Source organism: Bacteroidota bacterium, from assembly GCA_016714535.1.
Lineage (GTDB): Bacteria > Bacteroidota > Bacteroidia > AKYH767-A > OLB10 > JADKFV01.
In genome coordinates, this window is the sequence record JADKDR010000005.1 from 230,686 (window position 1) to 346,028 (window position 115,343).

The following is a 115,343-nucleotide window of genomic DNA, read 5'->3' on the forward strand; positions in this document are numbered from 1 at the left end:
GCGCGAAACCAACTCAGATGGACCATTGATGCAAAAATTATTTTATTCAATTATAATAATGCAGCTGTAAAGCGTATTGACATTGCGCAACAGGCAACAGCACTGGTGCAGCAACAAATGCCCGATTTACAATTGCATGTGCTGGATGGAAAGGTGGAGTATGAAAAGTTGCTACTTATGTACAATGCAAGCAACTGCTTACTTATGTGCAGCGATAGCGAAGGCAGCCCAACAATGATTAAGGAGGCGATGGCTTGTAATTTGCCTGTAGTATCGTCTGATGCAGGAGATATATTTGAAAATATAAAAGCAACAAACCCCGTTGCAATGTGCAAGCAGCAAGCTGAGGACATAGCTTCAGGGATAATACAAGTTGTAAACAAAAATCAGCGTTCAAATGGGAGAGAGGTTGTTACAAGTTTGCAGCTTGATAGCCATACCTTGTTGCAAAAATTAATTTATTTGTACCAATCTTAAAATAGTGCTCCACCTAATAGGATATATTATCTATTCTGTCATGATGATGTTCATGCTGTGGCGCACGTGGACCAGGCATAAGTCAGTTGTTGCACTTTTGCCAACTATAATTTTAGTGTATTGGCTTTTTGCAGGTGGATTCTTTATAATTATAGATCAGCTTACCAACAACAGCACAAGTGCCATAGGTGTGCATTACTACGATTATTTTCAAAAGCTGTTGCCGGTGAGACTCAATAATGCTTATTTGTTAACCATAACCATATATGCCGCCTTCATTCTTATTATTCAGCTTCTGGTATGGCGATATTGGCCTGCATCAAGCAAACCAAAAGTATCCTTGCATTTTAACTGGAAAAGTATGTGTAGCATATCGTTGGTGCTAATGATGTATGCGCTACTGTTGTTATGGCCTTCACTTAAAGAGTCGTTTTATCAAAGGCAGTCGTTTTATTTATATCTTGCTTCACATCATTCACGTTTCGATTCGCTTGCACAGGTGTGCAAGCAATTGTCTGTTTTTATTTCATTTATCACACTTACACTTTTTATTGTTTCCGATGCTGCTACTCCTGCGCTACAAATGAAGAAAAGCTACCTGGCAATAGCCGTAGTCATTTGCGTGTATGTGCTGGTTACGTCTATTGCATTATTAATAGGTTCGCGACACGTTCTAATTTTTTCAGGGTTATTTGCTTTGTGCTTTTATTTGCTCAATACAACTAAGATCAGCTATTACAAACTGGCACTAATAGCGGTTTTATTTGTAACACCTGTTTGGGCAATAGAACATACCCGAGGCCTGCCTATAATGAATTTGCTGCTAAGTGCTTCTACTGAAATTGCGGCTCCTGTACAAACGCCAACTTTAATTCAATCTCTTTTAGGTACAGCCTTCAGCAACGAAATGTTCGTGCCGCATATGAGTTTGTATTGCATTATTCAATATGACTTGCCATTTACTGGTGGTCAGAGTTTTGTCTATTTAGTACACTCACTAATTCCCGCAGCCATCTCCGGAAATAGGCCTCCTGACAGCTATACGGTGTATAGCCGTATTTTTAATTATTATGGAAGTCAGGGTTTTACTATAAGTCAACCTGCCGGTTGGTATCTCAATTTTGGCGTGGCTGGCGCATTGTTTGGCGCTCTTATATGGGGGCTATTCATTGGTTGGACGCAACGGATTTTTTTATTGTACAAAGGATCTTTCAAATTGATGATTATTTTACAAGCCACTGTAACATGTTCGCTGGTTGCGTACATACCCAATATGGTCCGATGCGGTCCCGAGGTATACAAAGCATTACTTTTTGAAGCTATCTTGTTGCCCGCTATTTGTCTTGCTTGCTGTTCTAAAGTTGGTACTGTAAACGAATGATATTAATATCGGTAATTATACCTTGCAGAAACGAGAAGTTGCACATTTCTAATTGTGTAAACTCGCTGGTACAGTCAACTTTGCCAACGGATCAATTTGAAATTCTGGTGGTTGATGGCATGAGTGACGATGGCACACGAGAAGTAGTTGCTGATTTGTGCAAGCTATTTCCCAATGTGGAATTGTTAGACAACACGATGCAACTAACACCGTATGCTTTTAATATTGGAATAATAAGATCGCGGGGTAAGTATGTGCTTATTACCGGAGCGCGAAATGTGTTGCAACCAAACTATATGCAGGCATGCATTGCAAAACTTGAAGCTGATAAACGTATTAAATGTGTAGGAGGTGTAATGCACAGCACGTATGGGAATGAAACCGGTAAGTGTATTGCCATTGCTATGTCGAGCCCCATTGGTGTTGGCTTTGGCAATTTCCGTGCAATTGAGCAGGATGCTTTTACCGACACTGCTGCTGTGCCGGTGTATGACAAAACCATTTTTGAAGAAGTAGGAATGTTTGATGAGGAACTTACACGAAATCAGGATGATGAGTTTAACTTCCGTCTTACGCGCAAGGGATATAAAATATTGGTAACTGCCGACACTTACTCGACATACCAGGTGCGTGGGACCTTTTATAATTTGTGGAGGCAATATTTTCAGTATGGATATTTTAAAGTGTATGTAAATAAAAAGCACCGTCACATTACTACTTACCGTCAACTTGCACCAGCAGCATTAATCATGTATCTGTTTTTGGGTTTACTGTTTGCTTTGCTTTTTCATTCTTTGCGCAACTTGTATTTCTTATCGGTTGCCATTTATCTCATTATTGTTATTTCTTTCTCCTTTTACAAAACGAAAAGAATAACCAAGGCCTTGCGTGTAGCTTATGCCATCTGGATTTTACATGCTGCATATGGATTAGGTTATTTAAAAGGCATTTTCGATTTTATAGTTCTTTCTAAAAAAATAAACATTGATCAAAAATTGTCGCGATAAGTAGACGAATGAAGTATAAGGATCTAATACCGGTTTTTATTATCTATTGTTTGGTTGCAATATATGCAACCTTATTATGCTATCCCAAGTTGATAGGTTACCCCATTATTACGTGCCTTGCTTTAAGTATTTTTTCTTTGCGTAAAGATGCATTTGCAAAGTCGTGGATCTTTGCATTGTGGCTGCCAATAGTTTTACTCGCTACTTGGTTAATAGGTATGCTTTATACAGATAACATGCCTGCCGGCTGGTTCGATATTGAAAAAAGGCTACCAATCATTCTCTTGCCTTTTATCATATTTTTAAACTGCAATATTATTTTGCAATCGATCACAAACGTACGAATGTATATAGTCATAGTTACTATTATCAATTGCCTTGCCTGTATAGTTCTTGCATTGGTTGAGAAAATTCAAACCGGGTACAATACTTTTCATTATCAATATTTGTCAAAATTTATTCATCCTTCCTATCTTGCTTTAGCTATTAATGCTGCAATCATATTAATTTTACAGCATCATATGCGTTTTTTTAAAAGACGTGTGTGGTATTATGCGACCTTGATTTTCTTGATTCTTTTTCAATTGCGTCTCGATGCAAAGGCCGGTATCATTGTAATGTTGCTCATACTTGGGGGCTATCTTGCAATTAGTTTATTGAAGAAACCGGATAAGCAAAAATTTAGAATAGCCTTTTTTATTACTGCAGCAGTTGTATTAGTTTTGGGTGGGCTCGAGGCCAAGTATAACCGCATTGGAAGTATGATCAAAGCACTTACCGAAAAGGAGCTTAATCCGCAATCGGAAGATAGTAATGAATTACGAATTTTAATTTGGCGCAGCGTAGTACCTTATATGAAGGAGCATGTTATTGCCGGTAGTGGCACCGGTGATGCCACAGATGTGATGATGCAAATGTACACCCAACGAAATATTACGCATGCTGTCAAAAATCAGTTGAATGTTCATAGTCAGTATTTCGAATTTATGGTGGCTGGTGGCCTTGTTTGTATTTTGCCTTTTTTGTTTTATCTGCTTTATCCTTTATTTATTTCATTAAGAAGACTTTATTGGGAACATGTTTTTATTTGTCTTTTATTCATACTTAATTTTGCTGTAGAGTCCATGCTCGAAACTGCTGCCGGTGCCGGTCTGTTTGCATTGATATTTAACTTGACGCTTCTGAATTTACATCACCGCATCAACAATACACATGCGCATGCAAATGCATTAGCAGAAGATTGATAGTGGGTAGCATACTGATAATTTTCAATGCAGCTAGTTTAATTATGTTGCAAAAATGAATGTTTAATATAAAGGCAGAATTAGAGTTTATTAATTTAAGCAATGGTATTTATTTTGTAAGTTCAATTAAAGTTTAACAGATTTGCAAAACGAATAGTTGTAATAATTTATGTTAAAGGATATTTGGGAAAGTAAGAGTGAAGTAAAGGATATTGCCATAGCAGCTGTTTTGGAGCAAACCGAAAATCAGGAGGATGAGTGGCATATATACTTAATAAATTTAAAGAACAACTCAATAGAAGGAGTATTAGTTTCATCTTCCGGATTTGGAGAGCTGGGTGGTGAAATGAGACGCACATCCGTTTTAAGACATTTTCTTGATGAAATGGAGGCGCAATCATTTAAGCTAATAGAACCCATTATGGAAGATGTACTCAAGCTTAGCAACGAGTATTGGGTAAGCTTTTACGAGAATAAAAAAATTTATGAGAAGCGATATGTTTTTGTGCCAGATGCCATTCGCAAAGATTTCATGATTACCATTCCTATAATAAATAAACGCGGGGTTATGTTACAATAGCGCTCAAAGCGGTTTTATCATTTTAATTTCGCAGGAGTGGTGTCCTGTATTTCCAAGAGTATGATAGTAATATTCAAAACCGTTTTTCTTGTAAAGGCGTATGGCAGTTTCAAATTCTTTAATAGTTTCGAGATAGCAAAATTGGTAGCCAAACCGCTTGGCATCATCAAGGCATTTTTCCATTAAGTGTTGTGCAATTCCTTTTTTTCGTGCATGTGGTGCCAGAAACATTCGTTGCAATTCGCAATAGATAGTTGCATCAGCACCTGGTAATTGGTTGATACCGCAGCCTCCTGCCACTGCGCCTACGGTTTCTACTATATAATAAATTGCTCCGGGTTGTTGGTACTGCTCATACATGGCATCTAATGTTGGATCATAATAAATTGTGCCCGACCGGGCTACATCAAACTCTTCCATTACAGCACGTATGATAGATGCAAGCGCAGTGTTATCATCAGCGGTAATTAACCGAATGGTATATTCCTGCTTATCCATTTTTTTAAATAAATGCTTCTATCCAATGCACAAATTGTGCATTGCCTTTTGTATAATATGTTTTTAGCTGATGCAGGCACAACATATCGCTGCTTACTACATAATCTACTTCGAGGTCTTGCAACTTGGCAATAAATCCCTGCGCCATAGCAGCGGATAGGTTTGGGAAATTTAAAGGGATTGCTCCATGACAACCACAGCACTCATGCGCTTCTCCGGGTATTTCAATCAGCTTAATCTGTGGGTTGTTAGCCAGCAAAATTTTGGCAGCATTAGCACTGCCTATATCATTGCGCATGTGGCAACTTTCATAGTAAACAATATTGCCGAGTATTTTTGATTCGAGTATCACATTTTTTTGTTCTAACACAATAAACTCTCCAAGCTCGAAAACTTTTTTTTGAAGCGCATTATACTCGTTGTGAAAGGTAGAGTTGTGAAATGTTTTTTTGTATTCTACTCTTAGCATTGCCGCACAGTAACTATCAGGGCAAATTATCGGGCGGTCGGTACTTAGTTCTTTTATTATTTTTTCACCGGCTTCTTTACATAAATCATTATGGCCATGCACCATGGCAGGTCTTCCACAACAAGTAATGCCCGAATTATAATTAACAGTATGCCCAAGTTGCTCCAGCAATTTGGTAGTCTTTATTGCAATATCAGGATAGAAATGATCAATATAACAAGGGACAAATAAATCGAGCAACATGGTTATTTTCTGGCTAAAATATCTTTAAATTTTTGAGGCTGTGAGGCTATCATCTGGTGCAAAATTACTAATACTACAATGCCTATTACAAACATGAATGATAATGCAATGATACTGATTCGCATACTGCCTGTAAGTTGATCGAGCCAACCAAACAGGAATGTGCCACAAACAGTTCCTAAGTTTAAGCATACATCATAAAAGCTAAAGTAACTCGCATTGTCGTTATGATGCGGCAACATCTTGCTATAGGTGCTGCGCGACAATGATTGTACACCACCCATAACCAAACCTACTACCATACCTAGCATGACAAACTGAAGTGAGTAATAGGTAAAGTACGCAAGCACACAAATCAAAATCCATATTAACAGGCTAATAAGTAATGCCTGCAGGTTGCCAAACTGCTTACTCAGAAATGAAAATAAATAAGCACCGGCCACAGCTACTAATTGAATAACGAGAATGGTTACAATCAACAGACTATCTTCCATTGGTTTGCCATCAACACCTTTAATTTCAGCTTTCCCAAAAAGTGATGCTACCAGCATAACGGTTTGTACAGCCATATTATAAATAAAAAAGGACAGAAGAAAAATGGATAATGGCCGTTGTGATTTAAGTTCAATAAAAACTTTTGCTATTTCGCGATAGCCCTTCAAAAGCACTCCTTCTTTAGGTGCAGTAGTAGCGTTGTTTTCTTTGAGGTTATTAAAAGTATAGGTTCCAAAACCTAACCACCACACACCTACCATGAGAAATGAAATTCGTGGAGGCCACGAATCATCGGGAAAAGCCATAATAAGGGCAAGGTTTACTATGAGCAGTAAAACACTGCCAATGTAGCCAAGTGTAAAACCGCGCGCCCTTACTTTATCTTGTTGGTCGGGAGTTGCAATTTCTGGAAGAAAGGCGTTATAGAAAACAAGGCTACCGGCAAACCCCACATTTGCCAGCATTAATCCAAGTATTCCAATCCAAACATTTTTTTCATCATTAAACAAGGCCAACATCATACAGGCAAATGATCCGAGGTAGCAAAAAAAACGCATAAACATTTTCTTATTACCACGACTGTCTGCAATGCCCGATAGCAGGGGCGAAAGAAAAACTACAATCAAAAAAGAGAATGATAAGGTAAGTGAATACAAGGCAGTATTTTTAAAATCATAGCCAAATAAATTTATAAAGCCATCACCTTTGCTGGTAATTGCATTGTAGTAGATTGGAAATATGGCAGTGGTAATGCTTAACGAATACACACTGTTTGCCCAATCGTACATGCACCATGCGCGTATTTGTTTTTTATCGTTAAGAGGCAATGTTGAATTTACAGACATTCAGTTTTTTGTTGGACAATTATAACTAATTAATTTATGCAGTAATATCGCAGCAAAAATTAGATATGAACGAAATAATTATTCGAAAGGCTGTAAAAGCGGATTGCGCAGGTGCATTAAAACTGATTAAAGAATTAGCAGTTTACGAAAAGCAACCCAAGGCAGTAACTAACAACATTCAAGATATGGAGCAGGATGGGTTTGGCCCACAGCCTGTTTTTTATATGCATGTAGCCGAGCTTCAAGGTGAGATAGTTGGCATTAGCATTTATTTTATTAAATATTCCACCTGGAAGGGCAGGGGAGTATACCTGGACGATATTGTGGTAACCGAGCACATGCGCGGAAAACAAATTGGAGCAAAGTTGCTTCAAGAGGTATTTAATTTTGCACGTGATATTGGAGCTAAGCAGGTGCACTGGCAAGTATTAGACTGGAACGAACCTGCCATTAATTTCTATAAAAAATACAATGCCGAACTTGATAGCGAGTGGATTAATTGTAAATTGTACGAAGGGCAATTTTAAAAAGTAAGGGTGGTGAATTTAATAGCGCTCTTTCCACAAGCAATCAACATCACCATACCAATATACGTTTATCTTCATTTGTATAGATGATAGTTGCCATTGTAAGTTTCAACTAATTCGTTGCCGGTAAAACTTTCTATAAGAAAATAGTCGTGGCAGAAGTGTGTTTTCATAAAAGTAAATATCATTAAGATTTACCTTGTCTCGGGTATGTGTTATGAATTAATATAAACAGCAGTGGGATTATTATAACACTCCCATCACATACATCATTTCCAAAGTAGGCGAGGGGCTGCCTCCTTCTTTTTCTAATGTAATCGCAAAGGCTTGTGCATTAGTTATTGCCTTCATACCTTGCAAATTAATGGCCGTATCTTCGTTTACATTAAATACCCCAAGGTCAACAGGTGCGCCATCTGCAATGGCCCATAGCTGGTATTGCTTGCCTGCTGCAGGTTTGGGAAGGTTGTTAGTAGTAAGATATACCTTGTTTGACTTACGATGCCAATACACGGTCGTATAAGATTGTGGCGATATTTGTTGGCCTTTCATGGTTACTTTGGTGGTATTGCTATCACTCATTATAGCCATCATATTTTGCGCATCTTCAAGTAATAATTTTTGTTCCTCACCTTCGGCTTTCATGATTTCAACCACATTGGTAAGGCGGTCTCTTTCAGTTCTTGCATTTCCGAAAATAAAATAAGTAACAACTAATGTAGCAATACAAGCGGCCGCAGTATACAGCCATGTTTGTGTCTTAGTTGGTTTAAATGCAATCGTCTTGCCTTCGGGTTTCTGTTCAACAGGCGATGCCGTATTATTCAGGTGGGCAAGTATTTTTTCTTTCAGGTGCGCAGGTGCGGGCTGTGCATGAGCATTCACATAGTTGTGCATGGCTGTTTCTAAAGCGGCTATTTCTGCCTTCACTTCAGGAAACACACGCGCCATGCATTCTACTTCCTGCATTTGCTCTAAGCTGCATCCACCAAGAACGTATTGTTCTAGTAGGCCTGATTGTATGTATTCTTTTGGATCCACTAACTGAATATTTTTCTTAATTCGATTAATGCGTTTCGCGTTCTTGTTTTTATTGTTCCTATCGGAATGTTTAATTCCTTTGAGATTTCTTCTTGTGTGTAACCTCCAAAATAAGCAAGGTTAATTACCGTGCTAAGTTCGGGTTTTAATTTTTTTACAACAGCACCCACACCAATATTATCAGTCTTAATATTTTCGCTTGCAACCGAATTGGCAAGGTACTCATGCTCATCAATACTTTCGGTGTATTTGCGATTGATGCTGCGCAGCCGGTCAATTGCTGTGTTGCGGACAATATTAAGCATCCACGTAAATAAGGTGCCTTTATTTTTGTCGTAAGATGCTACATTGGACCATATTTTAATAAATGCATCTTGCGTTATATCCTCTGCAAGGGTAACATCGTTTTTTACAATCTTAAGCACAACTCCATATAACGCAGCCGAGTAATTTTCGTACAAGGTATTGAACGCATCGCTATTCTTGTGTTGCAATTGCAACACAAGCTGTGCTTCGTTTATGGTATGTGGGGTAGATGCCAAGTGTTAAAATCAAAATTGCGAGTTCGCAAATATAGATTAATTTGTGTTGATTAATTTTATACGTTCTAAATTAATAGGGCTCTTTCTATTACCCAATAAACTGCTATTGCAGATATACCAAAAGATATAGGTACCGTTACACCTTTGTTGAACCATGTTTTATTTTTTAACCAATGTATTGCTATTAAATAGATGAGTAAAATAAATGCAGCCTGTCCCAACTCTACACCAAGGTTAAAAGAAAGCAAAGAGAAAAACTTATCTTGAGGAGGCAATCCTATTTCGCTGATTGCGCTTGCAAAGCCGCACCCATGTATCAAGCCAAACATGGATATTATTAGATAGCGCCACCATTTAATTTCTTTGAGCAAAATATTTTCTATGCCAATAAACACGATAGACAAAGCAATTAATAATTCGATTTGTGGAGTTGGAGGATCTATCATCTCAAGCATCGATAATATGAGTGTGATGCTATGCGCCACCGTAAAAACAGTCGCTTGAAGCAAAATTGTTTTTAAGTTAGGTTTTACAATGAACAGCGCCAGAATAAACAACAAGTGATCAAAGCCAAAAGGAAGTATGTGTGTAAATCCAAGTTGAAGATAGTACCACACAATTTCCCCATTAGCAGCATCTTGCAGTTCATAATTAATGGAATGTGCCATAGTAACCGAAGCGAATGAGACTAACAACAGAAGTATAAAAAGTTTTTTCATCGACTTTTATTTTTGTGCTAATGTATTATTGAATGCCAATTGTGTTTCCATTAATAGTTCTGGTTGAATGATGGAGGAATTAAGTGCTACAGCTGCGTAGTGAATTTTTGCTGCCTCATGTTTACCTACAGCTTTTTTTATAAGCGATGCTTGTAACAGTAAATTCGGATTTTTGCAATTGGTAACTAGTGCCTTATTTATATACGCATCAGCCAAATTTAGCGCATTCTTTTTAAAATATATCCACGCCAAAACCCTGTTTATTTCAATGTTGTCTGGTCTTCTATTGCTTTCGATGAGTGCATGTTTTAAGGCAGCATCATAGTTGTTTAGCTTGCAATAAAACTCAGCCAATTCTTTATCAGCATAATGACCATGAAATTTTCACTTTCATCACCACTGTTAGCGCCTAGCATTTTTAGGCACTCGACTTGTGCTTGCGCTGCATTGGTTGGTTGCTTAGCAAGTGTGTATAGTTCATACAGATTTTCGGTAAATGAGTAATCATCAGTAAATGATTTTGCCTGTGTGTATAATCTGATGGCATCGCTATAGTTTTGTTTATGTGTAGCTATACTAGCAAGTCCTGCAAGTGCATAAGGATAATTTTTTCTTATCTGAAGAGATTGCACATAAATATCGTTTGCCGATTCTATATCACCAACACTTTCAAATAATTTTCCTAACTGATATCGGCACCATTCGGTTTGTTCTAATCCGGGAATGCCGGCTGCTACCGCCATTTTCATTATTTCGATGGCACCCAGTATGTCACCGGTTACCTCACGCAAATAAGCTACGCGTGCATACGAGCGAATATCGGGGCGTAGCGCCACCATCTGATCGGCAGCTTTAATAGCTGCTTCATAGTTGCCCGACTCCAGGTGTGCATCGGTAAGTACTCCAAACGCAAAGGCGCTGTGTGGGTTTTGTTGTATAAGCAAATTTCCAGTTTGCAAGGCCTCGCTAAAGTGATGTTGCGAAAGCTGAATGGTCGCAATTGCACATTTCACATCAAAATAATTTTTGTCGGCTTGAGGAATCCTGTGCAGCAGTGATAATGCGGCAGCATCGTAGTAGGCATGTTTACCGGTTATGCGTGATTCATTGATATATGCCAGCGCAAGTTTTAATTTTGTTTTTGGTTGTCCGGATTTTTTTTGCAATTCGGTAAGCATGCCTTGTATGGTTACTTTTGCATTTTGCCATTCGGATGATGTATTGCTGCCTTCTATGCGCTCTACAAAGGTGAAGTCAGGTGTGGCTTCTTTCCTGAAATGTAAAAGTGAACTAAGTGCAAGAAAGAAGATAACAAACACGATATACGTTTTACGATTTTTCATTTTTAAAATAATTAGAAATTTAGTTTAATAAAGGCCTTTGCAAAAAATGGCGTGCCAGGAGTAAAGTGAAGTTCGTTTACCGCTTCCTGTTCATGCTTCATTCTGCTTTCGGTTTCAAATTGTGCCTGATTCCATTTCGTATTCAGCACATTTTCTATAGAGCTGCCCAATTCGAATTTATTGAATTTATATCCAACTAGTGCATCTACCAGAAAGAATCCATGGGCTGTTATTGAATAGTCTTCGTTGGCAGCGCGGCTGCGTATATGTTTGTAACGCAATGAGCCATACCAGCCAGAATTGCGGCTGTAGGTAAGGCCACCGGTACTCGTAAATGCAGGAGCAAGTGGAATAAAGTTTTCTCCCTTTGGTGCATCCGTTAGTAGGGCATGGTTGTAGTTGATATCCATGTCTGCAACAAGATTTTTATTTAGTTGTGCGCGTATACTAAGGTCTATGCCGGTGCGCATTGTGGGCGAACTGGTTTCAACAACACCTTCATCTCCTACATATACCAATTCGCTTTCCAGGTATAAGGCCCACACTGCGGTATGCAATAAAATGTTTTTGCCTATTTTGAATTCACTACCAACTTCGCTGCCATAGGCACGAGGCAGACTATTGTTTGTTCTATTAATTACGATAGACCGCGCATCATTACTATGAAAGCCAATTCCATTTTTCCAAAAAAGCAACGCATTGCGAGGCAATAGGTAGCTAAAGTTAAGTTTAGGGCTAAACCGATGCAACGATTTATTTCCACTTAGAGCACTTTCATTTTTTTCTTTAAAGTTGAAAATAAAATAGTCAACACGTAGTCCCGTGTTGATGGTAAATTTATCTGTTAGATGAATTGCTGCATCCGTATAGCCAGCCAGGTTATGTTGAGTTATCTTGCCACTAACAACTGTATCAAGTGTTGTGCGTTTGCTTTGATTTGCAAGTACCAGGTTGGTCATGTCATTTCGCGAGTTGATGCCTGATGTAAGATCTATTCGCGTGTTAAGCAATTTGAAAGTTTTATTATAAGTACCAACATAGCCTCCTATATGACGGTTGTCGGTTTGCTGTATACCATCTCCATGGATGCTATCGCGAGAGTAAAAGGTAAAATTGCTATATAAATTGAAATCATATTTTACATAGTATAATTGATGATTAATGATTGCATTGTTTTTTGTGTAACGCTTAAGAGATAACGTGGCGTTGCTACGAGAAGTTGTTCCGCCTTCGGTATCATCTATGCTTCCATAACGGGTTATCAAATTTTGTTCGATAGCGCGTTGAGGTATTTGCCCACTGGCATACCAGTTGGCTTTGAAAGTGGAAATGCTTAGTTGTAATTGTGTGTTGCTTGTCAACATGCCTGTATACTTTCCAAACAAATTGTAACGATTAAAATCTTGTTTACTTTGAAAATAGGAGTTAGTGTAAACGTATTCTCCTGTTACATATAGATTTTCTTTTTCTTTACTGAATAAACTTTTTTTGCCAAGTACATCTATCATGGCCAATGCTCTATAGGTATCAAACATGCCACCTTCCAGTTTCACTTCGTTCTGGTCAATGCTGTTTTTTGTAATAAACTCTCCTGTGCCGGAGGTGCTGAAATCGCCAAAGCGTGCATTGTATGGGCCTTTATAAACATTTAATTTGTCTATTGTTTCAGGTATAACAAAATGAAAGTCGGCATAACCTTGTCCGTGTGCATGCGACACCATATTAACTGGCAGGCCATCAACCGAAATATTAAAATCTGTTCCATGATCACAATCAAAGCCGCGAATAAATATTTGCTCAGCTTTGCCACCACCTGCATGTTGCGCTATAAATAGCCCGGGTACTAATTGCAACAAATCTTGCGATGAGTTTACCGGACGCACCAATTTATCAACATGTTGAATGCTGGAGTTACCATTAGTGCTAGTACCAATTCCTGTTACTGTAATTTCTTTAATGCTGACTTTGCTTTTAATTAAAGTTAAAGAAACAGGCATGCTGCTTATTGCATTTAGCTGAGTGGTTTTAGGCATATAGCCTTGCTTAAAAATATTTAACGTTACCGGATAGTTGCCTGCATAATCAAGCGCTATGGTTCCGTTTGGGTTGGTGGTGCCATACAACACATTTTCTATCATGATGGTAGCTCCTTCTATCGGTTGCTGCTTTTCATTTTGAATGGTTAAGTTTATACTTTGTCCATACACCAAACTGTTTAGGAGCAACAGACCACAGGCAATTAGTACTCTTAGTTGATTCATCTGGTTAATTATTTTTTTGTTTTTAATAAAGCAGCCGTGCGCAAGCGCACGACTGCCAGACTATAAAATACCCCTTTATTTTATTACAGTGAATTTGATGGATTGAACCAACTCATCATAGTTGTTTAGCAATGCAAAATAGGTTCCTGGTTTCAGGTTAGAAGTATTGTAAACAAACTCGTGCGTGCCTGCCTCAGCTGATTTGCCGGTGAATGGTGTAGCAATCAAATTGCCGGCACCATCGGTAATGCGCAAGGATACCTGCGTTCTTGTTTTAACGCGGTATTTAATATTGGTAATGTTCTTGGCAGGGTTAGGATATACATCCATGAATACTTCGGGAGAAGTAAGTTTCATATTATTGTCCATGCCTGGATACAAACGGTTACTACTCATAGCCAATGCACCACCGCATTCGCCAAAGCCACTAAATGGATTAGCAAGATAAGGGAACGACATTTTGAATTTGCGATCGTTCGACTCAACACCGGTAGTATAAGTTAATACATCAACTAAGTCTTGAGTAACAGGATTAGGACCACCTGCTGTATAATCATCGTACCATAATCCTACTGCAGCAAGTACAACACCGCCAACTGCTTGCAGTTCAATTCGCGTAACATCATCTTCAAGTCTGCGGCCATTTGGAAATCCATCCATGTTTGGAATCCACTCAAGATTAGTATTGCCGTTGTACATTGGATCAGTTAAGCCAAGTACTGCAGCCTGAACCAATCCAAGCGATGAAAACTTTGGATGATTGCGTGGCGTAATAGGCACTGCCATGTTTAAGCGTAACATATCGCCAAACGTTGGAAGAAAATTATGTATAAATGGTTTACCTGCGGCTAATGGATTGCCACCTTTTCCTGTTGCAAGTTGATAAGGACTTAGGTTTGGCACACCGGTCATAAATATTGGAAGTAAATCAACTGAACGTGGCTGACCAGGACGTAGCAAGTAGTTGCCAAATAAATTTTGATCGAAGGCAGTTCCTATTGTTGCCGGATTTCCAAGTAGTCCTGATAGTCCGTTTTGTCCATTACCAAAATCAAAAGATTGTAAAGAATTGCGTTGAATACGCAAATTACTTAGTGCCGGAACAGCGCCACCAAATAGTGCATCGTCCATATACAAAGCCAACTCAGGATTGGTAAAATACTTTTCGAGAGCAGTGTCTTCGTTATAAGGCTTAAGCGAATTCCAGTAATCTTTTTTACCAATAGGCATAACCACTTCGTTAGTAAGTGGCATACCAAGTCTTGAAACTTGTACCCAAATACCATTGTTCAAAGGCTTTTCTCCGGTTAAGCTGCGCACAGTTACCCTTCTGCGATTGGCAGTTGCATACACGCCAATTACAAAATCAGGGTCAAGAATGTTGGCGGCCATGGTAGTGTTTTTACCATCTTTTTGTAATGTAGAAATAGGCACTTTTACACAAATAGAATGTGTGTTTTTGCAGCTTAAACCATCGCGTGCTCCACCGTTTCCACGTGTTTGGCCAAGGTCAAACACACCTCCAAGGTCTACAAAAAATGGATCATCGCTTGGGCCGCAAAATACTTTTTCTCCGGTAGTAGCAGTCGTAATTGCATTCATACGTAAGGTGTTGTAATCAGGAGCATTCAAGCCTACAGGGCTCTGTATGCTTCGTGGGCCAATATTGTTTGGTGGCACAACTCCGTTGGTTACAATTTTTACCCAATGTTGACCACCATCAATAGTACGTATACAGTCATAGGTATTTTTTAAATTTTGCTGACCCAGACGTATATTAAAAAATGTGGTAGGGTCTTGGTTTACTTGTTTAAATTCGAAACGATAAATGATGTCATCACCGGGAGTGTTAGGATCATTCTTAATGTGAATTTGATAACGCACGTCTTCGCCAAAAGTAAAATAGTTTGGCCCTCCATGCGGCAATTCAGCCGGAATGTAGTTAGCTATTAACGTTACCGTGTTGGTATCGTCAGGACTGCGGAATGCATACAAATCTGTATTGTCCGCCTGCGGATCGTTTGCAATCAGTGGCGCTTCGCGGTGACTTGAAGCGTCAAGATATGCGTTGCTACCGATAATTAGTGCAGTAATTGCTGCACCTAAGACAAGGGTTATCCCTGCCCACTTTTTTGTTTGAGCTTGCATTTTTTTAAGAATGTTTTTTTAATTATTAAATAAGAGCGTTTTTTTTACATCATGGCAGCCGAACGTTCGAATGTACTCCTTGCCTGTGTTTGGGAATACCTACGATGAATTTGGTCTATTGGTTTTTTGAGTTTGTTTTTTTTTTATTTATTATCTGTTTTATAAATTTTAGAGGAATTAATTTCCATCATATCAACAATGGAATGATTCGACTTGTCATTAATTATTTTATTGGGGTATTGCAAAACGGGTTATATTTACATAAAATCAAAACACAATTGAGATGAAAAATAAACTGAATACATTATGCCTTGTCATAATAATAGGTTTTGGAATTTCGGGTAATAGCAATGCCCAATCATTTAATCAGCAACTAGCTACTTTGCTGCAAGATTCGCTCAATCATTATTTTACTGCAATCAATAATATTAAGGGTATGAGCGCGGCAGTTTATGTGCCGGGGCAAGGCACCTGGCAAGGCGTAGCTGGAGTATCGCATGCCGGGCAACCCATTACCAATAATATGAAGTTTGGCCTTGCCAGCATTAGCAAACTGTATCTTTCAACCATTATGCTCAAGCTTGCCGAGAAGAATATTGTTAACCTCAATGATCCCATACAATCCTGGATACCTTCTTATAGTAATATCAATCCTAACATTACAATCAGACAATTATTAAATCATACAAGTGGAGTAGCCGATCCTTTCTTTATTTCGCCATGGTTTGATACGATTAAAAATAATCCCACACGGGTTTTTACTCCGCACGAAGTTCTAGGTTGGGTAGGTGCACCATATTTTGCGCCAGGCACAGGATGGAGTTATTCAAATACCAACTATGTAATTGCAGGTATGATTATACAAAATGCAACCGGCATACACCTTTCTAAACTCATTCGCGATAGTATACTTACACCTTTAAATCTTACAAATACATTCTACGATGTATCAGAACCCGAAATTCCTGTAATAGCGCATCGCTGGTGGAATGGAGTTGACTATCACGATACTTCGCGGGTAGGACTTAATACGGCAGTTGGTTATGCCGGAGCAATGTTTTCTACACCTAAGGAGGTAGATTTGTTTTACAACGCGCTCTTTTCGGGGCAGTTGCTCAATGCCAATTCACTAGCTGAGCTTACTAATTTTGTTGCTACCACAAGTCCATTTTATCAGTATGGCTTAGGTATAAGCAAAGAGACTACGCAGGGTTATACCTATTGGGGACATGGAGGTGATACCTGGGGATATAAGAACAAAGTAATTTATGATAACTGTTCAGGTATTGCTGTATGCGGACTAAGCAATGCATATCCATCCGGTATTTCGGCAGTAGTATTTATCCTATATCGCGTTGTAAAGAATGCAATACCCGGCTGCAATGGAGTACTTACAGGACCTGCAAGCGTTTGTAAGGGTCAGCAGCAAGTTACGTACATGGTAACACCCATAACAAATGCAACTAGCTATGTTTGGTCATTGCCCGGAGGCTTTGCAGGTACTAGCGCTACCAATACCATTACTGTAAATATTAGTTCAACAGCAGTTAGCGGCAATGTAACTGTGCGCGGCAGCAATCAGTATGGCGAAGGTGCGAGTGCGCAACTTTCGGTAACCGTAAACAATTTGCCAAATGCAACAATTACAGCTGCTGGCCCAATTGCATTTTGCAAGGGGCAAAATGTGACACTCAATGCAATATCAGTTGCAAATCAAACCTATCAGTGGAAAAAAGCAAATAATATAATTGCAGCAGCAACTAACTCATCCTATGTAGCAAACAGTGGTGGAACGTATAAGGTTACCGTAACAAATTCGATAACCGGTTGTTCGCGCACTACGCCCAACGGAATACAAGTAACTGTTAATGGATTGCCTTCCGCATCTATTACTCCGCAAGGTCCAACAACTTTTTGTCCCGGAGGAAGTGTCAACCTGCTTGCTAATTCAGGAAGTGGTTATGCCTATCAATGGCAAAAGGGATTGAATACTATACAATCAGCTACTGCACAAAATTATGTAGCAAATGCTACAGGTAATTATCGGGTAATTGTTACAAATGCTGCCGGATGTTCAAAATCTTCGGTTGCTGTTGCTGTTTCGGCTACATGCAAAATGATGGAAGAAACAACAGAAAATATTAGTCCTAAAATATATCCTATACCGGCCACCGATAAAATTGTTTTAAATGTAACATCGCATGCAGCCTTCAGCATTTATGATATTTATGGCAAGTTAGTTTACTCAGGCATAAGTTTACCGGGCAATGGAGTTGTTGATATTTCCCGATTAGAAGGTGGAACCTATTTTATACTTATTCATACTGACAAGGGGTATCAGCAGGGCAAGTTTGTGAAACTTTAAGATTTCATATTCCATTTTCGGTTTATTTTTGCCTTGTTATTTTTAGCTTCTTAGCAGATTATTGATAATGGCCAAGGGACTGATAAGCGACTTCATACTGCCACATTTTCCATCCATCTGCCACGTAAAATCCATTATCCTAGGGGTAACTGCCAAAAATGCGTTACATCCACTTATGGCAATAAATTTGAAGAAGGGGCAGAGGAAATTTTTTCCTAATTCTTAATAAATTCTTAAGTAAAATTAAATTAAAAAAAATTAAAATGTCTATGAACATCACTCCTCTTGCTGACCGCGTAATAGTTGAGGCAGCAGCAGCCGAAGAAAAAACAGCTTCAGGTATTATTATCCCTGATACTGCAAAAGAAAAACCACAGCAAGGCACCGTAGTAGCTGTAGGTAAAGGTAAGAAAGACGAACCTATGACCGTAAAGGTTGGCGATAAGGTTTTGTATGGCAAATATGCCGGTACTGAGATTAATCACTCAGGTAAGGAATATTTAATTATGCGCGAAAGCGATATTTTCGCAGTAGTGTAAATTGTAAAGTTGAAAATAAAAAACGTTTAGCACAGTGAGTAAAAAGCTTGCCTAGCATTCGAATCAAATTCTGCTTTCAAAAATTTCAAATAAAAAATCAAAAATTAATAACTAAGAAATAAAAACAATAAAATGGCAAAGGATATCACATTTAATTTAGAAGCACGCGATGCGCTGAAGCGCGGAGTAGATGCATTAGCAAATGCAGTTAAGGTAACGTTAGGCCCCAAAGGTCGTAATGTAATTATCGACAAAAAATATGGATCACCATCCATTACCAAAGATGGAGTAACCGTGGCAAAGGAAATCGAATTGAAAAATCCGATTGAAAACATGGGTGCCCAAATGTTGAAAGAAGTAGCAAGCAAAACAGCTGATGTAGCCGGTGATGGAACAACTACAGCAACGGTATTAGCCCAGGCAATTGTAACGGCAGGCTTGAAAAATGTTGCTGCAGGTGCAAATCCAATGGATTTGAAGCGTGGTATTGATAAGGCTGTTGCAAGTGTGGTAGCTGAATTAAGAAACATGAGCAAAGAAGTTGGTGACGATAATAGCAAGATAGAGCAAGTTGCTACTATTTCTGCAAACAACGATGCCACCATCGGAAAACTAATTGCCGATGCAATGGGTCGTGTAAAAAAAGAAGGCGTTATAACCGTAGAAGAAGCAAAAGGAACCGAAACCCATGTTGAAGTGGTAGAAGGTATGCAGTTTGACCGTGGTTATATTTCTCCATACTTTGTTACCAATGCCGACAAAATGGAAGCTGTTTTAGAAAACCCTTTCATCTTATTATACGATAAGAAAATATCTAGCATGAAAGAGTTGTTACCAATTTTGGAAAAAACTGTTCAAACAGGTCGTCCATTATTAATCATTGCAGAAGATGTAGATGGAGAGGCGTTGGCAACATTAGTAGTAAATAAAATTCGTGGTTCTTTAAAAATAGCTGCAGTAAAATCTCCGGGATTTGGCGATCGCAGAAAGGCAATGATGGAAGATATCGGAATTCTAACCGGTGGAACTGTAATTGCCGAAGAGCGCGGTTTCAAATTAGAAAATGCCGACTTGACTTATTTAGGTACTTGCGAAAAAATTACCATCGACAAAGACAATACAACTCTTGTGGGTGGTGTTGGTTCTAAAGATGATATTACAGCGCGTGTTAATCAGATAAAGGCACAAATCGAAACCACTACCTCTGACTATGATAAAGAGAAATTGCAAGAGCGCTTAGCCAAACTTGCCGGTGGTGTTGCTGTATTGTATGTAGGTGCAGCTACAGAAGTTGAAATGAAAGAGAAAAAAGATCGTGTAGATGATGCATTACACGCAACCCGCGCAGCTGTTGAAGAAGGAATTGTACCGGGTGGAGGTGTAGCTTACATCCGTGCCATTCAGGCAATTGAAAAATCCAAGTTGAAAGGTGATAACGATGATGAAAGTACAGGAATCGCTATTATCAAGCGTGCATTAGAAGAGCCTCTTCGTCAGATAGTTCAAAATGCCGGTTTAGAAGGTTCAATCGTAGTTCAGAAAGTACGCGATGGTAAGGATGATTTTGGTTATAATGCTCGTAGCGATAGTTATGAAAAAATGCTTGCTGCAGGTGTTATAGACCCTACAAAAGTAACCCGTGTTGCCCTTGAAAATGCAGCATCTATTGCAGGTATGTTACTTACTACCGAGTGTGTATTAAGCGATATTAAAGAAGACAAGCCTTCTGCTCCGGCTATGCCAGGTGGTATGGATGGAATGGGATATTAAGAAAAATATATATGGCTGTTTTAACCGTAAGGCCCGCTCAATTGAGCGGGCTTTTTGTTAGAATACAACGGAGTGTTTGCGTGTTGTATTTATTTGTTTGGATTAAATACATTTGCGCTTAATAATAATGACGTCATCAAGATTCAAGATATACAGAGGTTGGGGATTATGGATATGAAAATCTTGACAAGAAGTCTTTAGTGGTTTTTTAAAAATTTAATTTTTTATATTTCAATAAATGGCAGTTAACCATAAAGTATTGCTGGGTATAAGCGGAAGCATTGCAGCCTATAAAACTCCTGACCTGGTGAGATTATTGATAAAAGCCGGTTGCGAGGTAAAGGTAGTTATTACCGAGTCGGCTAAGTCAATGGTTAGCGAACTTTCATTAGCCACTGTAAGCCGCAATGTAGTTGTAAGTGATATTGCCAGCCAGGCACAATGGAACAATCATGTTGCACTTGGCTTGTGGGCCAATGTAATGTTGGTTGCACCGGGTAGTGCCAATACCATAGCAAAAATGGCCAATGGAGTCTGTGATAACATGCTGCTTGCCTGTTACCTGAGTGCACGCTGTCCTGTAATGCTTGCCCCGGCTATGGATTTGGACATGTTTGAACATGCTACAACTCAAAAAAATTTGGCAATATTAAAGCAGAATGGCGTAAGCATAATAGGCCCGGCAAGCGGTGAACTTGCAAGCGGATTGGTAGGGCAGGGAAGAATGGAAGAGCCGCAAATAATAGTTGAACAAATTTTGCGTTTACTCAAAGGCAAGCAAGACCTTACTGGTAAACACATAGTGGTAAGTGCGGGCCCAACACGTGAGCCTATTGACCCTGTGCGCTATCTTAGCAATTACAGCACCGGCAAAATGGGGTATGCAATTGCAGAACAAGCAGCAAAGCGTGGAGCGCAGGTAACGTTAATAGCAGGAAAGGGTGGCGATACTTTTGCGCACAAGGAAGTAAAAACAATTTGGGTTGATAGCGCAGAAGAAATGTATAAAGCGTGTGAGTTGGAGTTTGAGAAATGTAATGCCTTTATTATGAGTGCAGCCGTTGCCGACTATACTCCTGAAACTGTTGCTGCTATAAAGATTAAAAAGAAGGACGATGAAATGCAGATTAAGCTTAAGAAAACAACAGATATTTTAGCTACACTTGGAGAGCAAAAAAAGGGGCAGACTTTGGTGGGCTTTGCACTCGAAACCAATGACGAAATTGAAAATGCCAGGGGAAAACTAAAGCGCAAGAACCTGGACCTGATTATACTTAATAGCATGCGCGATGCCGGAGCCGGCTTTGGAACCGATACAAATAAGATTACCGTATTAGACAAAAACGAAAAAGTGACTCATTTTGAATTAAAGACAAAGAAGGATGTAGCAAATGATATTTTAGATTTAGTAGCTGCAACATTTTAAAACCATATTTTTGTAAAATGAAAATGTATATCAAAACAAGAATACTGTTAGCAGTGGTAATTTCACTCTGCAGTGTAATTAATTCCAATGCGCAAGAACTTCGTTGCATTGTGAGCATTAATAGCCAGAAAATTGCAAACAGTGACCGAAATGTATTCAACAACATGCAGCAGGTTATTGCAGAGTTTATGAATAACACACGTTGGTCTACTGATAAGTTTAAGAGTGAAGAACGAATTGATTGTTCGCTCAATATTATTATTGACACTCGTCCATCCAATAATGATTTTACCGGAAGCATTCAGATTACCTCTAACAGACCCGTTTATAAGTCTACCTACAATTCTCCATTAATGAATATAAAGGATGACAAGTTTCAATTTAAGTTTGTGGAGTTTCAGCAACTGGAGTGGAACGAAAATGGATCCAATACCAATCTGGTTAATGTGCTTGCTTTTTATGCTTTCATGATGCTTGGGTTTGACTACGATTCGTATTCACCCTTGGGTGGTACAGTTTTTTTTAGCAAGGCTCAGGTAATTGTAAACAATAGTGCAAATGTTTCAGAACCCGGATGGCGCGCTGCTGAGAGCGACCGCAATCGTTATTGGTTGTGCGAAAATATCAATGCCCCATTATTTAAACCTGTACGCGAACTAATGTATAAAATGCACCGCAAAGGCTTAGACGAAATGACCAAAGATCAACCTACATCCTTACGCACCATTTCAGAAGCCATACTTCCATTAAAAAAAATTCAGCAAACACGCCCAACCTCATGGCTTTTGCAAAACTTTTGTTATGCTAAGTCTGATGAGATTATCAATATCTTCAAGGGAGAGCCCGTTCCTCCCGATATGAAAAATAGCGTAAAACTTGCTATGCAGGAAATTGATATTCCAAACGCAAGCAAGTATGATGCAATTACGCAGTAATTGCAAACTGTTTCAGTTAGGTGAAAATGCCAAATAAGGAATTGGACTTAACGCTGCTTTAATATAGCTAAGGATTATTTATAAAATATTTTTATTTAGTGGTTAAAGCTTGACCACACGCAGTTGCTCGGTTTTATCGTAATAATTTATTTTTATAATATATACACCAGGACTCAAGTTTTTTCCTTTTTTTATGGTGCTGCTTAAAGGCAGGTTCTTTTCTATCTCGCGTCCTGTATTGTCAAGTATAAGCACCATTGCAACTTCAAGTCCTAATTCGATTATTATTTCATTCGTAAAAGGGTTGGGGTAAGCAATTGCAGAAGGTGTAACCGCTTGTTTCAGTTTGCAATTGATGTTTAATATGGTAGTCGAGCTTGTAAGTGTGCAGCCTGAGTTATCGGTAACAACAACTTTATAATTGCCATTTTGAGAAAAGTATTGTAGCCATTGTGTTGCCCCGGGTATATCGTTACCGTTATGTTTCCATTGATAAACATAGCCCCCGCCATTCGCAGTAGAAAGTAAAACACTATCACCGGCACAAAAATTTATTGTACCCGCAGGATTGATTGGTGGAATGCTCGATTCGGTAACATTTATAACTGAAGAACTTCTAGTGCATCCACTAGAGGTATTAGTAACCAACTGATAGGCACCGGTAACAGTTGCAGTGTAGGAATTCGCTATAGCTCCGGGAATGTTGGTAGCATTCCGCATCCATTGAAAACCAAGACCTGTTTGATTGGTATTGATGCATTGCAAGGTTGGACTGGCACCTCCACAAATATTGCTGCCTCCAGGTGCGCCAATGGAAGAGGAGGGACGTTTGGCGGTTTTTATACCTATCGAATTGGAAGTTTTGGTGCATCCATTAAAGGATACACTAACTTTATAATTTCCGCTGCTTGTAACGGTTAGCGTATTAGTTGTAGCATTTACTATGGGTACACCACCTTTTAACCATTGATATGCTGCACCGGAGTATACCGGAGCAGTTAGAATTCTGGTCTGTCCCAAACCTATGCAAATCGTATTGTTTCCGCTGTTGGTGATGGCTACATTCGAAATAATCGTAATTGTTATCTTGCCAATAGCAACGCCGCTATTTGGTTCTTGCTTATAAATAGTAACCACACCCGAACTTCCATTTGTCCAGTTAACGGTAATAGTATTAGTTCCTTGTCCATTGCTGATGTATCCATTCGTAACGCACCAATTGTAAGTAGTGCCTGCCATAGCGCTTGTCACCGAATAGGTAGCACTACTGCTGTTGCAAACGCTTGCAGGACCTGCAATGGCAGCAGGGCTTGTGCAAACTGCACAAGCATATTGCGATACCAGACGCGAATAAGCTGCCTGACTATAAATGGCGTTTTCTGTAATTTCCCATGAGTTTTGCGGCCAACTTGTATTCCAGTCTTTGTAGCTTTTTTGGGTTGGCTGATTTTGAGGCGGGCTTATGGTGCCTCCATAGGTAGCATCCGGAGCATAATTGGGATTTGCTCCTCCGGGTAAAAATCCCGGTGGAGGTCCATACAAGCTTGTTAGCGCATTGTCATAAGGGGTGCCATCGGCAAACCAACCGTGATAAAACTCGTTGGCACTGTTTTCTGCACCATGATTGTACATATTGCTCAAATGAACCATAGCCAATGGATTGATGCCATGTATATAGTGCAACATACCAGAAGCTGCCCGATAAAAATTCAATTTATTTAATGTGTCAAGTTGATATGCATTCATATTGCCAAACATGATTCCTTTATAGCACTTATGCATATTGTTGCCCCATGTGTAATCATAACTTTGCATAAATGCACGATAGGCATCGGTGCTATCCATAAAAGCCTGTAAATTATCGGCTCCGTTTGTGGTCATGGCAGTGTGGTACGTATTGAGTATATTGTTCTTAACTGTTGTGGTGGCACCACTTATTTTAGTATAGTATAGCAACATTTCCTGATAGCTCGATTCGAAGGGATAAGCAAATGTCCATTGCATTAAATGAACTTGAGTGTAGTTCGAATTAAAAAATGTCCGGTAGGTAGTATCAGCCGTTGCAGCATAAAGGTAACATGCGGCTGCAATTTTTACCATTAGTTTATGGTAGGTATAGTCATTATCGTACTCGCCACTAACATTGGTGCATCCACTATTAGAGAATTGTACATTCGGATTGGCACTTGCCCATTGCCAAGCAAGTGTTGCCCGGGTTTTAAGTTTGAGTGAATAAGTTGAATTGATAGGCTGATAGACCTTCGCTGCATGTGCCAACATAGATGCTGCGGTTAAGGTAGCTGATGTACTTGCCGCGCCATAGTAGTCTGCACTAAGGTCTGCACTTGCCGGTGAAGCCGAATTAAAGCTTGTTCCCGCTTTGGTTAATACTGCTCCTGTGATACTGTCTTGCATTTTTAAAATCCAATCGAGTTCAAATTTTATTTCATCAAGCAAATCAGGAATTCCATTTCCACTTTCAGGTATGTTATAATCATCGCTCCAAACTCCCGGGTTTTGTTCATAAGCGCTCAATAAATCATGCACGGTATTGAATGCAAAATTTACATATTTATTGTAGTCGCCTGCATCATGCCAACCACCCGATAAATCTTTTTGAGTTGATAGTATAGGATTTGTTACCAACCTGCATTGCGTAAACTGATTAGAATGATTATGACAGGCTAAATCTTTCCATTGCCCAACATGGATAGAGTCTTTAACTACACCACATCGCTGATAGTAAAAAGTACGTTGCGACATTTTAAGGGCTTCGTTATATACACAAGGGCTTATTTCAAATTCATAGCTGCGTTTGTTTTGAATTGAATCATAAATGTAAAATTTGCCACATTCAGTTACTCCACTGAAATTAAACCACCACGCTTTATCGCCCGACTGACTATGGGTTATCCCGTTTTTCCAGCTAACCACATTTCCTGTATAGATGGTTTGATTATCCCACACCCTTCTTACCTTGTATTCTAGCGAAGGAATAAATGCCTGGCCAGCATTAAAACCAGTGATAGGATTGCTGATTACACAAATCTTTTGTGCACCGGGCAGATAACCAAACTGATCAACTTTAATATGGTTGTCAATTGTTTGTGCAAAAAGTATATGGGTACAGTTACAAAAGATGATAGCAATTGGTAGTGCATATTGGATTATTTTTTTCATCTGATTTATGGATTAGGTGCGTAAATCTAGAAGAAAAAATTAGATACCTGCAAGTATTTGGAGTTCCCATTTTGCTCTAGCAAAATGATCATGCATTATCGTTTCATCCAGAATAAAACCTGTTTGTGATGATAAAGTATAAGAATGCAACAACAGATAAAAGTAATGAGCGCGTAAGCAAATAGTTGTCCCCCATCATTTTTTATTTCTATTCCCAATACAAACAAATGCGAAAGTAAAGCGCCTGCCATAGTTCCAGCACCAATTAAGGCTCCCCAACCCGAAAACCACGGAATTAATAGCAAAATGCCTGCAATCAATTCAATAACCCCACTGCCTATGCGGCCTGCAGGTTCTGCACCTAGTTGCGAAAAAATAAAGATGGATTCTTCGGCTCCACTGAATTTAAAGAAAAGCGTTTGTAGTAAAATAAATGATGCTATTAATCTTGGTATCCAGATTAGTTTATTTTTCATATCGGGTTTTATTTATTCAGCGTTAGCCAATTTGTATCCGCTTTCTTTTTTAGTATGGGTTCGTCTTTGTTCCAGCTTTTTAGGGTATTATTAAAATAAAAATTATAGAATAGGTATAGTTTGCCGTTAATTATTTTGAACGTTTCTGGGTCAACTTCTACCTTTTCGCCTGAGTTGCCCATGGCATAGGCGCACCAACCGCCATATTCAGGCAAGTATGCTTCAGGATTTTTTTCAAACAACTTTTGATTTATTGCATTCGAAAAATAGTAAGTGATACCTCCATGTTTTACAGAATATTGCGACTTGCCTTTTACTGCTTTTTGTTTGATAATATAAACGGTAAGGTCATAACCGCCAGCACCAATTCCTTTGTCTGCGTTTATATGTTTTGCATTAGCAGGTATCTGTGCGTGCAGGTTCGAAAGTGAGGCGCATGTGTAAACAAGCAGATATATCCATATTCGCAATGTAATAGTCATTTTCAATTTTATTGTTTTATAAACTTAGCATAATAGTAATTGTTGCTTTTCTTTATTTTCAAAGCATAAAGGCCTGCTTTCAATTGACGAATATCAATTGATCCTCTGTTAGAATATCCATCTGATTGTTGCTTCAGTGCTGAATCGTAAATTGTAAAATGAAAATTTTCTTGTCCTTCTATATTGATAATGTCCTTGGAAGGAACAGGGTAGAGTTTCAATAGTTGTGTTGGCTCGGTAAGTGAGGCTACACCTAGGGATAGTGAAGTAAGAGAACTTTGTCCTGCCTGAATTAGTTGCTTCGTTCCCTGATCTTGTATCATTGCAAAACTATACATGCGCATTTTGTCCCAGAATGATTTAACATGGGCTTTTCTTGTAATAATAATGGAATCGTTTAATAGAAGCGGAAGCATAATGAACTCCTGAACTGCAAAACGAGATACATTATAATGTTCTAATTCTCCATTACCACCATTTACAAACACAGTATCTTCAGATGCTCCACTAAATAGGCTCACAGTAGAGAAGTTGCTATTATCTTTTTTAGTTATAGTAATGGTGTAAGTTAATGTATCGGGTGACGAGTAAGTGCTGATCACACTTAACTCAAAAGCACTGGATTGATTAAGGTAGGGTGTAAATAATGCTGTATCCGAAAAATTCACGTTTGATGGTATAACGTTACCGTTAATCACAATGCGGGGTGTGCCCCCATAAATGCCATAAAAGTTAGTGCGTGCATCATTGGCTGCAGTGTTTTGTTGACTCAAAATGCAGGTGCTGTATGGCGAACTGGGATGTATGCTAAGATGCATCACCTGCGGATGACTGACAAGGTTAGTATGCAAGCCGGGATTCTTTGATTTGCAAATACTACATTTGGTATTCGTAAAGTGCTCAATCACAGTAGTCAGTGGTACCTGCTGCGCCTTTATTTTAGTAGCATGAAATAGCATTACCATTGCCAGGGTATAGATTAATTTCAAAGATGATTTGTTCATTGTTTTATTTATTTTACTAGTTAGACGAGTTTATAAAGTATTACTTACAAGGAGCTATGAAATTATTTTTTCAAGCTTGTCTTTTAATTGTGGCGAAGCTTTGTATTCAGGATTTTCGGAGTCTGCTTTTTTCTTTAGCAGTTTTATAGATTGGTCTATAATACGCGATTGATGAACAAAGTTTTTGCAGCAATTACAAAACAAAATATGAAGCCAAAGCTCAAAACGTTGTTTGATTGAAAGCTGAACTTCGCCTTGCATGAGCGATTTTGCTGATGCATCCTGGCAATTGTTTAGTATTCTACGAATATAATTTATCATAGTCACGGTATTAAATTATTTCTTTTTTTTTCGAGGCAGCTACGCAACATCGTTTTTGCTCTGAATAGGATTACCCATAAATTTGAATCTGTAATTTCATATTCTTTGCAAATATCTTTTGTGTCTTCATCATCAAAGTATTTTGAAATGAATACTCCCTTCAGCCGCTTTGGTAGTTTGGCCAGGCAAAACTCCATTGCTTTTTGAAATTCATAATTGAGCACTTTACGATCTGCATTATTCGAAATGTAATTGGGCTGTATTAAGTTAATCCATCTGCCAAAACCACTTTGGTCAAAGAAATGCTGATCAAAGGACTCTTCGGTTTCATTCAGGTATTCTGAAAAAGATTTTTCATTTTTCGCTTTTCGGTAATAGTCAACAATCTTGTTTTTCATAATAACGGTAAGCCATGTCCGTTCATTACATTCACCTTTAAATGACTTCACACTCTTGCATGCTGCCATAAATACTTCCTGTACGAGGTCTTCAGCATCTTCACGTTTACTTACTTTGTATATGGCCATAGTTAACAAATAGTCGGCATAGCGCTCAACCCATTTGCTCATATCCAGTGAGTGCCTGGCACTACCATTAGACCCAATAGGTATATCGGGTCTATTTATTATTATTTCCTTTTCTTCTTTCAACTAATTGATGTTTTCCTATATCTTTTCGTTGTTTGTAGTTTCAATAAAGTCGTATACCGGAACTATTCCTTACAAAATTGAGAAAAAATATTGGCAAGCAAGATAGCAATTTCAAATTTCGAGTTAGCATATAGGGGCGGCCAGCCGGATTTTCGTTGCAAGGATACCAATACCTGTTTCCTCTGAATTCGCCTGATGAATAGACTTCCTTTGGTTTTAGGGGATCTTTAGAAGCAGGTTGCGAAAATCGCAACCCATTGGCATTGCTTCCACTTAGTACAGTTGGATTTATTTCGTTTACATGATTCGTATGATAATATATGGTAACCGTAACAGGCGTGTTTTTTTTGAAATGTTTTTTTGAATTTTTTGTAAGATCAGGTGTCTGATAATCGAAAAGGAGTTTTTCATCATCGATTATTATTTTTTGAAAACTATGATCTACCGCATCTAAAACTATGTAATCAAGATCCGTGGTGGGAGTTAAAGTGATTTTACATGTCCCCGTTGAATTCTTTTTAGCCAAGTCAAAAATTAAGTTAAGCACAAGGTGCTTAACATCATACAAGCGGCTCTGCTTTACAATAGACTCCTGTGCAGGTAGTTTAGGGACAGCGAGCATAGCCATTAAGGCCGCTGCAATAATTTATTTTATTATTTTCATCTTAATTATATTTTACCATTTAGTTGGCAATTTAGATATCCATTTAAATCCGGATGTGGTTGTTTATTTAAAATATATTCTATCAACGCATTATGTTCATGCCAAATTATACCCAACTCCCATAAGCAACTTACTATTCCACCAGGGCTTATTAATTCAAAAGTGTCCGGTTTGTCTTTTTCGCTTATATAAACAAATAGGTTAAGCATATTTTCATCAACCCATTTAAATAGAATGAAGTGTTTGCAGTCAACCACTGTAGGAAGAATTAATGTAGCTACTTTTAAAGTAGTATTGCCTGTATGCTCCAACATTTTACTCCAATTAGCTAGTTGCCCTATCGCGTATTAGTACCATTCAAATTGTATGGTTCCTTTTACGGGAAGCGAATGGAATTTGATTTGCCATTCTTTGAAAGTTACTTGCTTTATGAATTTTACTTGACGGGTTTTATACATTTTTTCCTGATGCAGAGGTATAATGTTGGAAAAGGTATACTCCTTGCGTCTTCGTTATTTGACAAGTGAACGACATATTCGGCCATCGGGTTTTTGGACTGCATACTTGAAACGCATATAAAATCAATCTTTTTGGCTAGATGATGTAAACGAAAGTATAAATAGCCGGACTAAAGAAAGGAGTTCTGCATCAATGTTGCAGTACCGAATTTATTAATTGAAATACTAATTATTATTGAATATCATTGTGGGCTAATAATAATCCTTCATTTCATATGTCAAGCATATTTTCATTCCTTGTCCCACGCGATAAAAAATTTTTCCCGTTGTTCGAAAGATCGGCAGAAAACTTAAGGGAAATCTCTGTAAAATTAGTAGACTTACTTGCTGCGAAAAAGTCAAATCAGAGAGAAATTATTAAAGAAATAGAGCGCCTGGAACACGAAGGCGATAGCATTGCACACGAAATATTTAATGAGTTAGGAAAATCCTTTATCACTCCTTTCGACCGTGAAGATATTCATTCCCTTGCTTCGGCCCTGGATGATGTAGTTGATTATATACATGGATCTGCAAAGCGCATTGAGTTGTATCAGCTAACAGCGGTTACTTCTGAGATGGTAAAGTTGGGTGACTTAATTAATAAAGGAGCAGAGGAACTATGTATTGCTATCAAAGGCCTCAATGATATGAGAAATGCGCATAAAATTAGAGAAGCTGCTGTGCGTATTAATAGTATAGAAAATCATGCCGATGATATTTTTGATATGGCCGTAGCTGATTTGTTTGAGAATGAAACCGATGCAAAGGAATTAATTAAGAAAAAGGAAATTCTTGCTGTACTTGAAACTGCTACCGATAAGTGCGAAGATGCGGCCGATGTAATATCCAGTATAGTTATTAAGTATAATTAAATTCTAACTTTTTATTATCGGATATGACACTCTTAATCTTAGTTATCGTTTTTGCCTTATTATTTGATTATATAAATGGATTTCACGATGCAGCCAACTCGATAGCAACTGTAGTAAGTACCAAAGTATTGTCACCTTTTCAGGCAGTTGCATGGGCAGCCTTTTTTAACGCCATTGTACTATTTCTCTGTCAGCATAAGTTTCTGGGCTTTGAGTTTAAAGTTGCAGATACAGTTGCAAAAATTGTAAGAGCAGAATCTATTACCCTTACTGTAATACTTGCCGGTTTATGTGCTGCCATTTTTTGGAATTTACTAACCTGGTGGTTAGGTATTCCAAGTAGTTCATCACATACATTAATGGGAGGATTTGCAGGTGCTGCAATTGCAAAAGCAGGTTTTGGGGTATTGGCTGATGTTGGTAAAATTTATCTTACGGTTTCTTTTATCGTACTAGCTCCTCTGTTGGGTATGATAATCAGTTACCTGATTACGGTCTTGATTTTGAATATCTGCAAGCGATCGCATCCGTCAAAAGCCGACCGATGGTTTCGCAGGCTGCAACTTGTGAGTAGTGCCGCTTTTAGTCTTGGTCATGGTAGCAACGATGCACAAAAGGTTATGGGCATTATAGCGGCTGCACTCTTAGTATATTCTAATACGACCGGCAATGCGGGCTTGCCCGATTGGATTGCCATACAAACCGTAGTTAAAGATGGCAAATCTGTGATTAAGGAAATTCCACTTTGGGTTGAGTACGCGTGCTTTATAGCAATTGGTTTAGGAACCTTGTCGGGTGGATGGCGTATTATAAAAACAATGGGAACAAGAATTACCAAAGTTACCCCACTTGAAGGCGTAGCAGCAGAAAGTGCTGGCGCTATAACTTTATACATGACACAGTATTTCGGTATTCCTGTTAGCACCACACATACTATTACCGGTTCAATAGTAGGCGTAGGGCTAACCAAGCGCATTTCAGCTGTACGTTGGGGTGTTACCATCAACCTGTTGTGGGCATGGATACTTACTATTCCTGTTTCTGGAATTCTTGCCGGGCTTATTTATTATTTATTTACATTTTGTGGTTTGTAATACCAGGTATCTTTCAGGTTATTAATTAGTAACTTTGCCGTTATATAGATGAATTAGTGAAAAATTCTGTTTGTAATACTAATGATTGAATTTTTAGAAAACGATAAACTGCGAGTAAAAGTTAAGGTTATAGGCGCAGAACTATGTGGCATATATAGCAACCGTTACAGTTGCGAGTACATATGGCAGGCTCGCGAAGCATGGCGTAGTTATGCTCCCAATTTGTTTCCAATTGTTGGACAACTAAAAGAGGAGAAATTCTTTTTTAATAAAACGGCCTATAAAATGGAGCGTCATGGATTTGCACGCAAAAGGCTGTTCAAACTACTGTTGATAAAGCCCGATGAAATAGAACTAGAAATAACGGATGATGAAACTACCCTTACCCAATATCCTTTTTATTTCAAATATAATGTTCACTACCTTTTGCTAGATAATAAGGTAGTTGTTACTTACACCGTTACAAATAATAGTCCCGATGCAATGTACTTTAGTGTTGGCGGGCATCCTGCATTTAATGTTCCGTTTAATGAAGACGAAGGTTATGATGATTATTTTCTAAAATTTGAAAAGCCTGAAAAACTGGAGCATTTTCCTATCAAAGATAATTTACTTGTAACCAAACCGCTTAAACTAAAAACCGAAGTAGGGCCTGAAGGAAATGCTTTGCTTCCGCTTCGTAAAAAATTATTTGAGAATGATGCGTTGGTATTTAAACAATTGAAATCGCGCGAAGTCTCGTTATGCTCGAAAAAAAACGAACAACAAGTAACGGTGCGGTTTCAAGATTTTAAGCACCTGGGCATTTGGGCTGCAAAGAATGCAGATTTTGTTTGTATAGAACCATGGCTAGGTCTGGCAGATAGCGAAAACGCTACGCAGGATATTACTAAAAAAGAATCCATCATAACCTTGGAGGGTCATCGTTCATTTTCATGTAAATACGAAATTGAAGTAAGTGCCTGATTACTGCACCGACAACACGAATCCCTTAAGGTATTCGCCCTCCGGATGATAAATATTGATAGGATGATCGGGAGGTTGATGCAATTCGTGCAATATGCGCACAGTGCGCCCGGCCTGCAGCGATGCCTGAAAAATCAATCTTCGGAACAACTCCTTATCCACTGCCTGTGAGCAACTGAATGTAAAAACGATACCGTTTTTACTTACCCGTTTAATACCTTCGGTATTAAGATTACGATATGCTATCATGGCATTCCTTACGGCCTCTTTGCTTTTGGCAAAGGCCGGTGGGTCAAGCACAATTACATCATACGTATCGTTGCTAGATTTAAAAAAATGGTTTACATCTTCTGTAAATATGGTGTGGTTGGCATTGGGGAAATTCAACAATACATTTTCATGAGCTAGTATAGTTGCTTTGGCGCTGCTGTCAACCGAATGTATCATGGTAGCACCTCCATGCGCTGCAAAAACACTAAAGCCTCCTGTATAACAAAACGTATTCAGCACTTTCTTATTCAACGTATACTGTGATAGTAATAGTCGATTGTCACGCTGGTCAATAAAGAACCCGGTCTTTTGACCTTCGGCCCAATTTATTTTGAATTGAAGATTATTTTCAAATGCAATAGCCTCATTACTGTTACCAACTAGAAAGCCTTGAATTGATTTGGATTGAGTTTTTTGAGATGCATGCCTGTAGTAAATAATAGCAAGCTTAGTGGTTAGCACTTGCTGCAAGGCCGTTGCAATATCTTCTAAATGTTGGGTCATACCATCAGTATGGCATTGTATAATAGCTGCTTCGCCATACAAGTCTATAATGAGGCCGGGTAATCCATCTCCTTCGCCATGCACCAGGCGGTATGCATTGGTATTACTTTTTTCAAAATTGAGTATACATCGAATTTGATACGCTTCTTCTAATTTTCTTTTAAAAAAAGCATTATTCAATTCTTCAGGTTCAAATGTTAATGCTCTAAAAGCAATGGAGGCATCATGATAATGACCATTAGCTAAAAACACGTGTTCGCTGGTGTACAGGCTGCAGCACGATCCGTGGGTCAGGTCATTGTCTTTGCGTGCTATGGCTCCACTAAAAATCCAATGATGCTTTTGCAAAATTGACTTTTCCTTGCCCGGTTTGAGAATTATTTTTTTATACATGATTGGCTGCTATTTGTTCCTTAAACTGTTTTTCGAGCCATGCCGTTTTTTCGCTTCCATATTTTTTAAGTTCATCGTTGCATACCGTTTGAGCAAAAAGGTCGTTGTCGGCAAGGCTTTTTAAGAAGATAGATTCTGTCATCTCGTTTGTATTATATACAAACGAAAGATGGTGTTGCTTTAGCGGTAGTTCAACAAGATTTTCTAAAATAGTTTCGGCCGAAAATTCGTTCTCGTTCATTTTGCGTTGCATTTCTCTAAGCAGGTATTCCATTTCTTTTTTGTCTTCAATTAATATGGTGCTGTACTTACTTAAGTGGGTATATAGTAGCCGGTACATGCTTGCAATTTGTAGTTGTGTATCGTATAAGCTTGCATGAAACAGGCAGGTTCCCTGTTGCCAAAATGTGATAGCGTAAGGTATTCGTTGAAATGGTTGCGTATTTTCTAACAGGGGCATAGCAGGTTGTGCCATGGCTATGGAAGCATATACATGTCCTTCGTAATTTCGTTTTGCCAACTTGGGTATTGGCCCCGGAGTTGCGCTTATACGTGCCCCGCAATAACCCATAAAATCGCAAGAATAAGGCTGATAGCAATGATTACCGGTTGGTATTGCAGGCATTGCCTTTGCTTCAAGAGTGCTTAAGGCTCGGTTTATATTTTTGTTTACATTACTTAATTCAGCTTTGCAGTGATCATACACGCTTACCGTTTTAAAAAACTGGCTGGCATCAAATGCTTGCATTCGCACATACTCAGCATTTATATGAATTATCGAAAAATCGGCTATTTCTGTTTTAAAAGCTTTGCTGGCATGTAAGCATACGGCATACTGCAACGCAGCATCATTCAGGTAAGTGCTGCTAATTGAGCGCGAGCTTTTTACTTCAAATATTTTCCAACCTGACTGATCAATACAGAGAACATCGCAAATTATCCATATGCCCATGTACTGAAACGAAGCTTCAAAAATTGTTTGGTGCCCTAGCTCAATTAATTCCTTGGTATATTGCACAGCGGTCTTAGCACTGCGTCCTCCTTTTGCCGAGGCATCTACACCTCCCGGAAACAGCGTATGCGCCAACCTGCCAATGTCATGTCCTCTTTTGAATTTTTGTAGCGTTTCTTTTGAAAGTGGATCGCGCAGGTTGTAGTGATTTTTATATAAGTATAATTGCTTCTGACATTGAAGGCTCTTTACATATGATGTTTTCGAAAGCAGATGTTTTTCGTTTTCAGCCATGGTTAAAATGAAATCGTTTCGGTGTTTAGTTGTTCATACATGGTGATAGCTTGCACGGCTTCGCGCACATCATGCACACGCAAAATGGATGCACCATTTTGTAACGCAGCCATATGCAGCGCTGTGGAACCATTTAAGGCTTCTGCAGGAGATATATTTAAAGGTTTGCATACCATCGATTTTCGGCTGATGCCGGCAAGTACAGGTTTTTCAAATATGCCAAAAGCATTTAAATGTTTTAGTAAGGCAAAATTCTGTTCCACTGTTTTACCAAAACCAAAACCGGGGTCAATAATTAAATCATAAATATCCCATTTGGATAGAGCCTCCAGGCGCAGCCTTATCCAGGCAATTACCTCTGCTACCACATTGGTATAGGCAGGAGCTTGTTGCATGGTTTGGGGTGTACCTTGCATATGCATTACAACATAAGGCACTTTTGCACCGGCAATAGTTTCAAACATTTTTGGGTCAAAAATACCTGCGCTTATATCATTGATAATGGAAATGCCATGGTCTATGCCATAACGCGCTGTTGTGCTATGGTAGGTGTCGAGGCTGATTATGGTGTCAGGAAAACAACGGATTAATTCGGGTAGAACCACACTTAATCTTTTTAATTCATCTTCTGGTGAAATCATGCTGCTTCCCGGCTTGGAGCTGGCAGCTCCCAGGTCTATAATGGCTGCACCCGCTTGCAGCATGCCGGCACAATGTGCTACGGCTTTGTCTGTGTGGTTATGAATGTTTCCATCGTAAAACGAATCGGGAGTAACATTCAAAATACCCATAGCTACCGGAGTGCTTAGGTCTAATAGCTGGCCATTGCAGTTAATTGTTAATCCTCGTGTTTTCATCACCCTGCAAATGTATCAGAAGTTACTTGCTTTTCATTATTTCCATGCATGTATACAAGCTTGGAAATTCGTTTCCCGATTCTACTTTATTTATAGGTTGCTATTAACTATGCATTGTTCATTTCATATAATGTTCACAGGAGGTTTGCATATATTGCACCTCGTATATTTGCACGCTATCTGTTTTGCTTGTTGCTTCCTTGTAGTATTCGCATTTAGTAGCATTTGGTTTAAAATTAATTTAATAATATGAAATATCTGGTAAATTTTCTGCGCATTGCCATTGGCTGTTTTTACATTTTTTCAGGTTTTGTAAAGGCCGTTGACCCATTAGGCACATCTTACAAAATGCACGATTATTTCTCAGCTTTTGCCGGGCTTGGTATGAGCAAGTTCTGGATGGCCATGAATGATTACAGTACTCCAATTGCTGTATTTATGCTGGTAGTTGAATTAGTAACCGGATTTTGTCTGCTTATAGGCTGGATGCCACGCTTTACTACCTGGATCATTTTTTTAATGACCTTATTTTTTACCCTGCTTACCGGATTTACTTATTTGTCGGGCTATTGTCCTAATGGAACCTTTGCAGCATTTGCACTAGGTGTAACTTTAGTAACCATGTTAGGTGCTTGGTTTTATGATTCTAAAATTGGAAAAATGCTGACTATTGCTGCTGTGGTAGGAGCCATCATTTTCGCATTGCTCTGTTTATTTTCGAGTACATTACTTACCTGCGCCTTTACAGAAAGCAAAATGAAAGTTACCGACTGCGGCTGCTTTGGCGATTTTATGAAACTAAAACCCTGGGAAACTTTTTGGAAAGATGTGATATTAGATGTGCTGATTTTTATACTGGTGGTAGGGTACAAGTATATAAAGCCAATATTTTCAGTCAAACTGCTTAACTGGGCAACCATTATTGCAACAGCCGGTTGTACTGTTTTTTGTTTATCTAATTTTTTGTGGGGCTTACCTTATATCGATTTCAGGCCATATGCAATAGGCAATGATATCAATGAACAGCGTATTGCTCCCAAGCCCGAAGTAAGAGAATTGATATTCCTATATAAAAACACTAAAACCGATGTGGTAGGACGCTACAAAAGCGAGCAACTTAAAGACCTTAATTTTGACGAGTTAGAATACGTTGACCGAATCGATAGCATTATCGATCCCGGGATTCCGGCTAAAATCAATAATCTTTTTATTAACAACGAGAATGGTGAAGATGTAACCGACACGCTATTACATGACCCTCGATATTCATTATGGGTTGTTGCACTTAAGTTGGAACATACAAATACAAGCGCATTTGAGAAAAAAATTAATCCCATGGTGAAAAAATTGGATAAGGCAGGTATCCCCATCTATTGCCTTAGCACGGGTGATATCGATATTGAAAAGTTCCGACACGATCATCAATGTGCGTTTCCGTTTTATACTGCTGACGAAACTCCACTTAAAACAATGATGCGAAGCAATCCGGGAATAATTTTATTAAAGAATGGAAAGGTAATAGATATGTGGCACCACCTTTATATTCCTAAGTTTGATGAGTTGAATCAGAAATATTTTTCGAAAAAGTAAATAGTAAACAAGGTGAGATTATTCATTATTACAATCATTAGTACCATGTGTACTATGGGAGTATACGCGCAGCAGATGTGTGGGTTAGAAAAAAAAGTGTTATTTAAAATTAAGCGGAGCAAATTTGTTGGTCCCGGTCCTTTTAATTTTCGAATTGCAGTAGATAGTGAAAGCCGCGTGGCAATAACCTCATGCAATATAAAATGGATATTTTTATTTAATAAGAATGGCCAACTTATAGACAGCGTAAAAACGCCTTTTAGCGAGTGTGTGCGATTAATGGAGTTTGATGAATTTGATCGTTTACAAATAGCAGATAATAATGAGCGCATCATTTATAAAATAAATTTTGAACGCGATTTACTTGACAGTGCTGAGTACACAAATCCCGAAGAGTGGTACAATCAGCTCAATCATTTTTATCATCTGTATAATATTTCGAGCATACCTACTGCATATTGCAATCCGGCTTTTCCGCAGGATAATTATAAAACCCGTTTTAGCTATAGTTACAACCTCTACACTAATTATACAACCGGATTTTTGTATCAGGCTAATCACAACTTTATCAGGCGCCTTGGCACTAAGCGTAATTATGAACCCTTGCGTAAACGCGATGTCTGGTTTAGTGATTTTATTAATACGCGATCTAAAATATTATGGATAGATGATTTTACGAAACGCGCCATTTTTTTCGATCGTTCGCTAAAGCTCTATTGCGAAGATTACATCAATGATACCTATGACATTGTTGATTGCAGTATAAATGCGCCCGAGGCTGCACAGTTTGACTTTAGCACCTGCTATAAAAAAAATCTAATAATAGGGGTTAGCGGGTTTGATGCAACAAGCATTGAAGTAAGCAGTTGGTCGGTACCTTATGTGGAACCCCCGGCTAAATTGCCACGTTAAAGTTTATTTACTATGTAACATAGCTGACATCTAATGGTCATATTACCATCCTTTATATTTTCAAGCAAATAATTTTAATTTAATATAGTAATGAAATCAAGTTTACTCTCAGTCGCAATTACCTTGTTATTTGGCGCAAGTATGGCGCAAAACCTTCAGTTTCGAGATCATTTATCTTACAATGGCAGCCTTGCCAATATAGGCGGCATTGCTATTAATGGAAAAGAGTTTGCACTGGTAGGATGGTCTGGCGGATTATCCATTGTGGATGTAACCAATCCTGATTCGATTTTCGAAGTTATTAATGTGCCTGATACCAATTCATTTTGGCGAGAAGTAAAAACTTTTAATAATCATGCTTATGTAACCAATGAAAGTGGGCAAGGCTTGCAGGTTATTAACTTAACCTACCTGCCTGATAGTGCTCCATCTCATGATTATACAGGTGATGGTGCCATTGCTGGGCAACTTATTACCATTCATGCATTGCATATTGATAATGGCTTTGCTTATTTGTATGGCTCAAACCTTTTTCAAGGTGCTGCAGTAGTTGTTGATTTAAATCAGGACGCCTGGAATCCTGTGTATGTTGGCAATTCATCTGCTGCTGATCCAAACTACATACACGATGGTTATGTACGCAACGATACCATGTATGCAGGACACATTTATAACGGTTATTTTTCGGTTATTGATTTTACTAATAAAGCGAATCCTGTTTTGATAAGTACTCAAAACACTCCCGATAATTTTACACATAATACCTGGCTCAACGATGCAGGTACTGTAATTTTTACTACCGATGAAGTTGACAAATCTAAATTGGCAAGCTATGATATTAGCGATCTGCAAAACATTAAGCTTCTCGATGAATTTCAAACAATTCCGGGAGCTAATTCAATTGTTCACAACACGCATACACTGGGACAATACCAGATAGTTTCATGGTACGACCAAGGAGTAGTTATAGTAGATGCAAGCGATCCATCCAATATGGTTGAAGTGGGTAAATACATTACCGACCCACTTGCTCAGCCAGGAAACTTTGAGGGCTGTTGGGGTGTTTATCCTTACTTGCCATCGGGTACCATTGTAGCATCAGATATGTACACCGGCTTGTATGTAATTACTCCAACTTACGTAAACGCAGCATATCTTAACGGGCTTGTTACAGATAGTGTAACCGGTTTGGCAATACCGGGAGCCAACGTTTCAATTATTGGCACTACCATTAGCAAACTTACTGATGTTACCGGGGCCTATAAAACCGGATATGGTGTGAATGGCTTATACGACATAGTTGTTAACAAAGGTGGATATAGCACTAAAACTATTACAGGAGTTTCTCTTACTAATGGCACTACAACCACCCTTAATATCGAGTTAGCGCCTTTGATATCGGTTGCTGTTACAGGCAATGTAATAAATGCTGTAAACGGTCAGCCGGTGCCATTTGCAGATGTGCAATTTATTGGACCAAGTGGAGAGTATAATTTGCAGGCAGATGCAGCAGGAGCATTTAGTTTGCCCAGCATTTTACTTGATGCCTATGAACTTTCGGCTGGTAAGTGGGGTTTCAAAACCACCTGTCTGCAAAATCAACAAGTAATAAATGGAGCAGTATTTACGGTGCAGATAACACCGGGCATATACGATGATTTTACTTTTAATAACAATTGGACTAACAACAGCACTGCCACACAAGGTATATGGACGTGGGGCGAACCATTAGGTACATTTGCTAATGGCTTTGAGCTAAATCCCGATTTTGATTATGCTACTGATTGCGGAAACAAATGCATGGTTACCGGCAATACCGGTACTCAAATAGTAGATGATGATGTAGCAGGAGGTTATACCATTTTAGAAAGCCCTGTTTTTGATTTAAGAAATCATTACAATCCATTTCTAAAATTACAAATGTGGTTTGCAAACTTTGCTCAGCAGGGCGGTGTTGGTAACGATACCGTAAAAATTATTTTAAGTAACGGTTCCATAGATACCGTAATCCGAGTTATTCATGGAAATAATTTTAATTTCTTCCAATGGAATGGATACAATTTTATTTTGAAAAATTATTTGCCGCTCACAAGCACCATGCAGCTTAAAGTTTATGCAGAAGAGTTTGCTCCCGAAGATTTGCTTGAGGTAGGTTTTGATAAATTTGAAATTACAGGCATTACCGGTATCGAAGAAAATATATCTGCTGCTGTGCTTCAATTATATCCTAATCCTTCGCACGATAAGGCCATGCTAAAATACGATTTGAAAAATGCCATTGGAGGCAATTTGGTAATTACTGACTTATCGGGCAGGGTGGTTCAATCAACCATGCTTCAGGCCAGTATGGGTTTAATGGAGGTTGGCGAAAATCTTGCCAAAGGAATCTATACCATTGCTGTAAGTGATGGTGGGGCTAAAAGTCAAACCATCAAGTTTGTAAAACTATAAGCGTTTTTTTTATTCAACATTGGATGTTCATTAATTTTAAGTGCAGCTATTTGGGTATTAGGGAAAAGATTATAGCTTTGAGCCCTTAATCTTAAATAATTATGAAAAAATTAATTTACGTTGTTTTCGCGATGCTCGTATTTGCATCATGTTCTAAAAGCCCCGACAAGGTGCTTCCTAAAAAAGATGGAAAGTGGAAATATACCTCAACATCTTCGTTTAATGGTGGAGGGATTTCTTTTACCTTTAACTCAACCGGAAAAATGACTTTTACCGATGATGAAGTAACAGATGTAATTGAAACCGAAGATGGTGCTGCGTGTACTGATGATTGTTCATCAAGCTACAAATGGAGCTATGATAAGGATGATGAAGAAATAACATTAACCGAAATTGGTACAGTTACTCAAGCCTTGGTTTTTAAAGTTAGTGATTTGGAGCGGAAGTCAGAAACATGGACTTTAGCGCAAACCGATGCTAGCGGAACACTTACCATTACTGTTAAATTGGAAGCCGACAGATAGGCCTTTAGTTTTCAAAAAAAAGAAAGCCTCATGCAATGTTGTATGAGGCTTTTTTTTTGAATTGAAATTTGTCAATTTGTTTTAAAATCGAAACATCAATTTATTGTGCAGCTATTACATGCACAAGTTTCTTTAGCGTGTTTACCAGCACTATCAATTGCTCAACATTGTTTCCGGTAACCGTTACATGCCCCATTTTCCTAAAAGGCTTGGTGGTTGACTTGCCATACAAATGCACATGACAATTTTTTTGACTCATAAGTTGTTCCATTCCCTTGTATTGTGCTTGCCCCTGATAGCCTTGTTCTCCGAGCAGATTAAACATAACAGCATGTTGTATCATTTCAGTACTACCTAGGGGCTGATGCATTAGTATGCGTAACAATTGATCGTATTGAGAAGATGCATTGGCTTCAATGCTATGGTGTCCGCTGTTGTGAGGTCGTGGTGCAATTTCGTTTACTAATATTTCGCCTTTTTTAGTAACAAACATTTCAACTGCAAGTATGCCTATGATGCCTAAATGCTCAACCACTTGCTTAGCAAGATTTTTTGCTTCGGCAGCTTGATTCAAGGTGAGAGAAGCAGGGGCAAAAAGATAGTCAAGCAAATTTGCCCGTTGGTCAAAATGCATTTCTACTGCATCATAAACCGCAATTTCGCCATCATGATTGCGTACCGCAATCACCGCTATTTCTTTTTCAAAGTCTATAAGTTCTTCAATTACACTTGGTTCTTCAAATCCATTCTTGTCAAGATCGGTTGGGCTGTCAATTTTTTGTACACCACGCCCGTCATATCCACCTGTACGCAGTTTTTGTATAAATGGATACGGGCTATTGATTTCCATTTTTTTCTCAACAAGGTAAAATGGAGCAGTGGCAATGTTATTATTACGGTAAAAGTTTTTTTGCAAGCCTTTGTCCTGAATCAATTTTATGAGGTGAGGTTGGGGATAAATGACTTTTCCCATTTTCTCCAGTTCAATCAAAGCCTCTGTATTTACATTTTCAATCTCAATGGTGATCACATCACACTGCTCGCCAAAGTTTAATACGGTTTCATAATCGGTTAAACTCCCTTGCATAAAATGCGTGCACAAATGCCTGCAAGGTGCATCGTGCGTGCCATCCATTACTATTGTTTTTAAATTGTAGTCGGCCGCTTTTTGTAAAAGCATCTTGCCAAGTTGACCTCCTCCTAATATTCCAATCGTTTTAGTATACATATAAATGATTATGGGTTGCAAAAATAAATTCCTTAACGATTCAATGGCATACAGGTAAAAATATATATTCGCAACTTGAAAAGCAATATATGAATCACGAGGTTAGTTTACATGGCAAAATATTTACCGAATTAATTCCGTCTGCAAAAATCCAGGAACGAATTGCAGAAATTGCATCCGAGATCAACAAGGAATATTTTAAAAAGAAACCATTATTTCTGGGTGTGCTTAATGGCGCATTTTTGTTTGCGGCTGATTTATTTAAGAACGTGAATCATGACTGCGAAATATCATTCATCCGCGTAAGCAGCTATTCGGGAACGGCAACCACCGGCAATGTCAAAAATGTAATAGGCCTTAACATGGATATTGAAGGCAGACACCTAATTATTATTGAAGATATAGTTGACACCGGAGATACCATGAACTATCTGCTTGGCGAATTGGATAAACACAAACCAGCCAGCGTTCGCATAGCCACATTGGTCTTTAAGCCCGATGCATTAAGGCATAAACTCGACTTACAGTATGTAGGCTTTAAGGTGCCCACCGATTTTCTTGTCGGCTATGGGTTAGACTATGATGGGTTGGGCCGAAATCTTAACAGCATTTATGTGCTTAAGCAATAAACGCAATGCGTCCGGCCTTTATCATTAATGGAACCATCACCGGATTTGAAAGAATTATTGAGTCAATACAACAACAATTTTCCGATACAGAAATTACGATTATTCCAACACGCTATGCAGGTCATGCCGGTGAACTTGCTTCTCAGTTTGCGGCCGAATCCTTCTCGCATATTATTTCGGTAGGAGGTGATGGAACCTTGCATCAGGTGATCAATGGCATTTTAGCATCAACTAAAAAATTTGATGGAATTGTTTCAGTGCTTCCTTATGGCACCGGCAATGATTTTGCAAGAGCAAAGGGTTTTCAAAAATCGGTTGAACACCTAAAACACAAATTGCTTACTAAGCAATTTGAATATTGCGATAGTGGCTTTATTAAATTCCATGACGGAGAGCAGGAGCAAACAAAATATTTTGTAAACATAGCAGATACCGGCTTGGGAGCTGCAGTAGTGCAGGATATGATGCATTCAGGAAATAATTTTGGCAAAAAGGTGCAATACACCATTTCGGTTTTAAAGACTTTTTTCAAGTATAAGAAACAACTAATCGAAATTCAGACTGATGATTTTGTTTATAAAAATAAGACCATGCTTGCAATTGTGGCTAATTCAAATTTTTTTGGCAGCGGCTATCATATTGCCCCTATGGCAAGCACCAACAACGGTGCACTTGAGTTAATTATCATTGGCGACATCAGCATCAAGGATTATCTGCTAAACTTGCCAAGGTTGCGAAAGGGTTTACAAATAATGCATCCGCAGGTGCATTACCATACGTTTAAAACCCCAATTACGATTAAGTGCGCCAATACAATTTTTACCGAGGCAGATGGTGAGCTAATTACCAGCGGAACTTTACAATTGGGAGTAATAGAAAAAGCATTTAAATTATTATGACTTATTTGTACTCATAACCATTAACGTGTTTTAAAAAATATTTTGTTCATGGTTTGTGTCCTCGCTAAACATCCTGTATTTAATATCCACTTCTTTTTTTCCTGTTTCGCGGGGACGCGAACCAGGGACTACCAGCATAACTTAATGTACGAACCTAGCCACTCTGTATGAAAGAACGGTTGCGAAATTTTTGCAATACAAATTAAACGAAAAAGAAATTAGACATTCAAGAAAAAAAGTACTTACTTTTTTACATTAAAGATATAGCTATGGTTAATGTATCCGGGTTTTGTTCATGGTTCGCGTGCTCGCTAAACATCCTGTATATAACGTCCACTTCTTTTTTCCTGGTACGCGGGGACGCGAACCAGGGGCGCGTGTTTTAAAAAAATTAATTGATTTAATATCACCTTCAAAGAAACCAGTAGTTATTTTCGAATTTCAAATAAATCTCTAAAAGAAAAAACTCTTTTGTTCATGGTTTGTGTCCTCGCGAAACATCCTATATTTAACGTCCACTTTTTTTTTCCTGTTTCGCGGGGACGCGAACCAGGGGCACGTGTTTTAAAAAAATTAATTAATTTAGTATCACCTTCAAAGAAACCAGAAGTTGTCTTCGAAATTCAAATAAATCACTAAAATGAAAAAACTCTTTATTCTTATCTTCCTAAATTGCTTTTGCAGTTTGGTACAAGCAAGCGCACACGTGCTTGCCACCAATGGTGTGGCGCAGTATGATATCGTTATTTCAACTATGGCAACTGAGGATGAAGTGCACGCCCTGCATGTATTGGAAAATTATTTGCTTCAAATAACGGGAGCAAAATTTAATGTAATAAATGAAAATGATGCCGGTAGCAAATCATTACTGGTAATTGGAAAAGCGTCAGATAAAATAGCCAAAGAAAATAAGCGTTCGATCCTGCATCCGCAGCAGATATTGATATATGATGAAGGAGAAAATATATTTATTACTGGCGGCAATCAATGGGGAGTTATATACGCTGTGTATGCCTTCTTACAAAACTTTTGTCAATGCAGGATGTATAGCAGTACTGAAAAATTTATTCCCAGGGTGAGCACACTTACAGTGCCAGCACATCTCTTACTTAATGAAAGCCCGGCAAATTTGTTTCGCGATTATTATTACACCGCTACCGTAAATGATGAGTACCGTGACTGGCACCGCTTGCAACAGCATTTTCCAAAAAAAGGTTCTAGTTGGGGAATGTGGGTTCATACGTTTCAAAAGCTGTTATCCGATTCTAGTTATTTCGATTTGCATCCGGAGTATTTTTCGTTTTATGGAAGTTGCAGGCAGCCTGCACAATTATGCCTGAGCAACAGCAATGTTTTTAAAATAGTTGTTGAAAATTTGAAAGTCCAAATTGCCGCAAAGCCTGAAGCTAAGTATTGGTCGGTAAGTCAAAATGATAATTACGGATACTGTCAGTGCAATCAATGTGCTGCAATCGATTCAATAGAAGGTAGTCACTCGGGAAGTATTATTCGCTTTGTAAATAAAGTGGCTGCTGAATTTCCTGATAAGATTATTTCAACGTTGGCTTATCAGTATTCGCGCAGCGCGCCTAAGGTTACCAAGCCATTGCCTAATGTAAACATTATGTTTTGCAGCATCGAGTGCGATCGTAGCAAACCAATTAGTGCCGATACTTCCATTGGTTCATTTGCCCATGACTTTAAAAATTGGAGTGCACTTACCAGCAACATTTTAATTTGGGATTATGTGGTACAGTTTTCAAATTACATTTCTCCTTTTCCTAATTTGAAAGTATTACAACCCAACATTCAGTTTTTTCATCAGTATGGAGTTACTGATATTTTCGAACAAGGAAGCTCGTATAACTGGAGTGACTTTGGAGAGCTAAAGGCATACATGATATCAGCATTGCTTTGGAATCCGTATATCGATATTGATTCGTTAGAGAAGGAATTTATCAAAGGATACTATGGCAAGGCAGGACCTATTATTTACAAGTACCTAAAAACAATTGAAGACAACCTGCAAGTATCAGGAGCATTTCTGGACATATACGGAAACCCTGTTACACCAATGAAGTCATGGTTGAAGCCGGAGCACGTAGATAACTATATGGATATGCTATTGGAGGCAAACAAAATGGTAAGTGATGACTCAATTACTGCTTATCGCGTGCAGCGTATAACTATGCCTGTATGGTATGCAAAATTAGAGCAGGCCAAATTTTTTGGTTCGGGAGAACGTGGAGTATTCGAAAGAGATGAACAAGGAGCGTGGATGATTAGGCCTGCGTTTGAAGAGCGTGTTTCAGAATTTATTGCAACGCTGCATAAACATGGCATTACCTCACTCAATGAGAATAACCATACACCCGAAAAGTATAACAATGATTGGCAACGGATTTTAAAAACCGGTATGCGTGATCATATAGCCATGAATAAAATAGTTCAGTTTGAAATTCCTTTTAGTGCCAAGTATCCGGCTAAGGGCGCAGCCACACTTACAGATGGAGTGGGGGGATATGACGACTACCATTATAATTGGCTTGGATGGGAAGGCACTGATATGATTGCAACAATTGATTTAGGCGAAGTAAGAAGTATTGCTTCATTAAGTTGCGATTTCATGGAGGATCAAAAAAGTTGGATATTTTTTCCGGAGAGTGTACAATATTATTACTCCATAGATGGCAAAAATATATTCCACTAGGCGATAAAATTAGTTGCAAAGCACCACAACCTGATAAGGGATGCAATACAAAATCATTTGCTACCACAATGGTAGCGAGTGCAAAATACATAAAGGTAGTTGCCACCAATCTTAAAACTTGTCCACGCTGGCACATTGGTGCAGGTTACAATTGCTGGATATTTTGCGATGAGATTGTTGTAAAATAATCTGATTGTTATCTAGTCGCATGCTGAAAACTTGTGGCTTACCTGACAGCAACTTCACCATACAAATCAAAAGCTTCAGCTTTTGTTATTTTTATATTGGCAAAGTGTCCTCTGCGCAAATAAGCTTTGGTTGCATCTATCAATACCTCGTTATCAACCTCTGGGCTGTCAAACTCGGTGCGGCCAATAAAATAGTTGCCTTCTTTTCTGTCAACCAACACCTTATACGTTTTGTTGCATTTACGTTGGTTAATCTGATGACTTATGCCTTGTTGCAATTCCATTATTTCATCTACCCGTTGTTGCTTTACTTCGGCCGTAACATTGTCGGGCAAGCTATAAGCATGGGTATGCTCTTCGTGCGAATAAGCAAATACACCCAGGCGGTCAAACTGCATTTGTTCAATAAAGCGCATTTGCTCATCATGGTCGGCTTGCGTTTCACCGGGGAAACCCGCAATCATTGTAGTTCGAATAGCGATATCAGGAACCTTGTTGCGTATGGTGTCTATTAATTCTTCCGTTTTTTCGCGCGTTATTCCTCTGCGCATTGCTTTAAGCATATTATTGCTGCCGTGTTGCAAAGGTATATCGATATAGTTACAAATGTTATTGCGCTCGCGCATCACATCAAGCACCTCTAAAGGAAATGCCGAAGGATAAGCATAATGAAGTCTGATCCATTCCAACCCATCAACATCTGACAGCGTTGCAAGCAAATTGGCAAGTGCCCGCTTTTTGTAAATATCCAAACCATAAAAGGTAGCGTCCTGAGCTATAAGCAAGAGTTCTTTGGTTCCACTCGCCACGAGGTTTTTAGTTTCTGCAATAATTTGTTCTAACGGTTTGCTAACATGTTTACCACGCATTACAGGAATAGCGCAAAAAGCACAAGGGCGGTCGCAGCCTTCCGAAATTTTTAAATACGAATAATGTCGGGGTGTAGTTAACAGACGCTCGCCAACTAACTCATGCTTATAATCTGCGCCAAGCGTTTTTAATAGCACAGGTAAATCATGTGTTCCAAAAAAATGGTCAACATCCGGAATTTCCTTTTCCAGTTCGGGTTTATAGCGCTCGCTAAGGCAGCCTGTTACTATCAGTTTCTCTATCGCTCCTTTTTGCTTTTGCTCTGCATAGTATAAGATGGTGTCTATACTTTCCTGTTTTGCATTATCAATAAACCCACAGGTATTAACTATAACCACTTGCTGATTGTTGCGCTTGGCTTCATGCACCACATCAAAGTCGTTGGCTTTAAGCTGACCCATTAGCACTTCGCTGTCAACCAGGTTTTTAGAGCAACCCAGGGTAACCACATTTACTGTTTTTTGCTTTGATGTTTTGGTTCGCATTAGTTAGCAGGTAGCATTGGGGTTAGGGTAGTTATCACTTTGATCTTCGTTAGTATCATCCAGGCAAACAAAATCTTTTTCCAGTTTCAGTTGCAAATCTGCCGTGCCACTTTTTACATCGCACGAAATTCCTACAACATTATTATCATTCCATTCGGCAGCGAAGCTTTTAGAAACCAATATGGTGATTTTATTTTCGGATAATGCAGCGTTCAATTTTTCGGTAGCCGCATCCGTTTTTAATTCATAGGCAAGAATATGATTACCAATATGCGTTAGTTCGGTAACACTACCTTCTGAACATAATTGGCTTACTTCAGTTTTTGTTAACCGTACCCTTATACTATCTCCTTTTATCCTAAGTTTCATTTCTCAATATTCCTTTAGCTAATTTTGTTTTTAATTTTAAAATTGTAAATAAAGCACACTATTGAATTCGTCCCGGGTATTGCTCCAAAGCTATTTCCAGACATTTCATGGCGCTAATCAAATCTTCTTCTTTAAGCACATAAGCAATGCGCACTTGTTGCTTGCCTTTTTCAGCATGAGAATAAAACCCGGTAGCTGGTGCCAGCATTACAGTTTGATTTTCGTAATTAAATTTTTCTAAAAGCCACTGACAAAATTTATCAGAGTCATCTATGGGTAATTGAGCAATGCAATAGAAAGCGCCATTGGGAGTAGGGCAGGTAACGCCTTTCATTGCATTAAGGCTTTCTACCACAATGTTTCTGCGATGCACATACTCTTTCTTTACATTCTCAAAATAAGATTTAGGAGTATCAATAGCAGCCTCGGCAGCAATCTGCCCAAAGGTGGGAGGGCTCAATCGTGCTTGTGCAAATTTAAGTGCATTCGTCATTACTTCCTTATTGCGCGAGATAAGCGCACCAATGCGCGCACCACAGGCACTGTATCTTTTAGAAATCGAATCCATCATGACCACGTTTTGCTCCAGGCCTTCCAGGTTCATAGCCGAAAAATATTCTTTACCATCGTAGCAAAACTCGCGATACACTTCATCACTAAATAAGAAAAGGTCGTACTTCAATACCAACTGTCGCAAGGCTTCAAGTTCTGCTTTCGAGTATAAATAGCCGGTAGGATTATTTGGATTGCATATTAAAATTGCCTTGGTATTTTTGGTAATTACTTTTTCAAATTCTGAAACGGGAGGTAATGCAAATCCGGTATCAATGGAAGCCGGAACAGCTTTTACGGTTATCCCCGCCTGACACGAAAACCCGTTATAATTAGCATAATAAGGTTCGGTAACTATTATTTCATCACCTTCATTAAGGCAGGTCATCATACCTATTTCGATGGCTTCGCTGCCACCGGTAGTTATCATAATGTCGGTATAATCGAGGGCAATTCCAAACTCAGCATAGTAGGTAGTAAGCTTTCTGCGATACGATTCTATACCGGCACTGTGACTGTACTCCACCACTTTTAATTGGTGATGGCGCAACGCATCCAGCATCACCTTCGGAGTTTCAATATCGGGTTGCCCAATATTGAGGTGAAATATTTTTACTCCTTCGCGCTTGGCTTGCTCGGCAAATGGAACCAGTTTGCGGATAGGCGATGGCGGCATGTGTTTGGCCTTTTCTGAAATTGCAGGCATATGGAATTTGTGTTTTTTCGTTTGAGGCCGCAAATATAGATTAATTGATGCTTATATGCCGAAGTTAGGTTTGAATTTTGGTTATTGCTACTTTCGGCACCATGAAAATTATTTCGTTTAGCCTGTTGTTGGTTTTGGCTTGTTGTAGCCGTTATGCTTATGCTGCGGTGCCGCACGATATTCATCAATCCATGGCTCGCATTGAATGGAATGCTCAAACAGGAAAATTAACCGTTTTAGTAAATTGCTTTATAGACGATTTTCAACTTGCCGTGATGAAATATCATAACAAATCTATCAGGCCCGATGATGACAGCCTAATGCATTATTGCCTGCAATACATAAACAGTGCATTTAAGATTGCAGTGGATGGTGAAAAACTTGTGCTGCACAACCCAACTGATGCCGGCATGAGCGAACTTTCTATTCACTTTAAATTTGAGTTTAGTAAGATAAAGCCCCGGCAAAAACTGGATATTTATAATGACCTTATTAATAACATTTACAACGACCAATTGAACATAGTGCAAATTGCAGTACCTCCCAATGAGCAAATGCTTGAGTTTGATGCATCGAATAGATCGCAACCTGTTTTTATAAAAAAGTGATACATCTATGATAAAAAAGTTCTACCATCCCTGGCATGATATACCGCGTGGCCAGCAAGCCCCTGACATTGTAAATGCGATTATCGAAATACCACAAGGAACTAAAGCCAAGTACGAAGTGGATAAGGAAACAGGCTTGCTGCGGCTCGACCGAATATTGTTCAGCGCCTTGCATTATCCTGCCAACTATGGTTTTATTCCGCAATCGCTTTGTGGCGATGGCGACCCACTTGATATACTTGTGCTGTGCGCGGTGCCGCTGCAACACCTTTGTGTGGCACGTGCTAAAGTTATAGGTTGTATGCGCATGCTTGATCGTGGTGCTCCCGATGATAAAATAATTGCCGTTGCAGCCGATGATGTTTCGGTAAAACATTACAATGCGCTGAGTGAATTGCCTCCTAATTTTATGCTCGAAATGCAACGGTTTTTTGAAGATTATACCAAGCTCGAAGGAAAGTCGGTTACCGTTGATACATTTACTGATGCTGACAAAGCCAAAGAAATTGTGCTCGAAAACTTTGAAGCATATACTGCCATGGTTAACAAAAGCTGCAAATGGAATTAGTACAGAACGATACCATTGCTGCTATTGCTACACCGCCCGGTATGGGTGCCATTGCCATTGTGCGCATTTCAGGAAGCAATACCTTTTCAATTATTGAAAAGGTGTTCCATTCAAAAAAAGGTAATGCCTTATCACGTGCTGAATTGAAGCCACGCACCCTGTTATATGGAACCATTGTTGAAGATACCGACCTGATTGATGATGTGATGTTAAGTATTTATAAAAGTCCGCAAAGCTATACAGGTGAGGATGCTGCCGAAATTGCCTGTCATGGTTCGCCTTACATACAAAGCAAAATTTTGCTACTGCTTATTAAACATGGTTGCCGTATTGCCGACCCCGGAGAGTTTACACTACGCGCTTTTGTAAATGGCAAAATGGATTTAACACAAGCCGAAGCTGTGGCCGATGTAATACATGCAGAAGATGCAGCCTCACATAAGCTTGCCATGCATCAGTTGCGCGGAGGCATTGCCGAAAAGCTTGCCACACTGCGGCAATCGTTAATTGAGTTTACGGCACTTGTTGAGCTTGAGCTTGACTTTGCCGAAGAGGATGTTGCCTTTGCTGACCGAACACAACTATTAAAACTGGTAAATGCTGTTAACGATGAACTGCACGCATTGCTGCAAACATTCAAGTATGGCAATGCTATTAAAAATGGAATTGCCGTAGCCATTGCTGGTGCACCAAATGCTGGAAAGAGTACCTTACTCAACGCCTTGTTGCGCGAAGACAGAGCGATTGTAAGCGACATTCCTGGCACCACACGCGATACCATAGAAGAAGCATTTATTCTGGAAGGAATAAAATTTCGCCTAATAGATACAGCAGGCATAAGACATACCGAAGATGTGATAGAGAAGCAAGGTGTAGAACGCAGTTTGGCGCAAATACAAAAAGCGGATGTGGTAATTTATGTACTTGATGCTACAACTTTTGATACGAACCATGTAAATGCAACATTGAAAAATATACCCGTTGACAAAGAACTTATTATTGCACTAAATAAAACCGACCTAAAGCCAGACATTGATTATAAAACGGGGAGGGGTGTGCTGGTAAAAATTTCGGCAAGCAACAAAATCGGTATCGATCTTTTGCAACGCAATCTTGTTGCCATTGCACAGGGAAGTGAAACCGGATTGCAATCAGATACAATTATTACCAATCAACGGCATTATCAGGCATTGTTGCAAGCGCAACATCACATCAACGAAGTAATAGAAAAATTAAATACCAATATGAGTGCCGACTATCTATCGCTTGACTTGCGGGCAGCCATACGCCACATAGGCAACATAACAGGTTACATTGATGTGGATAGAGATATACTCGGAACGATATTTTCGAAGTTTTGTATCGGAAAGTAATTTACTTTCTTTTGTTTTCTAACTACTTGTTTTTGTTAGGTTTAACTGCAAACATTGTTACTCAAATCTATATATTTACTTACGTTTGTTGTCTAGTTATTGATCAAATCTCAGTTTGATGGAAGTAAAGAGCAATGATACACTAAATGAGTAGTATAATTAAAATTCCACAATTCTAACTTAATTTGGTCAGGGCTTTTTATAAAAATAAAAAAGATTGCATATGAAACTACTCATTCGAAATATGGTAAGCTTGCGATGCAAATTATTAGTAAAAGCAGAATTAGAAAAGCTAGGTTTAGCTTACCATTCTATTGAATTGGGTGAAGTGATTTTACAAAAGCCAATTGATGCCGTACAAAAGAATGAACTTATCAAAGCATTGCATTTGTCTGGCTTAGAGATTATGGATGATAAAAACACGATGCTCATTGAAAAAATTAAGAATATTATTGTTGAAATGGTGCATTATACTGATGAGTTACCAGATGCGAAATTTTCTCTTTTTTTAAGTGAGAAGTTGCATAAGGATTACAATTCTCTTTCAGAGTTGTTTTCGAAAACAAAAGGGATAACTATTGAACATTTTATTATACTTCATAAAATTGAAAGGGCCAAAGAATTAATTATGTACGATGAGCTAAACTTTAGCGAAATAGCTTATAAGTTAAATTACAGCAGTGGTGCTCATTTATCGAATCAATTTAAAAAAATAACAGGCCTTACTCCTTCTTTCTTTAAAAGTATTCAGAAAAAAAAGAGAACCAATATAGAAGATTTGTAATTCACTGCAAATTATACAAATCTTTCCTTTTCTAGTGTAAACTTTTTACTTATGTAAGGCTGACCTTTGTTTCTATGATTAAAAATATAGAAGCAAACAATTGTTTAGGAATTTGGATGGATCATTCAATCGCTAATTTAATGGCTTACAATGATTTAATCAATGGTCATACCATTGAGTTGGCGTTTACATACTTAAACAAAATGGCAGCATTGCATCACAGTGAAAGTGGAATGCACCACAAAGAGCAACAGTTACAAGAAGCTTACTATAAACAAATTGGTGCTGAAATTTTGAAATATGATAGTGTACTTTTATTTGGACCAACAAAAGCAAAGAACGAATTGCATAATTATTTAAAGAAAGACCATCACTTTAATGAGATACAATTTGAAATACAGAATGTTGACAAAATGACTAAAAATGAACAAAGGGCGTTTGTTAAAAATTATTTTACAAAGAGATTACAGTAAAAAACACGAATCAATTTCACTTATCTAAAGTAGAAAAAATGAATAAAATACTTATAGCTATTGATTATGCACCATCTGCTCAGAAAGTAGCAGAGCAAGGGTATGCACTTGGCAAAGCAATGGATGCTGATATTGTTTTATTGCATGTTATAGAGGATGTGGGGTACTATGCATCTACTTCTTACGACCCTATTATGGGTTTTGGAGGATTTTCAAATTCAGTTTTTTTGGATAAAGCAGCATTACAAAGCATTGAAAAGGAAGCTGCACAATTTTTAGCAAAAACAAAAGTGCATTTGAAAGATGATAAAATAAAAACAACGGTAGTACACGGAGATATTGCTGATAGTATTTTGGAAAAAGCAAACAAAGAGCACTGCCATTTAATAGCCATCTACACACATGGCCGAAATGGAATTGAAGAGTTTTTCCTAGGTAGCACAGCACATAAATTAATAAAGCGCGCCACTGTACCAATTTACATCATACCTATAAAACCTTAACAATATGAAAGATAACCCAGAGTTAGAAAAAGGCCAAGCACATATCATAGTCGAAATAATAGAGTATATGCCAAAAGCCGTTGTTAGTAGAACGATTATTAAAAAAACTACTGGTAATGTAACAGCAACATCTATGGCGGTTGGAGAAGAATTAGGTGAACGAACAAGTCCATTTGATACGTATATACAAATTATTGATGGTGCAGCCGAAGTGAAAATAGATGATAAATCAGTCTTTATCAAATTAGGAGAAGGCATTGTAATTCCCGCCCATGCTAAACATAGTTTTACTGCCAAAGAACAATTCAAAATGATAACCACAGTCATAAAGAGCGGTTATGATGAATAGACTACAATAAAATTAATTTCAATCATTATTAAATCAAGTTATCATGTCAAAAGAAAAACAAGGCAAACCCAAGTCAGATAAGACAGCACCGGCTAAATCGCCTAAAGAAAAAAAAGCTGACAAAGCACAGAAGAAATTAGCCAGAAATAATCTAGGCAAAATTGGAGTATGATTACAGTAAACAAACATGGTGTTCTACTTCGCAAAACCACCAATAGATTTGAAAGCGAAGGGGTGCTGAATCCAGCAGTAATTAAGGTGGGTAGTACTATTCACATGTTTTATAGGGCTGTTACAAAGGACAATTATTCTACAATTGGTTATTGTACATTATCATCACCATTGGTTGTACAAGATAGAAATAACACAGCCTTGCTTTTTCCACAAGCAGAGTATGAGTTTCAAGGTTTAGAAGATCCGCGTATAGTTGAAATAGAAGGAATGTACTACCTTTCTTATACTGCATATAGTGGCGTTAACGCGTTAGGAGCATTAGCAACATCTACAGATTTAATACATTGGGAAAAGCATGGAATTATTGTTCCTCAAATAACCTACGAAGAGTTTAAGCATTTTACAGAAGCCGAAGGCACTATACGCGACAAGTATGTTCGCTTTAACGATTATCAAAGAAGCCATGACAAGCAAGACCGAAAAATTTTCTTATGGGATAAAAACCTAGTTTTATTTCCTCGTAAAATTGATAACAAGTTTTGTTTTTTGCATCGCATAAAACCGGATATTCAAGTTGTGGTAGCAATTAAAAAACTGGAAGACTTAACCATTGAATTTTGGCAAAATTATTTTTGTCATTTTGATGAATACCTAGTACTTACCCCAAAATATGAACACGAGGTAAGTTACATTGGCAGTGGATGCCCACCCATTGAAACAGAAGCTGGCTGGCTACTCATTTATCATGGAGTGCATGATACAATTAAAGGTTATGTGTACTCTGCTTGTGCAGCTTTACTAGATTTAGATAATCCTAAAAAAGAGATTGCTAGATTACCTTACCCTTTGTTTTTTCCTGATAAAGAATGGGAACTAAAGGGCGAAGTAAACAATGTATGTTTTCCTACTGGAGCAATTATTGAAAATGGCTTACTTTATATATATTATGGAGCCGCAGACGAGCGTATTGCTGTAGCATCCTTAAGTATAAAAGAATTATTAGCTGAATTAGCGTTAAATAAAATTTAAATACGAGAAGTTATGACAACCGATATTGTTTTATATCAATCACAAACTAAACGGTTTCTTCGTGGAACATCAACTGAACATTTATTCGTTAATATTGACGGTGTATTAGAGTCTGAGTGTAATCTCCCTGAAGTATTGTTTGTTACTTCTTTTCCTCCACGAGAATGCGGTATAGCTACATATTCGCAGGATTTGGTAACTGCTTTAAACAACCAATTTGAAGATAGTTTTTCTTGTTCCATTTGTGCATTGGAGTCAGAAACTGAACAACATAACTATAAGCAGCAACCAAAGTATATTTTAAATACAGACAGCCGTAATTCATTTGTGAAAAACAGCATTTTTAATCAATAAAGATGAGAATATAAAGTTGGTGGTTATGCAGCACGAGTTTGGATTTTTGCAAAAAACGAAAGAGAATATAAACAGTTTTTTGATTGTATTTCTAAACCAATAGTGTTCGTTTTTCATACGATTTTGCCAAATCCAAACAAAGAATTAAAAGCAAAAGTTGAAGATATGGCAGCTATTGCATCAGCAATTATAGTTATGACAAATGATGCAGCAACCATATTGAAAAATGAATATAAGGTAGCATCATATAAAATTTCGGTCATACAACATGGTACACACCTAGTACCTCCCTTGAGTAGAGAGATGCTAAAAAAACATTACCAGTTGACAAGCAAAAAAGTGCTTAGTACTTTTGGCTTGCTGGGAAGAAGCAAAAGCATTGAAACTACTTTAGCAGCATTACCAGCAGTAGTTGCACAGTTTCCAGAGGTATTGTTTTTAATATTAGGAAAAACTCATCCTAGTGTTGTGAAGCAGGAAGGTGAGCAATACAGAAAATTGTTAGTAGATAAAGTAAAAGAGTTAAAGCTTGAAAATCATGTTCGTTTTGTAAATGAATATTTACAATTACCGGTATTATTAGAATATCTTCAACTTACTGATATCTATTTATTCACCTCTAAAGATCCAAATCAGGCTGTTAGCGGCACATTCTCATATGCTGTAAGTTGTGGCTGTCCGGTAATTTCAACACCCATTCCACATGCCAAAGAAGTTTTGAAGGATAACTACGGTTTAATTATAGATTTTGAGAATCCAAAACAATTATCAAGTGCGATTATATCACTGCTAAAGAATGAAAAATTAAGAACAGAAATATCATCAAATAGCTTCCATAAAATGGCTTCAACGGCTTGGCAAAATTCGGCTGTTGGTCATGCCCTGCTTTTTGAAAAACTAGCTTCAAATACTTTTCAGTTAAATTATAAAATGCCTGTTATAAACCTTAGCCATATTAAGAAGATGACGACTGATCTTGGCATTGTTCAATTTGCAAAAATTGCAAGCCCAGACATACATTCGGGCTATACGTTAGATGATAATGCTAGGGCGCTAATAGCCATTTGTAAACACTATGAGCTATATAGAAACGAAAATGACTTGAGGTTGATTGATACGTATTTGCAATTTATAAAACATTGCATACAACCCAATGGAAAATTTTTAAATTATGTGAATGAACAACTTGAATTTACCCAACAGAATCATTATGAAAATCTTGAAGATAGCAACGGAAGAGCAATCTGGGCTTTAGGATATGTTAGTTCTTTAAAAGAAATATTGCCTGTTAATTTAACCAATGAAGCAGAAAATCTCTTGCAAAGAGCAATCCCACAATTAGAAGAAATTCATTCTACTCGAGCAATGGCTTTTATTATAAAAGGACTGTATTACCAAAATAAAATAGATAATAAATACTTGATAGAAATTTTTGCTAATCGATTGGTGCAAATGTATAAACATGAGAAAACCACAGAATGGTTTTGGTTTGAAGAGTATTTGACTTATGGTAATAGCCTTTTGCCTGAGGCAATACTTTGTGCATATAACAGCATCCCAAAAGACACATATAAAAGAATCGCAAAAGAAAGTTTTGATTTTTTATTGTCAAAAACTTTTGTTAATGATAAAATAAAAGTAATCTCAAACAAAGGATGGCATATAAAAAATAACACAAGCGAAATCCCAATTGGTGGCGAGCAGCCAATAGATGTAGCCTATACAATTATGGCATTGGAAAAGTTTTATTCAACTTTCAAAAAAGATGATTATAAACAAAAAGCGATTAGCGCTTTTAGTTGGTTTTTAGGTGGCAACCACTTGCATCAAATTGTTTATAATCCATGTACTGGTGGCTGTTATGATGGCGTGGAAGAATTTAATGTCAATCTTAATCAGGGTGCAGAATCAACACTAAGTTACTTGATGGCAAGATTAGCAATGGAACGAATAAAAAAAAACGAAGATGATGTATTAATTATGAAAGAAATTTCATTGAATGCAATTTCAGAAAACGGTTATTCTAAGTAATCTCATCTAACTAACAACAATCATATAAACAAGGAAGTTTTTTATATAAAATTAATAAGAGCAACATCATGCAAAAATATACAGAGGATAGACCTTGGGGGAGTTTCGAACGGTTTTGTCATAATGAAATGACAACGGTTAAATTGATTCACGTAAGCCCCAATGAAGCATTGAGTCTTCAGTTTCATTACCATCGTGATGAATTTTGGAGAGTAATAGAAGGAGCAGGCAATATCACAATTGGTCAAGAAACGCTTTTCGTAAAAAAGGGAGACGAATTTTTTATACCTAGAGAAACAAAACATCAAATCACAACATCCAACTCTTCCCTAAGTATATTGGAAATATCATTTGGTGATTTTGATGAAAATGATATTGTGAGGTTGGAAGATAAGTATAATAGAATTGGTGTCACTCTTGAATAGATGAAAACATTAGTATTTAAAACAGATAAGTTAGAAAAGACCAATAGAATTTCCTTTAGGCATTGCGACTTTTCATTTGCCGGCAGAGATAAATTTATTGTAATTCAATAAATCATTTATTCATATGACAGTTATCATCTTTAAATGAGCATATCCTAACAACCTTTGTGAAAAAGAGAATTAAAATGAATCAAACACACATTCACTTATTAATTACGCATCTTCCAATTTTTGGATCAATTTTGGGTGGTCTTGTTCTTGCTCATGGACTTTGGACCAAGAGTAGTCAAACCAAAATTGCTGCATACAATCTTTTTATAATCTCTTCCATCGGAGCTGGTATTGCTTACTTAACTGGTGAAGCTGCTGAAGAAACCGTTGAGAATATACAAGGTGTGGTAGAGTCTGCAATTAAGACCCATGAAGAATTCGCATTATTTGCATTAATCTCCTTAATCATTTTAGGAGTTGCTTCTATTGTAGGTCTGTTCCTCACATTAAGAAAATCAACATTGACTAGAACAACAGCATTTGTAATTTTATTAATATCACTCATTAGCTTTGGGCTTGTTGCAAGAACAGGATATTTGGGAGGACAAATAAGACATACAGAAACTTCAAATATTACGACAGATTCAAAAGAGAATTCGGAAAAGGAAACAGACGATTAATTTGTTTTGCTTCAAGAGGCAACATTAAATAACTCAGCCAATCAATGCAATCTTCGAGAATGTCTGCAAATCATTTCAACATATCAGGTCTAACAAGCGAACAAGTTGTTCATGCAAGAGCAAAATTTGGCCAAAACAAATTAGACTACAAAAAAGAAAATTCATTCTTAGATGCTTTAAAACGTATTGCACAAGACCCAATGGTAGTTTTATTGTTGGTAGCTTCTTCTATTTATTTTATAAGTGGAAAAACGGGTGATGGAGTTTTCCTTGTAGTTGCTATTGTCTTTCAAACATCCATTTCACTTTACCAATTTTCAAGAAGCAAAAATGCCTTGGAAAAACTAAAAGACTTATCACAACCAAACTGCAAAGTCATACGTGATGGCAAAACGATAGAAATAAAAAGCGAGGATTTAGTTGTGGGCGATAGCTTAATCATAGAAGAAGGAACAGCTATTACCGCAGATGGCAGTATTGTTCATTCCAATGATTTTTCAGTAAATGAATCAATACTTACAGGTGAATCCTTAGCAGTTCTTAAAGACAAAACATCTGCTGATAAATTTATCTATAATGGCACTACAGTTGCAAGTGGTTTGGCTATTGCCACTATAACAGCTATTGGCAACGAAACTAAACTAGGTAAAATTGGCACAAGCTTAGAAAGCATAACCGAGGAAAAAACACCATTAGAATTACAGATTACAAATTTTGTAAAGAAAATGGCAATTGCTGGATCATTGGTATTTATCATAGTTTGGGCAATTAATTATTGGCATTCGCATAATGTTTTGAACAGCTTATTGCAGTCGCTTACATTGGCCATGAGTATTTTACCCGAAGAAATTCCTGTAGCTTTTACCACTTTTATGGCATTGGGAGCATGGCGTTTAATGAAAATGGGCATTGTGGTAAAACAAATGAAAACTGTTGAAACCTTGGGAAGTGCAACGGTTATTTGTACAGACAAAACAGGCACTATTACTGAAAACAAAATGAGTTTGGCGAAAATCTTTGTATTAAAAACAAACAAATTTTTTGATCCAAAAGAAGCATTGAATGAAGATGAAAAAGAGCTATTAAAGCTAGCCATGTTTGCCAGCGAACCTATTCCATTCGACCCTATGGAAGTGGCATTGCATCAAACTTATATTGACCATCATCAAATTGACGATCGACCAAATTACAAACTTGTACATGAATATCCATTGAGTGGCAAACCGCCCATGATGACCCATGTTTTTGCAGATAATAAAGGCAAAAGAATAGTAGCAGCAAAAGGAGCACCAGAAGCATTAATAAATGTTTCTACTCTTTCTGAAACCGAAAAAGCACAAATTCATTCGGCTATCAAACTCTTAACAACAGATGGTTACAGAGTTTTAGGCTTAGCAGAATCTAAATTTTTAGGTTATGTATATCCGGCAAATCAACAAGATTTGCCATTCAAATTTATTGGTATTGTTGCTTTTTACGACCCTCCCAAAAAGAATATTCAAAAGGTTCTAGAAGCATTTTATAAAGCTGGTATTGAGGTGAAAATTATTACTGGTGATAATGCAGCCACTACATCTTCAATTGCTAAACAAATTAATTTTAAGGGTTACGATAAAACCATTTCAGGAGATGAGCTAATGGCTTTATCTGACAAGGAATTGCAACAGAGTGTAATGCATAATTCCATTTTTACCAGAATGTTTCCAGCAGCCAAATTAAAAATAATCAATGCCTTAAAATCCAATAATCAAATAGTAGCCATGACAGGCGATGGTGTGAATGATGGCCCGGCTTTAAAAGCAGCGCATATAGGCATTGCAATGGGGAAAAAGGGAACAGAAATAGCTAAGCAAGCAGCATCCTTGATTTTGTTAGAAGATGATTTGTCTAAAATGGTTGACGCCATAGCTATGGGTAGAAAAATATATGCTAATTTGAAAAAAGCTATACAGTATATTATTTCCATTCATATTCCTATTATCCTAACAGTGTTTATTCCATTGGCGTTGGGTTGGATTTATCCCAATGTTTTTTCTCCAATTCATGTTATATTTTTAGAAATCATCATGGGTCCAACTTGTTCCATAATTTATGAAAATGAACCCATAGAAAAGAATACTATGCTTCAACCTCCTAAAGCATTAACCACTACTTTTTTTAACTGGAAAGAATTATCAACGAGCATTATACAAGGATTAGTGATATCAGCTGGAACTTTATTGGTTTACCAATATTCAGTTAACAATGATTATAGTGAAAAACTTACAAGAACAATGGTTTTCACTGTTTTAATTACAGCAAATATTTTTCTCACATTGGTAAATCGTTCTTTATTTTACTCCCTATTCACAACTTTGAGGTATAAGAATAACATGGTTTTACTAATTATATTTGCTACTATTACCACTCTGTTTCTAATCCTGTTTGTAAAACCCTTGACTTCCTTTTTTGAGCTAGAAAGGTTGAATTTAATGCAATTATTAACGTGTACTGCAATTGGCTTTGTTTCTGTAATTTGGTTTGAAATAGTTAAATTAATTAAAAGACAAAAAATATTAGCATGAATACCCTTGCCACATCTGTTATAAAAAAAATGTTACTGTTGTTTCTTATTGTTGCTGGATTATATTATGCAAAATCTTTTTTTATGCCATTATTTATTGGGGGAGTTTTGGCGACTTTGTTTTTGCCGTTTTGTAGCTCATTGGAAGAAAAAAAAATTCCCAAGGCAATCGCAGTATTCTTATGCCTTTTTTTTCTTTTGTTGATTATATCTGGTTTTGTAACAATGCTTAGTTGGCAGATTGGAAACCTTGCAAGTGATATAGTATTGTTAAAACAAAAGGTGATTGAAGCAAGCACCTATATACAAGGATACATTTTTCATCATTTTGGGATTTCGTCAGTAAAGCAAAATGAAATACTAATAGCAGAGCAACCATCGTACACTAGTATCATTCAACTGTTTATAATTTCTGTTTCTTATGTCTTCTCCAATTTTATTTTAGTATTGGTTTATTTCGTTTTTCTGTTGTATTACCGTGGACACTTAAAGCATTTTTTTATTAAACTAACGCCTGTATCCAACCAGATAGAAATGGAGCAAGTACTGGAGAAGTCAGCACATATTTCTCAACAATATTTGCTGGGACTTTCTAAAATGATTGTGTGTCTATGGATTATGTATAGTATAGATTTTGGCCTTTTGGGTGTAAAAAACTTTCTTTTTTTTGCTGTTCTTTGTGGGGTCTTAGAAATTGTTCCTTTTTTAGGTAATATCATAGGTACTACTTTAACATTTACAATTATGGCTTTGCACGGTGCTAGTCCATTTATGTTGGGAGGTATTGTTGTTACTTATGGTGTGGTACAGTTTATTCAAGGTTGGTTTATTGAGCCGTTTATACTTGGTCTACAAGTAAAAATAAACCCTTTGTTTACTATTATTGCGTTGGTGTTGGGGCAATTGATTTGGGGTATTCCAGGCATAATACTAGCCATACCTCTTACGGCAATTGTTAAAATTATGTGCGACCATGTATAACTTTTAAAACCTTATGGATTCTTAATTGGCGAAATTAAAAATGATAGAGTAAAAAAGTTGGCATAAAGAAGATTAAAACTGTATTGTAGTATTTGCAATTTTGTTGATTCTCAGACTATTTTTGTTAGTTTTAAATTTACAAAAACCACCGAATTTTATTAAGATTAGTTTTGTTTTATCAACTTGGATATAACACTATTGTGACTCAACGGGGTTAATGCTAAAGAAATGTGAATAGACTCTACATTTAGCAGAAAGGCAGTCATATAAACAATCACATGCGAAAGCAACAAACATGGTACAGATATTATTAAATGGATTAAAGAGTACTTCAACTAGCTGCAACACCAAGTTGCTACCATTGAATAGTTCTGTCTTTGTATGGGCACACAACAGCGAGTAGATTTTAATCAATTGAGAAAGTGTAAGAACTTATCTTCGCTTATTACATATGATAAGGACAAACACATTTTACACCGAACAACATATTTTCTTTTCTTTGTGCTTTATGTGCATTTGTTTTAGTGGCTTTTGTTGCCCAAATAAGTACGCAACCCCTGAAACACTTTAATAATATTGCTTTACATTTTAATTAAGCAATTTGTATTGGAAAGTAGTTTGTCTTTCATTTGTTTGTAAAATTTTGTGAAACAACTTACACACTATTGCAAAAAGGAAAAAAGTAAAATGCAAAAAAATGAAACCCCATTTTAATTAGAAAAGTTTTATAACATTGCCCGATGACCGAAATAATTAATGACACTATGGTTAGCTGACCAAATTTATGCAGTAGTGAAAGACGAAAAACTAGCAATTGAAGCTATGCAAGTAGCAGAAAAAAAATTAACTTAAAAAAGCGTACAAAGTAATGGAAGCAATCTTATTAATAATCATCTGTGTATTGTTGCTTATTGCGATTATACTCATCATTGTTTTCCGAAACAAAAGCAGCAACGAATTGCCCCTGCTACAAAATAAGGTAGCTGAATTACAAACCAGTCTTTCCAAAATTGAAACCAATCTTAAAGAAGACTTTCGCACTAACCGTGAAGAAAATGCCACCATAGCAATGCACAGCCGAAAAGAGTTGAACGATACATTGATTGGTTTTAAGGGTGAACAATCTGAAACCTTAAAAACAATTACTGAGCAAAGCCAGAATGCTTTAAAAGAAATTAATAAAACACTGGATGAAAAAGTTGGAGCATTAATCACAAAAATTGATGCTAACAATAAAGTCAACCGTGAAGAGCTTACTAAAAATATTACTGATTTTTCAGGAGCCAATATTATTCAATTAGACAAAATTAATAACCAGGCGAAAGAAGATAATAAATTAATTCGCGAGGCACTGGTAAATGCATTCAAAGGCTTTCAGGAAACATTTGATAACAACATCAAATCATTCAACGACCTGCAAAGAGAAAAATTTGCTTTGATGGATACCAAGCAAAACGAACTGGTAAAAAGTACCGAAACCAAACTTGAAACAATTCGGGTTACGGTGGAAGAAAAACTGGAAAAAACACTCAGTGAACGCCTTGGACAAAGTTTTGAAACAGTAGGCAAACAACTCATTGAAGTGCAAAAAGGCTTAGGCGAAATGCAAACTATTGCAACCGATGTAGGTGGTTTGAAAAAAGTATTAAGCAATGTAAAGTTGAGAGGTGGTGTAGGTGAAGTTCAGTTAGCATTATTGCTCGAACAGATTTTAGCACCCAACCAATACGATGCTAATGTGCGGACTAAAAAAAGGCAGTACCGAACCAGTAGAATTTGCCATTAAATTACCCGGACGCAGCGAAGACGAAAGTGCTTTTGTGTACCTGCCTATTGATGCAAAATTTCCTAAAGACACTTATGAGCATTTAATTGCTGCGTATGAAAATGCAATTCCTGATGATATTGAAACAGCGACAAAAAATTTGGAAACGGTAATTAAAAAAATGGCAAAAGACATAAGAGACAAATATCTTGACCCTCCCAACACCACCGACTTTGCCATTATGTTCCTTCCGTTTGAAAGTATTTATGCCGAAGTAATCAGACGTAGCTCATTGATAGACCAGTTGCGTTCTGAGTTTAAAATAACCGTTGCAGGCCCTACTACTTTAATGGCAATATTAAACAGCCTGCAAATGGGCTTTAGAACATTGGCTTTACAAAAACGAAGCAGCGAAGTTTGGAAAGTGCTGGGCTCTGTAAAAAAAGAATTTGAAGTATTTGGCGGCTTGTTAGAAAAGGCACAAAAAAATATACAAACCGGACTTGGCCAGTTAGATGATGTAGTGGGTACCCGTACAAGAGCCATACAACGCCAGTTACGTGATGTAGAAACATTACCAGCGGTGGAAGCAGCAACAGAATTGCCTGAAATTATTTTAAATACTAACCAAGATGAAAAGGAAATTTAATTTTAAACTATCTAATGCAAGGTTTTAAAGTAGTCGAATTTGACCACTTTAAAAAGAAAAATAATTTCAACTATGGCGAATTCGCCACAATTAAAAAATAAGTATGGCAAAAAATAAAACCATCAATGTAAAAGGAACAGAGATTACATTATTCTCTGAAGGCACAAGCGATTTTATTTCCCTCACTGACATTGCCAAACACAAGGATTCGGCAAATACCGATACCATTATTCAAAACTGGTTGCGAAACAGAAACACGATAGAGCTACTGGGTTTTTGGGAAACGATGTATAACCCAAATTTTAAACCCCTCGAATTCGAGGGGTTTAGAAAACAAGCTGGGTTAAATAGTTTTGTAATGACACCTAAAAAATGGATTGAAACCACAACTGCGATTGGTATTACATCCAAGTCAGGCAGATACGGAGGAACATTTGCACATAAGGATATTGCGTTTGAATTTGCCTCATGGATTTCTATTGAGTTCAAATTGTTCATCATCAAAGAATTTCAACGCCTTAAAGAAGATGAAAACCACCGCTTAAAACTAACATGGAACCTGCAACGAACTTTAGCCAAAGTAAATTACCACATACATACCGATGCGATAAAAGATAACCTAATACCTAAAGAATTAAGCAAATTGCAAACCTCTTTTGTGTATGCCGATGAAGCAGATATGCTCAACGTGGCATTGTTTGGATTGACAGCAAAACAATGGAGAGATGCTACCCCGAAAGCCGAAGGCAATATCCGTGATGCTGCCAATATTGAGCAATTGGTGGTACTAAGTAATATGGAAAGCATCAATGCAGTATTAATACACCAAGGCTTACAACAAAACCAACGCCTGCAACAACTGAATAAAATTGCCATTACGCAAATGAAAAGCTTGGTACAAAACAGCAGCCTTAAAAAATTAAAATAAATATGAATAAACAAGACCTCCTGACTAAAATAAAAGACTTACAAGGTTTAACCAATGATGAAAATGGACACAACTCAACTGAGTAAAATTGAAAAAGGTTTGCGGCAACTCAAACGGGAACAAATACCTATCATTGCCGAAATACTCAAAGCTGGTAGTGATGAATTAATGACGCTATGGTTAGCCGACCAAATTTATGCAGTGGTTAAGGATGAGAAGCTAGCAAAGGAGGCCGTGCAGGTTGCTGAGAAGAAAATAAATTTTAAAAAAAGAAAATAAAAAGCTGAAATGAGCAATCAAAATAACGACATCATTATTTACAATTCCCCAACAGGTATGGTGTAAATAGAAGTAGTTTTTAACAACGAAACCTTTTGGTTTACACAAAAGGCAATGGCGGAATTATTTGGGTACAGTATCGATAATATTTCATAGATATCGTGATATTGGCAATGCAGTTTTCTTTCGGCCAAAATATCAAACGTAATTATTTTTTCCTACTATTGTAAAAACAAAACAACAATAAAATGCCACGTTTGTGTTTAGCATGCAATGAGCCATTGGTGGGCCGCAGCGATAAAAAGTTTTGCGATGATCAATGCCGCAACGATTACAATAATAAGTTGAACAGCGATGAAAATAATTTCATGCGCAAAAACCCCTTAGCCGAGAATTTATAAAATACCATTCGTATAATGCTGCATAATAGGTGCATGGTGCATTTGCAATTTTAATAGCGCCATTTGCTTATTTTTCCAACAATTAAATTTTGAATACCCCAATTAATAGAAGAGATGATAAAGGGAGCAGAGGAATTGGATAGGGAAGTTAAAAACAGCAGTTAAGGGATTCTATCTTATTAAATAAAAAAATTATCCTACCATTAAAAAAGTTGGAGCGAATAATGGCTCAATTTATTTGAGGAAATAAAATATTAGTTGAAGCCCCTATAGATAGTGGCTTGTGTGTTCGTATTGTAATTTATTTCTGGAAGTAACTCCACACTTCAAAAAAAGTTTAACCTTTCATCAAATTATTTTAACATAATTTCTGAAGTATAACAATAGTTAAGTACTTTTGATTGCAATAAAAATAAATTAGTGATGAGTAAAGCAAAACAACGATTCGAGATTCAATTGGCAAAGATAAAGCCGATAATGCTGCAGGCAAAATCGAAGCGCAATCCAGGCCAATGGTTAAGTACCAATAATGCACGAACCCCCTTGTTCAACCTTGAGGCATTAAGTAAAATGTATGGTGACGTTTATAACTCAAAGGATTTTTCAAAGATTGAAAAGCAGGCCAAGGAAATTGAAGATGCTTTAGGCGATGTAGATCATTATGTGGTACAATCCAAACAAATAAACACAAATACTAAAATACCTAAAGCAGCAAAGGAGTATTTTCGTTCAAAAACTAACGAAGCTAATAACCGCCTCAATCAATTGTTGTTAGAAGAGAATTGGTTGAACGGAAAACGAATAGCTAAAATGGAATTGCGCATCGGGCGTGCCAAATGGATGGAAGATGTGGACGAGGTATCAACCATTTGCGATTATTACATAAAGGAGATAAAAGAGATAGAGCAGTTTGTTGCACAAACCAGTTGTAATTTTACCAATATGGAAGACCACGTGCATGAATTGCGAAGAAAGATAAGATGGCTTAGCATTTACCCACAGGCGCTTAACGGGTTGGCTAAATTGGTTGATAGAAAAACAACACCAAAGTATTTTGAAAAGTACATGGTTAAAGAAATTATCAATTCGCCATTTAATAAGTTAACACCAGATGCGGCCTTGACGCATCATATCCAATTTTACAAAGAAAACTACCTTGCTTTAAGTTGGATGATAGCAGAACTTGGTAAGATTAAAGATGCCGGTTTGGGGCTGTTTGCTATAGCTGAGGCATTAGTTGCAACTGAATCATGCACGCACGAAGAAGCCGAGATCAAAGCACTTCATTTGCTTGGTAAAAAACAAAAGTCCACTTTAGCGCTTCTTGAAGATGCCTCAGTTATTTGCCAGGAGTATTTTTCGAAAAAACTTTTGACAAACTTATTGGTAAAGTAAAAGCAGGATAATTAATAATTGGAATTAAAACGATAGTTCTAAAAATAGGAATAATAGTGAATGGATAATTTGAAATCATACTTTAGCGGATTTTCGGCTGAATTGATTAGTGAGATTGAGCAACAGGCAAGTATGCAAAAAGCAAGTGCAGGCACCGTGCTAATGCGCACCGGACAGTACATTAAAAATACCGTATTGGTCTTAAAGGGGAAAGTAAAAGTTTATAGAGAAGATGATGATGGTGGTGAATTTTTTATGTACTACTTGCAACCGGGTCAGGCATGTGCTATCAGTATGATTTGTGCAACAAAGAGCGAAAAAAGTCAAATCATGGCAAGGGTAGTGGAGGACGCAGAATTGATTACAGTGCCGTTGCAACTGATGGATCAGTGGATGATGAAACATCGCAGCTGGTATGAATTTGTAATTGAAACCTATCGTAACCGGTTTGATGAAATACTTATGGTAATGGATAGCATTGCTTTTAGAGCAATGGACGAGCGCCTTGAATTTTATTTAAAGCGAGAAAAGGATTCATCGGCAAGCAATGAAGTTATTGCTTCGCATCAGGAGATTGCGAACGACCTCAACACTTCGAGAGAAGTTATTTCGCGGCTGTTAAAAAAAATGGAACAACGCGGTTTGATACAAATGAACAGAAATAATATTGTACTTAAATAATTTCCAAGTGTGACAAAGGTTACCATGAAACCTATGTACTTATAAGACCTTTGCAAAAAAAACGATGGAAATAGCAGGTTATATAGCATCAATTTTAATAGGAGTAGCATTGGGCTTAATAGGAGGTGGTGGCAGCATACTGACTGTACCGGTGCTTGTATATCTTTTTATGATTGATACCATTGCTGCTACTTCTTATTCCTTATTTATTGTAGGAATTACCAGTGCAGTGGGTAGCATAAATTATTTTCGCAATGGATTGGTAAATATTCGCACAGCAGTAATTTTTGGCATACCATCCATTATTGCAGTTTTTTTAACAAGAGCGTATATAGTTCCCGCAATTCCGCAAGAGGTATTTAGTTTAGGTGGCTTTGTTGTTACCAAAAGCATTTTATTAATGCTGTTGTTTGCTGTTTTAATGATAGCAGCTTCGTATAGCATGATCAAAAAGGATAAAAAGAGTTCCGATGAAAAGCCCGTTACGCAGCAGTTTAATTATCCGCTAATACTAATTGAAGGGGCTGCAGTAGGCATACTTACAGGGCTTGTAGGTGCAGGCGGAGGTTTTTTAATTATTCCAGCCTTGGTCATGTTGAGTAAGTTGCCAATGAAAGAAGCCGTAGGTACATCATTAGTAATTATTGCAGCTAAATCGTTAATAGGTTTTTTTGGCGAAGGAGGAGATACTGTAATTGATTGGCCTTTGATTTCAAAAGTTTCTGCATTTGCTATCATAGGAATCTTTTTAGGTTCTTACCTTTCTAAAAAAATTGTTGGAGCAAAACTAAAACCTGCCTTTGGCTGGTTTGTGCTGGTAATGGGAATTTATATTATCATAAAAGAGACAGTGCTTAAATGAGCCAAAAGCACATGCTAGCAACCTGCATGATTGAAAAATAAAAACATTTAATGGTAAGAATTTGTTACGTGTTTTTTCCCTAAGAAAAAATTGTTGAATGTTACTTTTATCACATTAAATTATATTTTAACTTTCAATATTTGCACCGCTAATAAACTTAAACACCATGGTCAATCATTATCAAATCTTAATTGTGGGGGGTGGCAATGCCGGATTATCGGTAGCAGCACAGTTGATTCTTAAAAACAATAGTTTGCACATTGGTATTATTGAGCCAAGCGACAAGCATTATTATCAGCCTGCATGGACGCTGGTGGGTGCGGGTGTTTACGATATCAATAAAACCATACGCAACGAAAGGGATTTTATTCCAAAAGGTTCTGAATGGATTAGGGATGCTGTTTCGGTTTTTATGCCTGATGAGAATAAACTGCAATGCAAATCAGGAACAACTTATACTTACGATATGTTAATTGTTTGTCCGGGTATACAGCTCGACTGGGACAAAGTGAAAGGCCTTAAAGAAAATATTGGAAAGAATAATATTAGCAGCAATTATGATTTTAGTACGGCCCCTTACACCTGGGAAATGATAAAAAATTTTAAGGGTGGAAATGCTGTATTTACTAATCCGGTTTCACCTATCAAATGTGGTGGTGCTCCGCATAAAATTATGTATCTGGCAGTTGACTATTGGCGCAAGCAAGGCATATTGGATAAGTGCAACGTACATTATCTGAGTGGTGGAAGCGTTATCTTTGGAGTCAAGGAATATGCCGCAACGCTTACTGAAACAGTTTTGAACGGAAATATTAGACCTGAGTATAGTGTAAATGTGACGGAAATAGACTCTGCAACTAACACCGTATACTATTTGAAAAAGAATGCAGAAGGTGTTGAAGAGCGCAAATCGATGAAATATGATTTACTGCATAGTGTACCCCCACAGTCGGCACCTGATTTTATTAAGCATTCGCCTTTGGCCGATGCTAAAAATCTCTATGGCTATATTGAGGTAAACAAAAATACCATGCAGCATGTCCGTTTTTCAAACGTTTTTGCTTTAGGTGATTGTATAAACGCGCCTTGCAGCAAGACAGGTGCAGCAATACGCAAGCAAGCACCGGTAGTAGTACAAAATGTATTAGCAGTGTTGCAATCTAAAAAACCGGTTGCCGAGTACACTGGATATAGTGCATGCCCCATACCAACACAATATGGAAAATTGATGCTAGCAGAGTTTGATTACAGCAATACACCAAAAATGACATTCCCGTTCGATCAGGCCAAACCGCGATGGTCCATGTGGATGCTAAAGACGAAGGTATTGCCATGGTTGTACTGGAACAAAATACTTAGAGGTAAAGCATAGTTTATAATTATTAGTATTTAAGGTTTAGGTTGAAAAGGTTACATTAACATGTAGCCTTTTTTATTTCATTTCTTTACTGGCATTGCTGTTGTAAAGCTTGTTAAATCAACCTTAGATAGCCTATATAAATTATTTTAAAAAAATATAGCTTGTGTAATAATAGTCACCAACCGGAAGTGAAACATGCAATACCTTTGTATCATAATTTTAAAAACAAGAAAAAGATGAGTAATAAAAATTTTTTAGTAGAACAAATTTATACAGGTTGCCTTGCGCATGCTGCGTACTATATTGAAAGTAATGGCGAAGCCGCCATATTTGATCCATTAAGAGAAGTTCAGCCATATATAGACAGAGCCAATCGTACCGGTGCAAAGGTTAAGTATGTTTTTTTAACACACTTTCATGCAGACTTTGTAAGTGGGCATTTGGACATTGCAAGAAAAACAGGAGCTGAAATTGTTTATGGCCCAATGCAAAGCCCGAGTACGAAATTATACATGGTACTGACGGTCAAGTATTTGAAATTGGAAACTATAAAGTAAAGCTAATTCACACACCAGGGCATACCATGGAGAGCAGCACCTTTATGCTGATTGATGAGGAAAATAAGGAGCATGGTATAATTACAGGAGATACCTTATTCATTGGTGATGTTGGCCGTCCCGATTTGGCGCAACATGTAGTTTCAGATCTCACCGAAGAAAAACTTGCGCGTTTACTATATAAATCTATACGCGAAAAGATTTTGCCATTAAGCGATGAGTTGATTGTATATCCAAATCATGGAGCAGGCAGTGCGTGTGGTAAAAACATGAGCAAAGAAACTACGGACACCTTGGGGCATCAAAAGCAAGTAAACTATGCGCTACAGCCGATGACCGAAGATGAGTTTGTAAAGTCAATACTTACAGGATTAACCAAACCACCGATTTATTTTCCATCCAATGTATTAATGAATATTAAAGGATACGAAAGTTTGGAAAAGGTTATGGAGCGAGCAAGCCATGCATTAAATGCTAACGAATTTGAAATGGTTGCAAACGAAACGCATGCGTTGATACTTGATACCAGAGATGCGGCCGAGTTTGCAAGGGGATTTATTCCAAACAGTATCAATATTGGTGTTAACGGCAGCTTCGCGCAATGGGTTGGCGAAATGATTGTGGATATAAAACAAGAAATACTTTTAGTGTGCGAACCGGGAAAAGAAGAAGAAGCCATGATTCGATTGTCGCGTGTAGGCTATGATGGCACTATTGGTTACTTAAAAGGTGGCTTTGCCACATGGACAAATGCGAATAAGGAAGTTGATGCTGTAAAACGCATTTCAGCCCAAGTTTACCAACGGGAATACTACCGTAAATTCCCAACCTTCGATGTAAGAAAAAAGAGCGAGTACGATAGCGAACATGTGGTTGATGTTGAAAATGTTCCTCTCAACCGGATTAACGAGCATCTGTCAGAGTTTCCACGCAACAATACATTCGTGTTGCATTGTGCAGGAGGTTATCGAAGCATGATTGCCGCTTCTATTCTAAAGCAAAGAGGATTTGATAATTTTGTTGAAGTAGAATCTGGTTTTGCAGGATTGGCAAAGACTGATTTACCCAAAACAGAATATGTTTGTCCTTCCTCTATTTTGTAATCGTAAAAAAGTTGTGACTACAATTTAAAGAGCTACAGGCAGATTGTAAATGACAGGAAAATAAAAAGGTTGCAGTAAAATTTATTGCAACCTTTTATCAGTAATAAGGATTTTGAAAAATAAACGAAACTTTAATTCTATGAAAAAAAATATTTTAGCTTGTTTGATGGTGTTGGCAATGTCAACTTATACCATGTTTGCACAGAATGCACCATTCAATATTCAACTTGAACCGGTCACAATTAACGGCCTGGGTGGTTTACAATCTTTTGCATTCGCGCAGCATAATGGCAAGTGGTTAATAATAGGAGGCCGCCTCGATGGGCTTCACGAACGACAGCCTTTTGCAGCCTTTGATATAGCAGGACATAACAATCAGCTCATAGTGATTGATCCTGTAGCTATGCAAAAATGGAGTGCACCCCTTGCTGTATTGCCTCTTGGTATACAGGAACAGTTAAGTTCAACGAATATGAACTTTATTCAACAAGGCGATTATTTATATTGCACTGGCGGATATGGTTATAGTGCTTCGCTGGCTGCGCATACTACCTATCCGAATCTTACAGCTATTAAAGTATCAGATGTTATCGATGCCATAATTTCAGGTTTGACGTACTCAAATTATTTCAGGCAGATTACCGATACTGCATTTCAAGTAACTGGCGGAAGGTTAGAAAAAATAAACAGCACCTTCTATTTGGTTGGGGGTCATAAATTTATTGGAAGCTACAACCCGATGGGTCCCAATCATGGTCCGGGATTTTTTCAGCAGTACACAGATCAAGTTAGAAAATTTAATTTATCAGACAATGGAACAACAATAACCATTTCGCATTTGCCTTCTATTACCGACACCAACAATCTGCATCGCAGAGATTACAATGTTACTGCTCAAATTTTACCAAACGGAGCTGAAGGGCTAACAGCATTTTCAGGAGTCTTTCAAAAAACCGTGAACCTGCCTTTTTTAAATTGTGTAAATATTGATTCAACCGCACATACCGTGAATAATGCATTCACGCAATATTATAATCATTATCACTGTGCCAACTTCCCAATATATTCGGCAGCAAACAATGAGATGAATACGATTTTTTTTGGCGGCATAGCGCAGTATTATGATAGCCTTGGACTATTAACGCAAAATAATGATGTACCATTTGTAAAAACCATTGCACGCGTAGCGCGCAATGCCAATGGTGTTATGGCCGAGTATAAACTTCCGGTAGAAATGCCATCTTATTTAGGGGCAGGTTCAGAATTTATACCTAACGAAAATTTGCCAAGGTATGCCAATGGGGTCATCAAGTTTGATGATGTATTAACTGATACAACATTGGTAGGATATATCTATGGCGGAATTGCCAGCTCTGCACAAAGTATTTTTTGGATTAATACTGGAATGCAAAGCAGCGCAAGCAATCAGATATTTAAAGTTTTCCTTATAAAAAATAGCAGCAGTGCATTTCACGAATTAAATATGCAAAGTATAGGCTCGTTGCAAATGCAGGTTTTTACTGAACAAGACCAGAAAGATTTAATTGTAAAATACAAATTAGCGAAACAAGCGGATGTTACTTTAAATATAACCACCATTGATGGTAAAGTTGTTGAACAGAAGACTTATAAAAACATGCCCACGGGCGAACACACCATTGCTACATTAGTTAAGCAATCAAATTCAGGTGGCACTTTTCTAGTTACCATTGCTACCCAATATGAAAAAGCAACTCAACGAATAATATTACGATAGATCACAAACATTAAAAAAAAGTCAAATGGGAATGATAAGAAACTGGAATATATTAAGAATAATAAGATTAGCTCTTGGCTTGTATGTATTAATACATGGCATTGTTATCTATAATTGGATTTACATTGGCTTTGGAGCGTATTTCACAGCCATGCCATTATTCAATTTTGGATGCTGTGCAGTTGGTAATTGTGCCGCAACTCCTGCAAAATTAAATAAAACTGAAACGGATGATATTCAATATGAAGAAGTACGTTAGTCCATATAATTTAGAAATAATAGGTGCCATAGCAGGTGCTGTGGGAGGCTACTTGTATTGGAAAAATGTTGGCTGTATTTCAGGTACTTGTGCCATAACTTCCAGCCCTATTATAAGTACAGCATATGGGGCATTATTGGGAGCGTTGTTTTTAGGCATGTTTAAATCAAACAATAGAAATAAGGAAATTTCTGATAAGTAATTAACTCACACCTTCTGGCAATATTGAACTTGATTTAGAAAGTTATGGATGTTGCAATGCGATTTGGTACCTATAGAAATTAGCAATGACATCTAGTAGCTGCTAAGTACAATCTAATAGAAAATTGGAAAATGAATGACTACCTTAGCCTCATTCCTTTGCAAATTTGTTGTGCGGCTTTCTTTTATTTTGTGAGAAGAATAAATTAATGCAACCATGGAGTAGGGAAGAAGTTACGATTGGTGATTATATTTTAAATAAAAAATTATGGAGCAAAACAATCAATGTTGCATAGTGGAGTGCGAAATGCCGCTCGATTCAAACTATTGGAACAACCAATACATGAATAATTCTACCGGCTGGGATTTGGGTACAGTTTCATTACCTTTAAAAAATTATATCGATAGCATATCAGCGCGCAACCTGGCGGTACTTATTCCAGGATGCGGTAATAGCTACGAAGCTGCATATATGTTAGCGATGGGATTTACAAATATCACTGTAATTGATATAGCTCCTGAGCCGGTTAATAAATTGCGAAATCAATTGGGTGATAACGAAAATATTAAAATCGCCTTAGGCGATTTTTTCGAACATGAAGGTCAATACGATTTAATACTTGAACAAACTTTTTTTTGTGCGTTACCACCGGCATTGCGTCAGCGGTATGTATCAAAAATGCATCAGCTACTTAAGCCGCAGGGTATATTAGCAGGTGTATTATTTAACATCAACTTTGAAAATGCAGGGCCACCATTTGGCGGCAGCCAAATGGAATACGAACACTTGTTGAAATCTGCCTTTAGGACTATAGAAATGACACCTTGCACCCAATCGGTAGAAAGCCGTCAAGGCAAAGAACTTTGGTTCCAGTTGCAAAAGGATAATAATAATGACACAACTATCTTGCAAATTGAGGGTCTCACCTGTGGCAGTTGTGCCCGCTCAGTCGAGCAGCAAGTAATGCAGATACCGCAAATACACAATGTTTCCATTAGCACTAATTTAAAAGATACGCTAATTGTGTCATCAGGCAATCTCAACATTTCGACTGTTAGCGAAACCATAAACCAAAACCCTGAATACAAGTTACTGCATCCTTGATATTAAAATTTCAGTTGTATTTCAACACAAAAATAATCGCTAACACTACTGGCTATTGCGCTTACTTTAACCATACTGAAACTTACGCATATTAATTTCAATCTCTTTAGCATGCACAACCAAAAGCAGACTTTTAAGAAACTGTATCAAAAGTCACAAAGCTGTTATGCGGATTAGTTTTATTTTCGCAACCTAAAAAATATTGAAGATGACATTTATAGAATTAATCAAGCAACCGTGGCCATGGTGGATTGCCGGAGTTTTAATAGGTTTAACGGTGCCAGTATTACTCATCATCGGTAATAAGAAGTTTGGTATATCATCCTCACTTCGTCACTTATGTGCTATATGTTTACCTGCAAACATTTCATTTTTTAAATACGACTGGAAAAAGGAAATGTGGAACCTGTTTTTTGTTACCGGAGTTTTGGTGGGAGGCTTTATAGCAGGGCATTTCTTATCAAACCCTAATGATATAGTGGTGGCAGAGGATACCAAGGTGGCCTTAGCTAATTTTGGAATTACCGATTACAGGTATATGTTGCCTATTGAAGTGTTCTTAGTTGAAAATATTTTTACAGTTAAAGGTTTGTTCTTTTTTGTAATTGGTGGTTTCCTTGTCGGTTTTGGCACACGCTATGCCGGTGGCTGCACCAGCGGTCATGCCATAATGGGGCTTTCCAATTTGCAATGGCCTTCATTGGTTGCAACCTGTTGCTTCATGGTTGGAGGTTTTTTTGCAGCCAATATTTTATTACCCCTCATTTTTAAAATATTTTAAGTATGAAAACACAAATAGAAAGCAAACAAAGTATTGAAAACCGACATACCGATGCGGTATGCGTTAACGATTCGAAAATACAACATCCCTTATGGCATAATATCAAGTACTTTGTAGTAGGTATTGCATTTGGAATCGTATTCATTAAAGCAGAAATAGTTAGTTGGTTTCGTATTCAGGAAATGTTTCGTTTAGATTCTTTTTTTATGTACGGTGTAATTGGTACAGCGGTTATAGTGGGGATGATTTCAGTATTTATAATTAAGAAGTTTCGCATTAAAACATTAAGCGGAGAAGTCATTACTTTTGAAGATAAGCAATTCAATAAAGGCAATGTGATTGGTGGTTTAATATTTGGGATAGGGTGGGCCATTACAGGCGCATGTCCCGGACCTTTGTTCGCGCAAATTGGAAGTGGTTTTGTCGCAGTTATTGTAACATTCTTAAGTGCAATGGCCGGCACATGGGTTTACGGTTATTTCAGAGATAAACTGCCGCATTAAATTATCATTTTCCCTTTGTAAAAGTTTAGACCAATTGCTTCAACATCAATCACAGAAATTGATGGAATGGTTTCAATACATTATTATTGATGAATGCATTTCCTAATTACTATTAAATTGTGTTTATGTTACTTGCAATCAAACTATAAATGCAACACTGCGTAGACGTTGCACTTATTAATTAGCGAACGTAAATTCTTTCTGATTGTTTATCGATACAGCAATTGCCTTTTCTTTATTTATTTTTCCTTCAAGAATTTTTTTCGACAATTCGTTCAGTAATTTTTTCTGAATAACACGTTTAAGCGGACGAGCACCAAACTGAGGATCATAACCTAACTGCCCCAGCCATTCAACAGCTTTTTTATCAATGTTAAGTTGAATGCCATTTTCGGCCATTTGCTTTACCAACTGCGATATATTCAGCTTTACTATCTCAGTAATTTCATCGCGGTTTAGCGGATTAAACATAATTACCTCATCAATACGATTAAGAAATTCGGGACGTATTGTTTTCTTAAGTAATTCATACACTTGATTTCTAGTTTTTGCTATTACCTCATCACGATTGGTTTCAGTTAAGTTTTCAAAGTTTTCCTGTATCAGATGCGCCCCTGCATTACTTGTCATAATAATTATCGTATTCTTAAAGTTAGCCGTGCGCCCTTTGTTATCGGTTAGTCGGCCATCATCTAATACCTGAAGCAAAATGTTGAATACATCAGGATGCGCTTTTTCTATCTCGTCCAGCAATACCACACTATAAGGTCGTCTGCGTATGGCTTCGGTAAGTTGTCCGCCTTCATCATATCCCACATATCCGGGAGGTGCGCCTATCAATCTCGATACGGTATGTTTTTCCTGATACTCGCTCATATCAATGCGCACCAGCGCATTGTCATCATTAAACAGGTAGCTTGCCAGTGCTTTGGCTAGTTCTGTCTTTCCAACACCTGTGGTTCCCAAAAATATGAATGAGCCAACAGGCCTTTTGCTATCTGATAAGCCTGCACGACTTCTGCGTATTGCATCGCTAATTGCGGCAACAGCATCTTGCTGACCAACTACACGTTTGTGTAATTCATCCTCAAGCAAGAGTAATTTTTCGCGTTCACTTTGTAACATACGATTTACAGGGATGCCAGTCCAGCGTGCAACTACTTCGGCTATATCTTCACTGTCTACTTCCTCTTTCATCATAGCACCATGAGCCTGCATGGTGGCCAGTTCATTTTGCAAGGTGATAGCTTTTGCTTCCGTCTCTTTTATTTTACCATAGCGCAGCTCTGCCACCTTACCATAATCTCCGCTGCGCTCAGCCTGATCGCTTTCCAGTTTATATTGTTCCGCCTGGTGTTTCGTTTGTTGTATCGATTCCACAATCTTTTTTTCGCTTTCCCATTTCGATTTTATGGCATTTCGCTGCTCGTTCATGTTTGCTAGTTCTGTTGCCAACTCACTCATGCGCTTGTTGTCATTTTCACGCTTAATGGCTTCACGTTCAATTTCTAGCTGCATTATTTTGCGTTGAATGGTATCAAGTTCTTCGGGCACAGAGTTCATCTCTAGCCGCAGTTTACTTGCTGCTTCGTCAATCAGGTCAATGGCTTTGTCAGGTAAAAAGCGATCGCTTATATATCGTTGCGATAATTCAACTGCGGCAATGATGGCCTCATCTTTTATTCGCACTTTATGATGCGATTCGTACCTTTCTTTTAAACCGCGCAGTATGGCAATGGCGTCTTCGGTATCTGGTTCTTCAACCATTACCTTTTGAAACCTGCGTTCAAGCGCCTTGTCTTTTTCAATATATTTTTGATATTCGTTAAGGGTGGTAGCACCTATGGCACGCAATTCACCTCTTGCCAGGGCAGGCTTTAAAATATTTGCTGCATCCATAGCTCCATCGTTGCCCCCTCCGGCACCAACAAGTGTGTGTATTTCGTCAATAAATAAGACGGCAGTTCCTTCGCTTCCAATTACTTCTTTTACTACTGATTTTAAGCGCTCTTCAAATTCGCCTTTGTATTTTGCTCCGGCAATTAGGGCTCCCATATCAAGAGAGTAAATAGTTTTATCTTTTAAATTTTCGGGTACATCTCCATTTATAATTCGATGAGCAAGACCTTCGGCTATTGCCGTTTTTCCAACACCCGGTTCGCCTACCAATACAGGGTTGTTCTTGGTTCTGCGCGAGAGTATTTGCAATACGCGTCTTATTTCTTCGTCTCGGCCTATTACAGGGTCAAGCTTGCCACCGCTTGCCAGTTCATTTAGGTTTTTTGCATACTTATTAAGCGCCTGATAGGTGTTATCACTTGTTTCGCTCTGAACCTTAGAGCCTTTGCGCATGTCTTTGATTGCTGCAAGCAGACCTTTTCGGTGAGGCCACTGTCTTTTAGTATCGTACCTGTACTTTCTCCATATTTCAATATCGAGAGTAGCAAGTGCTCATGAGCTACAAATTCATCTCCAAATTCCTTTAAAAAACCTGTAGCATTGGCAAGCACCTTATTGGCTGCCGGTGAAAGGTAAACTTCGCCACCACTTACTTTGGGTTGTTTTTGTAATTGCTCATTTATTTTTTCGGTAACATGATTTACGTTTATATTGTTCTTCTTTAGTAAATAAGAAATGATAGAGTCGGGCTCAGTGATCATTTGGTATAGCAAATGAGTATTATCTATTTGCTGATGACCCGCCTGCAAAGCCATTTGGTGAGCTTGTTGGAGTAATTCCTGTGTTTTGATGGTCAAATTTTTCATAACTAGAAAGTGATATTGGTTTGTTTGAATACCACTTGCAGCATAAATCTTTCCATTTGATTTATTAGGTCATTTTGGCGCATTAGTTTGAATAAAACGGAAAATATTTCGGAAAGTATAGGGTTATAGTGACAAAATTATCATTCAGTATTTTAAAAATAGATAGTCCTTAGCAATAGTCCGGTTTTTTACCTACCTTTATTAATCATAATTGGCATTATATGTTTTATTGATAAGTGCCTAAATTTTATTGAAAATAATTTTTCTTTTAAGTTTAACCGTTGAAGTAAGTTCAACGGAAGCCACCGTCCATTCTTTGGCAATCTTTTCTCTAAGGTTGGTATTTTCAAAACGCAGATAGACATATCCACACCCTATGGTTTGTGTTTTCATAAACCCACTATGCCTATGGTTTGTGTTTTCACAAACCCACTTTTGCTGCCTGTCAAAAATAAACGCTACCTTGGGCAACTTTTTATAAAACAAACAGATATAATATTTTCATACCGGTCTATTCCGGCAAACAATTTTCACATGCATTTTAATTCATTAGGTATTATCGAACCTATTCTAAAAGCGATAGAGAAGGAAGGCTATACTACGCCTACACCCATACAAAAACAAGCAATACCAATAGTACTACAAGGGACAGATTTGCTGGGATGTGCACAAACAGGCACCGGAAAAACGGCTGCTTTTGCAATACCAATTTTACAATTGTTGAGCGCAGTTCAAACCAACGACAAGAAACTAAAAATTCGCAGTCTTATTGTAACACCAACACGCGAACTTGCCATACAAATAAACGAAAGTTTTAAAGCCTATGGCCGGCATACAAGATTGCGCAGCACTGTTGTGTTTGGCGGTGTGGCACAGGGACCACAAACTAATGCTTTGCTGCATGGTGTAGATATACTTATAGCCACTCCCGGTCGGTTGCTCGACCTTATGAATCAAGGATATATCTCCCTGCGCGATATTGAAATATTTGTGCTTGACGAAGCCGATCGCATGCTCGATATGGGCTTTATTCATGATGTGCGAAAATTAATTGCTGTGCTACCAACAAAGCGCCAATCGTTATTTTTCTCTGCAACAATGCCTCCTGAGATTGTAAAACTTGCGTCAAGCATTTTACACCATCCAAAAAAGGTTGAAGTTACACCCGAATCAACCACTGCCGAAACGGTGCAGCAATACATTTACTTTGTTGATAAAGGCAATAAAAATTCGTTATTGATTGATGTGCTTAAGGACACAAAAATAAAAACCGCATTAGTATTTACTCGAACAAAGCATGGTGCCGATAAAGTCGTAAAAGTTCTGGAGAAGTATCACATAAAGGCCGAGGCCATACATGGTAATAAAGCGCAAAACGCTCGGCAACGTGCTTTATCAAATTTCAAAGCACAAACCACTCGTGTATTAGTTGCAACAGATATTGCCGCACGCGGTATTGATGTTGACGATTTGCAATATGTGATAAATTACGAAATGCCAAACGTTGCCGAAACGTATGTTCACCGTATAGGTCGAACAGGTCGCGCGGGTGCTTCGGGCACAGCTTTTTCGTTTTGCGATGCAGAAGAAAAAGCATACCTCCGCGATATTGAAAGATTGATAACAAAACGTATTCCTGTGATTGCTGATCATGCGTATCCATTGATTGATAATTATCCGGTGCCTACTGCACAAAAGCAACAACAGCGTAGGCCTCAGCAAGGCGCAAGACCACAACAAGGTAGCTCCAAGCCACAAGGGGCCAAAAAGCAAGCAGCTAAACCACAAAGAAACTGGCAACGCAATAAAAGGCGGAATACAAGTGCATAGCAGCAAATGAGAAGTTTATAAAGTAAAAATGTTTACCAATGTGATAGATACCGCTATTTAATTTGGCGACATTTTATGCACTAAAAGATTAAATATTTTTTTTGATATACTCGCGTAATGCTTTGATTAACAAAAAACAGTTTTAGCAGAAAACGCAATCAGCTATTATTAAGTTTCTACCGAATATATTTTGTTTATCAATTCTTTATTATTCTCAAATATTATTTTCCTTTTCAATTTAAGCGTTGGGGTAAGTTCACCGGAAGCCACCGTCCATTCTTTGGCAATCATTAATTCGCGCTTAATTTTTTCTACCTGTCCAAGTTTGTTATTTACTTTAGCTACTTCGAGTCAATTTTCTTAATCACATCCGCATTCAATATCATCTGTTCAGGGGTAGTGTAGGGTATACCTTTAATGTTGCACCAGCTTTCCATGTAATTAAAATTAGGGCAAATTATAGCTGATGCAAATTTTTGATTCTCTCCAATAACCATTGTATTCTCAATAAAAGGCGATTCTTTAAGCAAATTTTCGATTGGCTGTGGAGCTATGTATTTACCACCACTGGTTTTAAAAATTTCTTTTTTACGATCAGTAATTTTCAAATATTTATTGTTGACCATCGTGCCAATATCACCAGTATGCAACCAGCCATCACTGTCTATTACTTCTTTGGTTAGGTCATCCCGTTTATAATAGCCTTGCATCACACTTGGACCTTTGCAGAGTATCTCCCCATCTTCTGCAATTTTTACCTGCACGTTTTCAATTACTAATCCAACACTGCCAAAGCAAGCACTACCCGGTTCAAGATAATTTACTGATATAACAGGCGATGTCTCGCTCAGTCCATAACCTTCGAGTATGGGAATTTCGGCTGCCCAAAAAATACGTGCCAGTCGCTCCTGCAATGCTGCGCCACCACTTACAATGCATTTTACGTTATTACCAAGTCCTTCGCGCCATTTGCTGAAAACTAATTTGCGGGCCAGCTTTAACTTGGTTTCATAAAACCAACCATTCTTTTTATCTAATTCATATTGCAAGCCAAGGTTTACTGCCCACATAAAAATGGCTCTTTTTACTGGAGGTGCCGCCTTACCCTTGGCCATTATTTTGTCATATACCTTTTCAATTAATCTGGGCACAGCAGAAAACACATCTGGTTTTACCTCTTTAATATTATCTCCAATTTTTTCGATGCTTTCAGCATAATAAATACTCACGCCAATGTACATATACAGGTATGTTAACATCCGCTCATACACATGGCAAAGTGGAAGAAAACTGAGTGCTGTATGACGATGGTCAACCGGAGGTAGAGTGCGACAAGCGAGAAAATTAGAAACAAGATTATGGTGCGACAGCATCACTCCTTTTGGATTTCCGGTTGTTCCGCTGGTATAGATTAAGGTAGCAAGGTCAGTAGGTTTTACTGCTTTCTTCCGGGTTTCAACTTGCTCATCGGTAACCGCTTTACCTTCATGCGCAATGGCTGTCCAATGAGCAGCTCCCGTTATGGTATCAAATGTAAATAGGTGCTTCAGGTTTGGCAAGTCATTTTTAATCTGCATGATCTTGGTGTATAAAGCTTCATCGCTCACTACAATCAATTTGGCTTCGCAATCATTAAGTATAAACTTGTACTCGCTTTCGCTTATAGTTGGATAGATGGAAACATGCACGCCTCCCGTTTGTAGGATTGCATGATCCAGTATATTCCATTCAGGCCGATTGTTGGAGATGGACGCTACCTTGTCATTGTGCACAATGCCAAGTGCCAGTAGCCCCTTCGTATAGGAATTAACCTGGCTGATAACTTCCGAAGTACTGTGCTTGCGCCAGGTACCATTTTCTTTTCCTGCAAGCATATCATCTTTTGGATAATTGGATAACTGCCACGGCAGTAGGTCAAACAATCGGGTTACTTCCATTTCTTTTTATTTTAAGTTGAGGTGGATAAATCTACTAATGATTTTTAATTCGTAAGAGCAATTATAATCTTTTTATTTTGAACTTATTATTAAACGCTTTTTTTTGATTAGTAAGAAATTTAATAAAGACTTTAATTATGTGGCAAGTGCACAGTGCCAATGGAGCCCGCCTCGTGTGATGGATTATACAGATAATCTGAAAATTCGCCATAAGGAAACAGTTGCATAAATCAAAGCTAGGCTCTAAGCAAATGGTATGTAGTTTAATTAACTGCCTTTTGGTGCATGGTAATAGTCAGTTGCCAATTGGAATATTTGTTTGCTTTTGATTATGAGATAAGGCATTTTTGCCCCGCAAAAAAAAAATGAAATGATTATAAGAAGTAAGGCGCCTTTGCGATTGGGTTTGGCGGGCGGTGGTACCGATGTTAGTCCTTACTCGGAAATGTATGGCGGGGCCATACTTAATGCCACCATAAGTCGATATGCTTTTTGTACCATCATCCCTACGGATGATGGCATCATTACAATAAATGCCCGCGATCAGCAACAGGAAATAAATTACCCAAGCAGCCTAACCTTGCCATTTGATGGAAAGCTGGATTTGATAAAAGGGGTATACAACCGGATAGTTAAAGACTTTGGCAGTAAGGCCCTATCCTTTCGCATGGATACCTTTGTTGATGCTCCTCCGGGCTCAGGCCTAGGATCATCTTCAACCTTGGTAGTGGCCATAATTGGCGCATTTGCCGAGTGGCTGCGCATTCCGCTTGGCGAATACGACATTGCTCAACTTGCTTATTCCATAGAACGCGAAGACCTTGGGTATGCAGGAGGAAAGCAGGATCAGTATGCTGCTACTTTTGGCGGTGTAAATTTTATGGAGTTTCACGAAAACGGAAAAGTCATTGTTAATCCATTGCGCATAAAGGATATGGTCATGCATGAGTTACAACATAACCTGATACTTTTTAATACCGAAACTTCAAGACTATCATCAACCATCATCGAAGAGCAGGCAAAAAATGTGAAAGAGAAAAATGAGAAATCCATTGAAGCCATGCATCAGCTTAAGCAACAGGCAATTCAAATGAAAGAAGCCTTGCTTACCGCTAAAGTAGATAGTATAGGGGAGGTGCTGCACTTTGGCTGGCAACAAAAAAAACGTATGGCTGCCAATATCAGCAATACGCTAATTGATGCTATTTACGAAAAAGCTATAGCAGCAGGCGCTACCGGAGGAAAAATATCAGGGGCCGGAGGAGGTGGTTTTATGACCTTTTACGCACCTGCCAACAAAAAGTATGATGTGGTTAATCTGCTTTCATCAGTTGGCGGCACTGTAATTAACTATAACTTTGTAAGCGAGGGTTTAGTAACATGGACAACTAATTAACTATGACCATATACCATGAGTGATAAAATAAGAAACATTATACAGGCATCAGTAGATACCAAGTTAAAATGGATGAATGATGCTGCGCTGATACATACCATAGAGCAAGTGGTTACGGAAATTACAAACTGTTTTAAGGCAGATGGGAAACTTTTGTTGTGTGGCAATGGCGGTAGTGCTGCCGATGCACAACACCTTGCCGCTGAGTTCACCGGCAGGTTTTATACCGACCGCGAGCCATTATTTGCTGAGGCTTTACATGTAAACACCTCGTACCTGACGGCTGTTGCAAACGATTACTCATACGATGAAGTGTATGCACGCCTTGTGAAGGCCAAAGGCCGCAAGGGTGATATTTTAATTGCCCTTTCCACCTCAGGCAATTCAGCTAATATTATCAAAGCCCTCCAAGTAGCTAAGGAGCGTGGATTAATTATAGTAGGTCTTACTGGAGCCACCGGAGGAAAAATGAAGGACTTGTGCAATTACTTAATAAACATACCGAGTAACGACACCCCGCGTATTCAGGAAAGTCACATTACCGCAGGCCACATTATTTGCCAGCTGGTAGAAGAAAACATGTTTAATTCCTGAAACCCTTCGAATATTGAACACACATATTAAAGAAGCTATCATCATTGCCGGTGGACTTGGAACACGACTACAGCACCTACTTCCCGGTATACCTAAACCTATGGCACCTGTGTGTGGCAAACCATTTTTATATTATTTGCTTAGTAAGTTGAATAAGCAAGGCTTTACAGATGTTGTGCTTTCAGTTGGGCATTTGCATGAGCATATTACAGATTATTTCGGAAATGATTTTGGAAACATGCGTTTGCATTATTCCATTGAGCATACCCCTTTGGGTACAGGAGGCGCTATAAAGCTGGCCCTGCAAAAAATAGAGGATGTTGCTGTTGTATTAAATGGCGATACATTGTTCGATATCGACTTGCAGCAGTTTTATAGTCTTTTTTTGAAGCATGAATGCGATCTGGCCATTGCCCTTAAGCCCATGCATGACTTTGAACGGTATGGAACCGTTGAAACCAATTTGCATGGAAGAATTACCCGCTTTGTCGAAAAAAAGTATTTGAAAGAAGGAGTTATTAATGGTGGAATCTATTGCCTTAGAAATAATTTTTTTGATATCGTGAAAATGCCTCAGGCATTTTCGTTTGAAAAGGAAATTCTTGAAAATATGGCAGCTAACCTATGGATTCAAGGTATTGAATTTCAAGATTATTTTATTGATATTGGTATTCCCGAAGATTATAATAAAGCACAGCATGAGTTTGCAAAAATTGATAATTGATAGGAGGTGGAACTTGTTTCTTGATCGGGATGGTGTATTAAATAAAATGTTGCCCAACGATTATGTCAAATCCTGGACGAGTTTGAGTGGCTGCCGGGCGTAAAGCCTGCATTGGTAGTGCTAAGTAAAATATTTTCGCGCATCATTATCGTTACGAATCAACAAGGGGTGGGTAAGGGTTTGATGAACGAAGAGGATTTAGAAAGTATACACACCATGTTAACAACCGAAGTCCGACTTAGTGGTGGGCGTATAGATGCCATTTACGCTGCTACATGCTTAAAAGATGAGGATACCAAAAAAATGCGCAAGCCCAATACAGGTATGCTTTTACTTGCGCAAGAGCAATTTGAAGAAATCGATTTTAAAAAATCAATTATCGTGGGTGATAGTATAAGTGATTTGCAAATGGGGCATGCATTGGGATTAATAACCATAGCATGCAACAATTCGCAAATACATGAACATGCAGATTATAACATTCCAAACCTAACCGGAATTTTAGCTTTACTCGAATATAAATAATAGGTTATTTCCTTGAAGGAGCTCTTTTTTAAATCATAATCGGAGACGAATTCAGCATAACAAAGCAAGAAATATCCCTGATAATCGCAAGATTACTTCTTATATTCAATCTTTTGTATTAGGCGGTTTAGCATTATCAGATTGGGTGGACTTATATCGATTGAAATGTTAGTCATAGATAAGAATTCATCATGCATTTGGAGAAAAGAATTAGAAATGCTGCCTCAGTTGGCCAGAACAGCCGATAATCAGCCCGAATAAAACTTTGCTTCTTATTTTTATTTTCGGTAAGTAATTCTACTTTTGAACCCTCAAAAATTTCACCTTCACAACTATGATATTTATTGTTTCGAGCCAGGCATTGGCTAAGGGATTACAGATAGCCAGCGGTGCGCTGAGTAATAACAGCCCGCTTCCGATACTTTCTTACTTTCTTTTGATCTAGACAAAACCAACCTGGAAATTTGCGCTTCAGATCTTGAAACCACTATGATAACGCGCATCGAGGTAGAGTCAAAGGACAAAGGAAAGGTTGCTGTTCCGGCTAAATTGTTGCTAGATACGATAAAAACTTTTGGCGATGAGCCACTTACTTTCAACCTGAACAAACAAACCTATATGATTGAAGTGAGCAGCCTACGTGGTAAGTTTAAGGTAGCTGCTATGAATGGTGAAGAGTTTCCAAAAATTCCGGTTGTAGAGAAGGCCAATTTTGTAGACTTACCATCAACGGTTGTATCCGAAGCTATTGAACGCACCTTGTTTGCTACCGCTAGCGATGATTTGCGAGCCGTTATGAATGGCGTGTTTTGTGAAATGAGTCCTGAAGGTATAACCTTTGTTGCTACCGATGCCCATAGATTAGTAAGATATAAGCGTAAGGATGCGCGTTCACAATCGAACGTTACTTTTATTATGGCAAAAAAGCCATTGAACTTGCTTAAATCTTCATTGCCACAAAATGATTCTAAGGTTCATATTGAATATAATGAAGCAAATGCATTTTTCACTTTTGCCGATTCTAAGCTTATTTGCAGGTTAATAGAAGGAAAGTATCCTAATTATGAAGCGGTAATTCCAAAAGAAGCGCCTAACGAGCTTATTGTTAACAGGGCACTGCTCCTAAGTTCATTAAGAAGGGTTTCTATATTTTCCAGTAAGACAACACATCAGGTTCGTTTAAAAATTGAAGGCAGTCAACTTACCATTAATGCCGAAGACATTGACTTTAATAATGAAGCAAGCGAAGTTCTTTCATGCAACTATGCCGGTGCCGACATGGAAATTGCTTTTAACTCCCGTTTCCTCATTGAGCTAATTAATAATATGCCAAGCGAAGATGTATTGATTAGATTGTCACTACCAAACAGAGCAGGCTTGTTTGTTCCTGCATCGCAAGGAAGCGATTCGCAAGAAGATTTGCTTATGCTGCTTATGCCGGTTATGATAAGCTAAGTGGTAGTAATCGCATTTAGCTCATTTATAAGTCGAGGTGCTACCTCGCATTGGTAAGTGCATTTCCCAATTTTTTTCACCCACCTGATACCACGCACTGCATTGGTCAAAAAAACCTCATCTGCTGTAAACAGGAATTTTTCAGAAATGCTTTTTTCAATGCTTTCGTAACCTATCTTTTTACAAAGTTTAGGAATGATGCTTCGCATTATTCCATCGGTGCAACCGTCACTTACTGGTGGATGAAAAACTCGATTTCCTTTGCGAATAAATAAATTTGAGGAGCTTCCTTCAAGTAATTTTCCGGAGGGGTTGGTTATTAAAATATCATCAAACCTATTTAACCGGGCATGATTTGCTGCAAGCACATAAAGCAGCATATTCCCGCATTTATATGGAGAATAAATAGAATACACCTTGGTTGCATCCCTATAAATACTAATGATTAATCCGTCTGTATTGAGCAGGTATTGGTCAGCAGGTAATGCACTTGATTCTATAAGCAATTCGGCTTCATCCTGCTGCGGCTGATAAAGGCCACCATCGGCCCGGTATAACTGCAAACGAATACGTGCATCCTCACTTATTTTATTTGTCGTTACTAATTGTAACGCAATTTGATTTAAAAAGTCCTCCGGGCTAAGACCGTCTTTTTTACTGCGTTCTAGCCATTCAGGTTGGGTCAATTGCAATGCCTTTATACCTTGGTTAAGCCGTGCGATATGTGCTTTTATAAATAATAAGCGGCCCCTGTGCCAACGCATGCTTTCAAGCAGCGCATCGCCATAAAGCAGTGCTCTGTTGTATGGAGTAATTCTTAGTTCTGTCGATTTTAGGAGCTTTCCATTATGGTAAACATACATGTTGGGATGTTTTTGTGGCCAAATTATCACTTTATAATTGATTCTTGTTCAAATAAAAATATATCGGAATAAAAACTTTTGTGCTTCTTTTCTGTTTAAAAAAACATAAAGATATTAGCAAAATGAAAGCTCAAATTAGTTGCAAATCATTCTTCGATTGTGAACTACTAATGCGCAATCAAGATTGGACTGATAAGAAAAACAGCGCAGTCTTTGGAGAGGTAAGTATTGCGCCTACCAGACACACATTTTTGGTTACCGCTAATGTGAGTGGTGAGGTGGATGAGCAAACAGGTTATGTAGTTGATACAAAATTGTTGCAATCGCTAATAAGTAAAGAAGTGCTCAGCCGTTTTCACAATAAATTTCTAAACAAGGAAACGTTAGAGTTTTCGAATAAAATTCCAACTTGTGAAAATCTTGCATATGTAATCTATAATCTCTTGCGTGGAAAAATACACAATCGATATCATTTGAAAATAAGTGTAAACGAACACCATAATTTTGAAGCAACCTACGAGGGTGATTAAACTATTGTCTCTTAAAAAATTGAGATATCTTGCCCAGAGGTTTCATCCACAGCCACCATGTGCTCGATTTCATGTTATTTACTTGCCAGGCTATTTTGTCTTCTTTATGTGCTTTTAGTTTGCTCAAAATGTCTGTGTTGCTTATTCCACCAAGGCGCATTTTTACTATAAACTCGTTGAGGTAATAGGTGCTTACATTGTTTTTATGAATAAATCGCAGCATAAGTTCATAGTCGGCACTAAATCGTAAATCAGTACGATAAAATCCCAGTTTCTGAAAAAGTTTAGTTTTTACAAAAAAGGTAGGATGAGGTGGCATCCATCCTCTGCGGAAAGCGCCTTTATGATAAACCCCAGCACGCCAAACTCTTTTTGTATTCGATATATTAAAGCGGTCAACGAATATAAGGTTGGCATATAAACTGTCAATGTTATTTTCAGAAAATGCTTTTTCTACTTTACTGATAACCTGATTGTCAAAAAATAAATCATCACTGTGAAGAATGCCAACTATATCGCCCGTGCTTAGCTTTATTCCCTTATTAAGTGCATCATACAGCCCTTTGTCTTTTTCAGAAATAAACTTAGTAATGCTGTTGGTGTATTTATTTATGATAGCTACGGTACCATCGGTAGATTTACCATCAACAACAATGTACTCTATATGAGGGTAGTCCTGTGAGATTACCGAATTGATTGTATCTTCAATAGTTTCTGCGCTATTAAATGCAATGGTTATGATCGATATTTTAAGAGGTTGACTCAAATTAAATTTTATGAAACAGGTTTTATTTCACGCTTACGGATGGCCACTGCCGGGTTGCCCTGATATATGGTATTTGCATCTAAATGATGAGTAGCTACGGAGTTTACTGCCAGCACCGAATGCGACTTACATGTTACACCCGGGCAAACAATAGCATGTGCTCCAATCCAAACTCCTTGCTCAATAGTAATACTTTCGGTTATCAATCCGAAATCTTCTTTTTTATAATCATGATTACCGGTCAATAACATAGCACCTTGCGACAGGCATGCATGATTGCCAATGCTAATAACCTCAAGGTTATCTATCCATACATGCTCACCAACCCAAACATAATCACCAAGGGTTAGTTTCCATGGGTATTTAATATTTACCGCAGGTTTAATGCGGACACCTGTTCCAATTCGAGCTCCAAACATTTTAAGAAGAAAAATCTTAAGCGATGAACTGGGATTGAGCGGATTGATGAAGAATAGCACATTGATAAAGTACCAGCAAAACAAGACTGCGCGATTACGGCCCGGTTTATACCAGTCATTATTATACCTATCCAGACGTGTTACGGTCACTGTATACTATTTAAATAAATTTATATTCGAATCTATCGATTGCTGATTTTGAAGAATCAGCCTTGCAAAGTTATAGCTGGCTGCCGACATTCTATCATATTCATCCTGATTCATATCAACACTTTTTTCAATTACCGAAATCCATTTCGATTTTTCATTTAATGCAATGTCCCAACCAATGTTTTGTTCCTCCAAATTACGCCATGGTGTTTCGGTGCTAATGAGCACCGGGCATCCACAGGCCCAACTTTCAACAATGGAATGCCCGTAGTTTTCATTTCGGGTTGGCAATATGGTAAAATGATAGTTGCTTAATACTTCACTGATGTTATGGTGCGCAACTTCGCCTTTAAAACGTATGGCGATAGAAGACGATGTAAGTTGTTTAATACGTTCCTCGCATTGTGTTCTGTATTCGTGCTCGTCCGTTACTCCATAAATATCGAATACGATATTTCCACGTGTGCTTTTAGAAAGCACTTCTATGGCATATTGTAAGTTTTTCTTGATGGCAATGCGCGAAAGAAAAGCATAGGTTGCATGCCCGCTACTTTTAATTCTTTTGATTTCGATGATGTCGCGTTTGCTGCCAAGGTTGATAGCAACTTTAACTTCGGCACGAGGTCCAAATATGGCTTGTATTTCTTCTTTTTCAAGTGGGGTAGAGGCATGCCAGCATACATTTCTGTAAATTCCGATTCCTTTTGCCAATGATAAAAAGAGCATTTTTTTTGTCGCTTTAATTTGCAAAGCCTCTTTTGCAAGCATGCCTCGTGGCGCAAGTATAACTTTAGCTTTATCACCCGAAGTTTTTACAGCCATTAAAACATATAGGGTAAAGGGTACAGAAAAAACACTGTTTAGATATACTACATCATGCTTAGTTTCTTTGAGCATGGCAGCAATTTTTTTATAGGAAATACTTTTTTGGTCTATATAATAAACTTCGGCATGGTCAACCTTACACCAGGTATTAAGAGCTACTGATGTATAAGGCCTGTCATCGTGTAAGTCGCGATCACCGGTAATAATTTTGAAATCAAAGTAAGGATGAAGATGAGCAACAATATTTGCAATAGATTGCACCGGACCACCCGCTTTGAAAGCCGGCTTATACCAATCGCAAAAAATCAAAATGGTTGGTTTGCTACTCATTAATGTTGTTTTCTTGGAGCCAGTTTTCGAGTACCACACAAAGCCAGATATCAAGCCAGCGTACTGTTGGGTCTCCGGCATTAAATCGCATCCACATCAATTCGAGGTAGGTTGAATTAAATAAACTGCGTTGTGCCATGTTTTCAATCGCTGTTTGGCACATGCTCTTCATATCCTGACGCAGCCACTGTTGCCATGGAAAGACAAAGCCCATTTTTTTGCGATGCACTATTTCGTCAGGCAACAAATTCCCAAGGCTTTCTACCAGTAATTTTTTTGGGAAAACAGGTATCTTGTATTTATCAGGAATACCCATTACATAGGCTATCAATTCATAATCAAGAAAAGGTGTGCGCACTTCAAGGGCCACGGCCATACTCATTTGATCAGTATCGCGCAGTAAAACATTTTGCATATAGGTGCTGGCTTCCGCAGCCGATACTTTGCTTAATAGTGGAAAGTCTCCTCTAAAATTCAAATTATTAACAATAGCCTCCACCGAATCGAAATCCAAATCATGATTTGTTAACAGTGAGTGTATATGTTGCGGAGTATTAATTTGGCGCCCAATAGCAAATGCTTTTGCAAAGTTGTAATCTTTCAATTGCAGTAAATTGTTAAGTTTCTCTCCAGCTACCCCACTTTTGCGAGATGCCGCTAGTTTGGCAAATCGCGATCGTATAAACCGGGGAGTTTTCCATAGAAATTTATATTTTTCTAATTGCAAGCTGCGCTGAAAAACGGGATACCCTGCAAAAAACTCATCGCCACCAAGGCCCGAAAGGGCCATGGTAATACCATTAGCACGAGTTATTTTACTTACTGTATAGGAGTTGGGGCCATCACCACTGGGATGATCAAGCGCTTTAAGTGCCCGGGGTATTTCGTGCAAAAAATCTTCGGGACGTAAGCGAAGTTCGTGATGATCAGTTTTATATTTTTTGGCAATAATGGCAGCGTAATGCGATTCATTATACTCACTTTCGTTAAAGGTAATGGTAAACGTTTTTACCGGCTTATTCATTACCATACTCATGGCGGCTACTACCGCACTGCTATCTATTCCTCCAGAAAGGAATGCCCCAAAAGGCACATCGCTTATCAACCTGCGCCTTACTGCTGCAAAAAATAAATCGTTCACATTTTTTTTGATAGTCGTGTAATCATGAGCTACAGCGGCTTCACTTTTGTTTTCGCAGATGTCCCAGTTTTTTGAAATCGCTATTCTACCATTAGTTATTTCAATTGTGTGGCCAGGCATCAACATAAACACGTTGCTAAGTATGGTGGCAGGGGCATTAACACTTTGGTACATAAAATAATCCTGCACGGCCAACCTGTTAAGTTTTGCAGGCACCAGGCCGGTGGTCAATAAGGAGCGTACTTCCGAAGCGAACAAAAAAGTATCATTATGCTGATGGTAGTACAATGGTTTTACACCCAAGCGATCGCGGGCAATCAGGAGCTTGCTGGTGCGTTTATCCCAAAGTGCAAACGCAAACATGCCATTAAAGTGCTGCACACAATCGTTGCCCCATTTTAAGTAGGCAGCAATAATAACTTCCGAATCGGTTTGTGTTACAAATGGATAATTGTCAATTTTTGCTTTTACCTCTTTGAAGTTGTAAATCTCTCCATTGAAAATTAATACAACATTACCATCTGCACTAAACATAGGCTGACGGCCGGCTTCACTCAAATCAATTATTGAAAGTCTGCGATGCGCAAGTCCAATATGGTTATCACAAAAAGTGCCTTCAGCATCGGGACCACGATGCGACAGGGCAATGTTCATTCGCTGCAACATGCCCATTTCAGGCACCAACGATTGTTTAAAATAAATTCCTGCTATTCCGCACATAGTTGCGCAAAAGTAACTTTTATTAACTTTTTGCTTGCGACTACAGCCTTTATTTAAGTAAAATATAAACAGTGGTTGTGTTTATATTTTTTTCCTGCTTAAAATCTTATTGATTAATCTATTTTTCAGTTTCTGAATCGATGGCTTCTTCCAGATTTTCTTTAAAGGGAGGATCAAGATTACTGCCTGTCCAGTTATAAATACGAGTTTCTATACTATGGTAATCCCATTCTAACTCTTCATTGGTAACTTCATAAATTTCTTTTTGGAAAATAACTTTTCCGGCAATCCCACCGCTGTCTTCAGGAAATGTAATAGTGGTTTGATGACTATAAATTCCACCATCGCTTGTAGCGCTAGCGTGTAATATTTCATAAAATTCTCCCGGTGTCCATCCAATAAAAGTAGAACCGCCATCTTCGCCACACGCTTCTGCAAAATGCAGAATCTCAAAAATTTTACTGATACCTTCAAGCCCCCGGTTACCATGCATTACAAGGGAAAATGAACCATAATAATATGGATACGAAAATGAGTTGATAAACGTGTTCTCGAAATATTCCTTGGCCATAAATTTTGCATCTTTTGACATATATTCAACACCTATAACAATGGTACTGTTTGAGGTTTCGTTTATAATGTTGAATTTATAAATAGCAATATCACTTGGTTTGATATAGCCTTGCAGGCCACGACTTTTTACTTTTAAAAATTGCGGCAAAGGTTTATCGCCATTAAAAGTAAAAGAGTCGTTTATGAATAACGTATCTCCTGCGTTGGCTACCAGCACAGTTTTCGAATTAGTATCCGGTTTAGAATAAATTGTTGTTTTTTCATTGAATGCAAAAACGGTATCGTTATAATTATAAGGACTGTACGAAATGTAACGGGGGGCATCCATTTGCGATTGAGCATTTAAACCAACTAGCATGCAAAGCATAATTAGCGCGGCTTTAACAGGGTACTTTATTTTAAATAGTTTAGGCATTGAATTATGAAGTTAGAGAGAGACTGTTTTAGTTTTAAATGTTGAATCTACTATGAGCGATTTTATATTATTGAGCGATGATGTGCATGCTAGCAGCAATCTGAGTTCAGTGCAATTGCCGATGGGTAATTGAGCCAACAGGGAGTTTTATATAACCAGGATAATCTGAAAGTTATCCTTAAGAAATCAATTTTATCAATCTTAAAGTGCTGCTAATTATTTACAAATTTTTTCCACCACATTACAAAGTTAAGAATGTACCAAACTTTTACACCTTGCTTTGAGTTGAAATAATGTTGCATCATCTTTGGATCAATAATTTCAGTTTGTTTGGTGAAGGAATTGATTTCATCTTTTGCGAATGCTCCCAGGTCTTCAAAGAACCATTCAAATACAGGGGTTCCAAAACCTTGTTTCTTTCGATATATAATTTCGTCAGGCAAAATTCCTTCAACGGCTTTTTTCAAAATATGTTTGCTTTCCTGATTTCGGGTTTTCATTTCCGCAGGTATTCCCATCGCATACTCCACAAATTTATGATCGAGAAAGGGTACGCGTGCTTCCAGAGAAACCGCCATGCTCATTTTATCTACGCGCATTAATAATAATTCAGCTATACGTACTTTAATATCAAAATAGCTCATCCAGTTTACCTGCGCGTGTTCAGGTGTGCTCGATAAATATTTTTGATAGTACGGCCTTATCAGGTCCCATGTGGTATAGTCTTTAAATTGATTGCGCAATTGAGGATGCATGATTGCCTTTTTTTCATTTTCAGCAAAAGAGGTTGTTCCTCCCCAAAACAATTGCTTGTCCTGATGCGTACCACGATACATCATTTCATAGGGCAGCGAATGTTGTTTACCCATTAGTTGCATAGCAGCCATGCCTGCCTGCATACCTACTTTGGCAAATGGCAACTCACTTTTTTGTTGCAAATTAGAAAAGCGTTTCCAGGTCTCATACCCCCAAAACAATTCATCGCTACCTTCGCCCACCTGACAAACGGTAACACCATTATCGCGGGCGAGTTTACTAACAAAATACACCGGCATGCAAACCGGATCGGCAATGGGTTCATCCTGATGATGTATGAGCTGAGGCAGAAAGTCCATTAAATCCTTTTGAGTAAGTGCAAGTTCATGATACTCGCATCCGAACAACTTGGCCACCTTGCGCGCGTATTCAAATTCGTTTTTGTAGGTGCTAAGTTTTTCATCATTAGCATAGCCTACTGTAAATGCACGTACAGGCTCTTTAGCTATTTCGCTAAAGAGGGCAGTGTTGAGGCTGCTATCAATACCTCCGCTTAAGAAAACACCAACCGGCACATCGGCTTCGAGGCGATATTTTACCGATACTCTGAGCAATTCAATTAGCTCCTCCTGTATCTGTTTTTGAGTTTTGTCTCGGTGATAATGTACGTTGTCATAAATATCCCAGTATTCAATTTGCTCGCTTACATTTCCATTTTCAATTTTTATATAGTGACCTGGTTTAAGTTTGTATATGTTTTCGAAAAGCGTATTAGGTGCCGGCACAGTCAGAAAGGTAAAGTAATCGTAAAACCCTTGCTCATTAAGCTTTCTGGATATACTCTTGTCTTCGATAATGGCTTTTATTTCGCTGGCAAAATAAAAACGGCCGTTGACTTGTGTATAATATAAGGGCTTAATGCCAATGCGGTCGCGCACCATAAAAAAAGTATCGGTACGCTTATCCCAAATACACATGGCAAACATGCCACGAAATTTATGTATGCAATTGATGCCCCATTTTTTATAGGCATAAATAATCATTTCAGTATCACTATGCGATGTTTTGAATTTGTAACCATCGCGCTCTAGTTCTGGTCGTATTTCTTTGTGATTATAAATTTCGCCATTAAAGATGATCCATATATCTTCGTCAAAATCGCACATAGGCTGAAAAGCAATCGTACTCAAATCAATAATAGAAAGCCTGCGATGCGCCAATGCAACGTTTCTTCTGTTTGCTGCTTTAAATAAAAATGTGTGTTTACGGCCCTCAACCGAACGGTTGATGGCTTCATTATCAAAATTGCCTGCATACAAAAATCCATCCCCATCAGGTCCCCGGTGGCTCATGGTGTCGCTCATACGCACCAAAGTTTCCGGAGCTATGGGTTGGTTATTTTCTAACCCTATTACACCTAGTATTCCGCACATAGCATCGTGTTTTCATGGCAAAGAATGTTTTTTAAAATGCGATATGCAAGGATGTAAAGCATTTTTTAAATATGCCAAAAAGTATGTTGTCTTTTAGATAGGTTGGTTTCAGTTGAGATTCAATTTAAGCGTAGTTGGTTAACGTGTTATTCGGCAAATTGAAATTTTACTGCATCAAACAATCCCAGATCGCTCAACTTTAGTTCAGGAATTACCAGCAAGGCCATAAATGACAAGGTCATAAATGGTGCTCTTAATTTACTGCCATTTTCCTTTACCTTGGCATCAAGTAATGCATACTGTTTTGCTATCTGGCTGCATGTTGAAGTGGTCATCAATCCTGCTACCGGAAGTGGAAGTACCTCTTCATATTTTCCGGCAACTACACTCAATCCACCTTTCGTTTCAATTAGCAGATTTACAGCTCGGGCAATTTCTTCATCGCTGCATCCCACTGCAATTATATTATGCGAATCGTGCGCCACCGTGCTGGCTATGGCACCATTTTTAATTCCGAAATTATGAATAAAAGATACCGCTGGGGCCTGTGGGCGGTAGCGATTGATTACCGTTATTTTCAGAAAATCATTTTTTACATCACTTATACAATTGTTGCCTTTGCGCAGGGGCGAAATATCCATCCGCTTAGTAATCAATTGTCCATCCAATGCATGTATGCACGGTAGGCTGGCTTTTTCAGTTGCCAGGGCTACTGCTTCCGGTTTAATATAGGAGCAATTGAAATTATTAATAGCGCCCTCGTTAAACACTACTTCCTTTACCATACCGTTTTTATAAGCCGCTTCGCCATTGATGTAAGTGGCTTGAACATCAAAATGGACAATATCTTGCACGGTAATAAAGTCGGCATAATCACCTGGGCGCAGCATTCCTACAGGAATGTTGTAATGCTTAATAGGATTAATGCATGCAGCTGTTAACACATCAAAAAGGTTATACCCCCCGGCCACAGCACGCGCAACCAATTTGTTTATGTGTCCATGAATAAAATCATCAGGATGTTTATCATCGCTGCAAAACATAACATGGGGTGTATACGAAGCTAGCAAAGGGTGCAAGGCCTCGAAGTTTTTTGCAGCACTTCCTTCCCGAATCAATATTTTCATGCCTGCCTGCACTTTAAACAATGCTTCGCTAAGCGTAAAACATTCGTGGTCGGTAGTTATGCCTGCAGCAATGTATTGTAATGCCTGATCGCCTGTAAGTCCAGGTGCATGACCATCTACGGGTTTATTCAACTGTTTGGCGTACGCAATTTTTTGCCACACTTCCTTGTCTTCGTAAAGTACCCCGGGGTAGTTCATCATTTCACTTAAGTACCAAATGTCGTTGCGTCTTAGCAAGTCATACACGGCAAGGCTATCAAGCACTGCACCGGCCGACTCGAATGTGGTAGCTGGTACACAGGAGGGTGCTCCAAAATGTATTTTCATAAGCGCCTTGCTTGCACTTTCTAACATATAATGGATACCTTCAAGACCATTTACATTTGCAATTTCGTGAGGGTCGCTTATGGTGGCTACGGTACCATGTTTTACAGCCTCTTGCGAAAATCGGAAGGGGGTAAGCATCGAACTTTCGATATGAATATGGGCATCAATAAATCCTGGAAGAATATAGTCAGTCTCATCATGTTCTTTTTCGGTGATGGATTTTATACGCTGATTTTCGATTTCGATTTCAGCTTTGTAAATTTTTTTTGAAGCAATGTCTATCAATTGCCCTCTCACAATTTTTTGCATATGGAATGATGAAATGTAGGTGGTAAAGGTAATAGCTAAATCAAGAAGTTACCAAGGCATCACAAGGATGATTATTTTTTAAACATAATGTGTAAAAGTAATTAGCGATACAATTGATAACACAGTATCAAAAGTAGATATTTGTTACCCGAAAAACCCCAACTTATTTAAATGAAATTGAATCAACGAAGGGCAGCTGTGCTGCTGTTGCAGGATGGCACCCTGTTTACCGGAAAAAGTGCCGGTGCCGAAGGAATTGCCATAGGTGAACTCGCGTTTAATACTGGGATGACCGGCTATCAGGAGGTTTTTACCGATCCTTCGTATTATGGACAATTGCTTATCGAAACCAATGTACATATTGGCAACTATGGTGTAAGTGAGGAGGACACTGAAAGTAAAGGAATAAAGATTGCCGGATTAATATGCAGGTCGTTCCACAATTATTATTCGCGGCATAGCGCAACCGATGATGTGGTTGAATATTTCGTAAAGAACAACGTGGTTGCAATTAGCGATATAGATACGCGCGCCTTGGTAAGGCACATACGCCACGCTGGTGCCATGAATGCCATTGTAAGCAGCAATGGCGAATCGCTGGAAGCCCTCAAGGCATTGCTTGACAAAGCCCCGAGTATGGAAGGCCTCGAACTTTCGAGCAAAGTGTCGGCAAAGCAGCCTTATTTTTTTGGAAATGAAAACGCCAAACTTCGCTGTGCAGTTATTGACCTTGGGGTAAAGACCAACACCTTACGCAACCTGGCAGCTCGCGATTGTTATGTGCAGGTTTTTCCGCTCGTTACTTCCTTTTCGGAAATGGAAAAATGGAAACCCGATGGATACCTTATAAGCAATGGCCCCGGAGACCCCGCTACACTTACCCAAGTGGTAGCTACAGTAAAATCTATTGTTGATGGCAAAAGGCCCATATTTGGTATTTGCCTGGGGCATCAGGTTCTTGCGCAAAGTCAGGGAATAAGCACGTATAAAATGTTTAATGGCCATAGAGGCATTAATCATCCGGTAAAAAATCTTGTAACGGGCAAATGCGAAATAACTTCCCAAAATCATGGTTTTTCGATAGATGCAAAATCGTTGCAAAATCACGCAACGGTTGAGGTTACCCACATTAATCTTAACGACAACACGATTGAAGGAATTAGAATAAAGAATACTCCAGCCTTTAGTGTGCAGTATCACCCCGAAGCAGCACCGGGTCCGCACGATAGCAATTATCTGTTTGATGATTTTGTACGAAGTATGCTTAATTAAAATTAAGCGTTTGGTATAGCGTGGGTCTAAGGACTAAAGAAAAAACATTTTTGAGAAAGGATAGGGGTAAAGCCGAAAAAAATTATCCCTTAGTGCGACAATGCATCGCGCAAAATCATAATCATTGCTGCATTCAAACGATAGCTTTTGTCATCGAGCGGTTGGTAGTTTATTTCATTTAAAGGCATCCTGCCCACTATTTCTTTAAAGCTTCTGAGGTCGGTATCGCGCTCTTTTGATTTATTACGTATGGTTTCAAGCATTTGTTCAGCAACAAGGGTTTGAAATTGAAAAGGAAGTTTTTCTCTGTCTATATTCATCAAATCGAAATCACCATTATTATAATGGCTAATTAATTCCCAATGAGCCGAGGCTTCGCCCGAAACTATTCTTGCTTTAAAGCTATAACGATCATTTAATCCGTAGTCGGGTGTGAGATTATCAGCTACAACCAAATTATCAAAATTGGTCTTGCCATTTTCACCATAATAAATCAGGTGGTTGTTAAAAGTAGTGTTAGCTATACGAAAGGAGTCAAGAGCAACGGAGTTAAAACATGAGGTATCGTTTAATTTCGATGCAAATAGTTGTGTGCCCGACCTATCAGCAAGTTGCTGCCATTCTTCTATATTTCGGTTTTTTCCGGCTTGTAAATAAAGCCCATGGATAGCAATACCTTTGCGTTTGGCAGCAATTACAGCCGCTTTGTAATTTATTTTTCCTAAACGTACCGATCCATTTCCAATAATAATAATAGCACGGGAGCTTCCGCTGGTTTTACTCCATTCTATTCGCTTGGTAGCCACATCTATCAATACTCCTATCATTTGGGTTCCACCTTCTATGTAAGTTTTTATACCACAAAAAGTAAGGAACGTCTGGTCAAAATTTTCCGATGGCTGAGCAAATATTTTTACATAACCTGAATCGGCAGAAAATGAATTGCGGGAGTATCCGATAATCCCAATACGCAAAATTTTGTTTCCGGCTTTTATCTGCGCCTCATTTACCATTTTCCAATACATGTTTTTGAATGAATCAAAAACCCCGCGCGCACTGCCACTCATGTCTATGCAAAACACCAAGTCCGAATAAGTTGCCTTATCCTTTTTGGCATAGGAAAGCGTGGCAAAAGAAAAAAATAGCGTTGCTAAAAATAACTTGCGCATAAAAATACTTGTCCGATAGAACTAATTTAAGGAACAGCAAATATAGGCTGCAGCGTATACTTACCAAGTTTATTTAGGTAAGTTTATTAACAATATTATACTTGGCAGATTTTAAAAGTGCCATTTATTCTTCTAATTGGGCAGCACTTAGGTTTAACCCATCAAAGTAAATGGAAAGGGGTGACAAAATTTTTTGCTCCCAAAAATGTTGGAAGTCAGCTTGAAAATCAGTAGGAACTCCATATTGATTAATAAAGACAAAGCAGCCATTTTGTTTTTCTTCGAGCAGTATGGTAACTATAGAAAAGTGATATGCGGGAAATGATTTTTTGTGAACTGCTAAGGTGATTGTAGAATTGGGGGTTGCGTGTAAATTGTATCCATAAATACCTTCGTACTCGCAAATCCATTTTCCATGATGGTGGGAATCAATCTCAATATCGAGTCCGGTTATTTGGCTCAATCCATTTTGACTAAGCAGCATGTAGTAAATTTCAACAGCCGGTGCAGCAATAAAATGCTGCAAATAGCAATTTCTGGTATCTATTGCGTAGGTCATTTATTTAATTGTTGTAATACATTAGTTGTAATATCGTGAATACTGTCGGCATAGATAATACCGCTTCCCCGCTGATATCCCAGTATATAGTCATAGCCTGACTTCTTATTCATTTCTCGCACATTATTGGTAATAAGATTGTGAAGCGAGTCGGATATAAGCTTTTCGCGGTCTGATAGCTTACTCATTATCTCTTCTCTTAATTGCATAAAACTTTGCTGCTCACGACCAAGCTGCTCTTCTCGCTGGGCACGTTGCTCATCGGTCATCATTGCTCCCTGTTGCTGATATTGTTCTATCTTTTTCTTTAAGCTGTTTTCTTGCGATGCTACCATCTGTTCAGCACTTTCACGTTCTTTTTCAAAAGCATCTTCCATCTCTTTATAAAGCTTATAGTTTTCAAATAAGGTATCCGTGCGCACAAAAGCTATTTTCATTCCTTCTTTTGAAACAGGCGGTTTAACAACAGGTTCGGAGGTGGTGTTGTAAACTTTATAATATAAAAAAGCCACAGCTACCAACAGCACTGCGTTTAAGATGATTGATGCATTTTTCATTTAGCTATCCTATTAAATTTAAGTGGACGAATATAAACGAACACCTTATACGATGAAGAATTATTTTTTGCACAATAGGCAGATAGTAATCTCTATGAATAATCTCGGAATTAACTCAAGCATAATGCAAATGAGCAGTATGCATAATTACAATTGCCCCATCTCAACTTTAATAAAATAAAACAAATGAAAACTTTAATTATCATTTTAGGCAACGCTTTACTTTTAATCTCAACATGAATAATTGCCCAGGACAAGGCAAAGCCTAAGCTTTTAGGATTATGCTCCATTGATAGCTCTATGGTAAAGCTTTTTAGAAGTTGGTTTGATACTACCTTTAAAGCATATGTACCCGATGAGAAGAAGGTAGCATCCTTCACGAAGAATTTTGAAAAAAATATGTCCATTGAAGTTTTATTTGGTTCATAGTGTGGCGATAGTAAACGCGAACTTCCTCGTGTGTATAAGATTTTGACGCAGGCCGGGATCAATATGTCGCAGGTAAAATGGATTGCAGTAGATGATGCAGACTCCGTTTACAAACAATCGACATCAGGCGAGCAAACTGGCAAATTTATTTTCAGGTTTCCCACCATTATCATTTTATGATAATGGAAAAGGACCTAACAGGATAGTAGAGTTTCCTATAAGTAGCCTTGAAGAAGATATGGATGATATATGCAACAAAAGGCCATATCGTGCTGGATATTTTTCTTATCCTACCATTATTACCTGGTTGCAACAAGGTAAGTTGCTTGATACACGTTTTTCTGCGCGTGCCCGTGCCGCTACACTTAAGCCTTTGGTTTTAAACGCAGGTGAGCTTAATGCAGCAGGTTATGTTTTGTTGTATCAGCATAAAGTAAAAGAGGCCATTACTTTGTTCAGAATAAATTCGGTTTTGTTTCCTGACCTTCCAAATGCATATGAGGGTTTAGCTGAAGCATATATTTTGGATAAAGATTCGGAAAAGGCAATGGCTGCAGTGTTGCGGGCAGTAGAATTAAAAACCGGAGACCATGAAATGAAACCCTTATTAGATTTATATAGCAAGGCAAAGCAAGCAGGTAAGAAATAAAAAAACGCATTGCCAGTTGATAGCAATGCGCTGCAAGCATTTTATAATTCGGAATTTAATATACGATTGTTATGGTGCCTTTGGTTTCTAAAGGTGCGGTTGGCGAGGTATCAAACACTGCTCCTTCTGCAGCTTGTTTGGCTTTGGTTAGCAAGTACTCACTCGTGGTGTTAGTGCCTTCTGCTCCTGGGTTTGCACTTTTTACTTTGCCATATTTATCAATAGTTACAGCTACAACCACGATACCTTTGTCCTGAGTAAGTATTTGCATTTTAGGGCTCTTGAGTAATTTGCGACCAGCAACATCTGCAGTCATTGTTCCGGAGGGAACCTGTGCTTCAATAGCGTTTTCTTTTTTCTCGAAAACAATTTGTTGCAATTCGCTAAACTTAAACAATCTCTCAACTCCATTTACCGATGCAGTAAATTCTTCGCCATTCATGCCTGTAATTTTTCCGCTAATTTTTTCGCCTGTGCGTAACACAAATATTTGTTGTGCCTGTGTTACAAAAGCTAAACCCACAATAGATAATGTCAGAATTAATTTTTTCATTTTTTTTAATTTAATTTTTTCAATTTTTTTCTTTCAAAAATACAGCCATAAGTAATAGTTACAGTTAAGACTTGTTTTATTTTATAAACAAAGTTGTGTTAAGGATATTGGAACGCTTCATGCGAGGCACATACTTGCTATTCAATAAAATGTTAATGCTACATTGTTTATGATGTCTTTTGTGCGTCATATAAACAACCTATACGATGGTTCCGGATGAAAGTTAAAACCATTTTGCTTGTAAAGCGGTTCGCCATCTTTGGTGGCGTGCAATTCGAAAAAAGTGAGCCCACGGGCTTTACCAGTTTCTATCAATTTTGATAGAATGGTTTGACCGATTCCCATTTTACGGAAATTTGGTTTGGTATACATGCTCATGATATAGCCACTGCGCCCATCAGGCACTCTGAAACTGCCTGGTCGCTGCATTACTTTCATTCCCCCATTGGCTATTAGTTCTATACCTTCATAAGCAAGCCATGATATGTAATCACCACTTTGTATCTCTTTCTTAAAATATTCAACCAGTGAGTTGTGTAAGGCCATTGCTTTATCATTAGGCTGTGGTCCCATTAGTTCAGATAGGAATTCCACACGCATTTTTGCAAGCTGATCAATATCATTGAGTGTGGCCATTTTAAAGCTAAAAGTGTTATTTTTCATTATGAAATTGTTTAACGATAATGCATTGGCAAGATGCAAAAATTAAATAATTGTAAATGCCGGGAATTGAAAATCAAACTTAGTTGCAGGGAATGAATAAGATGTTGTTATTCGCATTTGAATAAAAAAAGCCAGCATGAATTTAAAAATCGGAATTGTCTGTTACCCAACATTTGGAGGCAGTGGAGTGGTAGCAACCGAACTGGGCAAAGCGCTTGCTGATGCCGGACACCGTGTCCATTTTATTACCTATAACCAACCGGTGCGGTTAGTTCACTTTCATGCTAATATTTCGTATCACGAAGTATCTGTGCCCGATTATCCATTGTTTGAGTTTATTCCTTACGAAAATGCGCTGACATCAAAAATTGTAGATGTTGCTAAATACGAAATGCTCGATATTCTCCATGTGCACTATGCAATTCCGCACGCCTCGGCTGCATATTTGGCTCAGCAAATTTTGAAGGATGAAGGATGTTACCTTCCTATTATAACAACACTGCACGGAACCGATATTACGTTGGTGGGAAAAAATCCAAGCTATAATCCCGTTGTTACTTTTGCCATCAATCACAGTAATGGTGTAACGGCTGTTTCGCAAAGCCTGAAAGATGAAACACTTCACTCTTTTAAAATCAAAAATCACATTGAAGTTATTCCCAATTTTATTGACCTCACCAGATTTTCTAAACTGCCAAAGGATCATTTTAAAAAGGCAATAGCTCCAAATGGCGAAAAATAATAGTGCATACCAGTAATTTTCGAAAGGTAAAACGCACCAAAGACGTCATTTACGTTTTTGAAAAAATAGTAAAAAAAGTGCCAAGTAAATTGTTAATGATAGGGGATGGGCCTGAACGAGAGAAATCGGAGCAACTGTGCAGAAACCTTGGAGTGTGCGATGACATTCGTTACCTGGGTAAGCAAGAGATGATTGAAGAAATTCTTTCGGTATGTGATTTGTTTTTCATGCCAAGCGAAACAGAGAGCTTTGGGCTTGCAGCTTTAGAGGCTATGGCTTGTCAGGTGCCCGTTATTAGTACCAACACGGGTGGATTGCCCGAATTAAACAAGCATGGCATAACTGGTTACTTAAGCAATATAGGTGATATAGATGACATGGCTGCCAATGCCATTGGCTTATTAAGTAATGAAGAAATGCTTTTGAAATTTAAAAAGGCTGCTCGTGCGCATGCCGAAACTTTTGACATCCGCTTAATCATGCCACGCTATGTTGACTTCTATCAGCAGGTATTAAACAATAGTTTATGAGGGTGAATATTTTTTAGAATTCATTTGATTATTTCAAAAAAAAAATTTGCTTTGCATTAAACCTGATACTAATAATATAGTCAATGTTATTAGCGCAGCGCTAACACCTCAATAAAAGAAAAATTTATTTACTAAGCCTTTAAGCTAAATTCAATTTATATGCATACAATTATTTTTATGTTTAATCTTTAAAAAATTAAAAAATGATGAGAAAAATTATTTTTTCGATGGCAATTGCTGCAACAGCAATTACATCAACACAAGCACAGTATGGACAGCGGCTTTATAGTCGCGATACTGTATCTCATGACCGTTTTACGGATGGTTTAAATTCGGTTGCTAATCCTGTTGGAGGTCTTGCTCCATATGTAGGCACAGGTGTTACGCAAGGCAATAATATTGTAGAGCGTTCACGTTTTGTAAGAACAGCCCGTGCCGGAGCCACCTTGGCTAATCGTGTAAACTTTGTATTTAGAGGTGGTAACGAACATTCGCACCGCCTAAATTCGATTTGCGAAGCAGCAGGCCGTTACGTTATGGCAGGCCGTGTTACAGGCACTACCGTGAGCCCAGTGCCGGGAGGTGGCGATGTTCTTTTTGTTCGAACATCTGCTGCCGGCATTATTAATAGTGTTCGTACCGTTGACTTAAGTAATGGAAACGATGGAGCCAACTGTATTATTCAATCAACCACAAATGCTAACCGTTTGTATTCATGCGGATTTTCAGAGTTGAACGGGATAAGCCGGACCTTTGTTATGGCAACTAATACGACAGGAAGCACCGTTAACTGGTCGCGTACTTATGGCGTATCATGTGTGTTCGGAGCATTGGTAGGAAACTCGGTTGCTAATTCAATTGCTGAAGATGCAGGAACAGGATCTGTTTATGCGGTTGGAAACCTTACCGGGCAAAACTGTAACAATGCATTTATTTCTCGTTTTACCGCTGCAGGTGTTCATGTTTGGACGCAAATATTCCAACTACCAAACAATGGATTACAGTTTACGTCCATTAAACCACATCCTACTATTGCCAACTCGTTCATTATTTCTGGAAATTGTTTGAATTTTGGTTTAGGTAACGTTACTAGTTGGCCACTTATTCTTGGTATTAATGTAGCAGGTGCAGCACCAGCAATTGTTTTCCAAAATTGTTTGGTGGCCGCCTTGCCAGCTCCTTTTCCTGTTAATGGCCAAATTACAGGTATGATGGCAAATGATCTAACATCACGCTTAAACCCTTTTAACGGAAATATTGAATATTTCCTTGCAGGTACTGCCGTGCTTCAAAATGGAAGTACCGAAGGATTTACCATTAAAACCACAGGTGTAGGTATACCTATTTCAGGACAAGTATATGGCAATGTTGCTACAGATGGCTTTAATTCAATAGATAGGGTTGGTAACGGAATGATGGCCGGAGACGGACTTGTGCAATTTGGGTATTACAATACCAATCTTCCTAATGTTGTACCTCCTGGCAATACACGTTGCTGGTTAGTTAAGTCATACTACAACCATGTTAGTGGTTGTAATGAAAAACCAATAGTTGTAACTTCTCAAATCGTTAACCTTCTTCAAGGTCCTTTTAACCCGATAATAAATAATGTAAATCTGCGTGATAGTATGGTTGCTCAGCAAGCAAACGGCTTAGCTAAAACATTATGCTGGGCCAATGTAATTGGAACAGGAAGCAATATGCGCGAGCCTGAAACCAACTCAATCAGCATTAGCAATGATATCAAGTTATATCCTAATCCTGTTGACGGAGATGCAATATTGACATTGCAGGTAAGAAGCGATAAAAACAATACAGCAGTAATAACAATTATGGATATTAAGGGAGCAGTTATTGACCAAAATATTATTGATGTAAGCGAAGGTATAAACGAAACTACCATCGATCACTCGCAATGGCAACGAGGTATGTATTTTGTCCAGGTACAATTGAACGATCAGTCATACCGTACAAAAATTACTAAGAACTAATACGGTCATCGATACACCGTAATTTAAAAATCCCTGTCATTTATCATGACGGGGATTTTTTTATTTATTTGCCGGTATCGTTTTTAAACATTCTTTTTCTGCATCCTATCCAAAAGCCAGTAGAATAATCCGGGAGCCAGATTTCTGAATGGAACACTTAGCAGTTCTAATCCCCCAACAAATACATGACGTTCATTTTTGACAATAGCTTTCAAGATTTTCTCTGCAGCTTTTGAAGCTGGCATCCCCTTCTCTTGCGCAGGACTATTTTTATTCATAAAGCTGCCATCGGCAAGCAATGAATTGTAGCTGACATTGGTATTTATAAAACCGGGACAAATAATAGAAATACGAATGTTGTGTTGTTTAAGCTCGCCCCGCCACGCATCAAAATAGCCATACAATGCATGTTTGCTGGCACTGTATGCTGCGTACATAGGCATTCCAAATTTACCCATGATGCTAGTGATTACAGCAATATTACCACCTCCGCTTTTTTTCATCTGATGTGCCACTGCATTGGACAGGCGAATAAGTCCTGTAAAATTAGTGTCGAGCACTTGTTTTTCTATTTCCCATTTGGTGTCGAGCACAAAACTTTTTTGACCAATACCGGCATTGTTTACAAGGATATCAATTTTTCCAAAATGCTTAATTACCTCATTTACAAATTGGCTTCCATCTGTTACAGTAGAAATATCTATTGGCAATATCATTGCTTTGCCAAGTTTATCATGCGTATTTTTAAGGGTTTCGAGTTTCGCATGGTTGCGCGCACTCATTACCACACAGGCACCTTGCTCAAGTGCATAAATAACAAGCGCCTCACCAATACCCGATGAAGCGCCAGTTATCCAGATTACTTTGTCTTTTAACTTAAGCATGAATCAAGTTGAATGTTAAAGGTCACTGAATTACAAATCAAAGTATTCAACTATAAAATATTAAATAGATTGCTTTACTGCTTTTTATTTTTGTCTTGAAAATCGAGCGATTTTATGCCTAATCCTTTCAGCATGCGCTTCACACCAATTTTTACTGTTTCCTTGGCTTCGGTAAGCATTTCTTTAGCGGCCGATTCATCGGGGCGTGTTTTAAATCGGGAATCTCGGTAAACAAAATCGCCACTAATTGGAGTGTAGAAATAGCAATAGAAAGATTTACGCGATTCATGATCCGGGATATTAATCTTTGCATATCCATGATACGATTCATCGGTAGTTTCCATGATTACCGCTCTGTTAAAATTAGGAAGCACACATGCTCCCATGTGCTTAACTTCTTTATCCCATAATTCAAGGCCACCACCATATTCATCTTTCCAATATTTGTTTAGATACACCAGCAGATTTATTCTGCGGTGTAAATTTTTCATAGGGTTCATATTTATATCCACATGTATATCTACAAAACTACCGGGGCCACCTTGATGTACGCCACTTCCAAGCGCATCATCGGTGCTGCTCAGTCCTGGTATTCCGGTTATCTTGCTAATCATATCATATGTTTTTTGATCGTTTACCGCAGCCTGCATTTCTTGGAACACCGGGTTGAAACGTTCAAGATGATACTCTTCTTTTTTGTTTTCATTCATCGATTTTCGTTTAACATTCAAATCTTCGAGTGGTGGAAAATTTTCATACAATGCCGTGGCATATTTTTCTTCCAGAAAATTTTCGAGTATTACAAACTTACATGGTGAGCCACTGTTGAATTGTTTGTTCAATTCCGTTTGCACGTTTTCGTCAAAATATTTCGGATTTATCATCGTGTTTTATTTTATTTCTTCGTAAGAGATATATTCTCCATCGTTATTTTCGTTGGCTTTGTTTGCGGTATTAGTTTGTTTAATATCCACAAAGCCTTCGGGGCGGTTATTATTGGATTGGCGTTGAGTATCCTGTTTATCAGCAAAAAAGCCTTTAACTAATTTGAATAAAACAAAGGCAACCAATATTGAAACAATAAAATCTTTCATTTGTGAAGCATTTCTTACAAAGGACGAAGAACTGCAAAAAATATTGATTTATGAAGAAGAATAATTGGCCGCTTTGCAAATCTTTAACAAGTAAAAGCCGCTTACAACGGTTGTTTAATTCCTAAAATTCAGGTTTAAAGCAATACCTATTCATCATAAGATTGATTATAATATATTCGCCCCATTAAATTTCAAATTTCGGTTTATGAATAAAAACAAGGTTATTCCGCATCTTATTGCTTGTAGTTTTTTTCTAGTACTAAGCCTGGCATATTTTTTACCAACCTTACAGGGAGAACAAATTGACGGGCATGATAATAACACCTGGCTTGGTGGAGCCAAGGAGGTACTTGACTTTCGCGAAAAGTATGGCACCGACCCGCTTTGGACCAATCGCATGTTTAGCGGTATGCCAGCTTATCAGATTAGCATGATGCCTAAAGGCAACATGCTCGCAACGGTTTATAATGCATTAATTGCAGTTATGAATTATGCTCCATTGTTTATATTACTGGCAATGTTAAGCTTTTATGTGCTCATGCTTACGCTAAGGGTCGATTGGAAACTGGCAATTAGTGGTGCTGTGGGATTCGCCTTCTGTTCTTTTAATTTTATAATGCTTCAGGCCGGACATAATTCGCAGGTATTAGCTATAGCGCTAATGCCACTATTGGTAGCAGGAATTTTATTGGCCTATCGAGGAAACTTATTACTAGGTGCGGCATTAACTTCATTTGCAGCAACCTTTCAGGTAATGGCAAATCACGTTCAGATTACGTATTACTTATTAATACTAATTGGGATAATGATTATATCACAACTGATTTTTGCTTTTAAAGAAGGGAAAATAGTAGATTTTATAAAAGCCAGCCTTGTGCTTGCAATAGCGGGTGCAATTGGTGTTGCTAGCAATGCCAGCACCATGCTCACAACTTATGAGTATGGTAAAGACAGCACACGCGGTAAAAGCGAACTTAAAAAAGAAGGAGAAAAGGCTACTTCGGGTGGTTTGGATATAGATTATGCTTTTGCTTGGAGCTATGGAAAAAGCGAGTCGTTTGTTATGCTGGTGCCCAATGCATTGGGGGGACCTTCGCAACAAAACCTTGGCGAAAAATCGCAAACATATGAAACCGTTAAAAATATGGCAGGACCCGATCAGGCCGCGCAACTTGTGAAAACGGCACCAACCTACCGGGGCGATCAGCCTACTACTAACGGGGCTTTCTACATGGGTGCCATTATGATTTTTTGTTTTGTACTTGGAATGTTTTTGGCAGATAATAAATTAAAATGGTGGGTGCTTACGGGCACCTTGCTTGCTATCATATTATCATGGGGCAAGAATTTTATGATTTTCAATGAGCCATTTTTTAATTTGTTCCCGTTGTATAACAAGTTTCGTTCGGTTTCGTTCGTACTGGTAATTGTTTCCTTTACTGTTCCGTTTATGGCTACTATCGGTATCAAAGAATTTTTTAATAAAAACATTGATGAACAAAAAAGGAAAAAGGCCTTGTTGCATTCGTTTTATGGAGTGGGAGGCATGTTGGTATTAATGCTGCTGGCAGGTTTTGGAATGAGTTTTATAGGTTCGGTAGATGACAACTTTAAACAATACAACGACCTATTAGTGGCCTTACGTGCCGACAGGGCACGTATGTTTAAACTTGATACGCTGCGCAGTCTGCTATTTGTATCTGCTGCGTTTGGTGTTTTATGGTTTGCTTTAAAAAAGAAGATCAATTATCAGTGGCTTGTAATTATTCTTCCGCTGTTAGTTGTATTAGATCAATGGCCTATTGCTAAACGTTATTTAAATGATACCCATTTTAAACCTAAGACTACAACCGAGAACCCATTTATACCAACCGAAGCGGATAACCAAATTTTGCAGGATAAGGAATTAGGATTTAGGGTAATGAATACTTCTGTTAGTACATTTAACGATGCGAGCACCTCTTTTTTTCATAACTCAATAGTTGGGTATCATGGTGCTAAGTTAGAGCGCTATCAGGAGTTGATAGAAAATCAGATTGCCAAACAAAATATGAGCGTGCTCAACATGCTTAATGCCAAATATTTTATAGTACAGTCGCAAGGCCAGCAGGGTCAGCAAGGTGGACCACCAATGGCACAACAAAATCCTGGTCGCTGTGGCAGTGCATGGTTTGTGCCTGAGTATAAGCTAGTAGCCGATGCTAGCGAAGAGATGAAATCGCTTGATAAGTTTGACCCAAAGCAAATTACCTTTATTGATAAGCGATACAGCGAACAGTTGAATGGGTTTAAAATAAGTTTTGATAGCACAGCCTCTATTAAGTTGACACAGTATCTTGCTAATCACCTCATCTATGAATATAGTTGCAACAGCAGTCAGCTTGCAGTGTTTAGCGAGATATTTTATGACAAAGGCTGGAATGCTTATATAGATGGAAAGCTTGTACCGCATTTCAGATGTAACTATGTATTACGTGGAATGGTGTTACCAGCCGGCAATCACAAAATTGATTTTAAGTTTGAACCGGCCATTTATGCTAAGGCAAGTAACATTTCTATGATAGCATCATCACTTATGCTATTAATATTTTTAGGTGGAATAGGGTGGAGTATATTTAAAAAAGAAAGTCTGGTAACCACCGAAGCAAAACCATCAAAGGGTAAATAAGGTTGCAGGGTGAGTAAGCATCAGTTTTAGTAGGTTGCCAATTAAATTAAAGAGTAGGAATAGTTTGAATGAGATTTGTAAGTAGCAAAATAGTACGAGTATTAATGGCATGTACGTTTGGTGTATTGGTTTCTTGCTATTCATTCAAAGCAGGACAAATACCAAAGGATGTCAAAACGTTTTCAGTAGCATTTTTTGCAAACAGGGCTGCTTTGGTCAATCCTTTGCTTAGTCAGCAGTTTACCGAAAAACTAAAACAGAAATTTTTATCAGAAAGCTATTTGAGTTTGATAAAGTCTCAGGGAGATTATTCGCTCGAGGGATTTATTGTTGATTACAACGTTACCCCAGTAGCTATTCAATCTTCGCAACAGGCAGCAACCAACCGTCTTACAATTACTATTAATGTAAAGTTTAGCAACAACAAAGACAGTAAACTGAGCTATGAAAATAATTTTTCACGCTTTGCTGATTTTAATGCAAATGAAAATTTCGCTTCTGTAGAGCAAACACTAACCACTACCATTGTTGCACAAATTGTGGATGATGTGTTTAACCGTTGCACCAGCAATTGGTAGCTGAATAAAAGTTCAGTCATTAAGTGAAGGATTCTTTGCGCTTTGTAACTATTGGAAATCTGCAGCCTTTGTAAGTTATCGCTTATCATTTATTAATTGCAACATCAGGTTAAATGAGTGTTATACCCATTTATGAATAACAAGGTGGCGCAGTAAAGCAGCAATATTCAATGAAGGTTTTTTTTTTAGTAGCTTGAATGACGCTAATACAGCAAAATAAAGTAGCGTTAAAATGGGTTCAATGTGGATATTAAAAGTAGATTACACCCCGATTTTTAAAATATCGTATGAAGTATATTTTTTTATTTTTTTCCTTTTCGATTATATCTGGTGTTACTATAGCTCAGCCGGATTTTGATTTTGAAAAATTAAAAGCGGAGTTTAAAAATGAGCATGTGTTGTATTTAAATCAAACTGAACATTTAGAAATAAGGAAAAGCAAAGAGGGGCTTGAAATGGTAAGCAAGATTAATAATGCAATACTTTATCTTGATGACTATGCAGGTAACTATGCAGAAAAACGGATACCATATTCTGAGCACTTCGAAAGGATTGATGAACTGGAAGCCATAACTTATATACCCGATGGTAAGCGATATAAAAAGGCTAGAGTAGAGGATATTATAGACCGAAGGGTTTCTAAAGATGGCGTTTTTTACGATGATGCGCACGAAAAATATTTTATCTACAAAGGTTTGCAACCCGGTGCAGTAACCGAAGTTACTTATGAGCAAGTATACAAAGATCCTTTTTTTATAGGTTCGTTTTGGTTCGAGGATTACATGCCGGTTCAATATGCTCGCTATAATATAACAGCGCCAAGCAGCGTAAAGATTAAGTATAAGTTATTTGGCGATACAAGCCTCGTTTTATTTACCAAGAAAATTTCGGGAGATAAGATTACGTACTCGTGGGAAGCAAAAAATTTAAAGGCGAAAGAATATGAACCGGAGGCATCGGCAGTTTATAAAAGGCCAACCCATATTATCCCCTATATTTCAAGCTATGAAGTTGACAAGGAAGTGGTACAAGTTCTTGGCGAGCCTAAGCAACTTTACAAATGGTATTATCCTTTTGTCGAAAATTTAAATGTTAAGCCCTCTCGCGAATTAAAGGACTTGGTTGATTCGCTGATAACCGGAGTTTCGCAACCTGAAGAAAAGATAAAACGTATATA

At 38.0% G+C, this 115,343-nt stretch carries 99 protein-coding genes and 8 pseudogenes (2 of these 107 only partly in view); 63 read left to right on the forward strand and 44 right to left on the reverse strand.

Features of this window, described 5'->3' with window-relative positions; all coding sequences use genetic code 11:
* From IPO27_08595 to IPO27_08615, 5 genes are all read left to right on the forward strand, one after another.
* A protein-coding gene (locus IPO27_08595) for a glycosyltransferase (protein MBK8846578.1) crosses the window boundary here: on the forward strand, nucleotides 1-477 show its end. It extends 483 nt beyond the left edge of the window; only the last 477 of its 960 coding nucleotides appear in the window; the start codon falls outside the window, past its left edge; it ends in the stop codon at nucleotides 475-477.
* 4 nt (nucleotides 478-481) lie between these two features.
* Nucleotides 482-1,858, forward strand: coding sequence for a hypothetical protein (locus IPO27_08600; GenBank protein MBK8846579.1), 1,377 nt, complete (start codon nucleotides 482-484; stop codon nucleotides 1,856-1,858).
* Nucleotides 1,855-2,865 carry a glycosyltransferase family 2 protein gene (locus tag IPO27_08605; GenBank protein MBK8846580.1) on the forward strand — a complete coding sequence of 337 codons (1,011 nt, stop codon included), beginning with the start codon at nucleotides 1,855-1,857 and terminating at the stop codon, nucleotides 2,863-2,865. Before IPO27_08600 ends, IPO27_08605 begins: the two co-directional genes overlap by 4 nt.
* An 8-nt stretch (nucleotides 2,866-2,873) precedes the next feature.
* On the forward strand, nucleotides 2,874-4,109 hold the full coding sequence (locus IPO27_08610; protein ID MBK8846581.1) for an O-antigen ligase family protein: 1,236 nt from the start codon (nucleotides 2,874-2,876) through the stop codon (nucleotides 4,107-4,109).
* A 169-nt stretch (nucleotides 4,110-4,278) separates the two neighbouring features.
* On the forward strand, nucleotides 4,279-4,689 hold the full coding sequence (locus IPO27_08615) for a hypothetical protein (protein ID MBK8846582.1): 411 nt from the start codon (nucleotides 4,279-4,281) through the stop codon (nucleotides 4,687-4,689).
* A 3-nt stretch (nucleotides 4,690-4,692) separates the two neighbouring features.
* On the opposite strand, the gene IPO27_08620 is transcribed toward IPO27_08615, so the two are convergent.
* The 3 genes from IPO27_08620 to IPO27_08630 are packed head-to-tail and all read right to left on the reverse strand — an operon-like array spanning nucleotide 4,693 to nucleotide 7,239.
* Complete coding sequence (locus IPO27_08620; protein MBK8846583.1) at nucleotides 4,693-5,187, reverse strand: GNAT family N-acetyltransferase; 495 nt, start codon at nucleotides 5,185-5,187, stop codon at nucleotides 4,693-4,695.
* Nucleotides 5,188-5,191: 4 nt separating this feature from the next.
* Nucleotides 5,192-5,899 (reverse strand): (Fe-S)-binding protein, encoded by a 708-nt coding sequence (locus IPO27_08625; GenBank protein ID MBK8846584.1) that lies wholly within the window; start codon nucleotides 5,897-5,899, stop codon nucleotides 5,192-5,194.
* Nucleotides 5,900-5,901: 2 nt separating this feature from the next.
* Nucleotides 5,902-7,239 carry an MFS transporter gene (locus IPO27_08630; GenBank protein MBK8846585.1) on the reverse strand — a complete coding sequence of 446 codons (1,338 nt, stop codon included), beginning with the start codon at nucleotides 7,237-7,239 and terminating at the stop codon, nucleotides 5,902-5,904.
* 65 nt (nucleotides 7,240-7,304) lie between these two features.
* On the opposite strand from IPO27_08630, the gene IPO27_08635 reads away from it, so the two are divergent.
* Nucleotides 7,305-7,766 (forward strand): GNAT family N-acetyltransferase, encoded by a 462-nt coding sequence (locus IPO27_08635; protein MBK8846586.1) that lies wholly within the window; start codon nucleotides 7,305-7,307, stop codon nucleotides 7,764-7,766.
* Between the two features lie 246 nt (nucleotides 7,767-8,012).
* Here IPO27_08635 and IPO27_08640 read toward each other — a convergent pair whose 3' ends face one another.
* From IPO27_08640 to IPO27_08670, 7 genes are all read right to left on the reverse strand, one after another.
* Nucleotides 8,013-8,807 carry an anti-sigma factor gene (locus IPO27_08640; GenBank protein ID MBK8846587.1) on the reverse strand — a complete coding sequence of 265 codons (795 nt, stop codon included), beginning with the start codon at nucleotides 8,805-8,807 and terminating at the stop codon, nucleotides 8,013-8,015.
* A complete protein-coding gene (locus tag IPO27_08645) occupies nucleotides 8,807-9,349 on the reverse strand; it encodes an RNA polymerase sigma factor (GenBank protein MBK8846588.1) in 543 nt (180 codons plus the stop codon). Before IPO27_08645 ends, IPO27_08640 begins: the two co-directional genes overlap by 1 nt.
* 65 nt (nucleotides 9,350-9,414) lie before the next feature.
* Nucleotides 9,415-10,068, reverse strand: a complete 654-nt coding sequence (locus IPO27_08650) for a HupE/UreJ family protein (GenBank protein ID MBK8846589.1) — start codon at nucleotides 10,066-10,068, stop codon at nucleotides 9,415-9,417.
* A 6-nt stretch (nucleotides 10,069-10,074) separates the two neighbouring features.
* On the reverse strand, nucleotides 10,075-10,422 hold the full coding sequence (locus IPO27_08655) for a hypothetical protein (GenBank protein ID MBK8846590.1): 348 nt from the start codon (nucleotides 10,420-10,422) through the stop codon (nucleotides 10,075-10,077).
* Nucleotides 10,398-11,411, reverse strand: coding sequence for a tetratricopeptide repeat protein (locus tag IPO27_08660; protein MBK8846591.1), 1,014 nt, complete (start codon nucleotides 11,409-11,411; stop codon nucleotides 10,398-10,400). Before IPO27_08660 ends, IPO27_08655 begins: the two co-directional genes overlap by 25 nt.
* Nucleotides 11,412-11,422: 11 nt before the next feature.
* Complete coding sequence (locus tag IPO27_08665; protein ID MBK8846592.1) at nucleotides 11,423-13,672, reverse strand: TonB-dependent receptor plug domain-containing protein; 2,250 nt, start codon at nucleotides 13,670-13,672, stop codon at nucleotides 11,423-11,425.
* Between the two features lie 75 nt (nucleotides 13,673-13,747).
* Nucleotides 13,748-15,820 carry a DUF4331 family protein gene (locus IPO27_08670; protein ID MBK8846593.1) on the reverse strand — a complete coding sequence of 691 codons (2,073 nt, stop codon included), beginning with the start codon at nucleotides 15,818-15,820 and terminating at the stop codon, nucleotides 13,748-13,750.
* A gap of 283 nt (nucleotides 15,821-16,103) precedes the next feature.
* Here IPO27_08670 and IPO27_08675 point away from each other — a divergent pair, with 283 nt between their 5' ends.
* From IPO27_08675 to IPO27_08695, 5 genes are all read left to right on the forward strand, one after another.
* Nucleotides 16,104-18,185, forward strand: a complete 2,082-nt coding sequence (locus IPO27_08675; protein MBK8846594.1) for a serine hydrolase — start codon at nucleotides 16,104-16,106, stop codon at nucleotides 18,183-18,185.
* A gap of 263 nt (nucleotides 18,186-18,448) precedes the next feature.
* Nucleotides 18,449-18,724 (forward strand): co-chaperone GroES, encoded by a 276-nt coding sequence (locus IPO27_08680; protein MBK8846595.1) that lies wholly within the window; start codon nucleotides 18,449-18,451, stop codon nucleotides 18,722-18,724.
* 132 nt (nucleotides 18,725-18,856) lie between these two features.
* The gene (groL, locus tag IPO27_08685; protein ID MBK8846596.1) at nucleotides 18,857-20,494 is read left to right on the forward strand and encodes a chaperonin GroEL; all 1,638 of its coding nucleotides are present in this window, start codon (nucleotides 18,857-18,859) and stop codon (nucleotides 20,492-20,494) included.
* 238 nt (nucleotides 20,495-20,732) lie between these two features.
* Nucleotides 20,733-21,920 (forward strand): bifunctional phosphopantothenoylcysteine decarboxylase/phosphopantothenate--cysteine ligase CoaBC, encoded by a 1,188-nt coding sequence (gene coaBC / locus IPO27_08690; GenBank protein MBK8846597.1) that lies wholly within the window; start codon nucleotides 20,733-20,735, stop codon nucleotides 21,918-21,920.
* A 17-nt stretch (nucleotides 21,921-21,937) separates the two neighbouring features.
* The gene (locus tag IPO27_08695) at nucleotides 21,938-22,855 is read left to right on the forward strand and encodes a DUF4835 family protein (GenBank protein ID MBK8846598.1); all 918 of its coding nucleotides are present in this window, start codon (nucleotides 21,938-21,940) and stop codon (nucleotides 22,853-22,855) included.
* A 102-nt stretch (nucleotides 22,856-22,957) separates the two neighbouring features.
* On the opposite strand, the gene IPO27_08700 is transcribed toward IPO27_08695, so the two are convergent.
* The 8 genes from IPO27_08700 to IPO27_08735 form a co-directional block, all read right to left on the reverse strand.
* Nucleotides 22,958-26,035: a glycoside hydrolase family 9 protein gene (locus IPO27_08700; GenBank protein MBK8846599.1), complete on the reverse strand. Its 3,078-nt coding sequence runs from the start codon at nucleotides 26,033-26,035 to the stop codon at nucleotides 22,958-22,960.
* A gap of 95 nt (nucleotides 26,036-26,130) precedes the next feature.
* Entirely contained in the window at nucleotides 26,131-26,511 is a 381-nt protein-coding gene (locus tag IPO27_08705; GenBank protein MBK8846600.1) for a DoxX family protein, read from the reverse strand.
* 8 nt (nucleotides 26,512-26,519) lie between these two features.
* Nucleotides 26,520-26,993 (reverse strand): YHS domain protein, encoded by a 474-nt coding sequence (locus tag IPO27_08710; protein MBK8846601.1) that lies wholly within the window; start codon nucleotides 26,991-26,993, stop codon nucleotides 26,520-26,522.
* An 8-nt stretch (nucleotides 26,994-27,001) separates the two neighbouring features.
* Nucleotides 27,002-27,997: a T9SS type A sorting domain-containing protein gene (locus IPO27_08715; protein MBK8846602.1), complete on the reverse strand. Its 996-nt coding sequence runs from the start codon at nucleotides 27,995-27,997 to the stop codon at nucleotides 27,002-27,004.
* 54 nt (nucleotides 27,998-28,051) lie between these two features.
* Entirely contained in the window at nucleotides 28,052-28,318 is a 267-nt protein-coding gene (locus IPO27_08720; GenBank protein ID MBK8846603.1) for a hypothetical protein, read from the reverse strand.
* Nucleotides 28,319-28,320: 2 nt separating this feature from the next.
* Nucleotides 28,321-28,968 (reverse strand): sigma-70 family RNA polymerase sigma factor, encoded by a 648-nt coding sequence (locus IPO27_08725; protein ID MBK8846604.1) that lies wholly within the window; start codon nucleotides 28,966-28,968, stop codon nucleotides 28,321-28,323.
* 40 nt (nucleotides 28,969-29,008) lie between these two features.
* On the reverse strand, nucleotides 29,009-29,590 hold the full coding sequence (locus IPO27_08730) for a hypothetical protein (protein MBK8846605.1): 582 nt from the start codon (nucleotides 29,588-29,590) through the stop codon (nucleotides 29,009-29,011).
* A 47-nt stretch (nucleotides 29,591-29,637) separates the two neighbouring features.
* Nucleotides 29,638-29,946, reverse strand: a complete 309-nt coding sequence (locus IPO27_08735) for a hypothetical protein (protein ID MBK8846606.1) — start codon at nucleotides 29,944-29,946, stop codon at nucleotides 29,638-29,640.
* 419 nt (nucleotides 29,947-30,365) lie between these two features.
* Here IPO27_08735 and IPO27_08740 point away from each other — a divergent pair, with 419 nt between their 5' ends.
* The 3 genes from IPO27_08740 (at nucleotide 30,366) to IPO27_08750 (ending at nucleotide 33,064) form a co-directional block, all read left to right on the forward strand.
* Nucleotides 30,366-31,004, forward strand: a complete 639-nt coding sequence (locus tag IPO27_08740; protein ID MBK8846607.1) for a DUF47 domain-containing protein — start codon at nucleotides 30,366-30,368, stop codon at nucleotides 31,002-31,004.
* 23 nt (nucleotides 31,005-31,027) lie between these two features.
* A complete protein-coding gene (locus IPO27_08745) occupies nucleotides 31,028-32,098 on the forward strand; it encodes an inorganic phosphate transporter (GenBank protein ID MBK8846608.1) in 1,071 nt (356 codons plus the stop codon).
* An 81-nt stretch (nucleotides 32,099-32,179) separates the two neighbouring features.
* Nucleotides 32,180-33,064 (forward strand): aldose 1-epimerase family protein, encoded by an 885-nt coding sequence (locus IPO27_08750; GenBank protein MBK8846609.1) that lies wholly within the window; start codon nucleotides 32,180-32,182, stop codon nucleotides 33,062-33,064.
* Here IPO27_08750 and IPO27_08755 read toward each other — a convergent pair whose 3' ends face one another.
* Genes IPO27_08755 through folP form a run of 3 tightly spaced genes read right to left on the reverse strand, consistent with a single transcriptional unit; the run spans nucleotide 33,065 to nucleotide 36,334 of the window.
* Nucleotides 33,065-34,231 carry a class I SAM-dependent rRNA methyltransferase gene (locus tag IPO27_08755; GenBank protein ID MBK8846610.1) on the reverse strand — a complete coding sequence of 389 codons (1,167 nt, stop codon included), beginning with the start codon at nucleotides 34,229-34,231 and terminating at the stop codon, nucleotides 33,065-33,067. It abuts the gene before it with no gap.
* Nucleotides 34,224-35,477 carry a hypothetical protein gene (locus tag IPO27_08760; protein MBK8846611.1) on the reverse strand — a complete coding sequence of 418 codons (1,254 nt, stop codon included), beginning with the start codon at nucleotides 35,475-35,477 and terminating at the stop codon, nucleotides 34,224-34,226. Before IPO27_08760 ends, IPO27_08755 begins: the two co-directional genes overlap by 8 nt.
* A gap of 2 nt (nucleotides 35,478-35,479) precedes the next feature.
* Nucleotides 35,480-36,334, reverse strand: a complete 855-nt coding sequence (folP, locus tag IPO27_08765) for a dihydropteroate synthase (protein ID MBK8846612.1) — start codon at nucleotides 36,332-36,334, stop codon at nucleotides 35,480-35,482.
* Nucleotides 36,335-36,583: 249 nt separating this feature from the next.
* On the opposite strand from folP, the gene IPO27_08770 reads away from it, so the two are divergent.
* The 4 genes from IPO27_08770 (at nucleotide 36,584) to IPO27_08785 (ending at nucleotide 41,811) form a co-directional block, all read left to right on the forward strand.
* Complete coding sequence (locus IPO27_08770; GenBank protein MBK8846613.1) at nucleotides 36,584-37,924, forward strand: DoxX family protein; 1,341 nt, start codon at nucleotides 36,584-36,586, stop codon at nucleotides 37,922-37,924.
* A 12-nt stretch (nucleotides 37,925-37,936) separates the two neighbouring features.
* A complete protein-coding gene (locus tag IPO27_08775; protein MBK8846614.1) occupies nucleotides 37,937-38,836 on the forward strand; it encodes a hypothetical protein in 900 nt (299 codons plus the stop codon).
* Between the two features lie 90 nt (nucleotides 38,837-38,926).
* On the forward strand, nucleotides 38,927-41,287 hold the full coding sequence (locus IPO27_08780) for a choice-of-anchor B family protein (protein MBK8846615.1): 2,361 nt from the start codon (nucleotides 38,927-38,929) through the stop codon (nucleotides 41,285-41,287).
* Between the two features lie 101 nt (nucleotides 41,288-41,388).
* Nucleotides 41,389-41,811 (forward strand): hypothetical protein, encoded by a 423-nt coding sequence (locus IPO27_08785; protein MBK8846616.1) that lies wholly within the window; start codon nucleotides 41,389-41,391, stop codon nucleotides 41,809-41,811.
* Between the two features lie 100 nt (nucleotides 41,812-41,911).
* Here IPO27_08785 and IPO27_08790 read toward each other — a convergent pair whose 3' ends face one another.
* The gene (locus tag IPO27_08790; protein ID MBK8846617.1) at nucleotides 41,912-43,039 is read right to left on the reverse strand and encodes a 5-(carboxyamino)imidazole ribonucleotide synthase; all 1,128 of its coding nucleotides are present in this window, start codon (nucleotides 43,037-43,039) and stop codon (nucleotides 41,912-41,914) included.
* An 89-nt stretch (nucleotides 43,040-43,128) separates the two neighbouring features.
* On the opposite strand from IPO27_08790, the gene hpt reads away from it, so the two are divergent.
* The 3 genes from hpt (at nucleotide 43,129) to IPO27_08805 (ending at nucleotide 47,277) form a co-directional block, all read left to right on the forward strand.
* A complete protein-coding gene (gene hpt, locus IPO27_08795) occupies nucleotides 43,129-43,668 on the forward strand; it encodes a hypoxanthine phosphoribosyltransferase (GenBank protein ID MBK8846618.1) in 540 nt (179 codons plus the stop codon).
* A 5-nt stretch (nucleotides 43,669-43,673) separates the two neighbouring features.
* Nucleotides 43,674-44,567 carry a YegS/Rv2252/BmrU family lipid kinase gene (locus IPO27_08800; GenBank protein ID MBK8846619.1) on the forward strand — a complete coding sequence of 298 codons (894 nt, stop codon included), beginning with the start codon at nucleotides 43,674-43,676 and terminating at the stop codon, nucleotides 44,565-44,567.
* Between the two features lie 640 nt (nucleotides 44,568-45,207).
* Nucleotides 45,208-47,277 carry a DUF4838 domain-containing protein gene (locus tag IPO27_08805; protein MBK8846620.1) on the forward strand — a complete coding sequence of 690 codons (2,070 nt, stop codon included), beginning with the start codon at nucleotides 45,208-45,210 and terminating at the stop codon, nucleotides 47,275-47,277.
* A 226-nt stretch (nucleotides 47,278-47,503) separates the two neighbouring features.
* Here the strand turns inward: IPO27_08805 and rimO are convergent, their stop codons facing one another.
* Genes rimO through IPO27_08820 form a run of 3 tightly spaced genes read right to left on the reverse strand, consistent with a single transcriptional unit; the run spans nucleotide 47,504 to nucleotide 50,447 of the window.
* Nucleotides 47,504-48,820, reverse strand: coding sequence for a 30S ribosomal protein S12 methylthiotransferase RimO (gene rimO, locus IPO27_08810; GenBank protein ID MBK8846621.1), 1,317 nt, complete (start codon nucleotides 48,818-48,820; stop codon nucleotides 47,504-47,506).
* Between the two features lie 3 nt (nucleotides 48,821-48,823).
* On the reverse strand, nucleotides 48,824-49,189 hold the full coding sequence (locus tag IPO27_08815; GenBank protein ID MBK8846622.1) for a hypothetical protein: 366 nt from the start codon (nucleotides 49,187-49,189) through the stop codon (nucleotides 48,824-48,826).
* Nucleotides 49,190-49,247: 58 nt separating this feature from the next.
* The gene (locus tag IPO27_08820) at nucleotides 49,248-50,447 is read right to left on the reverse strand and encodes a pyridoxal phosphate-dependent aminotransferase (protein MBK8846623.1); all 1,200 of its coding nucleotides are present in this window, start codon (nucleotides 50,445-50,447) and stop codon (nucleotides 49,248-49,250) included.
* Nucleotides 50,448-50,548: 101 nt separating this feature from the next.
* Here IPO27_08820 and IPO27_08825 point away from each other — a divergent pair, with 101 nt between their 5' ends.
* From IPO27_08825 to IPO27_08960, 28 genes and pseudogenes are all read left to right on the forward strand, one after another.
* Complete coding sequence (locus tag IPO27_08825) at nucleotides 50,549-51,055, forward strand: hypothetical protein (protein ID MBK8846624.1); 507 nt, start codon at nucleotides 50,549-50,551, stop codon at nucleotides 51,053-51,055.
* A 7-nt stretch (nucleotides 51,056-51,062) separates the two neighbouring features.
* Nucleotides 51,063-51,623, forward strand: a complete 561-nt coding sequence (locus IPO27_08830) for an inorganic diphosphatase (protein MBK8846625.1) — start codon at nucleotides 51,063-51,065, stop codon at nucleotides 51,621-51,623.
* Nucleotides 51,614-52,996: a tRNA uridine-5-carboxymethylaminomethyl(34) synthesis GTPase MnmE gene (gene mnmE, locus IPO27_08835; GenBank protein ID MBK8846626.1), complete on the forward strand. Its 1,383-nt coding sequence runs from the start codon at nucleotides 51,614-51,616 to the stop codon at nucleotides 52,994-52,996. The genes IPO27_08830 and mnmE overlap by 10 nt, the downstream gene beginning before the upstream one ends.
* Before the next feature lie 223 nt (nucleotides 52,997-53,219).
* Complete coding sequence (locus IPO27_08840) at nucleotides 53,220-53,780, forward strand: helix-turn-helix transcriptional regulator (protein MBK8846627.1); 561 nt, start codon at nucleotides 53,220-53,222, stop codon at nucleotides 53,778-53,780.
* A gap of 74 nt (nucleotides 53,781-53,854) precedes the next feature.
* On the forward strand, nucleotides 53,855-54,253 hold the full coding sequence (locus IPO27_08845; GenBank protein MBK8846628.1) for a hypothetical protein: 399 nt from the start codon (nucleotides 53,855-53,857) through the stop codon (nucleotides 54,251-54,253).
* Nucleotides 54,254-54,291: 38 nt separating this feature from the next.
* Nucleotides 54,292-54,756 carry a universal stress protein gene (locus tag IPO27_08850; protein ID MBK8846629.1) on the forward strand — a complete coding sequence of 155 codons (465 nt, stop codon included), beginning with the start codon at nucleotides 54,292-54,294 and terminating at the stop codon, nucleotides 54,754-54,756.
* A gap of 4 nt (nucleotides 54,757-54,760) precedes the next feature.
* Entirely contained in the window at nucleotides 54,761-55,105 is a 345-nt protein-coding gene (locus tag IPO27_08855) for a cupin domain-containing protein (protein ID MBK8846630.1), read from the forward strand.
* Nucleotides 55,106-55,273: 168 nt separating this feature from the next.
* The gene (locus IPO27_08860; protein MBK8846631.1) at nucleotides 55,274-56,308 is read left to right on the forward strand and encodes a pesticidal protein Cry7Aa; all 1,035 of its coding nucleotides are present in this window, start codon (nucleotides 55,274-55,276) and stop codon (nucleotides 56,306-56,308) included.
* A 12-nt stretch (nucleotides 56,309-56,320) separates the two neighbouring features.
* Nucleotides 56,321-58,693, forward strand: a pseudogene (locus IPO27_08865) (glycosyltransferase).
* Nucleotides 58,694-58,761: 68 nt separating this feature from the next.
* Complete coding sequence (locus IPO27_08870; GenBank protein MBK8846632.1) at nucleotides 58,762-59,118, forward strand: phosphomannose isomerase type II C-terminal cupin domain; 357 nt, start codon at nucleotides 58,762-58,764, stop codon at nucleotides 59,116-59,118.
* A gap of 185 nt (nucleotides 59,119-59,303) precedes the next feature.
* A complete protein-coding gene (locus IPO27_08875) occupies nucleotides 59,304-59,789 on the forward strand; it encodes a hypothetical protein (GenBank protein ID MBK8846633.1) in 486 nt (161 codons plus the stop codon).
* Nucleotides 59,790-59,848: 59 nt separating this feature from the next.
* Nucleotides 59,849-62,353, forward strand: a complete 2,505-nt coding sequence (locus tag IPO27_08880; protein ID MBK8846634.1) for a cation-translocating P-type ATPase — start codon at nucleotides 59,849-59,851, stop codon at nucleotides 62,351-62,353.
* A gap of 29 nt (nucleotides 62,354-62,382) precedes the next feature.
* Nucleotides 62,383-63,333, forward strand: a complete 951-nt coding sequence (locus tag IPO27_08885; protein MBK8846635.1) for an AI-2E family transporter — start codon at nucleotides 62,383-62,385, stop codon at nucleotides 63,331-63,333.
* Between the two features lie 1,069 nt (nucleotides 63,334-64,402).
* Nucleotides 64,403-65,747, forward strand: a pseudogene (locus IPO27_08890) (DNA recombination protein RmuC).
* A 103-nt stretch (nucleotides 65,748-65,850) separates the two neighbouring features.
* Nucleotides 65,851-66,675 carry a KilA-N domain-containing protein gene (locus IPO27_08895; GenBank protein MBK8846636.1) on the forward strand — a complete coding sequence of 275 codons (825 nt, stop codon included), beginning with the start codon at nucleotides 65,851-65,853 and terminating at the stop codon, nucleotides 66,673-66,675.
* A 63-nt stretch (nucleotides 66,676-66,738) separates the two neighbouring features.
* On the forward strand, nucleotides 66,739-66,954 hold the full coding sequence (locus IPO27_08900; GenBank protein MBK8846637.1) for an XRE family transcriptional regulator: 216 nt from the start codon (nucleotides 66,739-66,741) through the stop codon (nucleotides 66,952-66,954).
* Between the two features lie 248 nt (nucleotides 66,955-67,202).
* Entirely contained in the window at nucleotides 67,203-67,355 is a 153-nt protein-coding gene (locus IPO27_08905) for a hypothetical protein (GenBank protein ID MBK8846638.1), read from the forward strand.
* A 423-nt stretch (nucleotides 67,356-67,778) separates the two neighbouring features.
* The gene (locus IPO27_08910; protein MBK8846639.1) at nucleotides 67,779-68,750 is read left to right on the forward strand and encodes a hypothetical protein; all 972 of its coding nucleotides are present in this window, start codon (nucleotides 67,779-67,781) and stop codon (nucleotides 68,748-68,750) included.
* Between the two features lie 60 nt (nucleotides 68,751-68,810).
* The gene (locus tag IPO27_08915) at nucleotides 68,811-69,431 is read left to right on the forward strand and encodes a Crp/Fnr family transcriptional regulator (GenBank protein MBK8846640.1); all 621 of its coding nucleotides are present in this window, start codon (nucleotides 68,811-68,813) and stop codon (nucleotides 69,429-69,431) included.
* A gap of 64 nt (nucleotides 69,432-69,495) precedes the next feature.
* Nucleotides 69,496-70,293, forward strand: coding sequence for a sulfite exporter TauE/SafE family protein (locus IPO27_08920; GenBank protein ID MBK8846641.1), 798 nt, complete (start codon nucleotides 69,496-69,498; stop codon nucleotides 70,291-70,293).
* Between the two features lie 166 nt (nucleotides 70,294-70,459).
* Nucleotides 70,460-71,665, forward strand: a complete 1,206-nt coding sequence (locus IPO27_08925; GenBank protein MBK8846642.1) for an NAD(P)/FAD-dependent oxidoreductase — start codon at nucleotides 70,460-70,462, stop codon at nucleotides 71,663-71,665.
* Between the two features lie 224 nt (nucleotides 71,666-71,889).
* Nucleotides 71,890-73,313: pseudogene (locus tag IPO27_08930) on the forward strand (MBL fold metallo-hydrolase).
* 139 nt (nucleotides 73,314-73,452) lie between these two features.
* Entirely contained in the window at nucleotides 73,453-75,069 is a 1,617-nt protein-coding gene (locus IPO27_08935; GenBank protein ID MBK8846643.1) for a T9SS C-terminal target domain-containing protein, read from the forward strand.
* A 25-nt stretch (nucleotides 75,070-75,094) separates the two neighbouring features.
* Complete coding sequence (locus IPO27_08940; GenBank protein ID MBK8846644.1) at nucleotides 75,095-75,328, forward strand: hypothetical protein; 234 nt, start codon at nucleotides 75,095-75,097, stop codon at nucleotides 75,326-75,328.
* Nucleotides 75,312-75,530 (forward strand): hypothetical protein, encoded by a 219-nt coding sequence (locus IPO27_08945; protein ID MBK8846645.1) that lies wholly within the window; start codon nucleotides 75,312-75,314, stop codon nucleotides 75,528-75,530. The genes IPO27_08940 and IPO27_08945 overlap by 17 nt, the downstream gene beginning before the upstream one ends.
* Before the next feature lie 267 nt (nucleotides 75,531-75,797).
* Nucleotides 75,798-76,634 carry a methyltransferase domain-containing protein gene (locus IPO27_08950; protein MBK8846646.1) on the forward strand — a complete coding sequence of 279 codons (837 nt, stop codon included), beginning with the start codon at nucleotides 75,798-75,800 and terminating at the stop codon, nucleotides 76,632-76,634.
* Nucleotides 76,635-76,842: 208 nt separating this feature from the next.
* Nucleotides 76,843-77,415: a YeeE/YedE family protein gene (locus IPO27_08955; protein MBK8846647.1), complete on the forward strand. Its 573-nt coding sequence runs from the start codon at nucleotides 76,843-76,845 to the stop codon at nucleotides 77,413-77,415.
* A 2-nt stretch (nucleotides 77,416-77,417) separates the two neighbouring features.
* Nucleotides 77,418-77,918: a YeeE/YedE family protein gene (locus IPO27_08960; protein MBK8846648.1), complete on the forward strand. Its 501-nt coding sequence runs from the start codon at nucleotides 77,418-77,420 to the stop codon at nucleotides 77,916-77,918.
* Between the two features lie 177 nt (nucleotides 77,919-78,095).
* Here the strand turns inward: IPO27_08960 and clpB are convergent.
* A pseudogene (gene clpB / locus IPO27_08965) lies at nucleotides 78,096-80,683 on the reverse strand (ATP-dependent chaperone ClpB).
* Between the two features lie 240 nt (nucleotides 80,684-80,923).
* Nucleotides 80,924-81,076 (reverse strand): hypothetical protein, encoded by a 153-nt coding sequence (locus tag IPO27_08970; protein MBK8846649.1) that lies wholly within the window; start codon nucleotides 81,074-81,076, stop codon nucleotides 80,924-80,926.
* 141 nt (nucleotides 81,077-81,217) lie between these two features.
* On the opposite strand from IPO27_08970, the gene IPO27_08975 reads away from it, so the two are divergent.
* Complete coding sequence (locus IPO27_08975; GenBank protein ID MBK8846650.1) at nucleotides 81,218-82,513, forward strand: DEAD/DEAH box helicase; 1,296 nt, start codon at nucleotides 81,218-81,220, stop codon at nucleotides 82,511-82,513.
* A 168-nt stretch (nucleotides 82,514-82,681) separates the two neighbouring features.
* Here the strand turns inward: IPO27_08975 and IPO27_08980 are convergent.
* Nucleotides 82,682-84,450 (reverse strand): annotated as a pseudogene (locus tag IPO27_08980) (long-chain fatty acid--CoA ligase).
* A 370-nt stretch (nucleotides 84,451-84,820) separates the two neighbouring features.
* Here IPO27_08980 and IPO27_08985 point away from each other — a divergent pair.
* The 5 genes and pseudogenes from IPO27_08985 to dnaN all read left to right on the forward strand — a co-directional run bounded on the left by IPO27_08985 (nucleotide 84,821) and on the right by dnaN (nucleotide 89,144).
* On the forward strand, nucleotides 84,821-85,846 hold the full coding sequence (locus tag IPO27_08985) for a dehydrogenase (GenBank protein ID MBK8846651.1): 1,026 nt from the start codon (nucleotides 84,821-84,823) through the stop codon (nucleotides 85,844-85,846).
* 15 nt (nucleotides 85,847-85,861) lie between these two features.
* Nucleotides 85,862-86,440 carry a D-sedoheptulose 7-phosphate isomerase gene (locus tag IPO27_08990; protein MBK8846652.1) on the forward strand — a complete coding sequence of 193 codons (579 nt, stop codon included), beginning with the start codon at nucleotides 85,862-85,864 and terminating at the stop codon, nucleotides 86,438-86,440.
* 25 nt (nucleotides 86,441-86,465) lie between these two features.
* On the forward strand, nucleotides 86,466-87,164 hold the full coding sequence (locus IPO27_08995) for a nucleotidyltransferase family protein (GenBank protein MBK8846653.1): 699 nt from the start codon (nucleotides 86,466-86,468) through the stop codon (nucleotides 87,162-87,164).
* Nucleotides 87,139-87,689 (forward strand): annotated as a pseudogene (locus IPO27_09000) (HAD-IIIA family hydrolase). The gene IPO27_08995 and the pseudogene IPO27_09000 overlap by 26 nt, the downstream one beginning before the upstream one ends.
* Nucleotides 87,690-88,023: 334 nt before the next feature.
* A pseudogene (gene dnaN, locus IPO27_09005) lies at nucleotides 88,024-89,144 on the forward strand (DNA polymerase III subunit beta).
* On the opposite strand, the gene IPO27_09010 reads toward dnaN, so the two are convergent.
* Nucleotides 89,141-90,007: an aminotransferase class IV gene (locus IPO27_09010; GenBank protein MBK8846654.1), complete on the reverse strand. Its 867-nt coding sequence runs from the start codon at nucleotides 90,005-90,007 to the stop codon at nucleotides 89,141-89,143. The pseudogene dnaN and the gene IPO27_09010 overlap by 4 nt on opposite strands.
* Nucleotides 90,008-90,129: 122 nt before the next feature.
* Between IPO27_09010 and IPO27_09015 the strand changes: the two genes are divergently transcribed.
* The gene (locus tag IPO27_09015; GenBank protein MBK8846655.1) at nucleotides 90,130-90,537 is read left to right on the forward strand and encodes a 6-carboxytetrahydropterin synthase; all 408 of its coding nucleotides are present in this window, start codon (nucleotides 90,130-90,132) and stop codon (nucleotides 90,535-90,537) included.
* 1 nt (nucleotide 90,538) lies between these two features.
* Here the strand turns inward: IPO27_09015 and IPO27_09020 are convergent, their stop codons facing one another.
* The 7 genes from IPO27_09020 to ade form a co-directional block, all read right to left on the reverse strand.
* Nucleotides 90,539-91,303 carry a glycosyltransferase gene (locus IPO27_09020; protein ID MBK8846656.1) on the reverse strand — a complete coding sequence of 255 codons (765 nt, stop codon included), beginning with the start codon at nucleotides 91,301-91,303 and terminating at the stop codon, nucleotides 90,539-90,541.
* Between the two features lie 8 nt (nucleotides 91,304-91,311).
* On the reverse strand, nucleotides 91,312-91,872 hold the full coding sequence (gene wcaF / locus IPO27_09025; protein ID MBK8846657.1) for a colanic acid biosynthesis acetyltransferase WcaF: 561 nt from the start codon (nucleotides 91,870-91,872) through the stop codon (nucleotides 91,312-91,314).
* A 6-nt stretch (nucleotides 91,873-91,878) separates the two neighbouring features.
* Nucleotides 91,879-93,027: a glycosyltransferase gene (locus IPO27_09030; GenBank protein MBK8846658.1), complete on the reverse strand. Its 1,149-nt coding sequence runs from the start codon at nucleotides 93,025-93,027 to the stop codon at nucleotides 91,879-91,881.
* Nucleotides 93,020-94,888, reverse strand: coding sequence for an asparagine synthase (glutamine-hydrolyzing) (asnB, locus tag IPO27_09035; GenBank protein ID MBK8846659.1), 1,869 nt, complete (start codon nucleotides 94,886-94,888; stop codon nucleotides 93,020-93,022). The genes IPO27_09030 and asnB (IPO27_09035) overlap by 8 nt, the downstream gene beginning before the upstream one ends.
* Nucleotides 94,889-95,006: 118 nt before the next feature.
* Nucleotides 95,007-95,876 (reverse strand): hypothetical protein, encoded by an 870-nt coding sequence (locus tag IPO27_09040; GenBank protein ID MBK8846660.1) that lies wholly within the window; start codon nucleotides 95,874-95,876, stop codon nucleotides 95,007-95,009.
* Between the two features lie 212 nt (nucleotides 95,877-96,088).
* On the reverse strand, nucleotides 96,089-98,065 hold the full coding sequence (gene asnB / locus IPO27_09045) for an asparagine synthase (glutamine-hydrolyzing) (protein MBK8846661.1): 1,977 nt from the start codon (nucleotides 98,063-98,065) through the stop codon (nucleotides 96,089-96,091).
* A 146-nt stretch (nucleotides 98,066-98,211) separates the two neighbouring features.
* A complete protein-coding gene (gene ade / locus IPO27_09050; GenBank protein MBK8846662.1) occupies nucleotides 98,212-99,828 on the reverse strand; it encodes an adenine deaminase in 1,617 nt (538 codons plus the stop codon).
* A gap of 171 nt (nucleotides 99,829-99,999) precedes the next feature.
* On the opposite strand from ade, the gene carA reads away from it, so the two are divergent.
* Nucleotides 100,000-101,100 (forward strand): glutamine-hydrolyzing carbamoyl-phosphate synthase small subunit, encoded by a 1,101-nt coding sequence (carA, locus tag IPO27_09055; protein ID MBK8846663.1) that lies wholly within the window; start codon nucleotides 100,000-100,002, stop codon nucleotides 101,098-101,100.
* Between the two features lie 89 nt (nucleotides 101,101-101,189).
* Here carA and IPO27_09060 read toward each other — a convergent pair whose 3' ends face one another.
* The 3 genes from IPO27_09060 to IPO27_09070 all read right to left on the reverse strand — a co-directional run bounded on the left by IPO27_09060 (nucleotide 101,190) and on the right by IPO27_09070 (nucleotide 103,385).
* A complete protein-coding gene (locus IPO27_09060; GenBank protein MBK8846664.1) occupies nucleotides 101,190-102,269 on the reverse strand; it encodes a VWA domain-containing protein in 1,080 nt (359 codons plus the stop codon).
* 124 nt (nucleotides 102,270-102,393) lie between these two features.
* A complete protein-coding gene (locus tag IPO27_09065; GenBank protein MBK8846665.1) occupies nucleotides 102,394-102,828 on the reverse strand; it encodes a hypothetical protein in 435 nt (144 codons plus the stop codon).
* Nucleotides 102,825-103,385 (reverse strand): OmpH family outer membrane protein, encoded by a 561-nt coding sequence (locus tag IPO27_09070; protein MBK8846666.1) that lies wholly within the window; start codon nucleotides 103,383-103,385, stop codon nucleotides 102,825-102,827. The genes IPO27_09065 and IPO27_09070 overlap by 4 nt, the downstream gene beginning before the upstream one ends.
* Nucleotides 103,386-103,905: 520 nt before the next feature.
* On the opposite strand from IPO27_09070, the gene IPO27_09075 reads away from it, so the two are divergent.
* Entirely contained in the window at nucleotides 103,906-104,463 is a 558-nt protein-coding gene (locus IPO27_09075; protein MBK8846667.1) for a hypothetical protein, read from the forward strand.
* Nucleotides 104,464-104,518: 55 nt separating this feature from the next.
* Here the strand turns inward: IPO27_09075 and IPO27_09080 are convergent, their stop codons facing one another.
* Together IPO27_09080 and IPO27_09085 are read right to left on the reverse strand one after the other, a co-directional pair.
* A complete protein-coding gene (locus IPO27_09080; protein MBK8846668.1) occupies nucleotides 104,519-105,016 on the reverse strand; it encodes a hypothetical protein in 498 nt (165 codons plus the stop codon).
* Nucleotides 105,017-105,202: 186 nt separating this feature from the next.
* Nucleotides 105,203-105,679 (reverse strand): GNAT family N-acetyltransferase, encoded by a 477-nt coding sequence (locus IPO27_09085; GenBank protein ID MBK8846669.1) that lies wholly within the window; start codon nucleotides 105,677-105,679, stop codon nucleotides 105,203-105,205.
* Nucleotides 105,680-105,815: 136 nt separating this feature from the next.
* On the opposite strand from IPO27_09085, the pseudogene bshA reads away from it, so the two are divergent.
* A pseudogene (gene bshA / locus IPO27_09090) lies at nucleotides 105,816-106,951 on the forward strand (N-acetyl-alpha-D-glucosaminyl L-malate synthase BshA).
* A gap of 203 nt (nucleotides 106,952-107,154) precedes the next feature.
* A complete protein-coding gene (locus IPO27_09095) occupies nucleotides 107,155-108,942 on the forward strand; it encodes a T9SS type A sorting domain-containing protein (protein MBK8846670.1) in 1,788 nt (595 codons plus the stop codon).
* 83 nt (nucleotides 108,943-109,025) lie between these two features.
* On the opposite strand, the gene IPO27_09100 is transcribed toward IPO27_09095, so the two are convergent.
* The 3 genes from IPO27_09100 to IPO27_09110 form a co-directional block, all read right to left on the reverse strand.
* Complete coding sequence (locus IPO27_09100; GenBank protein ID MBK8846671.1) at nucleotides 109,026-109,826, reverse strand: SDR family NAD(P)-dependent oxidoreductase; 801 nt, start codon at nucleotides 109,824-109,826, stop codon at nucleotides 109,026-109,028.
* A gap of 74 nt (nucleotides 109,827-109,900) precedes the next feature.
* Complete coding sequence (locus IPO27_09105) at nucleotides 109,901-110,710, reverse strand: 2OG-Fe(II) oxygenase (GenBank protein ID MBK8846672.1); 810 nt, start codon at nucleotides 110,708-110,710, stop codon at nucleotides 109,901-109,903.
* 6 nt (nucleotides 110,711-110,716) lie between these two features.
* On the reverse strand, nucleotides 110,717-110,920 hold the full coding sequence (locus IPO27_09110; GenBank protein MBK8846673.1) for a hypothetical protein: 204 nt from the start codon (nucleotides 110,918-110,920) through the stop codon (nucleotides 110,717-110,719).
* 205 nt (nucleotides 110,921-111,125) lie between these two features.
* On the opposite strand from IPO27_09110, the gene IPO27_09115 reads away from it, so the two are divergent.
* From IPO27_09115 to IPO27_09125, 3 genes are all read left to right on the forward strand, one after another.
* The gene (locus IPO27_09115) at nucleotides 111,126-113,588 is read left to right on the forward strand and encodes a YfhO family protein (GenBank protein ID MBK8846674.1); all 2,463 of its coding nucleotides are present in this window, start codon (nucleotides 111,126-111,128) and stop codon (nucleotides 113,586-113,588) included.
* 68 nt (nucleotides 113,589-113,656) lie between these two features.
* Nucleotides 113,657-114,166: an LptE family protein gene (locus tag IPO27_09120; protein MBK8846675.1), complete on the forward strand. Its 510-nt coding sequence runs from the start codon at nucleotides 113,657-113,659 to the stop codon at nucleotides 114,164-114,166.
* A 287-nt stretch (nucleotides 114,167-114,453) separates the two neighbouring features.
* Nucleotides 114,454-115,343: the start of a DUF3857 domain-containing protein gene (locus IPO27_09125; protein MBK8846676.1), read on the forward strand. It continues 1,033 nt past the right edge of the window; 890 of the gene's 1,923 nt are visible here — the first part of the coding sequence; its start codon is at nucleotides 114,454-114,456; its stop codon lies beyond the right edge, outside the window.

Excerpts from the sequence above, each read along its gene's own strand:
- IPO27_08605 (MBK8846580.1), top strand. The coding sequence starts at position 1,855 with ATGATATTAATATCGGTAATTATACCTTGCAGAAACGAGAAGTTGCAC.
- IPO27_08610 (MBK8846581.1), top strand. The coding sequence starts at position 2,874 with ATGAAGTATAAGGATCTAATACCGGTTTTTATTATCTATTGTTTGGTT.
- IPO27_08615 (MBK8846582.1), top strand. The coding sequence starts at position 4,279 with ATGTTAAAGGATATTTGGGAAAGTAAGAGTGAAGTAAAGGATATTGCC.
- IPO27_08620 (MBK8846583.1), bottom strand. The coding sequence starts at position 5,187 with ATGGATAAGCAGGAATATACCATTCGGTTAATTACCGCTGATGATAAC.
- IPO27_08625 (MBK8846584.1), bottom strand. The coding sequence starts at position 5,899 with ATGTTGCTCGATTTATTTGTCCCTTGTTATATTGATCATTTCTATCCT.
- IPO27_08630 (MBK8846585.1), bottom strand. The coding sequence starts at position 7,239 with ATGTCTGTAAATTCAACATTGCCTCTTAACGATAAAAAACAAATACGC.
- IPO27_08635 (MBK8846586.1), top strand. The coding sequence starts at position 7,305 with ATGAACGAAATAATTATTCGAAAGGCTGTAAAAGCGGATTGCGCAGGT.
- IPO27_08650 (MBK8846589.1), bottom strand. The coding sequence starts at position 10,068 with ATGAAAAAACTTTTTATACTTCTGTTGTTAGTCTCATTCGCTTCGGTT.
- IPO27_08660 (MBK8846591.1), bottom strand. The coding sequence starts at position 11,411 with ATGAAAAATCGTAAAACGTATATCGTGTTTGTTATCTTCTTTCTTGCA.
- IPO27_08665 (MBK8846592.1), bottom strand. The coding sequence starts at position 13,672 with ATGAATCAACTAAGAGTACTAATTGCCTGTGGTCTGTTGCTCCTAAAC.
- IPO27_08670 (MBK8846593.1), bottom strand. The coding sequence starts at position 15,820 with ATGCAAGCTCAAACAAAAAAGTGGGCAGGGATAACCCTTGTCTTAGGT.
- IPO27_08675 (MBK8846594.1), top strand. The coding sequence starts at position 16,104 with ATGAAAAATAAACTGAATACATTATGCCTTGTCATAATAATAGGTTTT.
- IPO27_08680 (MBK8846595.1), top strand. The coding sequence starts at position 18,449 with ATGTCTATGAACATCACTCCTCTTGCTGACCGCGTAATAGTTGAGGCA.
- groL (MBK8846596.1), top strand. The coding sequence starts at position 18,857 with ATGGCAAAGGATATCACATTTAATTTAGAAGCACGCGATGCGCTGAAG.
- coaBC (MBK8846597.1), top strand. The coding sequence starts at position 20,733 with ATGGCAGTTAACCATAAAGTATTGCTGGGTATAAGCGGAAGCATTGCA.
- IPO27_08695 (MBK8846598.1), top strand. The coding sequence starts at position 21,938 with ATGAAAATGTATATCAAAACAAGAATACTGTTAGCAGTGGTAATTTCA.
- IPO27_08700 (MBK8846599.1), bottom strand. The coding sequence starts at position 26,035 with ATGAAAAAAATAATCCAATATGCACTACCAATTGCTATCATCTTTTGT.
- IPO27_08705 (MBK8846600.1), bottom strand. The coding sequence starts at position 26,511 with ATGAAAAATAAACTAATCTGGATACCAAGATTAATAGCATCATTTATT.
- IPO27_08710 (MBK8846601.1), bottom strand. The coding sequence starts at position 26,993 with ATGACTATTACATTGCGAATATGGATATATCTGCTTGTTTACACATGC.
- IPO27_08715 (MBK8846602.1), bottom strand. The coding sequence starts at position 27,997 with ATGAACAAATCATCTTTGAAATTAATCTATACCCTGGCAATGGTAATG.
- IPO27_08720 (MBK8846603.1), bottom strand. The coding sequence starts at position 28,318 with ATGATAAATTATATTCGTAGAATACTAAACAATTGCCAGGATGCATCA.
- IPO27_08730 (MBK8846605.1), bottom strand. The coding sequence starts at position 29,590 with ATGCTCGCTGTCCCTAAACTACCTGCACAGGAGTCTATTGTAAAGCAG.
- IPO27_08735 (MBK8846606.1), bottom strand. The coding sequence starts at position 29,946 with ATGTTGGAGCATACAGGCAATACTACTTTAAAAGTAGCTACATTAATT.
- IPO27_08740 (MBK8846607.1), top strand. The coding sequence starts at position 30,366 with ATGTCAAGCATATTTTCATTCCTTGTCCCACGCGATAAAAAATTTTTC.
- IPO27_08745 (MBK8846608.1), top strand. The coding sequence starts at position 31,028 with ATGACACTCTTAATCTTAGTTATCGTTTTTGCCTTATTATTTGATTAT.
- IPO27_08750 (MBK8846609.1), top strand. The coding sequence starts at position 32,180 with ATGATTGAATTTTTAGAAAACGATAAACTGCGAGTAAAAGTTAAGGTT.
- IPO27_08755 (MBK8846610.1), bottom strand. The coding sequence starts at position 34,231 with ATGTATAAAAAAATAATTCTCAAACCGGGCAAGGAAAAGTCAATTTTG.
- IPO27_08760 (MBK8846611.1), bottom strand. The coding sequence starts at position 35,477 with ATGGCTGAAAACGAAAAACATCTGCTTTCGAAAACATCATATGTAAAG.
- folP (MBK8846612.1), bottom strand. The coding sequence starts at position 36,334 with ATGAAAACACGAGGATTAACAATTAACTGCAATGGCCAGCTATTAGAC.
- IPO27_08770 (MBK8846613.1), top strand. The coding sequence starts at position 36,584 with ATGAAATATCTGGTAAATTTTCTGCGCATTGCCATTGGCTGTTTTTAC.
- IPO27_08780 (MBK8846615.1), top strand. The coding sequence starts at position 38,927 with ATGAAATCAAGTTTACTCTCAGTCGCAATTACCTTGTTATTTGGCGCA.
- IPO27_08785 (MBK8846616.1), top strand. The coding sequence starts at position 41,389 with ATGAAAAAATTAATTTACGTTGTTTTCGCGATGCTCGTATTTGCATCA.
- IPO27_08790 (MBK8846617.1), bottom strand. The coding sequence starts at position 43,039 with ATGTATACTAAAACGATTGGAATATTAGGAGGAGGTCAACTTGGCAAG.
- hpt (MBK8846618.1), top strand. The coding sequence starts at position 43,129 with ATGAATCACGAGGTTAGTTTACATGGCAAAATATTTACCGAATTAATT.
- IPO27_08800 (MBK8846619.1), top strand. The coding sequence starts at position 43,674 with ATGCGTCCGGCCTTTATCATTAATGGAACCATCACCGGATTTGAAAGA.
- IPO27_08805 (MBK8846620.1), top strand. The coding sequence starts at position 45,208 with ATGAAAAAACTCTTTATTCTTATCTTCCTAAATTGCTTTTGCAGTTTG.
- rimO (MBK8846621.1), bottom strand. The coding sequence starts at position 48,820 with ATGCGAACCAAAACATCAAAGCAAAAAACAGTAAATGTGGTTACCCTG.
- IPO27_08815 (MBK8846622.1), bottom strand. The coding sequence starts at position 49,189 with ATGAAACTTAGGATAAAAGGAGATAGTATAAGGGTACGGTTAACAAAA.
- IPO27_08820 (MBK8846623.1), bottom strand. The coding sequence starts at position 50,447 with ATGCCTGCAATTTCAGAAAAGGCCAAACACATGCCGCCATCGCCTATC.
- IPO27_08825 (MBK8846624.1), top strand. The coding sequence starts at position 50,549 with ATGAAAATTATTTCGTTTAGCCTGTTGTTGGTTTTGGCTTGTTGTAGC.
- IPO27_08830 (MBK8846625.1), top strand. The coding sequence starts at position 51,063 with ATGATAAAAAAGTTCTACCATCCCTGGCATGATATACCGCGTGGCCAG.
- mnmE (MBK8846626.1), top strand. The coding sequence starts at position 51,614 with ATGGAATTAGTACAGAACGATACCATTGCTGCTATTGCTACACCGCCC.
- IPO27_08840 (MBK8846627.1), top strand. The coding sequence starts at position 53,220 with ATGAAACTACTCATTCGAAATATGGTAAGCTTGCGATGCAAATTATTA.
- IPO27_08845 (MBK8846628.1), top strand. The coding sequence starts at position 53,855 with ATGATTAAAAATATAGAAGCAAACAATTGTTTAGGAATTTGGATGGAT.
- IPO27_08850 (MBK8846629.1), top strand. The coding sequence starts at position 54,292 with ATGAATAAAATACTTATAGCTATTGATTATGCACCATCTGCTCAGAAA.
- IPO27_08855 (MBK8846630.1), top strand. The coding sequence starts at position 54,761 with ATGAAAGATAACCCAGAGTTAGAAAAAGGCCAAGCACATATCATAGTC.
- IPO27_08860 (MBK8846631.1), top strand. The coding sequence starts at position 55,274 with ATGATTACAGTAAACAAACATGGTGTTCTACTTCGCAAAACCACCAAT.
- IPO27_08870 (MBK8846632.1), top strand. The coding sequence starts at position 58,762 with ATGCAAAAATATACAGAGGATAGACCTTGGGGGAGTTTCGAACGGTTT.
- IPO27_08875 (MBK8846633.1), top strand. The coding sequence starts at position 59,304 with ATGAATCAAACACACATTCACTTATTAATTACGCATCTTCCAATTTTT.
- IPO27_08880 (MBK8846634.1), top strand. The coding sequence starts at position 59,849 with ATGTCTGCAAATCATTTCAACATATCAGGTCTAACAAGCGAACAAGTT.
- IPO27_08885 (MBK8846635.1), top strand. The coding sequence starts at position 62,383 with ATGTTACTGTTGTTTCTTATTGTTGCTGGATTATATTATGCAAAATCT.
- IPO27_08895 (MBK8846636.1), top strand. The coding sequence starts at position 65,851 with ATGGCAAAAAATAAAACCATCAATGTAAAAGGAACAGAGATTACATTA.
- IPO27_08900 (MBK8846637.1), top strand. The coding sequence starts at position 66,739 with ATGGACACAACTCAACTGAGTAAAATTGAAAAAGGTTTGCGGCAACTC.
- IPO27_08905 (MBK8846638.1), top strand. The coding sequence starts at position 67,203 with ATGCCACGTTTGTGTTTAGCATGCAATGAGCCATTGGTGGGCCGCAGC.
- IPO27_08910 (MBK8846639.1), top strand. The coding sequence starts at position 67,779 with ATGAGTAAAGCAAAACAACGATTCGAGATTCAATTGGCAAAGATAAAG.
- IPO27_08915 (MBK8846640.1), top strand. The coding sequence starts at position 68,811 with ATGGATAATTTGAAATCATACTTTAGCGGATTTTCGGCTGAATTGATT.
- IPO27_08920 (MBK8846641.1), top strand. The coding sequence starts at position 69,496 with ATGGAAATAGCAGGTTATATAGCATCAATTTTAATAGGAGTAGCATTG.
- IPO27_08925 (MBK8846642.1), top strand. The coding sequence starts at position 70,460 with ATGGTCAATCATTATCAAATCTTAATTGTGGGGGGTGGCAATGCCGGA.
- IPO27_08935 (MBK8846643.1), top strand. The coding sequence starts at position 73,453 with ATGAAAAAAAATATTTTAGCTTGTTTGATGGTGTTGGCAATGTCAACT.
- IPO27_08940 (MBK8846644.1), top strand. The coding sequence starts at position 75,095 with ATGGGAATGATAAGAAACTGGAATATATTAAGAATAATAAGATTAGCT.
- IPO27_08945 (MBK8846645.1), top strand. The coding sequence starts at position 75,312 with ATGAAGAAGTACGTTAGTCCATATAATTTAGAAATAATAGGTGCCATA.
- IPO27_08950 (MBK8846646.1), top strand. The coding sequence starts at position 75,798 with ATGGAGCAAAACAATCAATGTTGCATAGTGGAGTGCGAAATGCCGCTC.
- IPO27_08955 (MBK8846647.1), top strand. The coding sequence starts at position 76,843 with ATGACATTTATAGAATTAATCAAGCAACCGTGGCCATGGTGGATTGCC.
- IPO27_08960 (MBK8846648.1), top strand. The coding sequence starts at position 77,418 with ATGAAAACACAAATAGAAAGCAAACAAAGTATTGAAAACCGACATACC.
- IPO27_08970 (MBK8846649.1), bottom strand. The coding sequence starts at position 81,076 with ATGAAAACACAAACCATAGGGTGTGGATATGTCTATCTGCGTTTTGAA.
- IPO27_08975 (MBK8846650.1), top strand. The coding sequence starts at position 81,218 with ATGCATTTTAATTCATTAGGTATTATCGAACCTATTCTAAAAGCGATA.
- IPO27_08985 (MBK8846651.1), top strand. The coding sequence starts at position 84,821 with ATGATTATAAGAAGTAAGGCGCCTTTGCGATTGGGTTTGGCGGGCGGT.
- IPO27_08990 (MBK8846652.1), top strand. The coding sequence starts at position 85,862 with ATGAGTGATAAAATAAGAAACATTATACAGGCATCAGTAGATACCAAG.
- IPO27_09010 (MBK8846654.1), bottom strand. The coding sequence starts at position 90,007 with ATGTATGTTTACCATAATGGAAAGCTCCTAAAATCGACAGAACTAAGA.
- IPO27_09015 (MBK8846655.1), top strand. The coding sequence starts at position 90,130 with ATGAAAGCTCAAATTAGTTGCAAATCATTCTTCGATTGTGAACTACTA.
- IPO27_09030 (MBK8846658.1), bottom strand. The coding sequence starts at position 93,027 with ATGAGTAGCAAACCAACCATTTTGATTTTTTGCGATTGGTATAAGCCG.
- asnB (MBK8846659.1), bottom strand. The coding sequence starts at position 94,888 with ATGTGCGGAATAGCAGGAATTTATTTTAAACAATCGTTGGTGCCTGAA.
- IPO27_09040 (MBK8846660.1), bottom strand. The coding sequence starts at position 95,876 with ATGCCTAAACTATTTAAAATAAAGTACCCTGTTAAAGCCGCGCTAATT.
- asnB (MBK8846661.1), bottom strand. The coding sequence starts at position 98,065 with ATGTGCGGAATACTAGGTGTAATAGGGTTAGAAAATAACCAACCCATA.
- ade (MBK8846662.1), bottom strand. The coding sequence starts at position 99,828 with ATGCAAAAAATTGTGAGAGGGCAATTGATAGACATTGCTTCAAAAAAA.
- carA (MBK8846663.1), top strand. The coding sequence starts at position 100,000 with ATGAAATTGAATCAACGAAGGGCAGCTGTGCTGCTGTTGCAGGATGGC.
- IPO27_09060 (MBK8846664.1), bottom strand. The coding sequence starts at position 102,269 with ATGCGCAAGTTATTTTTAGCAACGCTATTTTTTTCTTTTGCCACGCTT.
- IPO27_09065 (MBK8846665.1), bottom strand. The coding sequence starts at position 102,828 with ATGACCTACGCAATAGATACCAGAAATTGCTATTTGCAGCATTTTATT.
- IPO27_09070 (MBK8846666.1), bottom strand. The coding sequence starts at position 103,385 with ATGAAAAATGCATCAATCATCTTAAACGCAGTGCTGTTGGTAGCTGTG.
- IPO27_09075 (MBK8846667.1), top strand. The coding sequence starts at position 103,906 with ATGATGCAGACTCCGTTTACAAACAATCGACATCAGGCGAGCAAACTG.
- IPO27_09080 (MBK8846668.1), bottom strand. The coding sequence starts at position 105,016 with ATGAAAAAATTAATTCTGACATTATCTATTGTGGGTTTAGCTTTTGTA.
- IPO27_09085 (MBK8846669.1), bottom strand. The coding sequence starts at position 105,679 with ATGAAAAATAACACTTTTAGCTTTAAAATGGCCACACTCAATGATATT.
- IPO27_09095 (MBK8846670.1), top strand. The coding sequence starts at position 107,155 with ATGATGAGAAAAATTATTTTTTCGATGGCAATTGCTGCAACAGCAATT.
- IPO27_09100 (MBK8846671.1), bottom strand. The coding sequence starts at position 109,826 with ATGCTTAAGTTAAAAGACAAAGTAATCTGGATAACTGGCGCTTCATCG.
- IPO27_09105 (MBK8846672.1), bottom strand. The coding sequence starts at position 110,710 with ATGATAAATCCGAAATATTTTGACGAAAACGTGCAAACGGAATTGAAC.
- IPO27_09110 (MBK8846673.1), bottom strand. The coding sequence starts at position 110,920 with ATGAAAGATTTTATTGTTTCAATATTGGTTGCCTTTGTTTTATTCAAA.
- IPO27_09115 (MBK8846674.1), top strand. The coding sequence starts at position 111,126 with ATGAATAAAAACAAGGTTATTCCGCATCTTATTGCTTGTAGTTTTTTT.
- IPO27_09120 (MBK8846675.1), top strand. The coding sequence starts at position 113,657 with ATGAGATTTGTAAGTAGCAAAATAGTACGAGTATTAATGGCATGTACG.